The following is a 113,631-nucleotide window of genomic DNA, read 5'->3' as shown; positions in this document are numbered from 1 at the left end:
GTGGTCCCCAAGGACAAGAGCCAGGACGTGCGCAAGGTCGTCGAGGCCCTCAAGGCTCGCAAGCGCCAGAAGCTTCTGTAGCCCCGGTGCGCCGCCTGGGCGTGAGGCTCAGGCGGTGTTGCTGGCCCAGGAGGAGCCTGAGGAGTTCATGGCGTATTTCAGCTCCTCGTCTCCTCCGATGTAGATGCAGCGCGGATCCGAGGGCAGGGTGGAGTCCGTGGCGAACCCGGCCAGCGAGTCGTGCACGTAGTCATCGAAGAACGCGATGATCTCCGGATCCTTCAGGCCGCTCTTCTTCTCGAACTCGGCGACGTACGCATCCAGGATGGCCTGGTAGTGGGGCCGTAGCGGTATCTTTCCTTTGTTCGAGATGGACTTGAGGGTCTGCGCGTCCGAGAGCAACTGCTCGTCGTACATCTTCAGGTTGTCCACCAGGTCATCGACGGAGCCGGGGCGGGTGTCGTAGCGGGCGCAGGCCTTGCGGTACACATCCTCCTGGAGGATGGCCTGCTGGTGGTACTTCTGCTGCTCCGCGGTCCGTTGCTGCGGATTCCCCCACTCATCGGTACCGGGCATGGCGAGCCTGCGCAGCCTGCGAAGCTCCGCGTACTGCTTGTCCCGCTCGGTCTTCTGAGCCGACGCATCCGCATCCCACTTTGTCATGCGGCTCTGGAGCCGGGTCTCGTCCGCCGTCTTCTTCCCGGCCTTCCGGGCCTGCTCGTTCAGGGCAATCTGGCGGAAGCGCCACCGGTAGTAGAGCTTCATGTGCGAGAGGATCGCCGCCCCCAGGGGCACGCCCCCATTCCCCGAGGCTTTCAGGTAGTGGAGGTAGCGCGTCTCCATCACCTTGAAGGCGGCCGCGCTGGCCGTGTCGTACGCGAAGTCCTCCTGCAGTGGCAGGCTCTTGAACTCCTTCAACAGGGGCACGCCGGCCTGGATCGCCTTGAGGTGCATGTGCCGGAGGGGAATGAGGCTCAGCTGGCCTCCAGGAGCGAGGCCCCGAGCCCCTTCGCCCTCGCGGTAGCCACCCCCTACGTCCGAGTGGACGCCTGGGTACACGATCTCCTCGGAGTTGGTGGGATAGCTCTTGTCGTTGAGCATGCTCTCCAGGGGGAACGCGTTGCGGATCTCATGGGCCGAGACCATGTGGACGCAGCGCTTGGCCATGGGGGGGATGCGCATGTCGCCTCCCCAGGCCATGTGGCCGTCGGCAATGCTCGGGGTGGGATCGGCCCCGGGCTGCTTGCCAGGAGCCAGGGAATAGATCGAGGCGGGATCATCTCTGCTGGTGCTGCGCTCGAGCAGCGCGAGCCGGACGCTGATCACGGCGGCATCAATCGTGGCGCTGTTCTGCGCGGCCAGGCCCACGGACGCCACGGTGTCGAACAGCCCCATGAAGTACAGGTTGATGGGGCGCATGCCCGTCTTGAGGTACCACTGCCCCTGCTTGCTCGTGCATCGGTCGGCGATGCGCCGGGCGAAGGCACGCGCCAGGGCGGCTCCTCGCGAGAAGCCAAACAGGGCCACGTTGATCGTGTCCTTGCTGCCAGCGATGGCCCGGTCGAACGCGTTCATGGCCCAGACGAGGCGATCTTCTCCCTTGGCGCCCCCGGCGTTTCCCGTGGTGGTGTTGCCTTCGTCGTTGACGTCCTTGAAGTACGTGCCGACGCCGGGGATGTAGAACCGGTAGATGCCCAACTTCGGGTCATCGGGGCTGTGGGCGCGGTACAAGCGCGCCACATTGCTGTGCTCGCGCTCGCTCAGTTGCGAGGACTTGGGATAGTCCGCGTCCAGGTTGTTGCCGGTGCCGTCGAAGAAGAAGGACAGCCAGCGGCCGCCACCCGTCGTGGGGGCTGGCTTGGAGCCAGAGGCCGTGGAAGTGGTCGGCTTGGCGATCGTGAGCGACGGTGCCTGGCTGGACTTGACGGGTGCGGTGGAGCCCTTCTTGGACAGGCTGGCGGAGCGGCGCAGCGCGGCCACCGGCGGCGGAGGCAGCTTGCTACCGGGCTTGTTCGGGTTGTTTGGCATCCTTGCACCTCGACATGCGTTCGTCGTTGATGGTGTTGCCGGTGGCCCTGCGTTCCTCGGGGTTGTCCCGCTCGAGCGCGAGCTTCAGGTCCGGGTAGTCCTCGGTGAGCTCGGCCTCGATGTGGCCGTCCGGAAAGAAGTGCACGCCCAGGTGGCGGGGCGCGGCGGGCGGTGATGGGGGAAGCGATACTTCCTGTTCGCACCAGCGCTTCCCGTCGCGGCTCCAGCTCACGCGCAGGGGGAGCTGGGAGCCAGGAATCCACCGAGTGCAGCACACGCTGCCGCCACCTCCGCTCGTCGTCGAGCTGACGAAGAGGTTGCCACCGCTCTGCCCGTTGACCTCAAAGGAGTCGATGTAGAGGTCCGTGTAGTTGAAGCCGTTGATCTCGAGCGAGATAGGCTCGGAGTCCGCGGGAGCCTCCTTCGGCGCGGAACTCGCGCGGGGCGGAGGCGGCGCGGACTGCTGGCTGCACGAGGCAGCCCCACCGAGTACTCCCAGGAGGAGCCAGGCACGGAGCCCTCGCGGGGCGGCGGGACCGCGAGGGTGGGCTGCACTGGCGTCGGCGTGGTTCAAGCTCTGCGGGCCCTCGAACCCGGGAACGGCTTGCGGGGGAGGCGGTGTTCGCCAGTTTACTATGGGTTGCTCTGGCGATCACATGGGGAGGACCCAGTGTGAGGAGCTGTGGGCCCCCTCCTCCGCAGCGTTACTTCTTGGGTTCTGCCGCGGGCTGTGGGTCCGGCAGTTTGGCGGCCTTGAGCTCCGAGATGGCGGCACGGATGCGGGTGCGCACCCGCTCGCGGCCGAGCACGGCCATGGTCTCGAAGAGGGGCGGAGTGGCCTTCTTGCCCGTGACCATGAGGCGGACCGGCGCGAAGAACTCCTTGGCGCTCACGCCCTTCTCCTCGCAGAAGGCGCGCATCAGCGCCTCGATCTTCGGGGGTGAGAAGTCGAAGCAGGTGTCCACCTTTTCCACGAACTCCTCGTAGAGCTCCACCGCCTCCTTCTTCGTCTTGCCCTTGAGGAGCAGCTCGGCCACGGGCGGCGAGACGCTGCCCTTGAAGAAGAAGTCCGCGTAGCCGATGAAGTCCTCGCTCTTCTCCACGCGCTCGCGCACCTGCTGGACGATGCGGGTGAGGTACGAGTCGCTGAAGAGCTGGTCCTTGAGGTACTTGACCCACTCGGCGTCCGAGGTCTTCTCGCGCAGGTAGCGGCCGTTGAGCCATTGCAGCTTGGCCAGATCGAACACCGGACCGCCCAGCGAGATGCGCTCCATCTTGAAGTGCTGGACGAAGTCCTCGAGCGAGAAGATCTCCCGTCCATCCTCGAAGGTGAAGGCCATCATCCCCAGGAAGTTGATCAGCGCATGGGGCAGGTAGCCGGCCTCGCGGAAGTAGCTGAGCGAGACGGGGTTCTTGCGCTTGGAGACCTTGGACTTGTCCGCGTTGCGCAGCAGCGGCAGGTGCGCGAACTGGGGCGCCTCCCAGCCGAACGCCTGGTAGAGCAGGACGTGCTTGGGCGTGGAGGTGATCCACTCCTCGCCACGCATCACGTGGGTGATGCCCATCAGGTGGTCGTCCACGATGTTGGCCAGGTGGTACGTCGGGAAGCCGTCGCTCTTGAGCAGCACCTGATCGTCGATCTCGCTGTTCTCGATCTTGATCTCGCCTCGGAGCAGATCGTTGAACACCGTGGTGCCCTCGCGCGGCACCGCGAGCCGCACCACGCCGGGCGCTCCGGCCTTGATCTCCGCCTGCACCTCCGCGGGGTCGCGGTCCCGGCAGCGGCGGTCGTAGCCGGGGTTCTGCTTGCGAGCCATCTGCTCCTTGCGCACCTGGCTCAGGCGCTCCTCGGTGCAGGAGCACCAGTAGGCCTTGCGCGCCGCCACCAGCGCTTCGACCTGCTCGCGGTACAGGTGCAGCCGCTCGCTCTGCCGGTAGGGCGCGTGGGGGCCGCCGATGTCGGGGCCCTCGTCCCACTGGAAGCCCAGCCAGCGCAGGGACTGGAGGATGGCTTCCTCGCTCTGCCGGGTCGAGCGCGTCTGGTCCGTGTCCTCGATGCGCAGGAGGAACTTGCCGCCGCGCTGCTTGGCGAACGCGTAGTTGAAGAGGGAGATGTACGCGGTGCCCACGTGCGGGTCACCCGTGGGCGAGGGAGCGATTCGGACCCGGATGGGTCGGTGATTGGGGACGGTCATGGCGAGGGTCTCTCAAGCGACCACGATGTTCACGATCTTTCCAGGCACCACGATGACCTTCTTCACGGCCTTGCCCTCGATGTGGCGGGCCACGTTCGAGATCGCCAGTGCCTGTTCACGGACGGTGGCCTCGGGAGCCTGGCGGTCGATCTCCAGGCTGCCGCGCAGCTTGCCGTTGACCTGCACCGCGTAGGTGATGACCGCGTCGATCGTGAGGGCATCGTCGTAGGTGGGCCAGGCCTGCTGCACGAGGAAGCCGCTGCCGCTGAGCTTCTCCCACGCCTCGTCTCCGAGGTGCGGCGCGAACGGGCCGACGAGCTTGATGAGCGTGAGCAGATCCTCACGCGTCGCGCCCTGGGCGGTCAGCTCGTTCACGTACTCCATCAACCCCGAGAGCGCGGTGTTGAACTGCATCCGATCGAGATCGTTCGTCACGCGCTTCGTCGTCTTGTGGCGCAGGCGCTGGTGCGGATCTCCGCTGGGAGCCTTGGCCGGGTCATGGTCCTCGACGAGCCGCCACGTGCGCCGCAGGAACCGGCTGCAGCCCTCGATGGCTCGCGGATCCCACGGCTTGGACATCTCGAACTCGCCCATGAACATCTCATAGAGGCGCAGCACGTCCGCGCCGTACTCGGCGACGACGTCGTCGGGGTTCACGCCGTTCAGCTTCGACTTGGCCATCTTCTCGACCTGGACCTTGAGCTTCTCGCCGGTCGTCTTCAGGAAGGCTTCGTCTCCACGCATCTCGACTTCGCTGAACTCGTGGTAGCGCTCCTGCGCGTCCTGGTACGTGTACGCGAGCACCGTGCCCTGGTGGCGCAGCTTCTTGAACGGCTCCTTGGTGGAGACCCAGCCCAGGTCGTAGAGCACCTTGTGCCAGAAGCGCGAGTAGAGCAGGTGCAGCACCGCGTGCTCCGCGCCGCCCACGTACAGGTCCACGTTCATCCACTGTTTCTCGATGTCGCGGGACCAGGGCTCCTGGGCGTTCGTCGGATCGATGTAGCGCAGGTAGTACCAGCACGAGCCCGCCCACTGGGGCATCGTGTTCGTCTCGCGCCGGCCCGGGCCGCCGCATTTGGGGCAGGACTTCTCCAGCCACGAGGGGATGTTCGCCAGCGGAGACTCTCCCGTGCCCGAGGGCTCGTAGCGCTCGACCTCGGGCAGCAGCACCGGCAGCTCGGACTCGGGCACGGGGACCGCGCCGCACTTCGCGCAGTGGACGATGGGGATGGGTTCGCCCCAGTAGCGCTGGCGTGAGAAGACCCAGTCTCTCAGGCGGTAGCTGACCGTGTACTTGCCCTGGCCCTTGGCCTCGAGCTGCGCGGTGATCTTCCGCTTGGCCTCGGCGGTGGGCAGCCCGTCGAGGTCTCCCGAGTTCACCGCCACGCCTTCCTCGGTGAACGCCTGACCGGCCTCGGGCTCGCTCTTGACCGGGCGGACCACCTGCTTCACGGGCAGGCCGAACTTCACCGCGAACGCGTAGTCGCGCTCGTCATGGGCAGGGACGGCCATGATCGCTCCCGTGCCGTAGGTCGCGAGCACGTAGTCGGCGATCCAGATGGGGATGCGCTGGCCGTTCACGGGGTTGAGGGCGTAGCCACCGGTGAAGGCGCCGGTCTTCTCCTTGGCGAGCTCGGTGCGCTCCAGGTCGCTCTTGCGCCGGGCCGCCGCCTGGTAGTCCGCCACGGCCTGCTTCTGCTCGGGCGTGGCGAGGCGTTCCACGAGCGCGTGCTCGGGCGCGAGCACCATGTACGTGGCTCCGTGGAGTGTGTCGGGCCGCGTGGTGAAGACGCGGATCTCGGAGTTGGCGGCGGGGCCATCGGCAACCCGGAAGATGACCTCCGCACCCTCGGAGCGGCCGATCCACTTGCGCTGCATGGTGAGGGTGGATTCGGGCCAGTCCACCTCGACGAGGTCTTCCAGCAGCCGGTCCGCGTAGGCGGTGATGCGCAGCACCCACTGGCGCAGATCCTTGCGCTCGACTGGCGTTCCACAGCGGTCACATTTGCCGCTGACGACCTCCTCGTTGGCCAGGCCCGTCTTGCACGAGGGACACCAGTTGATGGGCATCACGGCCTCGTAAGCGAGGCCCTTCTTGAAGAGCTGCAGGAAGATCCACTGCGTCCACTTGAAGTACTTGGGATCGGTGGTGTTGACCTCGCGGTCCCAGTCATAGGCGAAGCCCACCGAGTCGATCTGGCGACGGAAGTTGGCAACGGCCTTCTCGGTCGTTACTCGCGGGTGGATGCCCGTCTTGAGCGCGTAGTTCTCCGCCGGGAGGCCGAAGGCGTCCCAGCCCATCGGGTGGAGCACGTTCCAGCCCTGCATCCGCTTCCACCGCGTGAGGATGTCCGTGGCGGTGTAACCCTCGCAGTGGCCCACGTGGAGGCCCGCGCCGGACGGGTAGGGGAACATGTCCAGCGCGTAGAACTTCGGCTTGGCGGGATCGAAGGTCGTCTTGTGGAGCCGCGCCTCCTGCCAGCGCTTCTGCCACTTGGGTTCAACGGTGCGGTGCTCGTAGGCCATGGCGCGGCACCATACATGACGCGGCGTGGGGTGCTGCTGCGCGAGTGCACCGAGCTGCATCGTGGGCGTCTCTGCTCTCTTGACGCTGCCAGGGGGCATCGTTACTGTGCCCAAGAACAACCGACGTGGCGCCGCAGCGCCTATCGCGTGCCCTTCCCCACAGTTTTCGGACTGACGCCCTCCGCGCCTTCCTGGTGCGGCGAACAAGTCGCGTGTGTCCTTCACCCTGCGAGGCCATGACGGCCTCGCTTAGGCCCGGCTCTGCCTCGCGGTGGAGTTCGGTGCCAGCCCTGCCGTGTTTCGCGGCGGGTTCCACCCGTCCCTCGGGGCTTCAGCCACCCTGCGGGCTTGTCGTGCCCTGGCTGTCTTCGGATGTATCGATGTGAGTCGTGCAAGAAGGCCGTGGGTCCTGGAGTCTCCGCGCACCGTGTGGAGGTCGCCACCCGCTTCACCACGTACCCCGCTCGTTCTGCTGTCCACCGCCAGCGTCTGAATGGGCGCACCCGCTGGGCCGATGACCCGGGCGGCACTGGCGAAGAAATCGCTCGCGAGAAGCAGGTGTGCTCGGACTGCGCGCGCAGCGGTCCACGGGCCAGGTCCATGAACTGAACTGGGAAAGAGGGGATCCGCGCCTGGCGGTGCGGATTCCCCTCTCCGGAGTCTCTTATGGAGCTTTCCTCAGAGACGAATCCGGTGGGAGGAAGCGGAGCATGCATGCCATCTCATCGCGCAGCATCGCTTCCTTGAAGGCTTCGCGCGTCGAGCGAAGAGGCCAGCGGAGGAGATTGGCCCGCGACACGGCCTTCATGGCGGCGGCTCCCTCCTCGCGTATTGCGGAGGCTTGCTGGCTGCGGACCTCGTCGCCCACCAGGCGGGCTCCATCCTGCATCAGCCGGGTGCCCAGCATGCGTTCGAGGAGCGTGGACTCCTCGGCCATGCGCGAGCCGATGCGCCAGAGGGCCTCGCCAAGGCGTCGCAGTTCCACGGGGGAGAGCACTGCTTCGGAGGCTTCAGTCCGCTTGAACAGGAGGTAGGCAGGTTCATTGGCCATCGACTCGACGACGAGCATGTAGGCGGCTTGAGTGGGTTGGGGGTGGCTGACGGCCTCGAAGTGGCGCAAGGCGTGGTGGTAGAGCGTGTGAAAGTCCGTCTCGCGCCAGTCGGGCAGGGCGGCGATGGCCTCGAGCGCCTTGAGATCCTCGGGAGTGAAGGGCGCATCCGGGGAGGAGCCCTCCAGCAGCAGCAAGGCGGGGTACTGCATGGCCTTGGGAGCGGCGAGGGTCAACTCCGACAGCCGCGCACGCACGGTGTCAGAAGCCTGGGCGCGCAGCTTCCTGGGGAGCGACTCGCTGTGGAAGAAGGAGTCAGCGGCGAAGATGAACTCGGGCGGATTCAGCTCACGCAGATGCCGGAGGATCAGCCGCCCATGTGTGGCATCTGGTCCCAGGGAGAGGGCGAGCAGGAGTTCTGTCTCGGAGGAGCCGGTGCGGAGCTCCAACTCATCAGGGCGGGTGTCCTCGCTGGCGTTTTCTTTCGGGAGAAGGCGCGAGTCGCTGAAATCCGGACGGCCGAGCTCATCCCACGCCTGAAGGAACGCATCGAACCCGCTAAGGGAAGGGCGCTCACGCCGGAGCGTGAGGAGCGACTCGAGCAGTTTTGCCTCGGGGGACTCAGGATTCGCCTCGCGCAGCGCGCGGATGTCTTGGGCGGCGCTATCCAGGTTGCCGGATTCGAGGGTGGCACAGGCCCGGGAGAAGTGCTCCGCCGAGAGGGTGTCTCCGGCGCCAGGTGCGGCGGCCCAGGAGGCGATGCCGAGCAGCCCAAGGCCCAGCGCGAGCGGGACTCCAGAACGCAGGAACGGAGGACGGCGGATGCATGTGAGCATGGCTTCTCTCCTCTTGCGCCGAGCGTAGCCCTCGCGCTCGGTCGCGACTAGGGCTTCGGTTCACCGACCTCATGGACGCGGCTATGATGGAGGCAGATGCCCCCTGCGCGGGGAGGGGTGCGCCATGAGAAGGTTGCCACAATTACTTGCCATCATCCTCTCAGGCTGCGTGCGGAGTTCGAGCCCTCAGGTGTCAATGATCGAGGAGGACAAGTCTATTGTCTTTCCGGAGTTCGACGCAGAATTGCCGGTCGTCGTCGGAGCGAAGGGACATCCATATGAACTGGATGGCGTGACGCTCCGGGCCCTCACGATTGCCGCCAATGACTACATACCTCCTGGCGCCCAGCCGAGGGACTGTTGGCAGACCCAAGAAGCGCAGCAGTATCGTGTCATCCGCCGGGGAGACATCATCTTCGTGGAGATTGGGGTGGACCCCCACAGTCATTGTGAGAAGAGAGTCATACCGCTGGATGACGGCCTGAGGTACGCCATCAGCACCGATGGCCGCATCCTCAGGCGTTTGGCCACGGGTGAGCCAGATGGCTCCCAGCTTGATCCCTCGGATGCAGGCGTGGAGAAGTCCTACCCAGTCTCCGAAGAAGAGATGCGCATTCTTCTGAGGGGAGCGGATGCTCCAAGCTTCATACCTCCGCAGTGGCGCAAGGATGGCGGAAGCCCCGCGAGCCTCGAATCACAGGCCCGCGGGGTTCCCGATGGAGGAATCCCTGACGGAGGGTAGAACTCCTCCTGTCTCCGCTCACTCCTCTTCGGGCGGGGCCTCCATGTACTCGGGGGCGCTGATGCCCAGCAGCGCGAACGCACTGCGCAGCGTCTGCTTCAGCGCCGCCACCATCGCCAGCCGGCCCTGCGTCTTCTCCGCGTCGCCGCTGATGATCGGGTCCGTCTTGTACTTCGTGTAGTAGCTGTGGAAGTCCGTGATCAGCTCCTGGCAGAAGTACAGCACGTGGTGCGGTTCGAGCCGCTCCGCCGCGCTCGCCACCACGTCTGGCAACTGGCTCATCTTCTTCAGCATCGCCAGCTCCTCGGGCAGCTGCAGCCGCGCCAGGTGCTCCGGCTTCAGGCCCTCCAGCCCCACGAACGGTGAGCCCTTCTCCACCGCCTTCTTCAGGATGCTCGCGCACCGCGCGTGCCCGTACTGGAAGTAGAAGACCGGGTTGTCCTTCGACTGCTTCTGCACCAGGTCCAGATCGAAGTCGAAGCGCGAGTTCGCCGTCTTCATCAAGAACAGGAACCGGCACACGTCCGGACCCACCTCGTCGATGAGGTCCTCCAGCTCGAACACCGTGCCCTTGCGCTTGGAGACCTTCACCTCCTCGCCGCTCCGGGTGATGCGGACGATCTGCACCAGCAGGAACTCCAGCCGCTTCGGATCCAGCCCCAGCAGGATGATGCCCGCCTTGATGCGAGGCGTGTGCCCCGCGTGGTCCGCTCCCAGCACGTCGATGATCCGGTCGAAGCCCCGGTCGTACTTCTCCTTGTGGTACGCCAGATCCGCCGTCAGGTACACCGGCGTCCCGTCATGCCGCAGGATGACGCGGTCCTCGTCGTCCCCGTGCTGGCTCGTCGTCAGGAACGTGCCGCCCTTCTGGCGATCCGTGTACTGCGCCGCCTTGCTCTCCTCGCTGCGCACTTTCTCCGTGTCGCGCCGGGCCTCCGTCGCCTCGTACGTCACCCCGCGCTTCTTGTACTCCTCGGCGACCGCCTTCACCTTGCCCGCCGCGTGCAGCGAAGCCTCGCTGAAGAACACGTCGTGCTTGATGTTCGCCTTCTCCAGGCTCTCCTTGATGGACTTCAGGTTCTCCCGGACCGCCACCGCGATGGCCGGCTGCAACCACTCGGACTCCGGCGCCTTCAGGTACTTCTCGCCGATCTCCGCCTTCCACGTCTTCGCGATGTCGATGACGTACTCGGCCGGGTACTCACCCTCGACCAGCTCCACCTGCTCGCCGAAGAGCTGCCGGTAGCGCTTGTGCACCGTGCGCCCCAGCGTCAACACCTGGTTGCCGTAGTCGTTGATGTAGAACTCGCGCGTCACCTCGTGCCCGGCCGCCTCCAGCAGCCGCGACACCGCGTCGCCCATGAACGCCCCGCGCGCATGGCCGATGTGCACCGGCCCCGTGGGGTTCGCCGACACGAACTCCACCATGACGCGCTTGCCCGTCGACTTCGGCGCCCGCCGCCCGAACGCGTCCCCCACGCTCAGCACGTCGCGCGCCACCTGCTGGATGACCTGCTCCTTCAACGTGAAGTTCAGGAAGCCCGGGCCCGCCACCTCCACCTTGGCGACGATGCCCTCCTTGTCCACCAGCCCCTTCACGATGGCGTTGGCGATGTCGCGGGGCGGCTTGCCCTCAGGCTTGTTCAACAGCATCGCCACGTTGACCGCCCAGTCTCCGTGGGCCGCGTTCTTCGGGGGCTCCACGCTGTAGGCGGGCTTCTGCTCCAGCTTGAGCGTGCCGGCTGCCTTCAACGCCGCGAGCGTTTCATCGATGACTGCGAAAACCTTTTGCCGCATGGGGACGTCTTTCTCCATTAACCGGGCTTGAGGGCTGCGCAATCTAGGCAGAATCCGCCCCGGCTTCACGGCTTCCTTGCGCCCTCTGATAGGTGTCGTACCCCAGGTGGCTTGACTGACGCATCTGGTCTCCTCATTGTGCCGCGCCTCATGCCCGTCCTGCGTGGTGCCGTCACCTTCTCACGCTTCCTCGTCGAGCCTGCCGAGGGAGCTCCCGCGGACCTCAAGCGCTCGCTGTCTCGCGCGCTCAAGGCCCGAGCCTTCGCCCCCATCGAACGCCGCTCCGAGGAAGAGCGGGCCGCCGGTTTCGTCGAGCTGGAGAACCACGACGCCTCCGAGTTCAACGCCGGCAGCCTCTTCTATGGTGAGTACGCCCTCTTCGCGTGGCGCATCGACGCCATCAAGATCCCCAGCCCCGTGCTCCGCGCCGAGCTCGACAAGTGGTCCGCCGCCTTCGAGAAGGAGAAGGGCCGCGCTCCCAGCCGCGGCGAGAAGGCCGAGAGCAAGGGCTCCATCCGGCAGATGCTTCGCAACCGCGCCGTGCCCATCACCAAGGTGCATGACGTGAGCTGGAACCTGAAGTCCCAGCAGCTGCAGATCTGGGCCGCCTCGCGCAAGGCCGTGGAGGAGGTGCTCAACGGCATCGAGGCGGCCTTCAAGGTGAAGCTCACTCCGCTCATTCCCGCCACTGCGGCGGCGCGCATGGGCATCGAGGAATCGGCCCTGGGGCCGACCGCGGAGTTGATTGGAGTCGAGCTGGCCGCTGAGTTGCCGGTGGAGGTGCGTCATGGGGAAGCGTGAGCAGGCCCGCGAGGAAGCGGCCTTCATGCGAGGTGATGTCGGCGTCGACGGCGCCGCCACCGAGGAGAAGAAGGACACGGCCGAAGTCGAGCGCGACAAAGCCCGCGAGGCACTCCTTCGCGGCAAGGCGTATCTCGGACGCGAGTTCCTCACGTGGTTGCTGTGGCGCTCGGAGGCGGGCGAGCCGCTCGTCCAGTTCGAGAAGGCCGGAGTCACCGTCCTCTTCATCGGGCGCGTGGTCCTCAAGGGCGTGAGCGGAGATGTCACCGAGTTGTCCGCTCGCGGCTCCCTGGCGCCGTACTCCGAGCAGGTGAAGCACTCGCTGGATCGCGGCCTGCTCGTCCATCAGGCGCGCCTGCTGCTCACCCATGCCGAGAAGGCCTATGAGGCCACGCTGGACGCCGAGTTCCTCGACATCCGCGCCGCCAAGCTCCCCGCCCTCATGAGCGAGGAGGAGGACTCCCAGCTCGGTGAGCGGCTCTATCTGGCCGAGCAACTCTCCAACATGGTTCACACCTTGGTGGAGGCCTTCATCACCGTGCGTGCGGGTCGCGCCTGGAGCAAGCAGGTGGTGCCCGCCATGAAGGAGTGGATGCGCGGCGAGGAAGGCACTCGCAAGCAGACCGTCATGCAGCGCGCCGCCAGCGCCCGCAAGCGGTAGGCGCATCGGTGCTCCTGCCGTTCAGCGTTGCAGAGGCTCACACCTGTGGAGCCCTGCGACGGATGACCTGCAATCTCGGAAAAAGCCGGTAGATGCTGGAGTCTCCATTCAGGGGGCTCCGGTAAAAATGACGGTGCCCTCGCACCCCGCACTCCGCCCCTCTCCGCTGCTTCGAGGGGTTCGAGCGTCGGGTAGGCGACTCCAGCCCTCTGCACGAACGTTGCAGTGATCCGCTCCCGTATGTCGGCGGCGGCGGATTCACGTGGGGGGGTGGCGTTGATGGGGTGCGTTCACTGCCAGGCAGTTCATCCCGCCGGGAGTGCATGCCCGGCGTTCTCCGGTGCTTCCGCGATGGACGAGGTCAACTCACTCGTAGGCCAGCGGCACGGTCCCCTCATCTTCGAGCGACTGCTCGGGCTGGGGGCCGTGGGTGCTGTCTACCTGACGATGCACCCGCCGACGGGGGCCCGCTTCACCGTGAAGGTGCTGCACCCGCCCCTGGCCGCGAGCTCCATGGTGCGCACCCGCTTCTATGTGGAGGCCCAGGCGGCCAGCCGCGTCATCCACCGCAACGTCGCTCGCGTGCTCGATGCGCGGCCGGGCCCCGGCGGCCAGCCCTGCGTCCTCATGGAGTACGTCGAGGGTGATCCCCTGTCGACGCTGCCGCTGCCCATGCCTCCCGCGGAGGCCACGGCCCTGCTCATCCAGGTGCTCGAGGGCCTCGAGGCCGCGCACGCTCGCGGCGTGGTGCACTGCGATCTCAAGCCGGACAACATCGTCATCACCCGGGACAAGCAGGGTCAGCGCCTGGCGAAGGTGCTCGACTTCGGCATGGCCAGCGTCCTGTCCGCCTGCTTCTCCCCAGAGGAGCTCGCGGCCGGTGTGTCCCTGGGTTCGCCCTCGTATATGGCTCCGGAGCAGTGGGAGACCACCGCCGCGGACACCCGCATGGATGTGTATGCGCTGGGTGTCATCGGCTACCGGCTCCTCACCGGGCGTCTGCCCTTCGGCCGTGGCCGGATGACCGAGGTGCTGCTCCACCAGCAGGAGCAGCGTCCGCCTGCTCCGCACACCTTGGACTCGCGCATCCCGCCGGTCCTCTCCATGGTGCTGATGCAGGCCATCGCCCGGCGGCCGGAGGAGCGCTTTCCCAGCGCTCGCGACTTCCAACTCGCGCTCATCGCGGCCCAGCGCCGCATTCCCCGGCCCACGATGACGTTGCAGGCCGTCGCGCCGCGCGTCGAGGGGCCCTCGGGCTTACAGGTGCGCGTGGGCGGGCTGGGCAGCCCGGAGCCTCGATCCGTTCGCGCCAGCGACGTCACCGCGGAGGGGCTCTTCATTGCCTTCGAGGGCGCTCCGCCGCCGCTCGCCGCGCGGCTGCCCCTGGAGCTCTCCTTCCAGGGCCGCTCGGTCATCTGCGCGGGGGATGTGGTTCGCCACGTCTCGCAGGACGAGGCGCTCGGATGGGGTGTCTCCGCCGGCTTCTTCGTCCACTTCACCGAGCCCTCGGAGGCGCTCAGCGCCCTGGTGGCCCAGGCTCGGGATGGCGCCAGCGAGCCGCTGCCGGATCCCGAGCTGGCGCAGCTCCTCGCGCGCACCGCCGCGCTGGGCAAGGATCCCTACGTCTTCCTCGGCCTGCCGCCCTCCGCGAGCTTCGATGAGGTGCGTCAGCGCTCCGAGGCCGCGTACCGCCGCGTGGAGACCTTCTGGGGGCGCACGATTCCCCAGAGCCAGCGCCGCGATCTAGAGATGCTGCGCGCCCGGGTGGAGGCCGCGCGGCGCACGCTGGGAGATCCCCTCACTCGCGCGGGCTATGACGCCAGCAAGGGCAACGCCCACGGCATCGCCCGGTGCATCGCCGCGGGGCTCACGGAGCAGGCGGTGGACCCGATGCGCCGGGCCTACCTCTCCGCCCGACCGGGGGCCGAGGCCCGCGCGCATGCATTCTTCGTCCAGGCTCGGAACCTGGAGGCGCAGCACTCGCTGAAGGCGGCGCTCGATTGCTATGCCCAGGCGCTCGCGCTGGACCCGCTCAACATTGCCGGGCAGCGCCACTACTGGGCACTCCAGCGGCGCATGCGCCCGATGACGATGTCGCTCCCGGCGATTGCCCGGTAGCTACTCCCACGTCACCTCGTACTCGCTGTCGAGCAGCCCCAGGGAGCGCGATCGCACCTGGGGCTTCTTGACGCGCAGGGCCTCGAGCACCGCCAGCAGCACGCCCTCGGAGTGGTAGAGCGGAAAGAAGTCCCGCGTATAGGTGACGATGACGCACTTGTCTCCCTTGGGCGTCACCCGCCGATCGCCAAAGCTCACCGCCGCGCGGTAGGCCTGCGAGATGCTCCCGAGCAACCGCTGGGGCGAGCCGCCCGCGAGCACCATCAATGTCTTGCCGGCCATGGAGTGCAGGAAGTCCCGCGAGGTGTAGATGCCCAGTTGGCGCGCGGTCTCCTCCGGGTTGCCGAGGCTGGGCGCGAGCACCTGCGACGCGGCGACGCAGAGCCGGAGGAAGTCCCGGGCCGGGTAGCTGGAGAAGCTGATGAAGCTCCGCTCGAAGCGGATGTCTCCGAGCAGGGCCCGGCACTGGCCCAGGGCTGGCTCGCCTCCGTACGTCTTCACCAGGGACAGGATTCCGTTGAAGAACATCCCCCGCACGGTGTCCTCGGACGTTGGCAGGGGCACGTACCGCGCATAGGCGGACTCCCTTCCCAGGCCCCCAGAAGACGTCACCGGTGCATTCGGATGGTTCATCGCGACTCCCCGTAGGGCATTGCTACGGAGGGAGCCTACCCCCAGGGTTGGGCCAGGTCTTCCCTTTTCGTGGACCCAGACGGTCAGTGTATTCGCGCGCTTGCCTCCCTGGATGGGGTGCACTCACCGTCCCAGCGGGAGCTCCTGGAGGCGTACGAGCCCTCAGCCCGGGTGACTGCCCGGACGGGCCACTCGATCCAGGGAGCGGGCGCTCGGGGGCAGGCCTCCAGGCGCGTGAAGCGCTTACCCCTCCGTCCCCGCTTGTGTAGAGTCCGCCGCCCTCTGGTGTTACCCCTCCCGTTCGGTAGGGAGAGGGTGAGGGTTCATCCCATGAATACGCACATCTTTCGCGAATACGACATCCGTGGCCTGGTCGATAAGGATCTCACCGTCGAGGTAGTGGAGCTGCTCGGCAAGGGCCTGGGCACCATCATCCGCCGCCAGCACGGGCGCACCATCGTCGTGGGCCGTGACTGCCGCGAGTCCTCCACCCGCTTCCGGGAGGCGCTGGCCAAGGGTTTGACTTCCACGGGCCTGCACGTGCTGGACGTGGGGGTGGTGCCCACGCCGCTGACGTACTTCGCGGCCAACACCCTGCCGGTGGACGGCCTGGCGATGATCACCGGCAGCCACAACCCGCCCGAGTACAACGGCTTCAAGATCGGCGCGGGGAAGACGACGTTCCACGGCCCGGAGATCCAGGAGCTGCGCAGGCTCATCGAGGCGCGCGACTTCGAGAAGAGCGACAAGCCGGGCACGGTGACGCCCTTCGACATCATCACCCCGTACAACCACTTCATCCGGCAGACGGTCAAAGTCGGCCGCAAGGGGATGCGCATCGTCATCGACGCGGGCAACGGCACGGGCGGCGCGGTGGCGGTGCCGCTGTTCGAGTCCATGGGCTTCGACGTGGTGCCGCTCTTCTGCGAGATGGACGCCACCTTCCCCAACCACCACCCGGACCCCACGGTGGTGGAGAACCTCGAGGACCTCATCGAGGCCGTGAAGCGCGAGAAGGCCGAGGTGGGCATCGCCTATGACGGCGACAGCGACCGCATCGGCGTCATCGACGACAAGGGCAACATCCTCTGGGGTGACCAGCTCATGGTCCTCTTCAGCCGCTACGTGCTGAAGGAGAGCCCCGGCGCCGCCATCGTCGGCGAGGTGAAGTGCAGCTACACCCTCTATGACGACATCGCCAAGAACGGCGGCAAGCCGGTGATGTGGAAGGCGGGCCACTCGCTCATCAAGGCGAAGATGAAGGAGACCCACGCCGAGCTGGCCGGAGAGATGAGCGGCCACATCTTCTTCAAGAACCGCTACTTCGGCTTCGATGACGCCGTGTACTCCTCGGCCCGGCTGCTGGAGATCCTCACCCACGAGCCGCGCAAGCTGTCGGAGCTGCTCTCGGACGTGCCGAAGACGTACGCCTCGCCCGAGCTGCGCGTGGACACCAAGGAGGAGAAGAAGTTCGAGCTGGTGAAGCGCGCCACCGAGACGCTGCGTGCCGCGGGGCACAAGATCATCGATGTGGACGGCGTGCGCGTCACCTTCCCGGACGGGTGGGGGCTCATTCGCGCCTCCAACACCCAGCCCATCCTCGTGCTGCGCTTCGAGGCCAGCACTCCGGAGCGGCTCAAGGAGATCCAGCAGCTCATCGACGGCACCGTCGAGAAGGTGAAGCGTGAGGTTGGCGGGTAGAGGAGTATAAGGAGCACAGGAGAGCGCACTGATGCCGACGCTGGGAATCGACCTGGGCGGGACCAACGCCCGAGCCGCCGTGGTGGACGAGCAGGGCCGCATCCTGGCCTCGTCGAAGGTGGCACTCACCGAGCGCAGCCCCGCCGCCGTGGTGGAAGTCATCGCCGAGGCCGCCGCCGCCGCCGTGACCGCGGGCGGTGGAATGAGGGTCCGAGGCTGCGGCGTTGGAGCCGCCGGGCAGATCCACCGGGACTCGGGCGTCATCGCCGTGGCGCCGAACCTGGGCTGGCGCAACGTGGCGCTGGGCGCGCTGCTGTCGGAGCGGCTCGGGCAGCCGGTGCGCGTGGTGAATGACCTGGCCGCCGCGGCCTGGGGCGAGCTGAACGCCGGAGCGGGGCGAGGCGCCACGGACGTGTATGTCGTCTTCGTGGGCTCGGGCGTGGGCAGCTGCATCATCGCCAACAGCCAGTTGGTGCGCGGCTCCGGAGGCGTGGCCGGAGAGCTGGGCCACACCAAGGTGATTCCCAACGGCCGGCGCTGCGGCTGCGGCGAGCTGGGGTGCCTGGAGGCCTACGCGGGTGGGCACAACCTCATCGCCCAGTGCCGCGAGGTGGTCGCGGCCGGCCGCTCGCCCATCATGGCCGAGCTGACCGGGGGCGACCCGTCGCTGCTCACGCCCCTGGTGCTGGAGAAGGCGGCGGAGGCGGGAGATCCGGCCGCTCGGGAGATCCACGAGCGGGCCGGGCGGATGCTGGGCATGGCCATCGCCAACATGGTGACGGTGCTCAACCCGGCGCGGCTGATCATTGGAGGGGGCGTGCTCATGCACTGCCCCGGCATCCGCCGCTATGTGGTGGAGGGCGTGCAGGCATTGGCCTCCAATACCTCTCGGGAAGGGCTGCTCATCGCCGAGGCCGAGCTGGGCGATGACAGCGGCATCATCGGCGCGGCCATGTTGGCGCTCTAATGTTGGCTGTCTGACGTGGGGTCGGAGAGACCCGGCCCTAGAAATCCACGCCGAAGATGGGATGCCTCCGCTACGCTGAGGTGGCGCTCTGTTCCAGCGTCACGCTCCCGAGGTCGCCCATGCCCTTCGAATGGAAGCTGGCCAGTCTCGATGAACTCAAGGCCCTGTTGCTGGACACTCCGCTCCAGGACTCGCAGATCCGCGTCAATCTCGCCACGATCAAGGTGCAGCAGCCCATCAGCCTGGGGCTCGAGGCGCTCTCCTTCGTCGTGGATGGAGGCGCGGAGACGGCCATCGAGGCCTTCAATGCGCCCGGGGATGTGGACGCGGATGGCGTCATTGGAGACAAGCCCGCGCAGGAGGACGTGTCCAAGCTGAGCCCGCCGCTGGTGCTCGGGCAGGACGCGTGGCTGAAGTACGGGGTGCGGGTCCGAGCCAAGGCCCAGGCCGGGGTGAACATGCCCTTCCTGTCCGGTTCGGCCAGCGGAGAGGTGAGCCTGTACGTGGCCGACTACCACGTGCACTCGCTGACCGAGAGCCTGCGCGACGCCCTCAACAAGGACACGAAGAACCTGCGGCTGCCGCTGGTGCTCGACCACGTGCTGAAGCTCCAGCCGAAGGAGGCGCTCAGCTTCCAGGCCCGCACGCGCCTGGAGACGTCCCTGTCCCTGTCGTGGGCGGATGTCTTCACCTCCAACCTCAACGCCCTGAGCCGCCTGCTGCCAGCGGGCACGCTCCTGGCGCTGAAGACGTCCGTGGGGGCCTCCGTCTCCGGCTCGGTCTCCGTGGCGGACGACTTCATCCTCACCTTCTCGCGCGAGCAGGCGGGCTCGGTGGTGGTCTCCGTGCAGAAGGGCGCCGTGCGAAGCGCGAAGCTCGCGGCGCAGATCGGCGTCACCGTGGAGGCCGCCAGCGCGGACGTGATGGGCGCGGTGCTGGATGCGCTCGTGGGGTTGCCCGGTCTCTCCCACTTCGAGGCGCTGATCGACAAGCTGTCCACCACGCCGCTCAATGATGAGGAGAAGAAGCTGCTGCGGCTGGCGCTCGACCGGCTCGGCCTGACGGACTACGAGGCCGACGCCTCCGCGCTCAAGCGGGCCTGGGAGGACCAGAAGGCCCGAGCCAAGCAGGCGCTGACGACGCTGGCCGCGGAGAAGATCTCCGCGGGCTTCCAGTACGAGTACTCCCGGCTCTCGGATGAGCAGACGCTGATGCGGATGGTGCTGACCGACGAGCAGCTCAAGGGCGTTCACACCTCGCTCGTCCTGGGACGGATGTCGCAGGTGCTCAAGCAGGTGGACCCGAGCGTGATGCGCAGCTACTTCCAGCAGGCTTCGCGGACGCTGAGCGAGGCGTGGGGGTTCACGCTGGGCTTCTCGAAGTGGCAGATGCTCCACAGCCAGGGCCAGAAGAAGCTGCAGCGCGTGACGCAGTTCGGCTCGCCGGACTCCGTCCACGGCCCTCGGAAGTACGCCTACGTGGGCGTGCGCAGCTACGAGGGAGGCTTCTTCCAGGATCGGGGCGGCTGGTCCGTGGACTTCAAGTGCGACATGGGCGAGTTCAAGTCCGAGCCGAGCGTCCGGGACTTCAACTTCGGGCTCTACCTGCTGCTGCGCCGGAGCGGGAAGATGTCGGAGACGTCGCTGCGCCAGGCCATCGACGAGGCCATCGTCTGGCACGTGCTGGATGACGCGGACGAGGAGCAGGTGCTCCAGCAGATCCAGGCCGCGGCCAAGGGCGGCCCCGTGGAGCTGCGGCTCGAGGTGAAGCTGGCCGACCCGATCTTCCGGGAGCTCACGTCCCTGGTGGCGTTTGGCCAGCCCGAGTTCTTCGCCAAGGCGCTGGCGCGCTCGATGCCCTGGGACACCAGCCGGGCGCGTTCCGCTCCGGAGTTCCGCCAGGGCGTGTACGCGCCGCTGTGGATGGCCTACCTGACGGAGAAGGCCAAGGACTGGACGCCGCCTCGGGCCGCGCAGCGCGCCGCGGCGTGGCTCAAGCAGGACAAGATCGCCAAGGGCACGGCCGGAGAGGTGGCCTTCTGGGAGGGGACGGGGAGGCCCAACACCTTCGCGGACGTGCTGGACAAGAACTCGCGCCTGGCGGACGTGGGCGGGATGTACGGCGGCACGTACGTGCGGTGGCAGCGGCTGGTGTCCGGCATGGCACGTCTGAAGGACGGGCTGCTGACGGGCGCGGATCCCACCTTGATCGACGACGTGTTCTCGGACCTGGAGGAACTCTGGCGCGTCTCGTTCCACGTGAAAGCGTTTGGCGCGATGCTGCTGGACCTGTCCACGAAGAGCGTCCAGGGCCTCAAGGCCGTGGAGCGCACGTTCACGGTGGTGACGGGCTCGGGTGACCAGCAGTCACAGTTGCTGTTCAGCGCCTCGCGGGCGGAGTGAGTTTTTCGCTCCCAGACATCGAGAAAACCGAAGCATTGGGTGAAGTGTGACCCATTGAACAAAGGTTGAGTGCTGGGGTGGGGACGCGACGCGTCACGTCATGCCGCGCTGCGCCAAAGGCTTGCAAACGTTGAATTCCTGCCGCCAAAGGCTTGCGATAGCGCACGCGTGGCGACAGGATGCGCGCCCGTTTTCCAACCAACCTTCACCCTGTACGAGAGGGAGGACGAGTGAATACCCGTTCTTCGATGACTCGCCTCGGCGCCGCTTCGGTGCTGACTGCAGTGATGCTTCTGACAAGCGCTTGCAAGAAGGAGAACAAGGAAGCGGGTGGAGAGACCGCGGCCCCTGGCACGGCGACGGCTCCCGCTGCGGAGAAGAAGCCGGCGGCGGGTGCGAAGATCGCCCTGCTGCTGCCCGAGTCCAAGACGGCTCGCTACGAGTCCCACGACCGGCCGCACTTCGAGCGCAAGGTGAAGGAGCTCTGTTCCGAGTGCGAGGTCATCTATAGCAACGCGGATCAGGACGCCTCCAAGCAACAGAACCAGGCCGAGGCGGCCCTCACCAACGGCGCCCAGGTGCTGGTGCTGGATCCGGTGGACTCGGCCTCGGCGGCCGCCATCGTCACGCGCGCCAAGCAGTCGAAGATCCCCGTGGTCAGCTATGACCGCCTGATCACCGGCGCGGACGTGGACTACTACATCTCGTTCGACAACGAGCAGGTCGGCAAGCTGCAGGGCACCGCGCTCGTGGACAAGCTCAAGGCGGACGGCAAGGCCGCCGGCACCATCGTGGTGATCAACGGCGCGCCCACCGACAACAACGCCAAGCTGTTCAAGGCCGGCGCGCACAGCATCATCGACGGCAGCGGCCTGAAGATCGGCGCCGAGTACGACACGCCGGACTGGAGCCCGGACAAGGCCCAGCAGCAGATGGAGCAGGCCATCACCGCGATCGGCAAGGACAAGATCGCCGGCGTGTACTGCGCCAATGACGGCACGGCCGGTGGCGCCATCGCCGCGATGAAGGCCGCGGGCGTCAAGCCGCTGCCTCCCGTGACGGGCCAGGACGCGGAGCTGGCCGGCATCCAGCGCATCATCGCCGGCGAGCAGTTCATGACCGTGTACAAGGCCATCAAGCCCGAGGCCGAGACGGCCGCCGAGCTCGCGGTGGCGCTGGCGCGTGGGCAGCCCGCTCCGGCTGGCAAGGTCAACGGCAAGGTGAACAACGGCCAGAAGGACGTTCCCTCCATCCTGCTCACCCCGGTGTCGGTGACGAAGGACAACGTCAAGAGCACCGTCGTCGCCGACGGCTTCTGGAAGGCCGAAGAGATCTGCGCGGGCGACTACAAGGAAGCCTGCGCTACGGCTCAGCTCCAGTAGCTCCAACCCTCGGAGAGATTGATGTCCGCGACCCCGCTGCTGGCGCTTCGAGGAATCTCCAAGCGCTTCGGCGCCGTGCAGGCGCTCACCTCGGTGGACTTCGAGGTTCACGCCGGTGAAGTGGTCGCCCTGGTGGGCGACAACGGCGCAGGAAAGTCCACGCTGATCAAGGTGATCTCGGGCATCAATCCCATCGATGAGGGCCAGGTCCTCTTCGACGGGCGTCCCGTGTCCCTGACGGGCCCCCAGGCCTCGACGGCACTCGGAATCGCCACCGTCTACCAGGACCTGGCGCTCTGCGACAATCTGGACGTCGTAGGCAACCTGTTCCTCGGGCGCGAGCTCCGGGGAGCAGGTGTGAAGAAGGCTCTGGGCTGGCTGGACGAAACGGCCATGGAGCAGCAGGCGTCGGATCTGCTCAAGCGGCTGAGCGTGAGCATCCCCAGCGTGCGCACGCAGGTGGCAGCGCTGTCAGGCGGTCAGCGCCAGTCCATCGCGGTGGCGCGAGCGATGATGGGCTCGCCCAAGGTGGTGCTCCTGGACGAGCCCACCGCGGCGCTCGGCGTGGCGCAGACCAAGCAGGTGTTGGACCTCATCCGCAGGCTGCGCGAGCAGGGCCTGGGGGTGGTGGTCATCAGCCACAACATGGTGGACGTGTTCTCCGTGTCGGACCGCATCATCGTGATGCGGCTCGGCAAGCGCGTCGCAACCTTTGACGTCAAGGACGTGAAGCAGGTGGATGTCGTGGCCGCCATCACCGGAGTGAAGAAGACCGAGGTCGCCGAGACGCTCCATACGGAGGCCCCATGAGCAGCGCCGCGCGTGAAACCGCTATCGATCCCCGGTTGATCCAGGATGCCCCCGGGCTGAAGGGCGCGTGGCAGGGCTTTCGCCGCCGCCTGTCTCAGGGGGAGCTGGGGAGTCTGCCCGTCATCGTCGGGCTGATCGTCATCTGGCTCATCTTCTACGTGGCCAACCCGCGGTTCCTCTCCGCGGTCAACCTCACCAACCTCATGCTGCAGATCGCGGCCATGGGGACGATCTCCGCGGGCATCGTGTTGGTGCTGCTCCTGGGAGAGATTGATTTGTCGGCGGGCGCCGTGAGCGGCCTGGCCGCTTCGGTGATGGCGATTCTCAACGTCAAGCACGGCTGGTCCCCGTGGGCCTCCATCGTCGCGGGCCTGGCCACGGGCGCGGCGATCGGCCTGTTCCACGGACTGTGGATCACGCGGCTCCGGGTGCCTTCGTTCGTGGTGACGCTGGCCGGTCTGCTCGGGTGGCAGGGCGCGCTGCTCTATGTGCTGGGCGGCACGGGCACCGTGAACCTGAACAACCAGGTGATCACCGGGCTCACCGGTACCTTCTTCGAGTCAGTCATCGCCTGGCCAGTGGCGATCCTGATCATCGCCATCTATGCGGCGACGGTGCTGGTGGACCGGTGGCGGCGGTCGGCGGCCGGGCTGCCCCTGCCGCACCTGCGAGCCACGGTGGCTCGGCTGGTGGTCATCTCCGGCGCGGTGCTGGTGTCCGTCGCCATCTTCACCCAGGACCGCGGGCTGCCGCTGGCGGCGCTCCTCTTCGCGGGATTCGTGGTGGCGCTGGAGTTGCTCATCAAACGCACGCGCTTCGGCCGTCACACCTTCGCGGTGGGCGGCAACGCCGAGGCGGCGAAGCGCTCCGGCATCCGCGTGGAGAACATCCGCGTGGCCATCTTCACGCTGGGGTCGACGATGGCGGCCGCGGGCGGCATCCTCGCGGCCTCTCGCCTGTTGGCGGTGAACCAGTCTTCGGGCAGCGGTGACGTGCTGCTCAATGCCATCGCGGCGGCGGTGATCGGCGGTACCAGCCTCTTCGGTGGACGGGGCTCGGCATGGTCTGCCATCCTGGGTGCGCTGGTGATTGGCTCCATCTCCAACGGCATGGACCTGTTGGCTCTGTCCTCGTCCGTGAAGTTCATGGTGACGGGAGCGGTGCTGCTCGTGGCGGCTTCCATCGACGCGTTGTCGCGGCGAGGCCGGCAGGCGGCGGGACGGGCCTGAACCCAGACGTCGAGGTGCTGGGCCCGGCCTGAATGGAGGCGGGATGACGACCGGAGTCCAACCTCTTCGGGTGGGCATCATCGGCGCGGGCTTCGCTCGCTCCACGCAGGTGCCCGCCTTCCGTGCGTGTGCCGGGGTGGAGGTGGTGTCCATCGCCAGCGCCCGGCTCGAGCGCGCCGAGCAGGTGGCGCGGGAGCTGGGCATTCCTCACGCCACCCGGGACTGGCGCGAGGTGGTGCGCCATCCAGACGTGCAGCTCGTCAGCATCGCTACGCCGCCTCACCTGCACCGCGAGATGGCGATTGCTGCGGTGCATGCTGGCAAGGCCGTGCTGTGCGAGAAGCCCACGTCGCTGGAGGCTGCTGAAGCGGAGGTCATGTGGATGGCCGCCGAGCAGCGCGGGGTGCTGGCGCTGGTGGACCATCAACTGCGCTTCCTTCCCTCGCGCCGGCGGATGCGGGAGATCATCCAGTCTGGCGAGCTGGGGACGATCCACCATGCGCGCGTGCGCTATCGCAGCGACAACCGCGCCGGGCCGGGCAGGCCCTGGGACTGGTGGTCAGATGTGGCGAAGGGCGGCGGGTTGCTCGGAGCGCTCGGCTCGCACGCGGTGGATGCGCTGCGCTTCCTTCTAGGCCGCGAACCGGTGGAGGTGTTGGGAGTGCTCGCGACGCAGGTGACGACGCGGCCGGATGCCGCGAACGGGCAGCCTCGGGTGGTGACTTCCGATGATGAAGTCCAGGCGTTGCTGGGCTTTGGCGGGGGGCTGACGGTGTCGATGAGCCTCTCCGCGGTGGAGCCGGGCAAGCCCATGCACGTGACGGAGGTGTTCGGGTCGCGAGGCGGGCTGCGCGTGGAAGGGCTGGAGTTGATGCGCGCCGAGGTGGGCGGCCGGAAGTGGGAACCGGTGCCGCTGCCCGCCGTGGAGCCGTTGCCCCAGGGGATGCCGGACAACGAGTGGGCCCACGGCTTCCGGCTGTACACCCAGGCCATCACCGAGGCGCTGCGCTCGGGGGCTCGAGCGATAGCCGGTGCCGCGAGCTTCGAGGACGGCTGGCGCAACCAGCGCGTGTTGGATGCCATCCGGCGCTCGCACTCGGAGCGGCGCTGGATCTCACTCGGCAAGCACTGAGCGCGGGCTCACGGCACTCCGGTCCGGACACCGCGCTGGGCTGCATCCGGGAGCGAGGGATCCTCGGGTTCGAAGACGATCTGGCACTTGTCCAGCTTCGTCCCGCACACGCGGTCGAGATCGCTCCGGGTGTCGCAGCCATAGCGATCCGTGCAGCTGTCCGGGAGGAAGGCCCAGACGAACTGGAGCACGGTGCCTCGGCGGCCCTCGGGCAGCGCGGCGAGGAAGTCCTCCCGGTAGGTGTCGAAGACTCGCGCCAGGTGGATGGTGTTTCCATCCAGCCGCACGTGACGCTTGTCACCGATGAAGCGGCGGGCCGCGTCGTTGAGCTGGGAGTCGAGGAAGGCGGGATCGAAGGGGGCGCCATCCAGTAGCGGTCCGCCGCGCGTGCCGTGGAAGAGGGCGAGGTGGATGCGCGGGTCGGCGAACTCCTTCTGGAGGATGCGGTGCTCCAGCGCCCAGAGCGTCAGCCGGTGGCCTCCCACGGGCCAGGAGCGGCCCCAGAAGAAGCGGCCCAACCACGGGTCGTGGACGCTCTCGAGGTAGGGATACCCGTCCACCAGCGCCTGCAGCACGAGCGCGTGGTAGGCGTTGAGCCAATAGGCCAGTGCCTCCTCGGGCTTCTCGAAGAGGTCGGGCCGGCTGTGTGGAGAGAAGGTGGCCAGCGAGCGCACGAAGGCATCCAGCTCCTGGCGCTCGCGGCCCAGGGCAGAGAAGTCCACGTCCCCGTCCGGTTTCACGTGGCGCAGCACGTGGGAGTAGCCGCTGTAGTGGAAGGGGAAGTCCCCGCTCGGCACGGAGGCTGGCAGAAGTCCATTCACGTAGAGCACGCCACTGACCGCGAGTACGGCGGGGAGCGTGAAGGCGAATAGGGCGAGCAGGAGCCGGCGGCGCCGGCTGGGAGCGGAAGGGACCACGGCGTGTGCAGTGTAGACCACAGGCGTGCCGGGGCGGGGTTCTTGCCATGCCGAGCAGGGCGGTATGTTGGCTCGCGAGGAGCCCATGCCGGATGGCACGAGCTGCTCGAGCGAGGAGGCGGTGACCATGGAGCTGCACCTGAGTTCCACCCTGCGGCTGAACAATGGCGTGGAGATTCCGCGCCTGGGGCTCGGAGTCTTCCGAGCGCCTCGAGGCGAGGAGACGCGCCAGGCGGTGTCCCAGGCGCTCGCCATGGGGTATCGGCACATCGACACGGCTCGTATCTACGGCAACGAGCGGGATGTGGGCGCCGCCGTCCGTGACAGCGGGATTTCTCGCAAGGAGATCTTCGTCACCACGAAGCTGTGGAACGATGATCAGGGCTACGAGTCCACCCTGCGTGCCTGTGAGCGGAGTTTGAAGGAGCTCGGGCTGGAGTACGTGGACCTGTACCTGGAGCACTGGCCGGTGTCCGGCAGGCGGTTGGACTCATGGCGGGCGATGGAGACGTTGCTGGCGGATGGGAAGTGCCGCGCCATCGGCGTGAGCAACTTCCAAGAGAACCACCTGGAGGAGTTGCTCCGCCACGCCAAGGTCGTTCCCGCCGTCAACCAGGTGGAGTTCAGCCCGTTCCTCTATCAGGTGGAGCTGCAGCGCTACTGCGAGGGGCACGGCATCGCGGTGGAGGCCTACAGCCCGCTGACGAAGGGCCAGCGACTCGGAGATTCAACGCTGGTCAAGGTGGCGCAGCGTCACTCGAGGACGCCGGCGCAGGTGCTCATTCGCTGGTGCCTGCAACGCGGGCTCATCGTCATTCCGAAGTCCGTGCGCAAGGAGCGCATCCACGAGAACGCGGACGTCTACGGCTTCGAGCTGTCCACGGAGGAGATGCAGGTGCTCGACGGGTTGAATGAGGACCTGCGCACCAGCTGGGACCCCACCGACGTACCGTAGACCCCCAGTCCCTTCAGGGCGCAGGCGTGGCGGGCGGAGTTCCCTCTCCCTGGGCCGTGCCTCCCTCCCTGTCGAGGTTGGGTGGAGGGAACACTCCCGCCGACTTGAGCAGCCGCAGCGCCGCCAGCGAGGCCTGGAGCTGCTCGGCCACGAACCCCACCTCGGCCGACGTGAGCGAGGTGTTCGCATCCGCCACCTCCAGATACGTGGCCACGCCCGCCCGGAAGCTGATGTCCGTCAGCCGTGCCGACTCGCGAGCCAGCTCCACGGCCTCCTGCGCCTTGGAGCGGTTGGCCAGGGCGCTCTCCAACTCCAACTGGTAGCGCGCCACCTCTTCGCGCGTGCGCGCCTCGGCCGACTGCCGCAGTGCCTCGGCCTCCGCCACCTTCGCCGATTGCTCGTGCAGGTTGGCCTCGCGCAGGCCGCCGTCCCACAGCGTCCACGAAGCCGCCAGCGTCACCAGCCACGAGGTGTTCTTCCCCGTGAAGCCCGCCGCGTTGCTCCACCGATACGCTCCGGACAACCCCACCGTTGGCAGGTAGCTCAGCCATGCCCCGCGGCGGTTGGTTCGCGCCAACTCCTCGTTCTCGCGCGAGGCCGCCACGTCTGGACGCTGCTCGAGCGCCTTCTCCGCCAGGTCTCCCTGCTGCGCCGGAAGCTGCGGCTCCGCGGGAGGCGCCAGCTCGAAGTTCGGATCCCGCTGCAGCAGCGTGGCCAACGCCAGCTTCGCGGCCGACAGCGCGTTGCGCGAGCGCAGCAGATCCTGCTCGGCGCGCGTCCGGTCCAACTGCGCGCGCAGCACCGCCACCCGCGTCACCGTGCCCGCCTGGAAGCGCGCCTGCGTGTCCTTCTCCCGCGCCTGGTTCAACTCCAGCAGCCGGGTCTGGGCTCGCAGCGCCGCCTCGGAGGCAGAGGCGCCGTAGTACGCCTGCGCCACCGCGAAGAGGATCTCCCGCCGCTGTGCCTCGATGTTGAGCTCGGCCAGGTGCTCGGCCTGCGTGGCCGCCTGGATGCCCGCCCACAGCTGCGGGACGATGAGCGCCTGACGCACCTCCGCCTGCGCGCCGAACTGGTTGAGTGGCTGGAGGGTGATGTCGAGCGCCTCCGCGTTGACGACCGCCAGGTTGGTGGGGCTGCCCGTCTCATCCGGCGGACCGCTGGTAGGCGCTCCCGTGTCGCGCACCACGCTGCGCAGCGGGAACAAGATGCGCGCCTCGTCCGAGTTGCGGGTATACGTGCCGCCGACGTTGACGGTGGGCAGGTAGCCGGCCCAGGCCTTGCGCGAGGCCTGCTCGGCTTGTTGCAGCCGAGCGCGCGCTGCCTTGAGGTCCAGGTTCTTGTGTTGGGCCTCGGCCAGCGCCTCGTCCAGCGTGAGCACCGGTCCTGCGGTCGTGACCGCGAGGGCCAGCGCCAGAAGGGGCGTCATACGGTTGTTCCTCCCATTGTCCTACACTGGGAACGAGCTTGTATCTCGCAATGGTTGAGGGAGTCAATTGTCGAGGTCGACCGAGTGAATTACGATGGGCGCATGAGCAGGACAGAAGCGGAGCGGATGGAGGCCCGTGCGAATCCAGATTGCGGGGGCATGGCGTCCCCCAGACTCGACGAGGACCTGGCGCGAGAGGCATGGGCGGCGCTCTTCGAACTCATTCAGGAGCGGATGCGGAACTTCCCCGCGTTGGCGGCCGAGTTCGAATTGTCGCCGGTGCAGGTGCACATGCTGCGGTCGCTCGGCAACGGGCCACAGCCGATGAGCATGATTGCCAGCTACCTGGGATGTGATGCCTCGAACGTGACGGGGCTGGTGGACCGGTTGGAGGGCCGAGGCCTGGTGGAGCGGCGCAGCGCCGACCATGACCGGCGGGTGAAGCTGCTGTGGCTGACCGAGGCGGGCGCGGAGGTGAGCCGGCGGCTGATTGAGCGGTTGGCGGAGCCTCCTGCGGCCATCTCGGCGCTGTGCGCGGCGGACCTGCGCTCGCTGAGAGACGTGATGAGGCGGGCCGTGGAGAAGCTGAAGGCCCAGCGGGCCGCGGCGGATAACACCCAGGCCGCACCTCTTGTGAAAGGTGGCAAGGAAGGCCCTCCGGGCACCTGAGGGGACGACGGCCGCGAGAGCCGTGGCCGTCGTCAGTCCAGCAGGAAGGTATAGGCGTACTTCATCTCGGTGGAGACGGCCTCGCCGCCCTTGATGGCGGGCTTGAAGCGGAAGCGCTTGATGGCGTCTCGCGCGGCCTCGTTCAGCCCGTAGCCCGGGCCGGAGATGATCTTCGCGGCCACCACCTTGCCCTCGGGATCGATGGTGATGGAGAGCGTGACGGTGCCCTCGATGCCGGCGCGCCGGGCCTCCTCGGGGTAGGGGATCTTCACCTCGGAGGCGACGGTGGGCTCGGAGTCCACCTGGTAGATGGGAGTGTACTTGGGCGCCGCGTACTCCTTCACCTCCGAGGGGGCCTTGGCCGTGCTGTCCACCTTGCCGTAGGCGGTGTTGCCCACGGGCGCGGCGAAACCACCGGCGGCGGTGGTGGAGGACATGGAGATGCCCACCACGAGCGGCACCGGCTTGGTGGGCTGCGGGGGCGGCTCGTTGGGCGGAGGTGGGGCCTGCTCCGGAGGCGGAGGAGGCGGCTTCTCGGCCTGAGCCACCTTCACGGGAGGCGGCTTGGGCGGGGGCTTCGCCTTGGGAGGCTCGGGAGGCTTGGGCTCCTCCTTGGGCGGAGGCGGTGGCGGTGGCTTTTGCACCTCCACCATGACGAGCTCCACCGGCTTCTGCGCCGTGGGGATCTCGCGCGCCTTCATGCGGCTGAGCGCGAACAGGCCCACGCCGTGCAGCCCCAGCGAGACGAGCACGAAGACGAGGGCCCACTGCGAGGAGCGGCGAGGAGGCAGCGGGGTGTCGAGTATCGCCTGACTCATGATGCGGCGCCTCGCCTCAGGGACTCGCGGGAGCGGCCGCGGGAGCGGGAGCGGCGTCCTTCTGGATGTTGAGGGCGAACTTGGCGATGCCCTGGCCCTTCACCACGTCGATGAGGTGCATCACCCGGCCGTACGGAAGCGTCTGGTCCGCGCTGATGATGGCGCGGGTGTCCTTGTCCTTGGCCACGGCCTCGGACACCTTGCGGGACAGCTCGTCCTCGGGCACCTCGGTGCCGTCGAAGAAGATCTTGCCCTCCTTGTCGATGACGACGTTGACGAGGCCCTGCACCGTCTCTCCGCCATTGGCGGCGCGGGGCAGATCCACCTCGACCGTCTCGCGGACGATGAAGTTGGCCGTCACCATGAAGATGATGAGGAGCACCAGCACGATGTCCACCAGCGGTGTGACGTTGATGCCGGTGATCTCTTCGTCATTGTCCTGCTGAGCGCCGCCGGCCATGGCCTACCGCCCCTCGGTGGAGGCGGGGACCTTGCGGCCCTCGGCGCGCAGGCTGCCCACGAGCGCGAAGCCCAGCGCGTTGGTGCGGCTGGTGAGCGTCTTGAGCTGGCGGTTGAAGACGTTGAAGGCGACCACGGCGGGGATGGCCACGGCCAGACCCACGGCGGTGGCGACGAGCGCCTCGGAGATGCCGGCCATCACGGTCTGCTGGATGGCGGCGCCCTTGACGTTGGTGGCGCCCAGATCATGGAACGCCTTGATGATGCCGAGCACCGTGCCGAACAGTCCGATGAACGGGGCGTTGTTGCCCAGGGTGCCGAGGAAGGACAGGTAGCGCTCGTACTGGGGACGCTCGCGGGCCACGGTGGAGGCGATGACCTGCTCCACGGTGTCGGCGCCCTGGGAGGTGGAGGCGAGGCCCTCGCGGATGACGGCGGCCTCCATGCCCTTCTTGCCCTCGACGGCGGAGCGGACGCTGTCGAACTCGCCGCGAGCCAGCTTGAGGGCGAGGGCCTCGGAGTCATTGAGCCGGTGGGTGGCGAAGTAGACGGCGCGCTCGAGCATCAACGCGATGGAGAGCACGGAGAGGGAGACGAGCAGCCACAGCACCCACTCGGCGCTGGAGAGCGTGACGCTGAGCAGCTTGTGACTCAGCCAGCCGACCTCGGTCTGGCTGGCCTGGGCGAGGAGGAAGAGCGACGTCATGGAAGCCTGTGGATCAATGAGAGGGCACCAGCGAAACACCGGCCTGGCGTGAAAATGTCACGTGCTGGTTGTGTCACAGGGTCCATGAGGACCCTCGGCTCGACGGGAGCGCCGCATCCATTGTTCTCCGAGGGCGAAAAGTCAAATGAATCGGCAGGTTGGCGCTCGTTTCGGCCGTGCGGTGAGGAGGAGGTGGGCAGACGTGCGCCCCCTCTGAGCGAATCCACAGGCTGGCGGAGCGGGTTACCTGCTGCCCGCGCAGCTGCCTGCTCCGCAGCCGGACTCGGTGCCCTTCTCCGAAGTCGAGGCGCTCGGGGCGCCACCGCAGGAGCCCTCTCCACACGCGCTCTCGCTGCCCTTCTGCGGAGCCTTGGTGCTGCAGGATGCATCGCTGCCCTTGGTGCTGCAGGAGCCCTGGGAGCCCTTCTCCGTGCGGGTCTGTGCGGCGTGGTGCTGGGTGGCGCAGCCCGCTGCGAGCGAGCCGAGAGACAAGGTTCCGACGAGTGTTGCCAGCGCTTTGATATCCATCCGTGAAATCCTCCGAGACATCGAGTCAGTGCCTTGGAAGACAGATGACTTCGCGGATGTGACGGCGGTGCCTCAATTCTTGCGAGGAGGGCTGATCCGGAAGCGCTGATCATCCTTTCCGTTGCATGTGACCTGGACGAGTGCGAAGTCCTTGCCTACCGCCATGCACTTCCCGCTGAGTTCGTTGCGGAGCTCCCGATGGCCATCAGGGCCCCGGTCGCTCACGCGGAACACCTGGCAGGTGGCTCCATTGCACTGCTTCTGGATGATCTCGGCTCCGTCCTCGGTGCTTCCACCCTTGACGTCCACGCACAGCTTGTTGAGGGAAGAGACGATGTTGAACGTCTGATCCTCCGGCTTCCCTACCGGCTCGAGCGAGAAGTTCTGGCCGGGCAACGCCTGGTTGGGTGACAGCACGACCGCTGCGCCGTCCTTTCCCTCGGGGCCGCCGCCCAGGGTCAGCACCTGGGGGCTGTCTTTACGGGTGATGACGAGGGAGGTGGATTCAGCGCGTGCCGTGGTTCCGAATCCCAGGGCTACGACGGCGGCCACCGCCACGGACAGCATCCGATTCATGGTGTGTCTCCTTGGAGGAACAGCAGGGGAGGGCATCTCCAGGGGTTGGAGTGCCCAACTCCCCCCGTGTGATGGCTTCAAGAGCCGCCGCCCCCATGAAGCCAGCCGTGCAGCCAGGAGGGGAGCTGCTCTGGGGCCTGCTGCTCCCCCTCTGTCGCGGCCATGGCCTCAGAGGGCTGCCGCCCGGGAGTCTCGGATGGTTGCTCGACAGGCCGTCCCTGGTGGAAGAGTACCCGCTGGGTCAGCCTGCCCTCTTCGTAGAGTTCGAGCGGGCCCTCGGGCTCTCCTGCTGCCAGCACGTGCTTCACCAGGGGTTGGTCGTCCTGCCAGGCGTGCAGCTCGCCATCCAGCTTGCCCTCGTGGAAGGCGAACTTCATGCGCAGATGCCCCTGCTCATCCTGGAGCTCCGCTGGCCCTTGGAGTTGGCCCGCCTCGAACATGACTCTCTGCAGCACCTGTCCATCAGGGGCGTAGATGCTCATGGGGCCATGCAGCGTGCCTGCTCGCCAGTGCGACTCCTGGACGCGCCGTCCCTCCTCGTCATAGGTGGTGGCTGTGCCCTCCAGGCGACCCTCGTCGTCCAGGAAGAAGCGCTCGATCACACGGCCGCTGTCGTCCTGTTCGATGTGTTCCGTTGGCACCGGCGTGTCGCTCCCCGGGCCGTGGATGGCCCTCCTTTTATGGAGGCAGTGGGGTGGAGTTGTGAGGGAGCGAGGAGGCCTGGGGTTGGCTCACGGCGACTCAGGGCTCTTGGCGCGAAACGCCTGCCAGTCTGCCTGGGTCTGTGTCGCGTAGCTCTGAGCGAAGGTGGCCAGCTGTCGCGTCGCCTGCTGGGCGTCGTCTCCCACCCACTTTTCGAGCAGGGCCACCTGCTGGGGGGTGGCGCCATGGGCTCGTGCGAGCACTCGCGCAGCCTGCTCGAAGGCGGAGGCCAACTCCTTCTTCCCGTTGAGGGCATCATCTGCCAGCTTCGCCTTCTCGGGCTCTACTTCGCGCACGAGGAAGGCCCGGCCGCCCATTCGGGTGGCGCCCGTGAGCGGACTGGCAAACCCCCCGAGTTGCTTCTGCGCGTCTACCGCTGCGGATCCATTGGCGGGCACAGGCGGCTCCGCGATGCTGGGAGCCAGCAACTCCTTCAGCTCCAGCAGCACGGGAGGATCCTTCGGCCGGGCCGCCTCGACGAGTACGTAATAGCGCCCCAGCCCGTAGCTGCTGCCACCAGCATCCAGCCGTTGTGCCTGATCCAGCACCTTCAGTGGCCGAGCCACCGCCTGCGTGCCTCGCAGGCCTGCTTCATACGTCTCGAGCGCCGCCTTGAGATCCTTGCGAACCGAGGAAGGCACGGGCCGCAGTGTGTCCGTCTTCCGGAAGTGAGGCCCCTCCTTCTCATCGAGCCGGACGTACTTCTCCAGCAGCTTCTCGGACGAGGCGTCCCGCGCTTCGCCGATGAGGTCATCCACCTTGCCTTGGGCCTCCTTCTTCGTGAGGAAGGCGCCAGGGGAGGAGCCCTTCTCCGCCAGCCGATCGAGCTCACCGAAGTAGGCCTTTCCGAGCACCGAGACGAGTTCCGTTTGCTCCTTGGCGCTCAGTCCGGCCTCACGGGCCATGAGCACCGCGCTGGTGGCCAGCCGCGTCAGGTCCGCTTCGGGCGAGCCCAGCCCGGCCTGGTCGAAGTCATTGAGCCCCCACACCGTGCTGCCGTCAGGGCCCCGCAGGGTGCCGAAGTTCTGGATGTGGGTATCTCCTCCCACCAGGATGCGAGGGGCCGGGCGGTCCAGCAGCTGGGAGGCGGAGGCGTAGGGGCCGCGCAGGTCGTCGTGGAACAGGGCCGGCATCATCCGGAAGAAGGCCGAGACGTTCTCGCGCATGAGCGTCTCCTTCTCGCGCAGACGCTCCGGAGGCAGATCGAGCCGGGCCTCGAAGGAGGCGATGAAATTCACCGCTTGTTCAGGCGCTCGTTGCAGCCCCGAGGGGACGCGCTGGCGCTCGCTGGGAGAGATGGCAGGAGCGCTGCGAAGCCTCGCGTCGCGGGCAGGAGGGGTGAGGCTGGGGCGGAGACGCATGGTGGCGATCCTGCAACGCGCTCGGACGTGTCTGAGTTGAACACTGCGTGACAGTTCTTCTTTGAGGAAGAGAGGGCGTCACGCTGGTGTGACAATCCGCGCGCCGCCGCATGCTCCGGAACCCGTGGCCGACATGGCCGGAGCACGCGGCATCCCCGCGCCCAATGCGTCAGTGCCTCAGCTCTCCGGGAAGGCCGTCCAACCGTCCAGCCAGTTGACGTCGCCCACCGCGCCCCGGAAGGTCGCGCTGGTGTCGAAGAAGCCATCCCCAGGCGGCGTGCCGCCCACGAGGCTCGCGTCAGGCTTGAAGCTCGGCGCAGTGCCAGCCTTGTAGACGGCCTTGCTCAGCTTCGGATCCGCCATGGTGTTGCTGGCCTCGGCGTCCGGGCCGAACTTCGCCCACTCGCTGAAGTCGCTGCCGTCGGTGGCGGCGGACTTCACGAAGAAGTTGGTCGCGTCGTAAGCCACCTTGGTGGACCAGAAGGTGGTGTTCTTCACCGTGATGTTGCCCGAGTTGGCCTGCGCGATGGACTCGGACGCGGAGACGTCCAGGGCGAAGTCGTTGAAGTAGGCGACGATGCCGTTGTTGATGCTGCCCGCGGTGCCCGCGCGGAGGATGATCCCGCCCTGGGTCTGCGCCGCGTTGCCCTTGGGCTGATCCGAGCCCACGAGCGTCAGGTTCCACACCGTGGGGTTCGAGCGAGGCGTCGCGTTCGGAGAGGCCGCGCTGTTGTCCGCCTCGATGCCGTTATTGCCCACCAGCCGGTTCTGCTGGATCACCACGAACTGTGCCTTGCCCGTCCACCCCTGATCCCAGTCCAGGCCGTCATCGTCCGGCAGGGTGATGACGACGTGCTTGATGTTCACCGTCCCGCCAAACACCTCGACCCCGTCGTCCAGGCCCCGGTGGACCTGCACGTAGTCGATGGTCGTCGCGGTGCCGCAGCCACCCATCGTCAGGCCGTTCAGCTCGTTGTTGCCGCCCAGCCGGAAGCCAGCGAACTCGATGCGGGTGTACTTGATGGTGCCGCAGTTGTGCGCGGCGTCACTACCGCCGTATTGGGTGTCCGCGCTCTCCGGGTAGCCCTCGATGTTGTCCACGCCGCCCTGCACGTTGATGGGCGCCTTGCCCAGCAGAACGACGCCACCCCAGTTGCCCGCCTGGCGCGAGCCCGTGTCGACCACGCTGGTGAACACGATGGGCGCCGCCGCCGTGCCCTGCGCGTCGATCTTCGCGGAGGTGGTGATGGCCAGCGAGGTGTTGTAGCTGCCCTTGATGACCGTGCCCGCCTCGATCTTCAGCGTCGCGTCCTTCACGAACACATTCGCCTTGAGCAGGTAGGTGTGGTCCTTCGTCCAGGTGGTGTCGGAGGTGATGTTCTGGGAGACCTCACAGACATCCTGGCCCGCCTCGCACTTGTCGACGGTGGGAGGGGTGGGAGTCTCGTCCTTCTTCTCGTCATCGCCACAGGCAGCGAGCGCCGACAGCGCGCACACACAGGCCCAGATCCGCATCGATCTCATGATTGCTCCATTGGGTCGGGAATACTGCGGGGTGAAAGGGGCTCAGAACGGCGTCCACTCCATCTGCGCCGTGACGGTGACGCCCGGGTGGTAGTGGAACACTTCCTCGTCCATCTGCTGGAAGACGGTGGATTGGTTGAGCAGGTTGGCACCCGTCAGCTTCAGGCGAAGCTTCGACGAGAGCTTCTGGGTGAGTGACACGTCCACTCGGTGGAACGGCTGCTCGTAGGTGTCCGGCAGCCGGTTGAAACCCACCTCGGAGATCCGTCGGCCGAAGACGTTGTAGAGCAGAGAGAGCTCGGTGCCCCAGCCGTCCTGCGTATAGGTGACGTTCACGTTGGCCACGTAGGGGGATTGGCCCTGCAGCGGGCGGCGCTGGCTGGTGCTGACCTGTTGCTGGCTGCCCAGGCTCACGCGTGAGGAGATGAGGCTCAGGTTGGCGCCCACGCGCAGGGGGCTCAGCGCCTGGCTCAGGCGGCCCAGTGAGGCCCGCCCCTCCAACTCGAACCCCAGCGCATCCGCCCGCTCCGCGTTCCGGTAGCCCAGGTCGCCCTGGTTGGAGCTCACCACCACCTGCTCGATGGGATCCAGGAAGCGCTTGTAGAAGCCGCCCACGGAGAAGACCTCGTACTCGGTGGGGAACCACTCCCACCGAAGGTCCACATTGTGGATGCGCGAGGAGACCAGGTCCGGGTTCCCGCTCACGCTGCGGCGGCGGATGGCGTCGTAATAAAGGAAGGGGGCGACCTCCCGGAACTGGGGCCGCGCCACCGTGAAGCTGTAGCCGGTGCGAAGGTTCGCCTTCTCCGTCAGTGCGAAGACCGCGTTCATCGCGGGCAGCGGGTTGACGGTGGAGCGATCCGTGGACGCAGGCGGCTGCCCGTGGGCGAAGGGGCTGCCGGACTCCAGCTTCTGCGAGAAGGCCTCCAGCCTCACCCCCGCCGTTACGCGCAGGCGATTGGACAGCGGCATCTCCGCGTCCACGAAGCCGGCATAGAGAGCCTGCTGCCCATCGTAGCGGTCGGTGAGGAAGGTGCGCTCCTCGGCGAGGAACGCGGGGCCGATGTTCTCCGGCGAGAGCATCTCCTCTGCGGGCAGCCCCAGCAGGGCTGGGTCGTCACCGACAAACAGGAAGGCGAAGCGTCGAGCATCGAAGGAGCGCTTGGACAGCTGCGCCGCGCCGCCTACTTTGAACTCCAGCGGCCCCGCGGCGAAGCTCAAGGATGCGGTGGCGCCACCGCTGGTGTCCTCCAGGTGGGAGAAGAAGCGCTCCCCGCTGTTGGCCGCCTGGCGGAAGCGCCGCACCCCCTCATCCACCAGGTACAACAGGTCTCGGGTGTCGGGTTCCTCGGCGTTCGTCACGGACACGTTGCCCTGCCAGCGCAGCACGGTGGCGCCGTCCGAGCCGAAGCGGTGCGTGCCCCGAAGTTGGTTGAAGCTCAACATCCGCTCGGAGAACTTCAAGCGCGTGGAGTCGAACAAGGCGCCATCCGTGTCGGAGCTCCCTTGCAGCCACTGCGCGGAGTCCTCCGCCGAGCGGCTGAAGAGCGCCAGCACGCTCACATCGTTCATGGGATCCAGCTGGTAGCCGGCGTTGAACAGCGCTCCCATGTTCGTGCTCGTGGCGCCGTACTCGGAGCTGTATTGATCCTTGAGGTGCAGCTCCTCGCCGTCGATGCGGAACGTCTGGACGTCGGCGTTGGTCGACGAGGCACCCCGGGAGAACGTCGCGCTGGCGAGGTAGCCGAAGGCGCGTCCCTGGCTCCACTGGTGGGTGTTGCCCACGGACACGTTCAGGCTGCCGTTGGGCAGACCCCCGGTCTTGTTGCTGCTCCAGACGTTGTTGAAGCTCTCGCTCACCTTCTCGGCCTGGGGATCGCTCAGGGTGAGCGGCCTGTCGCTGGGGACGCTGTTGGGCAGCCCGCGACTGCCGTCGTCGATGCCCAGCAGGTCCAGGCTCCCGCCCTCATAGCTGCGGCGCGAGTGGAAGGTGGACTGGCTGTTGGCTCCCAGGGACAGTTTGATGTGAGCCTGGAACTCCGCGGGATAGGAGTTGGTTTCGATGCCGAGCACACCGCCCGCGAAGGCGCCGCCCAGCTCCGGCGAATAGGTCTTCTGCACCGTCAGCGTGGACAGGAGCGAGTTGGGGAACAGATCGAGCGGCGCCTGGTGCCCATCCGGGTCCGTGCTGGGGAGTGCCACCCCATTGACGGTGGTGGCGGCATAGCGCCCGCCCAGGCCACGCAGGTAGACGTTGCGGCCCACCACCGTGGCGGAAGTCACGCGCTTGACCGCGTCCCCCGCATTCGAATCTGGCGAGCGGGAGATCTGCTCGCTGCCGATCGAGTCCTGCACGGTGTTCGCCATCTTCCGCTGGAGCAGCAGGCCGCTCTCACTCTTGGTGTCCACCTTGCCGATGACCACCACCTCTTCGACGAACGAGCCCTCCACCGGCTTGAGCGCGAGATCGCGCTGCACGAAGCCCTGGGCGATCTTCACGCCCTTCACGTCCACGCCCTCGTACTGGTCGCACCAGAAGCGCACGTCATACGTGCCTGGCGGCAGCGGCAGCTCGTAGTTCCCCTCCAGGTCCGTTTCGACCAGCGTGTTGCCGCCGGCGATCACCGTCACCGGGCACACCAGCAGCGGCTCACCCGTCTTGGCGTCCTTGAGGTGCCCGCGAAGGCCCGAGGACTCCTGAGCCAGGGCAGTGCTGCTGACCGCGATGAGAACCGAAACCAGCGTGGAGCGACCCATGAGCCCTCGATCCGAGTGAGAGGGAGGAGCAGACGGGTCGTCTCTTTACGCGCCAATTTTGGCGATTCTGTCACTCTTTGTTGGAGGTGAAGGAGAGGTCTTGTAACGGCTGTGCTTCAAACGCGTCGTCATCCTCCACGACAGGGTTGCCGTCAGATCTTCACCCAGGCTTCACGGCGAGCCCGCGCGAATCTCGAAAGGATTGCTCGCAGGAGAGGCGTGGTTCCTCTCTCCTTTGGGGGCTCCGCGTCTGTCGGGGGATGGACGCGGAGCCTTTATCCCGTGGGCGGCATGGGCGGGAGCGGCGGCCCCGCCATCGGGAGCATGATCATCGGCCCCTGGATGATGAGGGGTGTCGCCTTGAGCGCGTGCATGAGCTTGACGTTGCTCATCATCGTCTGGGCGTCGACCATCATCATGAGGTCGGACTTGTGCCGAAGCAGCGTCCCCGCCGAACTCTCCAGGATGAGCCCCGCCTTCTGGGTGAGATTCATCCGCGCGGAGCTCTTCAGGGACATTCCCGCCTTCTGGGTGAAGTTCCTCCCAGCCTGGATGTTGATGGATCCCCGCACGTCCAGGGTGAGGTTGCCCTGTACCCGGAGCGTGTAGTTGCCCTGGATCTCCGTCTTGCTGTTGCGCTCCACGGAGACCTTCATGTCCCGGCGGGCGTGCAGGTAGAGCTCCTCCGCGCCCTTCTTGTCCTCGAAGCGCAGCTCATTGGGTTCTCCCGCGCCCGAGGCATCGCCGCGCAGGGTGCTCCGGGTCTGCGAGGCGGGCAGTGCGTAGGGCACCTTCTGCTCGGCGTTGTAGACGGAGCCGGTGATGATGGGCCGATCCGGATCTCCATCCAGGAAGGTGACGAGCACCTCCTGGCCCACGTGGGGCAGGAAGAAGTTCCCCCAGCCCTTGCCAGCCTGGCTCTGTGCCACCCGGATCCAGCACGAGCTGCGCTCATCCTTCTGGCCCTGGCGATCCCAGTGGAATTGAACCTTCACCCTGCCGAACTCATCCGTCCAGATCTCCTCGCCTTGCTTGCCCACCACCCGCGCGCTCTGCACGCCGTTGGCTACCGGCCGGGGCGTCACCCGGGGCGGACGGAAGGGCGTGGCCGTGGGGAAGGCTTCGAAGCTGTTGGTGTACCCCTCCACCGTGGCCGAGTGCGACACCCAGCGCAGCACGTACTCCGCGTTGATGTCCGAGCGCTCGTGCTCGGCGAGGGTGAAGCGGTAGCCGGGAATGAACCAGCGCACGTGGCTCTGGCCGCGCAGCTTCCGCGAGAGCGCCTCGTGGGCCTCCAGGCGGATGCGGCCGCGCTGCTCGCCCTGATCCTGGCGGGTGAAGGCCCCGGGATACTCGTACTGCTCGAGGCGTGGCTCCGGGCCACTCACTCGCGCCTGGAGTCGCGTCGACGGCGTCTCGAAGAAGTAGTCCCCCAGGGCATAGCGTCCAGGCACCACCTGCTGCTCCAACTCGCACCCGGTGACGGCATCCTCCGTCCTCGCCGCGTCCTGATGCCCCTGCACCCGAGCCACCCCTGGCCCTGGGCAGGGAACATGCGCCGCCGCGTCGTCCGCCAGCACCAGCGTGTGCCGGTCCTTCGTGTGCTCGAAGAAGTAGAAGATGCCCTCGTCCTCCATGAGCCGGGAGGCGAAGTCGAAGGCGGACTCCTGATGCTGCACGCAATACTCGCGCGGCGTGTAGCTGCGCCGCAGCGCCAGACGGAAGTCGGTGAAGCCCAGATCCCGGAAGAGCTGTTCGAGGATTTGCGGCACCGTCTGGCTCTGGAAGATGCGGCTGTCGCGGGTGAGGGTGAGCAGCCACAGCCAGGGGCGCAGCTCGGCGATGTACCGGGTGAAGTCCCCAAAGGTGCCGGCCTGGACGAAGCGGGTGATGACGCCGTGGAAGCACCGCTCGCTGCCGTCTCTCTGGGCCAGGGAGATGGCGGCGCCCTTGCCCACCACCCGCGAGAAGTCCACGTCGAGCCGCTCGGAGTGCAGCTCCAGCGTGAAGTGGAAGGGCTGGGAGAGGGCCTCCTCGCCCTGGAAGCCGTGCAGCAGCAGCACGTCCTTGCCCAGGGGCGTGGTGACAGAGAGGTAGACCTGGTCCTGCGTGAATCCCGATCTCATGTTCCCTCCTGTGTCGCGGACATGTGACGGGGCGAGAGCGCCACCGCCTGTGTTCCCTGGCGGCCGGGCCTGGCGCTGAGCCAGGACGTCCACCCCAGGCGGGAGCCGCTCGAAGCGCCCAGGGGTTGCTCGGGGATCTCAGAGGTGCGCACGGACAGCACCAGGCTCACCTCCGGACTCGGGCCTATCGCGAAGCGCGTGAGCGAGCGCAAGGTGCCCAGTCCTCGGCCTCCGGGCAGCAGGTCCACATAACGGCGCCAGGAGAGCGGGCCCAGCTCCAACTCCACTCCTGCCTGCTCCAGCCATGCGCGCGTGCCGAGCACCGCGCCTCGGCCGAGTCGCTGGTTGCGTCCCGTGAGGCCCACGTGCGTCCTCTGATCGTCTTCGAGCTTCAGCCAGGCACCTCGTGGCGCCCGCGGCTTCACGCCCACTCCCAGCGCGTCCGAGAGCAGGGCCCGCAGCGCCTCCAGGGACACGGGCCGATGGGCGAGCAGTCCCGCGTATCGCAGCAGCACTCGATCCTCTACCTCCAACCGTCCGCGCGTGCCCCGCGTTCCCAGACCCATCCAGGCGTACAGGTAACGGGCCACGGCGTGGGAGTCGGGCGGGCCCGGCTCCAGCCACGCGCGGCGCCGTACACGCCCCTGGTAGAGCAGGGAGAGCAGCCGGTGGTGGAAGATGTCAAGGAAGTCGCGCAGCCCCGTGTCACCGGCGCGAGTCCGATCCCGGAGCTGTTGCGCGAAAGGCCTCGGCAGCGGTCCCTGCACCCCACCCAACCCGAGGAAGGCCGCAGTCAGCTCCGGGGCCTCTCCGGGTCTCGTGGGCGGCTTCACCTGGACGATGTCGCTGGGGGGAAAGGCCATGTCCCCCGAGGCGCGCAGCCGCACCGGCTCCCGAGGATGGAGCAGGCGCAGCAGGCGCATCGCCTGGAAGAAGTCGAACCGGTGGCCGGACTCGAAGAGCTGTTGCGCTACACCAGCGGAGCGTCGCCGGCCATGGGGGGCCATCGCTTCCATATATCCTCCCGCTGCTCGCTCCTCGCGACGAGCTGGGTGAAGGAATCCACCGGGGCGTACAGGCCAAGGAAGTGGTGGAGCACCGCCGCGAGCAGCAGCGCACTGCCGCCCACGTAGAGGGACTCATCGAAGGTGAGGGTGATTTCCAGGCCACGGCAGAAGCCGCGCCACGCGTCCCAGCCGCGTTGACGGACCACCGGGCGGCATTCCAGCCCCGTCAGCCCCTGGAGCTGTTGTTCGCACGCCTGACCTCCGGAGACGTCATGCAGCCGCAACAGCTCCTCGAGCGCCTCCAGCGCCTGGGGACCGCTGGTGAGAGAGAGGTGGTTCAGCGACAGCAACGAGACGAGCTGCCAGAGCATGGGGCCACGGTCCGGAGGCGTGCGTGGCGGAGTGGGGCGGCGCAGGCAGCGGATGGCGCCCACGGGGACGCGTTCCTCCACCTGGAGCACCGCGCCAGGACCGAGCTGCACGGGCAGCTCTCCATTGGTGCACAGCGTGTGTACCTGCAGTGTCTGCTCCGCGGGCAGATGGGGATCCAGCTCCAGGTCCACGAAGGACAGCAGCACATGCGAGCCAGGCCCCAGCGCGCGGCCGGTGGGTTGGCGCCGTGCGTACCAGAAGGCGCGAGGCTCCTCGCCGCTCTCCGGGTGGCGCCAGGAGAAGAGGGGCTCCACGGCCCGCGTGTGCCCGGCTTCATCCGTGGCGGCCGTGACGGAGAGGACGGAGTGAAGCTCCAGCTCCTGTTGACGGCGGTAGTCCGGCACCACCGGATACTCGGTGCGGCGCTGATCCAACCGGATGGGCTCGGCCAGCTTGGGGAAGAGGTTGACGATGGGTGTGCAGCCCAGCCGGAACGTCTCGGGCGTGAGCGAGAGGCCTTCCGGGGGGACGCCATCCAGCAGCACGAAAACCTCGAGCGCCTGCTGGGAGGCCTGGACGCATGCACGCTCCAGCGCCAGCTCGAAGAAGAGGAACTTCTCGGGAAAGGCGAAGTACTCCTGCAGGAGCCGATAGCCGCGGTGCACGTGGGGAAGAGAGGGGAGCACGGCCTCTTCGGGATCGAAGCCGAGCTGCCGCAGGCTGTCCGCTGGTTGGAAGCGGGGCTCGTCCGGCGAGCCGTCCGGCACGAGCGCCACGCTTCGGGCATGGCAGGTGAGCAGTTCATAGAGGCGGAAGGCCACCTCGGGTGGTCCGTCGAGGAAGAACTGGAGCTGCTCCAACTGCAGATCCGCCAGCCGGGCCTCGCGGGCCTCCAGCCGGATCCGCAGCACGGCGGACACATCCCGCCGCGAGCGCAGCCAGCTGAAGGACAGCGGGGACTCCAGGCTCGCGTCCACCACTCGCAGCGGCCAGAGCGTCACCGGAGCGCAGGTGCGGAAGCGGCAGGTCTGTCCCGGGCGTGGCTCGGCCAGCAGCTGCGTACCGCGCTCGATGCGATGGCCGGCCAGGGGCAGACCCGCCGCCGTGTCCACCTCGAAGCAAGCGATGGACAGTGAGGGCAGCGGCTCCACCAGATGGGGGGCCAGCAGGCCCAACAGCGTGGTGGACAGCTCTGGCAGATCACTGTCAAAGGCATGCTGGACACGGGCCGTGAGGAAGGCGAACGCCTCGATGAGGCGCTCCACGTGGGGATCGCCCACCTCACTGGCCCCCAGCCGGAGCCTCGCCGCCAGCTTGGGATAGCTGGCCGCGAACTCCGCGCCCGCCCCGCGCAGCCACGCCAGCTCTCGCTGGTAGGCCTGGAGCAACTCGTCCTGTTGGGTCCCCATCGCTCTGCCTCCTGGCTCAGGCCGACTTGTTGGTCTTGCGATCCCACTTGGTCGAGTTGCTCTCACCCTCCTTCCAAGTGATGGTGGCGTAGTCGATCCCGACCGTCTCGACGGGGTCTCCCTTGCCTCCGGCCGAGACGGAGACCGACGTGATGACGACGTCTGTCATTTCATAGGTGAAGATCTTGCTGTCCTCGCTTCCGGCGACAGTGAGGGTCGCCGTGCCCACGCTCTCTCCCTTGCTGCAGGACAGATAGAGATTGGGAGAGGCTTTATCCACCAGCTTGGTGATCTGGAGTTCTCCATGATTGGGCCGTCCCTGCCGCTTGACCTCTCCGTCGTTGGAGCGCTCGTTGAGGGTCATGGGGAAGGAGATGCTGTAACGGTAGGAGAGGACCTCGATCTGGCCCGTATAGCTCTGTACCTTCGAACTGCCCTGAGCCTTGGAAATCTTCAGGTAGATGCTTTCTGGCATGGCTGTCTATACCTTGTGTGAGGATGTATCGTTTGCGCGCCTGAGCTCACTCAGGCAGCAGGTTGGGGCAACTCGGCCACGAGTCGGATGGAGGCGGTCAGCTCGTTGAGCTGGAAGTGGGGCCGCAGGAACACCACCGCCCGGTAGGTGCCGGGGCGGCCCGGCACGTCGACGACGTCCACCCGCGCCTCGCGCAGCGGCTGGCGGGCCTTGATGGAGAAGGAGGCGTTCTCGTTCGTCTGCACGTACTGGCTGATCCACCGGTTGAGGAACTCGGAGATCTCCTGGCGGGAGGCGAAGCCGCCCACCTTGTCGCGCATGATGACCTTCAGGTAGTGGGCGAAGCGCGACGAGGAGAGGATGTACGGCAACTGTGAGGACAGCTCCGCGTTGGCGTTGGCCTGGGGCGTGTCATAGCGGCGGGGCTTGTTCGCCGTCTGCGCTCCGAAGAAGGCCGCGTAGTCGGTGCCCTTGCTGTGGCAGAGGGCGATGAAGCCCAGATCGCTCAGCTCCTTCTCACGCCGGTCCGTGATGGCCACCTCCGTGGGGCACTTCTGGGCGATGTCTCCCTCGTCCGTGCGGAAGGTATGGGTGGGCAGTCCCTGGACGATGCCTCCGCCCTCCACCCCGCGGATGTTGGCGCACCACTGGTACCGCGCGAAGGCAGCGGTGATGCGCAGGCCCATGGCGTACGCCGCGTTGCCCCACAGGTACTTGTGGTGATCGCGGCCGTCCACGTCTTCCTGGTAGCCGAAGCCCTCCACCGGAGTGGTGTCCTCGCCATAGGGCAGCCGCATGAGGATGTGGGGCAGCACCAGCCCCACGTAGCGCGCGTCCTCCGAGTCCCGGAAGCTGCGGTAGCGGATGAGCTCGGTGCTCTCGAAGGTACGCGCCAGGTCTCTCGGGGCGCCGATGTCCGTGAAGCTGTCCAGATCGAACAGGGAGGAGCTGGCCGCGGAGATGAAGGGCGCGTGAGCGGAGGCCGCCACGTGCGAGAGGCCCTCCAACAGCGCCACGTCCCGAGGGCTGCGGCCGAACTCGTAGTCCCCGATGAGGACACCGTAAGGCTGCCCGCCGAAGGTGCCGTACTCCTCCTCGTAGATCTTCTTGAAGAGGGCGCTCTGGTCGAACTCGGGCGCCCGCTCCAGGTCATCCAGCAGCTCCTTCTGGGTGGCGTGCAGCACCCGGAGCTTCAGGTTCGTCCCCGTCTCGGTGCCGTGGACCAGCAGGTGCAATCCTCGCCAGGAGGACTCCAGCCGCTGGAAGGGCTCGGCATGCAGCACCTCATCGAGCTGCGCCCCCAACAATTCATCGATGCGTGCGATGCGTTGCTGGATGAGCGCCACCAGATCCACCTCGGAGGAGGCGGCGTCCTGGTCGAGCGCCTGATCCACGAACTCACCCACCAGCTCCTGGGCGCGAAGCTGCTGGCTGGCTTCTCGTGCCATCCGGCCCTCTTCGATGATGCGCGTGAGCAACCCACGCTCCGGCTGCGCCACCGCCGTCTGCGTCTGTCGCTGCGCTTCCTGTGTGCCTTCCTCGATCATCTCGTCCTCCTTTTCGTGTCTGGGAATGGAATGTCAGGCTTCGGGTATGCTCAATGCTCGCGCGCCGCCTTCAGCTCGGACTCGAGCTCCTGGAGGCGCGCCTTGTCCGCCAACGTGGACCGCAGCAGCTCCGCCAGCGCGTCATTACCGTCCAGCTTGGCGAGCAGATCGACCAGCCGCTGGCGTGACTCCAGGAGCTTGCGCAAAGGCTCGATCTGCTCGACGAGCTGGCGCGGGTGGAACGAGTCGATGCTCTTGAAGCGCAGCTCCACGGGCATGCGACTGTCGTCGCCGCGGAGCTTGTCCGGCACCGACAGCCGCAGTTGCGGCCCGATGGCGGCCATCACCTCGTCGAAGTTGTCGCGATCGATCTCGACGAACTTGCGCTCCTTCAAGCGCGGAAGTTCCTTCTGCTGCCCGGCCAGATCCGCCAGGATTCCCACCACCAGCGGGAGTTCTTTCTTCTCCACCGCGTCACCGATCTCCACGTCGTAGGTGATCTGCACGCGCGGGGGCCGGACCCGGTCCAGGACGTGTTGAGTGCTTTCCTTTGCAGGCATGTCGTTCTTCCTTTGCAAGGGTGTATGGGTTTGACTGCGCACTGCTCGGGTGGAGAGGCACGCAGGAAGATGTGATGGGTGCCTGTTCAGGCAATCATCAGTCCATCCGGAGTACTTCCCCCCACGAAAGAGTGGTGGTCCATGAAGTGATAGATTGACAGCTTGGGCACACCACTCAAGACAGCCATGGCACCGCCGCTTTCGATATCCATCGCGGGGCCAGGGTTTGGACCTCTGAAATAGGCAATTCTCCAATCGAGAACAGCGGTTGCTATGTTTTCGATGAACTCCTTGAGCTTGAAGGTGCAGCCCGAGGGGAGCTGGTGGGTACCCAAGGTGAATGGCGCCGAGCGCGTCAGACAGGGAAGCTTGGTCAAGATGATGTCGACGATCCGGGGAGTGAAACCCGCTTCGTGCACGTAACCTTGCCAATTCCTGATCAGGATCTCCTCGGTGTGTCCCCCGATCTGACGTGTCGCGGTATGCGCCGAGTATTGAGTGACGATGCCTGGATGGAACGCCTCGGACCAGAGCGTCCACATGAACTGGTCATTCTCGTTCCACCGCATCAGCACCCCGACTTCGACGGGATTCTTCGATGCCTCGTAGATCAGCCGGTTGATCGCATTCATGAATTGTGGCGACATGTTGATATAGGTCATGAGATGTCCTTTTCTGTTTCCAACTCCACGAGCCTTCCGTTCCGTTCCAGCCGCATGGGAAGTGAGATGGGCTCGGTGACAGGGCCTTGCACCAGCCGGGCGGTGATCACCGCGATGGGAGTGCCTTCCTCCTCGGGCGGCAGTTGAACGGAGACCTGGATCTGCCGCAGGCGCGGCTCGTAGGCCTCGACGACGTGGGCGATGAGCCGCTCCAGGTACCGGGCCTCGGCGGCCGTCGAGCCGAGTGAGCGCAGATCCGGCAATCCGTAGTCCAGGGCCGAGCGCTCGTGCGGCTCGAGCGTGCCGGCCTGCTCCAGGGTCAGCGTGCAGCGGGTGCTCAGCGCGTGGGCCACTTCGCGTCTCACCGAGGCCCGAAGGTGGTCCTTGTCCAGCCAGGAGGAACTCTCTGGATCGACGAGCCTGTCCAACAAGGGAGCTGGAAATCCTTGCATCTGAGGGCTTCGTGCCATTTTACGACCTCACGAGGAGCGGGGTTCATTTCTTGTCTGACTTCATGCCGAGCAACGAGTGGAGCGCTTCAAGACTGGAGGCATTGGGGATGAGCTCCTCGAGGAGTTGATCGAGTGGCATCTGTCCCCAATGCACGGCGCGCTTGACCAGGTAGGCGACCGGGCTGTGAGGTTCGGTGCGTCGCAGGTACTCGGAGGCGAGGTTGAGCAGGCGGAAGGCGTCTTCACGGCTGCGGATGGCACGCGGGAGGTGTCCCAGGTTCGCGGGGCGGTCCGAGGGCTCCGTGTCCGGCGCGGTACCGGCCTCCTCACCTGGTTCCTCTTGCGAGGCGCTGCCGCGCAGCGTGGTGGCCAGCGCTTGGATGTCGTCGAGGCAGGAGCGGGCCCGGCGGACCAGGCCGCTGGCTTTTCCCAGCCGCGCATCGAGCTGCTGCTCCAGCGTGGAGCTGGCCGCGAGAGCGGCATCCACCTGTCGCGCGAGTGCGCCGAGGGCGGAGGCCGGCATCGAGGATGCGATGGCGAGAAAGGTTTCCCGGGTCAATGGGCCACGCTCGGCCGTGGCGGGATCCCCCTGATCGGCTGCACTCTCCGGGTCCCCTCCCTGCTTCTCCTGGTGGAGGATCCGCTGCCAGTCCGCGAAGCCATGGCTCGCGGCGTCGGGGCCCTGTGTCTGGACGAGAGGAAGCTGGCAGAGGACCGAGGGGAGCCTGTCATCGAGCCATGACAAGGGAGCGAGCCTGGCCTCCACGTCATCATCCTCGAGGGCTGGCCAGAGAGAGTCCCAGAAGTGCTCCACCAGGGCGGCGAGCAGCTGAAGTCCCCGCTCCACACCGGCGAAGCCCTGTTGGATCCCCCAGGCCTCCGTGAGCCAGGCGGCCAGCTGCAGGTCCTTCGTCTCGTGGGCAAGGGCCTGCTGGCAGATCTCACTCACCTGGGCCCAGTTGGCGCGCTTCAGCGTCGTCTGCCACACGCCCTGGGGCAGGGTGGCGTCATCCTCGCGGCGGGCCTCTCGGATCTGATCGTAGAGGGGCTCGTAGCGGAGACTGCGTCCCGAGGGCGCGTCGGGAGAGATGGGCCTCAGGAAGAGTTCGAGGCCCGAAGGAGGAGCAGGGAGGGCGTCGGCCATGGCTAGTGTCTCGAGGAAGGAGGTGGGGGCGCGTCATCGAAGGCCGCTGCGCCGGACCGAGCCGACGGCGGAGGCGGGGCATCGTCGAAGGAGGAGGCTCCCGACCGAGACGGGGCAGGCGGAGGGGCGTCGTCGAAGGTGAGGGCCGCTCTGGGCGCGGGACGGCGCCGAGCCGAAGCCTTCTTCGGCGATGGAGGTTCCTCGGGCCCGGGTGATGGCGGGCTCACCTCCGTGACAGGAGCAGGTGGGAGCGGGGCCGGCTCGGGAGCACGGCTCCACAGCCACCCGAGGGAGAGCGCTGCGAGCAACACACTGGCGGCGAATGCTCCCTGAAGGAGGCGGACACTCCTGCGGTTGCGCCGTGTGGCCTCGGCATCCGGGCTGGCCAGTCCGCTCTCGGGGAAGGCCTTGCGCTCCAGCAGGTGCGTGACGAAGGCCGGGGTGCGCGGATTTCCGGCAGGCCCGGCGACGCTTGCTGGCTCGGCGTCACCGCAGAAGTAGATGCCACGCAGCAGCGAGGGCTGGGTGAAGGCAGAGGGTTGGAAGAGGACGTCGAGCAGCTGCCGCACCGGCTGGGACAGGGCGCGCAGTTGGGACGGGAAGAGGAAGGCGGATTCGCGATCCGCCTGTTCGCCCTGCCCGTTCGCGAGCAGCTCGAGCTGCATTCCGCACAGCTCTTGGTGGATGGCCTGGAAGGATTCGTCCACCCACGTGGGCGAGTAGGGCTCCTGGGGTGAGTACGGGCTGGACCAGCCAAGCATCTCGTCCCGCCTGCGCGGCGGCAGGGTCCGGCAGAAGGCGGTGAAGCCGGGGATGACGTCCGAGTGGGTGAGGATGACGAAGACGGGGACGCGCACGCCCAGCTCTTGGCGAAGGGACTGCAACCGGGTGAAGAGCCTCTGCGCCATGCGCTCCAGGCTGACTTCATCCAATGCCGTGGGACCGATCAGGTGGGTGGCGGGCACGGTCAGCATGAGCCCATCGATGGGCCGCTGGCCGCGGATGCGCTTCAGCTCGCGGAGGATGGCCTGCCATTCCTCAGTGGGCTGTTCCGTCATGCCTGGCATGTCGAGCACGACGCCTTGATCGAAGAGCCAGACGCCCGAGCCGCCTGCCTCCAGCTCCTGCCGCGTGGGCGAGCCGTAGGGCCGGCGCAGGTTGGCGCCTGCCGCCAGCGAGGTACGTCCCGAGCCGGGCTCACCCACGAGCATCAGCCAGGGCACCTGGTAGCGGCGGTCACGGTGACGTCCGGTGGCGCCCAGCCGGTGCAGCGCCGTGTGGAGAGGAGAGGAAGGTGCGTTCATTTCCGTGTCTCCAGGAGCGAGGGGTTCATGACTGCGGCAGCGGGAGGAGGTGAGGAAGAGAGCGGGCGCAGCAGGAGGCCGGTGGAGAGGGCCCCAATGAGCACGGCGGCGATCGCGGCGGCCCACGGCCATCGGCGCGACAACCGCCGATCCATCCGCTCATCCCGGGTGTGGGCATACGCCTCGTCCACCAGGCGGCGAGCGGACGTGTCCGGATCAGGTGCCCGGTGGAAGACGAGCTGGAAGAGCTGGCGCTGAAGGTCCTGGAGCTGGGGCCCGGCTTCGAGCGCTCGGTACCGGCCCTCGAATCCGAGCGAGAGGGCCATCAAGTAGACGAGCGCGAGTTCGGCGCGAGCGGGGTCACGTTCACGCAGCAGCCGCTCTATTTCCGTGAAGATGCGATCCCCAGCTTCATGCGTACCGAAGAGTTCATCTTCCAGCAGGTTGCGCTGCCACGCCTCCCGGCCGTACCAGGACGTGTGGACGAGCAGCTCATCGGCGAAGGAGGTGAGCACATATCGGCACTCCTCCAGTTGGCGCTCGAGCAGCGAGCCTCGTGGAGCGCCCTCGGGGCCGGTCTGTTGCTGGATGCGTTCGCGCAGCCTGCGCCAGATCTCCTCGACGGTGGGGCCCGGCGGGGCCTTGGCGGCGAAGCGGCCAGGCATGGAGATGGCCTGGAGCTGGTGGCGCAGCTGGAGGATCTCCGCGAAGAGGATGCGTGTCCTCGCGAGCAGGGGAGAGGCTCCGACCGTCTCGGTGTCGGTGGGGTGGGTTGGATTTCGCATGGTCGTCACTCGTTGTTGCGGATGAGCAGGGAGACCTCGGCGGGAGCGTGGACCTCTCCCGGCTCGAGGATGTTTTCGAGCACCAGCGCTTCATCCGGGCGGATGAAGGCGGAGCTGGACTCCAGTGAGAACAGGAGCGCGCCAGGGCGAGGCACCAGGCCCGGGCGGCTGTCGACGAGCTCGCGGCGCACCCCGAGCGTGCGGGTCTCGCGCATCGCCCGGTGGCGGCTCTCAGAGCCGATGCGGCAGCCCGCCATCCATCCGAGCAGCTGCTGGCGGGTGGTTCCAGGCCGGCCGCGCACTTCGAGCAGCAGCTCGCGGGTCACCCACTGGGAGTGGAAGCGCGTGGTGAAGCCGCCGCCCTCGGGCTGGAAGGGGATGCGGGTGTAGGCCTCGGAGACGCCCTGAGCCAGGGTGCTCTCGATGAAGGAGAAGACGGCCTGGAAGGCGCGCCGCGGGTCCTGGTGCTCATAGGCGGGAAAGAGGGGGGGGATTTGGCTTTCGCCCAGGGGCGCCAACTGGCCCGCCAGGGTGCACAGCGCCAGGTAGAGATGGAATGGATGGGGCGTGCCCGTGCGCAGCACGGCTTCGAAGGCCGGCAATCCCGCCACCAGCCAACGCAGTAGCCGCTGGGTCGCGGCGTGTTGAGCGGGCTCGCCCTGCTGGGCGCGGAGGTCCTCTGCCAGGCTGGCGGCCTTGTGGCGGATGCGCAGCGTGAGCTGTTCGCACTGTGCCCCCAGGGGTGAATCGAAGGCCACCGCCAGCAACGGGGAGAGATATTCCTCCACGCGGAAGGATTCGTGGTCGCGGCGGATCTCGATGAGTGGGAGCGCGCTGTACCCGGCGGGAGGAATGCCCGCGAACAGTTCGAGCCGTGGCTGGAGTTGCGCGATGCGCAGGGGCATATCCCCCGTGCTCTCATCGGCCAGCGGCTCGCTCGTGGTGGAGACGAAGCGGCTGGGGCCGGGAGTGCTGCGCCGCTCGGACGCCACGGCGACATGCAGGCGCTGCGGGCGCTGCCAGTCCACACCTTGCAGGCTGCCGAGCGCGAGCATCAGCTCGTCCCCCTCGCTCGAGCGGTGGGAGACGATGAGCCCGTCAGGAAGAATGGCCTCCAGCTCCAGCACCCGGAGGGTGCCCGCGCTCAGGAGTGAGCGGTCGTACTGGAACTGGCTCACCCCCCAGTGGAAGGGCATGGCCAGCCCCAGGTGGAGCTGAATCAGTGCTTCATAGCGGCGGTCCTGCTGCTGGAAGTGCTGAGGAGCGAGCAGCATCCCCTCATGCCACTGCACCGCAGCGGGCAGATCGTGAGCACGCGTCATGATGATGTCCCCGGGGCCACTGCTGAAAGCGGCCCTCAATTGCCGTTGGAGGGGGCCGGGGTCGGATGTGACGCGGCGGAGTGCTTCAGGCGGCTTGTGGAAGTCCCTGCGAGTGACCGACACTCGGGGTTGCCCATGGCCGTCAGTGAAGAACGCCGCTTCCAGGCTCTCGTGCTAGCGCCCGTCCGGCGGGTGCAGCGGCGTCTCAACGCGGTGGCCTGGGCCGAGGCGGGCATCGGCCCGATGTGGGCCGCCGTCACCGCGTGTGTCGTGGCTCGCCTGCTTCTGCGCGACATTGCCCTGTGGGCCGCGCCCGCCTTCTTGCTGGGAGGCGGTGCGTGGTGGGGATTCCGCGCTCGCTACCGAGGCGTCTCGCTGGAGCAGGCGGCCGTGCTCGCCGACCGTTCGGCCAATGCGGGCGGGCTGCTGCTCACCCGCCTGGAGCGCCCTGTCGGGGAGTGGGAGCTCTCCGTCAACCAGTACGCCCGTGCCGTGAAGCCTCCCGAGGTGCGCTGGCTCCGTCCCGTGGGCGCTCTGCTGGGTGCGCTCGTGTTCCTGGTCGTGGGCTTCCTCCTGCCGCTGCCTGCACCCTCCGTGCGCCACATCAACGCCGCCGCGGCTGCGAAGGTCGCCGCCGTCCAGGCCAAGGCCGAGGCGCTCGCCAAGGAGGAGCCGCTTGGCGCTCCCATGGAGGAGGAACTGCGCCGGCTCGCCGAGGAGGTCGCGGAGGGCCGTTTCGACTCCGCGGATTGGGAGGCCGCTGATGCGCTGGACAAGAGGGTGTCCGAGCGCGCCGCCGAGGCTGCCGCGGAGCTGGCTGGAGCCTCCGAGGCGGCTCGGGAGCTCGAGGATGCGCTGGGCGCCGCTGGAGATGCGGAGAGTGCTTCTCGTGAGCGCGAGGAACTGGAGCGGGCCCTGATGGCACTGTCACAGGGTGAGGGAACGCCGGGAGAGAACGGGGCGCAGGGCCAGCGTGAGGCCAATGGCGAGAGCGGCTCGAATGAGCAGAGCAGCGCCGCGGGAGATGGGGGCACGGGGACGAGCGGCCAGCAAGCTTCGCAGGGCTCCCAAGGCTCTCAAGGCGCGCGGAAGACGGCCGCTGCGCAGGCGGGAGGAAATCTCGATCAGATCTCCGACCTCCGCCGTTCGTTGGAGCGTCGGCAGCAACAACTCCAGGACCGCTTCGACCAGGGGAACTCCGGCCAGCGGATGAGCGCTCGACGGCAGTCCAGAACGGAGCGCCAGGGACAGGGGCAGGGGCAAGGCCAAAGACAGGGACAGGGACAGGGACAGGGTGAGCAAGGCGATGGACAGGGCGAGAGCAATGGGCACGTGAGCCGCTCCGTGCGACAACAAGGGGATGGCGCGGGTGTCGGGCGTGGAGGGGACAGCCGGCCGCTCGTCTTCGGAGATGCAGCGGCGATGGATCCCAACCGCCTCAAGTTCCAGCCGCTGCCGGAGGGCCAGGGAGGCGAGGCGAGCGAGTTGTGGGGCCTGAAGGCCGCGGATCCCCAACACGAGGGTGTCACGGTGACGCCCTCGGCGGCCCGGGGGCCGGGAGTGCAGGGCGATGCAACGCCGGGGTACTCCACGGGCCCGCTGCTCCCGCGCAACCGGGAGCTGGTGAAGCGGTATTTTGGAAGAGAGTGAAAAGAGAGGAGCGGACGTGTCTGAGCTTCTGAGTCCCGCCGAGGTGCAGGGGGCGGCGGAGGTTGCAGCCCAATTGAAGAAGGGCCTCAACCAGGTGCTGCTCGATCAGGAGTCCGTCGTCGAGCAGGTGGTGGTCGCGGTGCTCGCCCGAGGCCACGTGCTGCTCGAGGGCTTGCCGGGACTCGGCAAGACGGAGCTGTGCAAGGCGCTCGCGCGGCTGCTCACGCTGCCGTTCCGCCGTATCCAGTTCACTCCAGATCTGCTGCCCGGCGACATCACCGGCACCTATGTGTTGGAGGGCGAGGGTCGCCGCGAGTTCACCTTCCGAGAGGGCCCCCTCTTCGCCAGCATTGTCCTCGCCGACGAGATCAACCGCTCCAGCCCGAAGACGCAGTCCGCCTTGCTGGAGGCCATGCAGGAGCGGAGCGTCACTGTGCTCGGGCAGACGCGCTCGCTGCCGGATCCCTTCTTCGTGCTGGCCACGCAGAACCCCATCGAGCTGGAGGGCACCTATCCGCTGCCCGAGGCCCAGCTCGATCGTTTCCTCTTCCGTGTCCAGGTGCCGCCCGTGGGAGCCAAGACGCTCAGCACGCTGCTCACCACCCGCGTGCGAGGCGCGCCGCCTGCGTTGCCGCCCGTGCTCGACGCGGAGGCCCTGAATCGGCTCTTCACCGCCACGGATCGGGTGCATCTGCCCGTGCCCGTGGCGGACTTCATTGGCCGGCTGGTGGAGGCCAGCGATCCACGCCAGCCCCAGGCACCGGACGCCGTGCGGCGGTTCGTCCGCTATGGCGCCTCGCCTCGCGCGGCCCTGGGACTGGCGGCCGCGGGCCGGGCGCTCGCGCTGCTGCGCGGCAAGCCCAACGTGGGGTTCGATGAGGTGGTCGCCGTGGCGCCTGCGGTCCTCAACCATCGGTTGGTGCTCGCCTATGAGGCCTCGCTGGAGAAGGTGGGCTCTCCGGATGTCATTCGCGCGCTGATCCAGTCCGTGCCCGAGGTGCCGCGTGCGTAGGTGCCTGAAGCCCTGGCTTCTGTGGGTCTCCCTCCTGAGTACGAGCGTCGTGCTCGCGGACCCGGAGCCTCCGCCCCCTCCTCCTCCGGCTGAGGAAGTCACGGAAGACGCGGAGACAGGAGACGAGACGGAGACCGTGGAGCAGTCCGTGACGCCGGAGGAAGTTCCGGTGCCTCCCGCTCAGGTGGAGGACACGGCCGAGGAGCCCAGTCGTTCCGGCTATGCGGACTCGACGGGCAACCTGGAGACCCTGGACGACTCGGATGGGCTGCGCGTCACGGTCCGTGGCGGTGCCTTGCGCGCGAAGCGTGGTTACACGCCCCTGGAGGTGACGCTGCAGAACACCGAGTCCGTGCCGCGCTCGGTGCGCCTCAGCTTCCAGGGGTACGGCGCGGGTTCTCCCGCCACCGTGCGCGCGGTGGAGCTCGGCCCGCTCCAGCGGATGATCACGTACCTGCTCGTTCCCGAGCCCGTCCAGTCCGGGATCCTCACCGTGGAGGGCCCCGACATCCGCCCGCGCACCAACGGCATCTACATGGACGAGGCCAACGCGATCGCTACCCTGGTACTGGGCACGTCCAAGGCGTTCGAGGCCAGCACGGGCATCGGCCGCGCGGAGGAGAGGGCGACTCCGCAGGTGAATGCCCGCTTCATGTCCGCGCAGGATGCGCCCCGTGAGCTGGCTGCCTATGCCGGGTATCCCGCGGTGATGGTGATCGAGGATGTGGCGTCCGTGCCCGCGGAGCTCTGGAGCGTCCTGGAGAACTACGCGGCGGTGGGCGGCTCGCTCCTCATCGCCCGGCCGCCTCGCGATGTGACACAGCGCCTCCCGTTGTTGGCTCGCGAGCCGAAGCGCGAAGTGTGGAACCCGTATGGCTTTGGCTTCGTGTATCTGTGCCAGGCAGGGACGCACGACTGCGGCGCCGCGCTGCTGGCGTCCTCCGAGGAGCGCAAGCTGCAACTGGAGCCGATCGGCCCCGCGCCGAGCTGGGAGCCCGATCGCTATTCCCTGCGCGGTGGCGAGCAGCCGCTGCTGCCCAATGCGCTGGTTCCAGTGGGGCGCTTCCTCGTCCTCATCTTCCTGTTCTCGTTGGTGGTGGGCCCGGGAGGGCTGATGCTGGCGCGGCGCAAGGGACCGGTGGCGCTGCTGATCGGCGTGCCGGCGGTGGCGCTGCTCACCTGCCTGCTCATCGTCGCGGACTCGGTGCTGGGAGACGGCTTCATCACGCACGCCTCGCGCTACAGCTACACCTGGCTGGACCGGCCGAGAGACCGGCTGGTGACGGCGTCCCTGGCGAGCTACTACGCCAACCTCGCGCCCGACGAGGTGCAGTTCCCTTCCACGGGAGTGTTGATGGCCCCGGAGGAGCTGAATGACTGGCGGGTGGATGTGAGCTGGACGGGCGGGGGCATGGTGGCGGACGGCCTCATTCCCTCGCGAACCTATGTGGAGTGGGCGGAGCTGGCGGTGCTCCCCACGCGGGCCCGGCTGGTGGTGCACGCGGAGGGGGAGGGCTGGAAGGTGCAGAACGCGCTCGGGGCGCCGCTCCAGGGCGGCTTCATGAGGGTGGGCCGGAAGGAGTACACGCTGCCCGAGCTCGCTGACGGCGCCGAGGGCATGGCCATGGAGGCGCACCCCGAGCCGGGTGAGGAGGTCGTCCTCAAGGTCGTGAATCCTCCCTCGTCCGTGTCGCGCCGCGTCAAGGGCGATGCGGCCAACTTCGTTCTCCCGTTGCAGGAGGGGGAGTTCGTGGCTCGGCTCGGAGGCGCGGGTTTCTCGCCGCTGGCCACGCTGCCCGTGCAGCTCCACGAGGGCATCCATTACATCCGCGGGCAGGTGGACCAGCCATGAGCACCGCGAGCAGAGTCGAGGTGAGGCGATGAGCCTGTTGGAGGTGAAGCAGCTGCGGCGCGACTACGGGGCGCTGCGCGCGGTGGATGAGGTGTCCTTCGAACTGGAGGCGGGCACCATCCTGGGCTTCATCGGGCCCAACGGCGCGGGCAAGAGCACCACCATGCGCATCATCGCCACGCTGGACACTCCCACCTCGGGCGAGGTGCTGCTGGACGGCCAGTCGCTGGTGGACGCGCCGGACAAGGCTCGGCCGTTGATCGGCTATATGCCGGACCGGTACGGCACCTATGACGACGTCACCGTGTGGGAGTTCCTGGACTTCTTCGCGCGCGCCTACGGGCTCAAGGGCGAGGCGCGGAGGAAGCGCGTGGCGTCGGTGATGGAGTTCACGGGACTGTTGCCGCTGAAGGACAAGCTGACAAGCGCGCTGTCCAAGGGCATGAAGCAGCGCGTGGCGCTGGGGCGGACGCTGCTGCATGATCCGAAGCTGCTCATCCTGGACGAGCCGGCGGATGGCCTGGATCCGCGCGCCCGCATCGAGCTGCGGGAGCTGCTGCGAGCGCTGGCGGACCAGGGCAAGGCGATCCTCATCTCCAGCCACATCCTCACGGAGCTGGCGGAGATCTGCGACACGTGCGCCATCATCGAGCAGGGGCGGCTGCTGGCCACGGGCAAGGTGGCGGACCTGCTGGCGCAGAGCCATGCGGGGAGCGCGGGGGGCGAGCTGATGATCCGGCTGGCGGCGGGCGCGGAGGGACAGGCGGCGTACGAACGCGCGGAGAGGCTGTTGTTGGAGCAGCCGCGAGTCGGTCAGGTGGTGCAGGAGCCCGGGGCCCTGCGCGTGCGGTTGGAGCTGGAGTCTGGCGCCACGCGGACGCAGGTGGATGAGGCGGCGGCTCGGCTGCTGGCGGCGCTGGTGGGAGCGGGCGTGCCCGTCTGCGCCTTCAGCCTCCGGGAGCTGAACCTGGAGGATGCGTTCATGACGGTGACGAAGGGGAGGGTGGCGTGAGCGCGACCGCGGAGACCCTGACGAAGGCGCCGCTGGGCGAGCGGCTGGGAGATCGGATCAACCCGCTGGTGGTGAAGGAGATCCGCCAAGGACTGCGCACCCGGCTGTTCTGGGTGTGCTTCGGGCTGATGCTCGTGGCGTGCGTGTTGCTGTCGCTGACGGCGTACGCGGACGTGCGGGACGGCGGCTATCGGCCTCGGGGGAACTTCTACTTCTTCACCTTCTTCGTGTGCCTGGGCCTGGTGCACTTCTTCGTCATCCCCTACAGCGCGTACCGCTCGCTGGCGCGCGAGCGCGAGGACGAGACGTGGGTGCTGCTGGCCCTCACCGGGCTGGGGCCGCGGCGCATCCTTCGCGGCAAGGTGACGTCCTTCCTGGCGCAGGCGGCGCTGTACGCCTCGGCGGTGGGGCCCTTCCTGCTGTTCAGCTATTACCTCAACGGCATCGATCTGCCGACCATCCTCGTGGTGCTGGCGCTGGGAACAGCCTGGCTCGTGTTCCTCACGGTGCTGGGCGTGTGCGCGGCGACGCTGGCGGACGGGCGGCTGGGGCGCGCCTTCGTACACTTCCTCGTGCTGGGGGTGCTGGCCGGTGGGGTGGCTCAGGGCCTGGGGATCGCCTTCGCGCTGAGCGAGGGAAGCTCCCGGCTGATGCGCGAGCGCGAGCTGCCCTACGTCATCGGCGTGGCGCTGTGGTTGATGCTCAGCTACGGGTGGCTGCTGTTCGAGGCGGCGGCGGCCCGGCTGTCGTTGATCACGGAGAACTATTCGCGAGGCCCTCGGCGGGCGCTGGTGGCGCAGATGCTGATCAGCGCGGTGGTGGTGGTGTGGATCTGGTGGAAGCAGGGGATGGATCGAGACATTTCTTCCGTGGCGGGAGTGGTCGGGTGTCTGCACCTGACGGTGGCGGGTGTCTTCGTCATCTCCGATGTGGATGGACAGGCCCGGGCGCTCCGGACGCAGACGCGGATGTGGAGCCTGCTGCGGCCAGGGGCGGTGCGCGGCTTCCGGCTCATGGTGCTGCTGCTCGTGGCGTGGTCGGCCTTCTGCGCGCTGCTCGGCATGGGCTCGAGCATGCAGAGCAACTGGCGCACGTTGCTCCACATCACCGTGGCGGCGGCGGCGTACCCCCTGCTGTACTTCTCGGTGGCGCTGCTGGTGGCGAAGATGCCGCGCTCGGATCGGTTCGCATCTCCGGCGGCGGTCCGCATCCTGTTCGTAGCGCTGGCGGGCCTGGGCTCCGTGCTGCCTCCGTTGATGGCGCTGTTGATCGATGAGCCCGCGAACAATGGCCTCATCAACCTGCTCAACCCCACCGTCGGGCTCGTCTCCTTCGGAGAGCATGACTACCGGATGGACGAGCCGAAGATGCCCGTGGGGTTGCTGATGTTCCTCTGTGGCGTGGCCTTGCTCTCCGTCTTCGCCGCGGATCGGGCCCTGGTCGAGCGCGAGCGGCGGGTCCACGCGTCGTGAGCGGGGCTGCGGATGAAATCGAGGTGGCGAGGCTGGCGCCAGGGCTCGCGCTGGCGCTGCCTCGGGTGCCTCACCGGGGGCAGGTGGGCGAGGTGCGTGCCTCGTCGGCGGGCGCCTCGTTGGAGCTGCATGACTTCCGCGTCTACCAGCCAGGGGATGACCTGCGGCAGGTGGACTGGAACGCGGTGGCGCGCACCGGTGAGATGATCCTCCGCGTGCGCCAGGAGGAGGTGTCTCCGCGCCTGGAGGTGGTGGTGGATGCCTCGCGCTCGGTGGCGCTGAGTCCGGCGAAGGAGGCGCGGGCGCGGGAGCTGGCGTTGCTGGCCGTGGAGGTGGGCGCGCTGCAGGGGTTGTCGCCCACGCTGCTCACCACGAGCTCCCGGCCGGAGCGGGCGCAGGGCCAGGTTTGCCGCTCGGCGCTGCGGGCGGTGGCCTTCGATGCGAGGGATGATCTGGCCGCGGCCTTGGGACGGACGCCACCCCTGCGCCCGTGTGGCCTTCGGGTGGTGGTGAGCGATTTCCTCTTCGAGACGGACCTGTCGGCACTGGTGGCGCGGCTGTCGCGAGGAGCGTCGGCGCTCTTCCTGGTGCAGGTGCTGGATGCGGAGGACCAGGAGCCGTCGGGAGGCGAGGGGGCTCGGCTGGTGGACGCGGAGAGCGGCGCGGCGCTGGAGGAGTTGCTGACGGAGGAGGTGTTGGCGGCCTACGCTCGCCGCTTCGCCGAGCACCAGCGCACGCTGCGGGCCGCGGCCGTGCGGGCGAAGGCGACGCTGGTTACGGCACCGGCTCCCGAGCCGCTGAGCGCACTGGTGAGAGGCCCCTTGCGACCGCTCTTCCTGGCGGGAGGCAGCGCGTGAGCTTTGGCTTCCCATGGGGGCTGCTGGCGCTGGGAGCGCTGGTGCCGCTGGCGGCGGCGTACTTCCTGCGGCGGAAGCAGAAGCCGGTGACGGTGAGCGCGTTGTTCCTGTGGCGCACGCCTCGGCCTCGTGCGGAGGCGGGCCCGCGCTTCGAGCGCTTCACGCGGGAGTCCTCCCTGTTGCTGGAGGCGCTGGCGGTGCTCGCGGCGGCGCTCTTCCTGGCGGACGTGCGTTTCAGCGACGACACGCGGGCGAGGCACGTGGTGCTGGTGGTGGATGGGAGCTTGTCGCTCTCTGCGCGGGGAACGGATGGGGTGACGGTGCTGGAGCGCGTGCGCCGCGAGGCTGCCAGGCGGGTGGAGGAGGAGCGCGCCACGCGGGTGACGGTGCTGGCCAGTGGCTCCACGCCGCGAGTCATCGCCGGTCCGGAGGCCGAGCCTTCGAAGGCATTGGGAGCGCTGGAGTCGTTCCAGGCGCTGGGCGCGGACCACGACGTGACGGCCACGCTGTTGTGGGCACAGGAGCTGGCCGGGCCTGGGCGGTGGGTGCACTTCTTCACGGATTCCATGCCGCAAGAGGGAGCCGTGGTGCCTCCCGCGGTGCGGTGGACGGCGCTGGGAGCGCCTCGGGACAACGTGGCGCTGGTGTCCGCGCAGCGGCGGGACGAAGGCGCGAAGGCCACGGTGACGCTGCGGGTGGCGCGGTTTGGCGGACCGGAGACAGTGGAGGTGCGGGTGCGCGCGCAGCCGGGCCCGGGAGCCAAGGAGGGGACGGAGCAGCGCGAGCAGGTGCAGCTCCCGGTGGATGGAGCGGCGACGGTGCGCTTCACCTTCGAGAACGCGGGAGATGTGGAGGTGTCGCTGCCCGAGGACGCGCTGCCGGAGGATGGACAGGCGCGGCTGGTGCCGTCGGCAGTGCGCCCGGTGCGAGTGGCGCTGGCCGAAGGGTTGGATGCGCCGGCGCGACAGGCACTGGAGCGCTTCCTGGTGGTGGCGCCGGAAGTGGAGACGGGGCCGGGCGAGGGCGCGTTGCTCATCGGTCCTCGGGGAACGGACGCGAAGGTGACGCTGGGAGCGGGCGGCACGCTGCGCACGTTCCTGGGGCCTTTCTTCTCGGAGAAGGGGCATCCGTTGCTGGACGATGTGCAGCTCGCGGGCGTGAGGTGGACAGCGGGTGAGAATCCACCGGGGCATGCGCTGATCACCGCCGGGGATGCGGTGCTGCTGTCCGAGGAAGAGGGGCGTGTCCACCTCAACCTGGAGCTTTCTCGCTCCAACCTGCAGCGCACACCGGCATGGCCGGTGCTGCTGGGCAACGTGCTGCGCGAGGTGCGTCGCGCGCGTGAGGGTTTTCCGCGCAGGCAGCTCACGCTCGGAGAGCCGCTGCCGGTGGTGACGCAGCCGGGAGCGCGCTACACGCTGGTGGGGCCATTGGGAGAGAAGCCCGTCTTCGGGGCCGGTGCGCTGACGCTGCCCGCGCCGCTGGTGCCTGGCCGCTACACGTTGGAGCGTGACGGTGAGCCCGTGGACGTGACGGAGGTCCTGTCACTGGATGCGCACGAGTCCGACCTGCGCGGACGCGGCAGCGGCGAGCGGGAAGCGCAGACGGAGGAAAAGGATGAAGGGAGCGCAGGCTCGTCAGGCCGTGCTCGCTGGCCTCTGCTGGTGTTGCTGGGAGCGCTGCTGGCGGACTTCTACGTGACGAGGCGGCGGTAGCCTCCTACAACTCGAGGAACCGGCGTTCCCACTGGCGGATAGCATCTCCGCGGAAGCAGGGCATGGCATTGCGTGGGTTGTGAAAGAGCCACGGTTCCATCAGGCGTGCCAGTTCACGGTAGGCGGGAAGGTTGTCGCCACGCTCAAGGTCGCCAGCTTCAGGCCACTGGCCCAGCGTGATGAGGACCCTGTCACCCGCGAGTTCTTGCACAGTGGTTTCAGGTGAGAGGAGTCGTGAGCGCAGAGCTGGGAGGCCGCCGGCCTCGGCAACAAGGGGTTGTCCGAGAAAGGTGAGCCATGCAGGCCCTCGAAAGCGGGCGCCCAGTGTCCAGCCGAGAGCCTCCAGGTCGGGGATATCGATGCCTGGGTAGCGGAAGCAGTACGGAGTGACTTTTTCCTCGACTCCTGCCACGTCGAGCTCACCGTTGAATGACAGGCCCCCGTAGCCGGAGCAGAAGGGAAGGGGAGCTGCCAGTTCGAGCGCCAGCTCGCGGATACGCGCGGGGCCCTGCTCCTCGAGGAATTCGGTGGGGAGCCAGAAGCTCATGGCACAAGTGGCATCACGCGTGTCGCGCCACGGTTTGTCATCACGGTCCTTGCCGAAGTACGAGAAGCGGTAAGCAACCCCATCCGGTGCGTCATGGAGACGGATGATGGGCCAGCGTTGTTCTTGCAGCGCCCGGTACGTCACTGCCCAGCCCGCATCATCGAGCTTCTGGAATTCTCCAGCCTCGTCGGCGTACCAGCTGAGTGCCTCGTGTCCCACCGTGCGTACGTAGGTTTCCAAGGCGGCCCTCACGGCTTGGGCCACTTCGACATGAGTGCGACGCAGGAAGAACGTCAGGCTCAAGCCCTCACGCACGATGGGCGCACTAAAACCCGCTTCGATGCGGATTCGCGGATAGTGCCCTCCACTCATTCCAGAACTCCCCAGCGAGGCAGGACGCGGAAGACGTTGTGGCTCAGGAATCTCACATAGATCTCCCTCTGGGTGAGGCCTCCATACGGATGGTCTTGGGGGTACTGCCGCCAGGGAGGGGGCTAGGGCTTAGCACACCCACTCCGGAGACCCTGTCCAGTGCCGTATGGGAGAAGGAGGAGGGGAGTACAGACTCGATAGGCCAGCCTGCTGGCTCCTGCTGGTGTTGCTGGGGGCGCTGCTGGTGAACTTCTACGTGATGAGGCGGAGGTGGCCTCGTACGCCTCGAAGAGTGAGACCCCTCCATGGCTGGCGTCTGCGCGGGCGGCGGCGATGGAGCGAACTTGTAGGACAAGCATACAAGTTGGCGCAGTCCGCGCCCGGAGGGGTCTCTTCGGCTTCTGCTCGTGTCAGCCTCCACCGGTCAGATGCTTTCAGAAAGACCTGTGAAGTAGGCTTCGGTTGAGCAACCTGGAGTGCTCACCCCCGACTGGAAGGGCTCGATGGGAGCGCGGTTTCTCAGGAAGGATGCGGATCCGAGCTTCGTACCCTTGGGGACGAGGATTGGAGCCTGGCGGGTCACGGGTTTCCGAGGCCGAGGCACATACGGCTCTGTGTACAAGGCAGTCCGAGAGGGGCACGAAGAGGCAGGGCCCGTGGCCCTCAAGCTGGCCGTGTACCCGCGGGATCCGCGCTTCGAGCGTGAAGCCGTGCTGCTCTCGCGCATCCGCCACCCCAGCGTTCCACGGCTGCTGGAGGCAGGGCAGTGGAAACACGCTTCCGGCTTCATGCACCCCTTCCTCGTGATGGAGTGGATCGACGGAGAGCCTCTCTACACATGGTCCTCGCGGCGCAACGTCTCATCGCGTCAGGTGATGCGGCTGCTGTCGCAGGGAGCTGGGGCGCTGAGAGCCACGCATATGGCGGCCAACGCCGTGCACCGGGACGTCAAGGGGGGCAACGTGCTGGTTCAGCCAGTGAGCGATCGGCTCTTCCTGATGGACTTCGGATCGGGGCACTACAAGGGGGCGGAGCGGTTGACGGACGCGCCTGTACCGCCAGGCACTCCGGCCTACATGAGCCCGCAGGTCTGGGACTTCGCCCGGCAGCACGGACATCTTCCCCTTGCCCACTATGTTGCTCGGCCAGCCGATGATGTGTTCGCCTTCGGAGTCATGGCCTATCGACTCGTGACGGATGAGTACCCGCCCATGGCGGACTCCAGCTTGGCCGAGAGCCAGTGTTGGCGGCCGGGAGGAGGTGGACCCCGGCGACCAAAAGAGCTCAACCCCCGAGTGGATCCCGAACTCGATGCGCTCATCCTGCGCATGCTGTCCGTGATGCCCGAGGAACGGGTCGGTACGGAGGAGATCGCCAAGGCGCTGGGGCGGAGAGCTGAACAGGCAGGGCCTGGGGCGGATGTGCCGTTGTTCGAGTGGGAGACGCTTCCCCGTTCGGAGTGGCCACCGGAGGATGCACAGGACAGCCGCCTCGTCGGACACCGTGTTCGCCGGCGAGAGCGAGAGGAGGTACAGGCCGTCCTGCAGGCGGATGCCACGGCACGAGCGGATGTGAAGCAGCCGAAGGTGGAAGCTCCCACGCACGATGAATCCCCCAGGGAGAGCACGGCGCTTCGAGAGAGGATGCAGACCTGGCTGCCCTGGCTTGCGGTGGGGGCGGTGTGCGCCGTAGCGCTGTGGCATCACGGGACCGGGCCTGGACGTGCGGAAACGGAGTCCCCACAGGCCCAGGGCTCGTCCGATGCAGGTGAGCGAGATGGTGGAGTCGTCTCTGTCGGAGACACCGCGCTGACTTCTTCCTCCTCTTCCGTGAAGGAGGTCGCCGGGAGCCCTGCTGAAGGAGTGATAGCGGTGGATTCACCGCCGAAACCTCTGCCCGGGCAGCTCAAGCCAGATGCGAATGGCCACTGCCGCAAGGGACAGAGCGCGATCAACGGTGGATGTTGGTTGGAGGCGAAGGTGTCGCTCGACGACTGCCCAGGGAACGGGTTCGCATACAAGGGCGGCTGCTACGTCCCGGTCTTCCCGTCTTCACGAGAGCCGACCTCCGCTCCCAGAAAATGATCAGAGCCCTGGTGGCGGCGCCTCAGTCGAGAAAACGGCGCTCCCACCGGGAAGCATCTTCTCGGGGGATACAGGGAGTGAGGCCACGTGGGTGCTGGAAGAGCCAGGGTTCCAGCACACGTGCCAACTCGCGGTAGGCAGGAAGGTTGTCACCGCGCTCGATATCCCCAGCTTCGGGCCACTGGCTCAGCGTGACGAGCGCCCTGTCGCCATCCAGTTCCTGGACAGTCGTACCCGGCGAGTGAAGCCGGGCCAGCAGCGAGGCAGATCCACCCAGTTCCTCGAGTACGGGCCGTCCCAGGAAATTGAGCCAGTGGATGCCGGCAACTCGGGTGCCTATTCGCCACGAGTGAGCGTGGACATCGGGAAGGTCGATGCCTGGATAGCGGAAGCAGTAGGGGACGACTTCTTCACCGACTCCTGCCACATCGAGTTCGCCGTTGAAGGACAACCCTCCATGTCCCGAGGAGAAGGGAAGGGGGTTGGCCAACTGCAGAGCGAGTTCTCGGACGCGGCTGGGGCCATTCGCTTCCAGGAACTCCGTGGGGAGCCAGAAGGTCACCGCGCAGGTTGCGTCTCGCGTATCAGGTCGAGATTGATCTTCGAGATCCTTGCCGTGGTACTCGAAGCGATATCGACGCTCGGCAAGAAGGTCATCGTAGAGTTGGATGATGGGAAAGGGGTCCTCGAGCAGTTCACGCCGAATACGCTTCCAGCCAGCGTCATTCAACTCCCGGAACTCGCCCTCATCATCGGAGTACCAGCCGAGAGATTGGTTCCCTATGGCGTCCAGGTAGATCTCCAAGGAGCGGATGACCCCGGGGAGCGTTTCTCCGCGGTGGCGGCGGATGTGGAAGGTGAAACTCAGGCCCTCGCGAACCATGAGCCGATCAAATCCAGCGCTGATGCGGATCCTCGGGTAGTGCAGGCTCATCTCACGACTCCGATGCGAGGGATGATGCGCAGGGGCTCCACTTGAAGAATCTCCTCGTACAAATCTCCTTGGTTTCGTCCATGGTAGGCGTGCCCTTTCGGGTACTTACGCCATGGAGGTTCTCCTCCGTTCACGCATGGAAACTTGAAGTCGAGGACGGCTTGAACGTGGAGTGGGTTGCCCGTGTGGATGACGACGTCAGGCTCGATGCTGCCGTACAGCTGCGCGCTCTCACCTGCTTCCAACAAGGCTTTCACTCGAGCAGGAGAGAGGTACTGCACCTCTCCGGTAGCTGGGTCGACTCGGTAGCGCGGGGAGAGAGAGAATCCGCCAGGTTTCATCTCTCCGAGCTTCGTCATGGCGCACCGGAGCGCGATCTCATGCTGCTCGCTGCCCAGTCGCATGGCGCGCGTGATGGGCTCTCCTTTCCTATCCACTTCGACGACCTCGTCGCACTCCGCACGAGTGGGACTCCTGCCGTCGAAGTACTTGAGAAGAACCTCGGACCGAGCTTCGTCTGCGCACCTGTACAGACTCTCCAGGAGGTTCGCCATGAGGGTGGCGTCGATGGTCACCTGGATGACCTTGCCCGCCGCGGCGATGCTGAGCGCAGCGCTCTGGGCTGCCGAGACAGGGGGAGGAAGAGGTGGCGGTGGCCTGGCCGCAGGAGCTGTCGGGACGGCGGGGAACTGCTCACCGGCTGGAGGAATGCACAGCCTGGGATTCTGCCTGCAGCCGCTGGTGGCGGAGTCGAGGCTCTGGGAGTAGGTCCCGGATGAGCGGGGGGCAACGGTCCCGCAGGCCGTCAGCCACAGTCCCAGGTAGAGCCCCAGCCGGAAGCGGCGTCCAGCGGGCGCATCGAAGCGTCTCATGCACAGAGAGGATGGGCTCATCGTGTTCAGGCACGGCTTAGCACACCTGCTCTGGAGCCCCCGTGGTGAGTCATCAGCTCGGTGAACGCGAAGGGTAGAGTTCCCAGGCCCCACCGAGCCCCACCTGCCACGGTGGCGGATCCGTTCCTCCGTGAACGCTCCATCGCCTGGAACCAGCGGGTTCACTCGCTCCCGCTGTGAACTCCGCCCGGAACCGAAGTTCAGTGCGATCCGATGATCAGGGTCGTCTGCTTCCCGATCGAAAAGGCACCTGGGAGGTTTGCCGCGAAAGGGGATCGGATCGAGCTTTCTGGCGTCGGTTCGTCGCATCCGAAGCCGATTTCTCGGCCTCGGCGCGATTTCGACCCAGAGGAGGCAGTACATGGCACGCCCCATGTGGAAGGGCTCGGTCAACTTCGGTCTCGTCAACGTGCCGGTGCGCATGTACCGCGCCGTCTCCCCGAGGGACATCCGCTTCCACCAGCTCCACGAAAAGGACAAGGCCCGCATCCGCGAGCGCCGCGTCTGCGAGGCCGAGGGCGTCGAGGTCCCCTATGAGGAGATCATCAAGGGCTATGAGATCTCCAAGGGCGTCTACGTCACCATCACGCCCGAAGAGCTCAAGGCGCTCGCCCCCAAGGGCACCTACGCCATCGACATCGAGGACTTCGTCCCCGGAGGCGATATCCACCCGCTCTTCTATGACTCGCACTACCACCTGGTGCCGGAGACGAACGCCGCGCGCGCCTACGCGCTGCTGAGCCAGGCCCTGGAGAGCTCCGGCCGCGTGGGCGTGGGCCGCGTGGTGCTGCGCACCCGCCAGTACTCGTGCGCCGTGCGCCCCAATGGACCCGGGCTGATGCTCTCCACCATGAACGACGTGGACGAAGTCATCCCCCTCGAACAGATCGACGGGATGCCCTCCCACATGCCCAAGGTGAACGCTCGCGAGCTGGCCACCGCCGAGCAGCTCATCGAATCGCTCAGCGCCTCGTTCGAACCCGAAAAGTACCGGGACGTCTACCGCGAGCAGCTCGAGGAGGTGCTGCGGCAGAAGGCCGGAGGCGCGGAGATCCGCCCCTCGCCCACCGCGGTTCCCGAGTACTCCGCGCCCGCCAACCTGATGGACGCCCTGAAGAAGAGCCTCGCGGCCGCCAAGCGCACGCGAGACCGGGAGGAGGTGGCTGCCCCGCCCCTGCGCTCCCCCCGGGCCACCGGGACACGCCGGGTCCGCAGCCAGGCGGCGGCCCGCACCTCGCGGCGGCGCAAATCCTGAGGGCCCAACGTCACAAGCTTGCCAGACACGCTCTTTCTGGGTGACCCCGAGCCGTCACAAGGAGACGTGCCATGCGCAACACCAAGACCCCCGAGAAGAGCATCGAGCAGCAGATCGTCCCCAGCAACTCCCTGATCGAGATCGGCCCCGACGAGCTCCGCGCCGTCGTGGGCGGCCGCAAGCCTGTCGTCGAGATTACCATCAAGCCCGACGGCACCATCGTCATCGTCCAGAAGTAGCGCTTCACCTCTCGGCCCACGGTGGGCAGGTGCCCCTGGACCACCGTGGGCTTTCTGGACAGTGGAGGCTCGCCCTCGCGACGGAGACAAGCGTCGCGCTCCGCGCAGAGTCCTGGCGCTCCACGGATCCACTGAAATGTGCTCGACACAGGGAATTCACGAAGCATTGTTGAACGCGGCCGTCGTGATGACCGTCCCCCCCGCTCCCGGCCTGACCCTCGGGAGCGACCGCCGACTGGCTGAAACCGTGGGGGATTCACATGACGAAACGCAGTGTCGTGGGTGCTGTCTTCGGAACACTTCTGGCCCTGGGAGCCCTACCCGCCGCCGCAGATGACGCGAACCCAGAAGGAGCGCAGGCGTCTCCCAGCCCGCTGGGCCTCGAGTGCACGACGAACAGCGACTGTGACGACGGCAGCGTCTGCACCGTGGATACCTGTACCGCGGGGGTGTGCAACCACACGCTGCAGGCCTGCTACAACGGCCAGACCTGCGTGCCGATGCCCATCCGCGGAGAGGAACTGGCCAGCCCGCTGAGCTGCACGCCGAACCCGAACGGCCAGCCCACGTTCGAGGGCCTGGGCCCCCAGTACATGACGCTCGAGTGTGGCGAGGACGTGTGGGTGGATCCGGGCGCGCGAGCGTGGGACGCGGACTGCAACCCGCTGACGGTGCACACGTACAACTCCGGGAGTGACTCGGCGGGCCCAGGCCCGAACACGTGCGCCGAGGGCACCTACCCGGTGCAGTACATCGCGTGGGATGCGCAGGGCCGGACGGTGGGAGACATCCGCTGGGTGACGGTGAATGACTCGAAGCCGCCCACCCTCAAGCTCAAGGGCTCTGAGCACATGACGCTCCAGTGCGGCAACGGCTATGTGGAGCCAGGCTGGGAGGCGTGGGATGCGTGCTACGGCAACATCACTCCCGAGGTGAAGGTGTACGGCTACCCGAACGGCTGGGTCGCCGGCACGTACACCGTCACCTATATGCTGACGGACAGCGGTGGGAACAGCGCGCCCACGCTCACTCGCACGGTGGACGTCATCAACTGCCCCTGGTGAGCCCTGCCACCGGCGCCCCGTGCTGGGATACGGGGCCGCCGGCTTGAGTAGAGGTGCTTGCGACGGTGGCTGCCCGAAGCCGTAGTAGAGTGGCGGCCACTCGTCTTGATGAGCTTCTCCCTGCCGCAGGCGTTGGTGCTGCTCGTGCCCCTCGGGCTCTTCCTCTGGAAGCGCGGGGCTCGGCCGGGCCTGCCCATGCTCTTGCGGTGGGGATTGCTGGTGCTGGCCGTGGGCGCGCTCGCCGGGCCCGAGCTCGTGCTGCGCGACGGCGGGAGCGATGTCGTCGTCGTGGTGGATCGCTCGCGCTCCATGCCGCTCGACGCCGACCGCGTGGCCTTGGAGCTGGTGAAGCTGCTCGAGGGCCAGCGCCGCCCTGGGGATCGGCTGGGCGTCATCGCCTTCGGGCGCGAGGCGCGGGTGGAGCAGCCGCTGAGCGCGGCGGGCTCTTTCGGTGGCTTCTCGCGGCAGGTGGACGCCGATGCCTCGGATCTCGCGGCGGCGTTGGATGCGGCGGGAGCCCTCATTCCTCCGGAGCGGACCGGGCGGGTGCTCGTGGTGTCGGACGGGCGGGCCACGGGCGCGGATGCTCGCGGCGCCGCGCGGAGGCTGGCCGCCCGAGGCATCGCCGTGGATTTTCGGCACGTGGCCCGGGAAGAGGTGCCGCTGGACCTGGCGGTCGTCTCGTTGGATGTGCCCTCGTCCGTGACGGCACGGGAGCCCTTCCAGTTCTCCGCGGTGGTGGTGGCCTCGGGCGCCGTCACCGGCACGGTGCGGCTGGAACGCAACGGCGAGTTGCTGGTGAAGGGGCCCTATGAGTTCCGTCCAGGGCCCAACGTGTTGCCCTTCCGGGACCTGGTGGAGAAGGAGGGACTGGCCAGTTATCGCCTCGCCGTGGAGGCTCCTGGGGACGGCGTGGTGGAGAACGACGAGGGCCGTGCCGTGCTGCGCGTGGAGGGGCCGGCGCGGGTGTTGCTGCTGACGCGCCAGCCGAAGGGCACTCTGGCCCAGGCGTTGGAGGCGGCGGGCATGAGGCTGGAGGTGCGCGAGCCCTTCCCGGTTTCGCTCGACGCGCTGGATGGCGTGGCGGCGGTGGTACTGGAGAACGTGGACGCCAACTCCCTGGGCGAGCCCGGGCTGAACGCGCTGGCCTCGTATGTGGAGCAGGCGGGGGGCGGGCTGGTGATGACGGGCGGGACGGACAGCTTCGGCCAGGGCGGGTACCGGCGCTCTCCGCTGGAGGCGGTGCTGCCGGTGTCCCTGGAGTTGCGCGAGGAGCAGCGGCGCACGGCGGTGGCCATGAGCGTGCTGATGGACTGCAGCTGCTCCATGGGGGCCACCGTGCCGGACGGGCGCACGAAGATGGAGGTGGCGGCCGAGGGCGTGGTGGGCGCGCTCACGCTCCTCAACGAGAAGGACGAGGCCTCGGTGGACATGGTGGACACCGACAGCCATGAAATCTTCTCCATGAGCCCGGTGAGCGAGGGGCTCCCACTGAACGAGGTGGCGCGCGGGTTCAGCGGTGGTGGCGGCATCTACGTGGGGGAGGCGCTGCGCCAGGGCAAGAAGCAGATCCTCCAGAGCGAGAAGGCCACGCGGCACGTGCTGCTCTTCTCGGACGCGGCGGACTCCGAGGAGCCGGATGACTACAAGGCGACCATCGCCGCGCTGCGCAGAGAGAACGTGACGGTGTCCGTCATCGGCCTGGGCACTCCGGCGGACTCGGACGCGAAGCTGTTGCAGGAGGTGGCCTCGCTGGGGGGCGGACGCATCTACTTCGCCCAGGATGCGATGAGCCTGCCGCGCATCTTCAGCCAGGAGACCATCACGGTGGCGCGCTCGGCCTTCGTGGACGTGCCCACCTCCATGGAGGGAGCGCCGGACCTGTCTCTGCTCGGGAAGCTCTCGCCGCAGGGGTTGCCTCAGGCGGGCGGCTACAACCTCACCTACCTCAAGCCGCGAGCCAACGTGGCGCTGCGCACGCTGGACGAGAACGCCGCGCCGCTGCTGGCGATGTGGCCGCGAGGCGCGGGGCGCTCTGTGGCCTTCATGGCCGAGGTGGATGGACAGTTCAGCGGCGAGCTGCGCCAGTGGAGCGGCCTGCGCGCGGCGCTGGAGAGCATGGTGCGCTGGTCCATGGAGGGTGGTGGCAAGTCCGAGGGCGAGGCCGTGGCCCGGGCGGAGCGGCAGGGCAACGTGCTGCGCGTCACGCTGGATCTGTCTCCCGGAGCGCCGATGCCCACGGCCCTGCCCACGCTGGTGGTGCTGCCGGGCGATGGGAGCTCCACACCGGTGGAGTTGCCGATGCGGTGGGAGGATGAGGACCGGCTGGCGGCCGAGTACACGCTGCACGGGCGCGGGACGTGGCACCCGGTGGTGAAGCTGGGCAATCGCGTCTTGAGGGCGCCGCCCGTGGCGCTGCCGTACGCCCCCGAGTTCGAGCCCGGCAGCCCCAAGGAAGGCAAGGTGGTGCTGACGGCGGTAGCGGCGGTGGGCGGTGGGGTGGAGCGGCTGTCCATGGTGGGGCTGTTCGCGGACGCGCCGACGTCCGAGGGCCGCGTAGCGCTGGCTCCCTGGTTGGTGGGCTTCGCGGTGCTGGTGCTCCTGGCCGAGGTCGTCGTGCGCCGCTTCTTCTCCGCGCCTCGGCTGCGCAAGCCGGTTCCCGCGAAGGGGGCTCGGCCCTCGGAGGCCCCAGCGATGGCGACGGTGGGGGCGACGAGTACGGCGAGTTCTTCAGTACGGTCCCGCGAGGAGCCGCGTGAGGCTCCCCAGGCTCGGCAAGACGCCGAGGCAGGGGAGAAACCACCGGAGAAGCCTGCGGGCGGCAGCGTGGATTCGGCGCTCGAAGCCGCGCGCGCCCGCTCGCGCAAGCGCCTGGGGCGATAAGAGGTCCGGGCGCGGCACGGCTGGGCTGGACTCCCACCTCCTCCCGGCTCTTCCGACATGAGGGCACGCAGCAGATGGAATAGGGTGCGGGGCTCCTCCGTCCATGAGGCCATGATGAACCGCATCCTTGGATTCGCCTCTCTGGGTCTGGCTGTCCTGGCACTCGCGGTAGCCCTCTCGGGTCCCCGCGAGGTGTCCGCCCCCTCCTCTTCCACCGAACCGCCGGCCGTCACCTCCTCCTCGCCGGACGTGAAGGCACTCGAGAAGCGGATGAAGGCGCTCGAGGACACGGTGGTGCTCCTGTCCAGCCGGGTGATGGAGCTCGAGCGCAGGCAAGGGGCTCCGGCCGGGAGCGCGGGTGGCACGGCGGGCGGAGCGGCCCCCGCGGGGCTCGCGCAGGAGGTGGAGGAGCTCAAGACGGAGATGCGAGGCCTGATCGCCGGCGAGGCGCTGAACTCCGAGGGCGGCCGCGAGTACCTCAAGGAGATGATGCGCTCGGTGCAGGACGAGATGCGCAACACCCAGCGCCAGGAGCGGCAGCAGCAGTGGGTCCAGGCGCAGGCCCAGGCGCAGACGGAGCGCTCCGAGCGCGTGCGCAAGTTCGTGTCTGACGCGGGTCTCAACTACAGCCAGGAGCAGGAACTCACGCGCCGGCTCCAGGACGAGGAGAGCCAGCGCCAGGCGCTGCTCGACCAGGCGAACGCGGGCGGCAAGTCGCCCCGAGATCTCCGCCAGGACCTGCGCACGCTGCGGAACCAGACGGACGAGGCGATGGCGAAGGTCCTCTCCGCGGACCAGAAGGCGAAGTACGACGAGATGAGGCGTGATGAGCGCGGCGGCCCGATGCGCCCGGGAGGTTGGCAGGGCGGTGGCCAGGGCGGCAGGCAGCCGGGCGGGCCCTGAGGAGCTCCCGCAAAGGCAACGGGGCCTGGAGAGTTTTCCAGGCCCCGCGCGGGTACTTCACCCGTTTCGCTGTCGCGAGCCCCGGAGCAGGGGGGATGAGACACTCCGGTGCTCACGCCTCGCGAGGGGAAATCAGCTCAGCACGCTCAGGGCGCGCCGGTAGTAGGCCTCGCGGCTGGCCAGCCCGTTGTAGCCACCGTTGATGCGGCGGGTGACTTCGCGGAAGTTGCCCGCGTCCGCGTAGGTGTTCAGGTTGCGGCTGTTCCAGAACCACGCCGCCGTGCGGAAGCCCACGTCCACGTCCGCCGCGCGCTTGGGGTTGTTCTCCAGGTCGATGCCCAGCGCCTTGCCCGCCGCGCGGTAGTTGGCGCGACCGGTCAGCTGGATGGGGCCACGGCCCTTGTACCGAACGCCGTCACCCGGGTGCGTGTTGCCCAGGTCCTTGCGGCCCTCGTACGCCGCGCCCGAGGCGATCTCCTCGAAGTAACGCAGCTCGCCGCTCTCGTGCGCCAGCTGCGCCAGGAACGCCGCCTGACGCTTCGGCGTGTTGATCTTCGCCTCCACCATCGCCTTGTTCAGGTGCGGCAGCACCTGGCGCGCCTTCGCGTCCGACAGGTTCGGCATGATCTTCTTCAGCTGCGCCAGCGACACGCCGCCCTTCACCGGACCCGGCGTGGGGCCCTGGACGGGGCCCGCGCCGCCCGTCTTCGCCGGCGTCTTCGCGCCCATCTTCTCGAGCGCCGCGCGCGTCTTCGGCCCGTAGTAGCCCGTGGCCGGCACGCCGTGCTTCTGCTGGAACTCCTTCAGCGCCGACTCGGTGCGGGGGCCGAACACGCCCGGACCGGTGTTCATCTCCTTCTGCGTCAGCGTGCCGGCCTTCACCAGCGCCGCCTGCAGCTGCTTCACCGCCGCGCCCTGCGCGCCGCGCTTCAGGTCGCCCGCCGGAATCGTCGTGCCCTTGAGCGAGGTGGCCGGCTTCGTCGTCGGCTTGCTCGGAGTGGCGGGCTTGCTCGGGGTGGCGGGCTTCGCCGTGCCCGGCTTCGGGTTGCCGCCGGAGAACGTCACCAACTGGCCCGTCGTCTTGTAGTTCTTCGGGCCGCCCACCAGCCGGTTGCCCACCTGGCGCAGGGTGATCTGCTTCCCGGTCGCCGGATCATTGGCGTAGTAGACGTTCTTGCCGCCCTCGCGGCCGCGGCCCGTCAGGGTGATCCAGTGGTCCGTGCCGTTGGAGCCGCCGTTGCTGCCGGCCTTGTAGTCCACGCCCACCACCACCGGACGGCCCACGTCCAGCTGCTTGTTGATGGTGTTGAAGTTCCACGCCGCCTTGCTGGCGCCCATGTTGCGCGAGGCCGCCGCCGTGCCCCAGATGAGCCCGTTGCCCGCGTAGCCGTGGTGCGTGTCCAGGTACTGATCCAGCTGCCCGGGGTTGATGGGCTTGCCGGAGATCTTGCTGACGGCCATGGCGGTGGCCGTCATCGCGCAGCCAGCCGCGGACAGGCTGGAGCTGGTGCCCAGGCGCCGGCTGCCCCACGCCGGATCTCCCTGGCGGTACATCGGCGTGCCGTCCTTCGAGGTGGGGTACTTGCGGCCCGTGCTGTCCTTCACCGGGCCACCGGCCGCCGCGGACGCAGGCTGCGAGGCCGGCTTGGACGTGGGCTTCGAGTCGAAGCCATCTCCGCCCTTGCCAGGAACCGTCAGCTTCTGGCCCGCCATGATGCGGTTGGGGTTGGAGATGTGGTTGGCCTTGGCCAGGGCCGAGACCGAAGTGTTGAAGCGCGCCGCGATGGCGCTCAGGGTGTCGCCGCTGCGAACCGAATAGGTGGACACGAGATTCTCTCCATTTGAGAACTACGTGCCTGCGTTTTCGGATGATTCGAGAATCAAGTTGCGTGATCGCGAAAAGAAATCGCGACTTTCTGCTCCCTGGGGCGTACGCAACGCGTCAACCCCAGGGATTTCGCGGGTTTGGAGTGGTTATTTGAACTGCGCGGCCCCGTCGAAGTTGGCCCCGCCCCAGGCCGCGCTCTGGATGGTGTCCTCGAGCGTCTGCCCGTCCTGCGCCGTCACGCGCACGCGCAGTGGGTCCTTGCCCAGACCGCTGGGCTCGACGAAGTAGTTGTACTGCTCGCGCTTGATGGTCACCCAGCCGCCGTTCCTCTGATACTCCAGCTTGGTGATGGGGATGATGTGGTTGCGCACCTGGATGGCCGTCCAATACTCGGAGCTGCCGTCCTTGATGTGGTAGCGGATGGGGCCCTGCACCGGGCAGGAGACGTACTGCCAGGTGACGTCGGTCTGGAGCATCTCCCCAGCGCCCACCGCATCCAGTCCCTGGGGCGTCAGGCCCACCTGGGACACGGCGCAGTTGGAGCAGCTGTCCACCACGCGCATCAACACCTTCTTCCCACTGGGGCCTTCAATCTCCATGCACGCGCCGCACATCGAGGACTCGGCGTAGTCCGTGGGGCTCAGCGCCACCACGTTCAAGTCCTCCTGGCTCACGTCGTAGCCACAGTTGCCCGTGCCATCCGACGCGATGCGCACGGCGATGCTCTTTCGCTCAGGCGCGAGGGGAGAGCCTGAGCCAGAGGAACACGCTGCCAGGTTCAGCAGGCCAACGGCGAACACCAAAGGGAGTGACGGAACGTTCTCGAAACGCATCTAGGGAGAACCTCGCTGAGAGGGGGGGGGAATTTCGATGATAACCCGTTCTCCTCACAGTTCGGACGTGTAGGGTTTGCTCCCATTGATACATGGCTCACACGTACTCGTTGCAACTTCATTGCAGAGAGAACTGTGCAGCTCCGTCGAAGATCTTCTCGGCTTTGATCTCAGGAAGGGTGTCGACGAGCTGCTGTCCATCTGTAGCGGTGATGCGAATCTTCACTGGGCCTGGACCGATGCCGGAGTTGGCGACGAAGTAGTTGTAGTCCTCGCGCTTGATCTCCACCCACGAGCCGCTCTTCTGGTACTCGAGCTTCTTGATTGGGAGCCGGTGGTTGCGCACCTGGATGCCGACCCACCACTCGGAGCTGCCCTCCTTGATGCGGTAGCGCACCGGGCCCTGCACGTTGCAGCTGATCAACCGCCACTGCGTGGTGACGCGCCCGTCCTTCACCGGGGCGATCTTCGAGAAGGCCTGCTCGCTCAGGTCCAGGTGGCCGGCGGGGCACTCGGGGCAGCTGTCGACGATGCGCACGCGCACCGTGCCCTGAGGTCCCTGCACCTCCGCGCAGGCGCCGCACATGGCGCTGTTATCAAACTCGGGTTTATCCATGGCGGCCACGTCCATGTCATTGGGACTGGCGTCGTAGCCGCAGTTGCCCGCGCCCGTGGCGTCGTACCAGGTGGCGATCCCGGCGCGGAAGTCGCTCAAGGGAAGGATGTCTCCTTCCAACTCGCCGGGTGAGGTGGACGAGTCGGAGCACGCCGCCAGGGTCAACAGGCACGCCGCGATTCCGAGGTTCCGAAGAGAGAAGGGGAGAGAGGCTCGCATGAACAGGCTCCTTGGCCAGCTGTGTCGTGCTGGCGGGGCCGCGAGTCTAGCTCAGTAGTCCTTGCTCCAGATGAGGTCCAAGCCGCCGGAGCGCGCGTCGCCGTAGTTGGCCTCGAGGCTCCATTGCGGAGTGAACTGGTACTCAAAGTGTACGGCGTTGGCGTTCTCGCGAGTCTGGGCTGTAGTGCCCACGCGGCCGGTGTAGCCCACGTAGATCTTGTCCGTGAGGTACTTGCCCACCTCGAGCTTGGTGCCTGCCAGCCCGCTGTCTCCGGCTTCGATGGAGAACACGTCCAGGGGCAGCTCCGCCGACAGGGCCTTCTTGGCCTGCGAGGCGACGAGCGAGCCCACCACGGAGGCGGCCTGCGAGCCCGTCATCGATGAGCCCGAGTTGCGCTCCAGCGTGCGGCGGCCCGTGGCCAGCAGCGTGTAGATCTCCGTCTCGGACATCGGCGGATCGCTCGTGGGCTCGATGGTGAAGTTCTTCCCCTGGCCGCGGATGTGGATGAAGACGGTGACGTTCTCGCGATCGTTGACGTGCTCGGCGGTGATGTTGAGGTAGGGCGCCAGCGGCGGGCCGGTGAAGTTGACGCGGCTGTCCTTCTGCACGTCGAAGCGGCGCCCCAGCGCATCCACCCGGCCGCGTTGGACGATGACCTCGCCTGCGAGGTAGGGCTCGGTCGAGTAGGAGACCTCGAAGTTCTGGGAGAGCCCCAGCTCGATGTTCACGTCCGAGCCGCGGACCCAGAGGTTTCTCGGCGCGTTGATGAAGATCGTATAGGTGCGTTGAACCTCTTTCTTCTCGATGTCGGAGGCGTCCACCAGATCCTTCTTCACGGGACGGTTGGAGCCCGCGCCGCCCGTGCCCGGGCCTCCGGGTTTGCCCGGGAGTTGGGTGTTGCTGGCCGAGGCGGTGTCCTCGGGGGACGTGCCGCTGGTGGGCTCGCCGTTCTTCGGCGGGGCGTTGGCTGGCTCGGTTCCCTTGCGGCGCTTGCCGATGGGGACGCCATTGCGCACCAGGACGACATCACCCGGACGCTCGAGCGGCTGCAGGTCCTTGCGAGTCACCTCGGGCAGCTCGATATGGGCCTCGGGGATGGAGAGGTTGCGGATGGTGACCTTGGTGAGGGTCAGGCTGCCCTCGAACGTTGACCGCAGCGATGCGACGGCGACGAGCTGATCCTCCGAGATGATGGGGAACTCCTTGAGCTGGCCTTCGCCCTTGAGCTCATAGGCTCCGTTCTTCCCGACCTCGGCATCCGCGGTGAGGCGGAGCTCGCCGTTGCCGCCTCGCGCGAACAGTTGCTGGAGGTGGATGCGCTGCTCGGTCACGGTGAGGTCGACGAGGATGTCCCGGTACTCGCCGAAGCCCATCAACCCGAGCTTGCCGTTCTTCCAGTTCACGTTGCCCTTCAAGGTGGGCGCGCCCACGGTGCCGGCGACGGCCGCATCCGCCTCGAGCACGCCGCCCAGGCTGCGCACCATCTCGTGGGCTCCGGAGAGGAAGGCCATGTCGAAGCGCCGGGCCACCAGCTTGACGTCCAGCGGCACCTTGTCCACCTCGAGCCCTTGCTGCACCGCGGGCAGGGACAGGTCCAGCGGGATGCCGGCTCGGACGACCAGGCTGCCTCCCGAGGGCGCGGACACGGTCGCGTCCAGGTCCGAGCGAGCCTTGGCGTAGGTGTAGTGGACGTGAGCCTGGCCGAGCGCCAGCTTCCCCACGCCGAGCTGTTGCAACCCCACGTCGAGGACGACCTCCGGCGCGGCGGGAGTGCCGTGCGCGGCCATCTCCAGCGAGACGATGCCTTGCAGGCCCTGCTCGCGCAGCGCGGGATCCGCCTGGGACAGGCCCATCAGCTCCTTGAGCGCGGTGGGGTGGAGGCGGCCCTTGAGATCGAAGGGCACCCAGCCGATGACGTCCGGATCCTGGATGGCGCCCAGCGGCGCTTCGAGCGTGGCGCTCAGTTGAGCCAGAGGAGCGGGCTTGCCGTCCTGGTACCGGAGCGTCGACAGCTCCGCGTGGATGTCATCCGCCCCTCCGGTCACTGTGAGGTCCGCGTCCAGAGGGGGCAGGCCGTTGGCGCTGACCTGCCGGGCCTGCACCTCGAAGTGGGCCTCGGGCACGAGGACGGAGCCTTTCACAGCGAACTTCGAGGACACGGTGCCCTGGGCGTTCTGCAGGCCGGCCAGCCCGCCGACCAGCGAGAGGGGCAGCTCGTCCACGTTGCCCTCGACGGTCATCTGGGTCCGGGTGATCTGCTCCGTCGTGGGCGGCTGGATGAGGAACTGGCCCAGCGTGAAGGGCGTCTTCAGCGTCACGGACGCCTGCTTCGCCAGCCCTTGCAGGTCGAGCTGCGCACCCAGCGCTCCGCTCGTCTCATCGGACGAGGCGGTCAGCGTGAAGGCGAGAGGGTTCTTCAGCACGCCCTCGGGCAGGCCTCCGTACACCAGCTGCTCGCCCTTCATCGTAAGGGTGATGCGTGGATCCCGGGCGGGGCCCTTCACCTCCAGCACGCCGCTGAGCTCTCCGCTCACGGGCTCCGGGCGCCCGAGCATCTTCACCGTGTCCTCGAGGCTCAGCCGTGTGAGGTTCACCCGGAGGTTCAGCTCGTCGCTGCGGTGGCGCAGGAAGCCCTGAACGGGCACATCGAAGTCCGCGCTGACGCTGGCGGCAGGGACGCTCGCGGTGAGGGTACCGGTGGCCCGGTCCTTCACGTAGGTGCCCTTCAGCGAGGCATTGATGTCCGAGTACTCCTGGAAGCGAACGCCCGCGAGCGTGAGGGAGACGTCGGCATCCGGGCGAGGCAGCTTCCCGCGCGCGTTCAGCCGCGCAGAGACGGTACCTCCGAGGTCGAGCTTCTCGGGCATGAACGACTTGGGCAGCTTCGTCAGGTCCAGCGCATCCGCCTCCACGTGGCCGTCGATGCTCTGGCCCTCCTTCACCAGCGTGAGCGCCAGGCGCTGCTGGTCGGACACGAGTGTGAGGGCGGGTTTCACCTCGATCCGGCCTCCGCCGAAGCCCACGTGCGAGGAGCCCCGCAAGGTCCACGTGGCCTCGGGCCAGGCCAGCGTCATCGCCTTCACCGCGAGCCCCTCCTGGTCCTCGTCCACCGTGCCGGACAGCGTGAGGGCCAGCTCCGCGTCCCCCGCCGTCTTCACGTGAGCCTGGAGCTCCCGCTCTCGCGTGGTGACGGCGGCGGTGAGGTTCTGGAACGTACGCCCGCCCGTGCGCAGCTCATCCACCACCAGCGAGGCATCCGTGGACAGGGGTTTGGTCACATCCGGCAACGAGGCCTTCAGGTTGAGGCCCTGGACGACATTGTCCTCGTAGGACAGCGAGGCGAAGGAGCCGGAGAGCTCCACTCCCGGCGTGCGCAGCGGGCCCTCCAGCCGGAAGTCCAGCGCGCCACTGCCGCCCAGGGGCAGTGCCGGACCTGGACCCAGCCGGCCCACCGTCTGTCCCAGCACGGCGAGATCCGATGCACTCATGCTGCCCTTCACCTGGATGTTGTCGACCGTGCCCTGGCCACTCGCGTCCAGCGATGCGCCCGGCATCAGCACCCGCAGGCGGGACAGCGTGTAGAAACCGTCCTTGGCGGTCGCGTGCAGCTCCACCGGCCCGAGCGGCTGGCCCTTGAACTTAGAGGGCGAGACGGTGAGGTCCACCTCGCCGTCGAGCGTCTCCAGGCTAGTGCCTCCGCCGCTCGCGTTGAGGTTGGCGACGATGGCTGTGGGCGCCGCATTGTCCATCAGCTCCGCGAGGTTGATGTCCCGCGCCCTGAGGGTGACGCCGTCGCTGCGCATCGTGGCGACGTTGAAGGAGCCATCCACGTTCATGATGGCGCTCCCGGCCTTCACCGTCAGGTTGGTCCGAGCAACATCCCCCTGCTTCTGGCCGTTGCCTTCCACGCTCACGGTCGCGATCAGCGGGTAGCTCGGCACGAAGGCCCGAGCCGTCTCCGGCTCGAGTGACAGGCGCTTGAGCTCCACCCACGCCTCGTTCATCCCGCGCATGCCGCCGCGGCCCTGGAACACGAGCCCGGCCACGGCCATGTCCGCGTCCGCGGAGATGTTCAACTCCTCGCCCTGGCCTCGCAGGGTCAGCTTCACTGGGCCCGAGACGGGGCGAGCCAGGCCACCGGTGGCCTCCAGCCGCACGTCGAAGGACTGCTTCGCCGCGCCATAGCTGGCCGCGCCGCTGGCATCGAAGTCCTCCAGGCGCACCTGCCGGGTGCCCTGTGCGGTGTCACCCTCGAAGTCGACGTACCCGTCCTCGAGCCGGAAGTCCTTGAGCGTGAGGCGCAGCGAGCCCCGGCCTGTGTCCGGCTCTTCGGGCTTGGGGGTGCGAGGCGCCACGGCGCGGGCCAGATTGAAGCCTCGCTCGTCCTGCACCAGGTAGAGGCGCGGTTTCTCGAGCCGCGCGGAGGTGAGCATCACATGCTGGCCCACCAGCGGTGGCAGGGAGATGCGCGCATCCACCAGCGCCACTTCAGCCACCAGATCCCCTTCAGGGGTATAGAGCTTCACGTCTCGCAGGGTGAGCCCCGAGAGGCTCAAATCCACCGAGCCCGCCTCCAGCTTTCCGGCGAGTTGCTCGTTGGCGATGGGCAGGGCCTTGCCGAGCACCCACCGCTCGCCCGAGGACGAGGTGAGCCATGCGAGCGCCCCAGCCACCAGCACCAGCACCAGCGCCACCAGTCCCAGCACGCCCCAGACGATGCGCCGGACCCAGCGTCTCCATGGGGCATGCTTGTGCACCGTCAAAACGCTTCTCCGATCGACAGTTGAAAGGTGCAGAGCCCATCCGGGGCTCCCGCGTATGTTGTCTTCTTGCTTCCCAGGCCGAAGCAGGTACCGCCGGCAGGATAGGTGTACCCAGCTCCTTCAACGGGCAAGGGGGGGCCAATGTTCAGTCGCCGGGCAATGTCCACTCGGATGGGGCCCACCACGGTGATGTAGCGCAGCCCCAGACCTACAGCGTGGTACAGCCCGTCACGGAAGGGGCTTGAGCGTCCGAACGACAGCGAGTCCACGCCCACGAAGCCCGTGTCCCAGAAGCTGGCCACGGCCAGACTTTCTGTCACCCGGTATCGCGCCTCCAGTGAAGTCTCGAAGAGGCTGTCGCCGCCAATGGGCACGGTGCCGGCATCCGGTTTCGTGGGATCGATGGCCACCTGGGGAGACAGCCGCTGGCTGTTGAAGCCGCGCATGGACGAGCCGCCGCCGGAGAAGAAGCGGTTGACGATGGAGCTCTGCTTCAGGCTCGTCTCGTTGTTGCGGTAGGGGACGAGCGTGCCCATGCGGACCTTGCCCGCCACGGTCAGCCGCCGCTCCATGCCGAAGGACTGGTAGTAGCGCAGGTCCGGCAGCAGGCGGATATAGGAGAAGTCCCCGAACAGCGGCCCGCCACCCCCCTGCACGGAGAGCGCGGCGTAGTAGCCGGCCCGCGGCTCGATCTTGTCGTCCCGCCGGTCCCACTCCACCGTGGTCTCCAGGTAGCTGAGCTTGATGGTGCAGGGCGCCGAGGTGGAGGTGGAGGTGTCGTTGCGGCATCCCAGGGTGATCGGAGGGATGCCCTGCTCGTTGGCGCCCACCGTTCCGGTCAGCCGGTATATCTCCAGGTTGTAGGCGGGGAAGATGGACAGGTCCGGGTGCGGTTGCCAGATGAGGCCCGTGCGCAGCCGGCCGCCAATGAAGGAGTACGCCTGTTCCAGGCCCTTCTCGCCGGTGATGGAGGCCTGCAGGCGCACGTCCCGGAAGAGGAAGCGCGGCTGTTCGAACTCGGTGGTGACATCGAAGATGAGGCCGCTCTTGGAGTTCTCCTGGCCCGAGCTCACTCCAATGATGGAGGGGATGAAGGCGTAGCCCAGGCGGCTTTTCAACGTGAGCCGGCGCAGACCGCCGAAGATGTTCCGGTTGGTCCACTCGCCCAGGACGCGGCCCTCCTGGCGCGCGGCGTCCACGCCCAGACCGCCGCCCAGCCTCACCGAGCGCAGCGGCGCCTCGCGCACGTCCACCACTACGGGGACCGTGGCCGCCTCGCGATCCGGCGCGCCTCGGTTGACCTTCACCGCGCCGAACACGCCCATGGCGAACACGCGCGCCTGGGCCTCGGCGAGCGCCGACTCGGTGAACCAATCTCCCTTGTGGATCGCCCCCTGTGCCTGCTCGATGATGCGCTTGGGCGCCACCTGCGGGTTGGCGTCCGTGGCGACGAAGATGTTGCCGAATTTGTAGCGGGGGCCTGGGGTCACCCGCAGTGCCACCGTGGCCTGGTGCGTGTCCACGTCCACCTGCACCTCTCCGCCCACCTCGGCCTCCGCGTAGCCCAGCTCGCGCAGCCGTTCCTGGAGCAGCCCCTTCACGCCCTCCCAGTTCTCCTCTCGGAACACGTCCCCCTTGTTCAGGGGCAGATCCGATTTCACCCGGCGCTGGTGGTCCTCGGGCAGCGCCTCCATGCCGGTGATTTCGATGGTGCCAATGCGCGTGGGCTCTCCCTCGCGCACCTGGGCCACCAGCTTCACGGCCTCCTTGCCATCGGGCTGCACCGTGTCCGAGATGACCTGGGCCTGGTAGTAGCCCTGGGCCTGGTAGTAGCGCTCGATGCGGCGCAGGTCCGCCTGCCACGCGTTCGGATCGAAGTAGGAGGGGCCCTTGTCAAAGGGCCAGAGCGGCTCGTACCAGGGCGTCTCCGTGGTGAGGATCTTCGCCTTGATGTCCCCCTCGCCCACCTTGTCGGCGCCCTCGATCTTCAGATCCTTCACTTCGAGGGCGTCCGGCCGAGGCTTGGTGGTGGCGCACGCGCTGGCGAGGGCCAGGACCAGGAACAGGGGAAGGCGGAAGCGGGGGCGATGTCGGAAGAGGGCTACGTCCACGGTGCCAGTTCATATCCATTCGATCCCGGATTGACTCGTCCCCCGTGAAAAGGGAGCGCCACACTGTCGCGTTTCACCATTCTGGGAGGCTGGGGAAGGGAGGATCCCGGACATTTCATGCCGTCAGACGTGCATGCGGGCTCGGCCTGGGCCAGAGTGTCCGGGTATGACCTGGCAAATCAGAGGGCTGCTCGGCGCGGTCCTGGCGGTGGTGCTCTCCTGTGGACCCGGCAAGGATGATGCGGTCCGGGTGAAGGAAGGGGAGACCCTGGAGGGCATCGACGAGTGTCCGGGCCTGCTCTGCGCGGGCGAGCAGTACTTCTGCACGGAGCTGCTCTTCGAGTACGGGCGCTCGCCGCCGCTGTGCGTGACGAGCGACATCTGCAACAAGCTCGAGTGCCTGGATTCGGGGAAGAAGTGCGTCCTGTTCGACGGCATCCCCGTGCAACTGCGCTGCGTCAACCCCTAGCGCCCGGCGGAGCCCCTCGGCAGCGGGGCCCCGCTCGAGCGGACCTCAGCGGCGCGCGGAGGCGGTGAGCCACGCCATGCGCTGGGCGGCGTCCTTCGTCTGAGGATCCTCCAGCAGGGCGTCCACGTTCTGGGTGATGCGGTAGGCCCAGTTGCTGTCGCTCATGGTGCCCGGCAGGTTGATGCGCTCGCGCGTGCCGAGCACGTCCTGCCACGGCAGCACGCACAGGTTGCTGCTGGAGTTGAGCGCGGCGGCCAGCATGGCCCGGTGGATCTCCGGAGTGAACTCCTTCGTCACCACGACGCCCTGGAACTCCGGCCAGGCCCTGCCCACCGCGGCGCGCTCGTCGTCGCGGCTGGCCTCCCACCAGTCCGCCATGGGCTCCGTGTCGTGGGTGCCCGTGGTGGCCAGCGAGATGGCCGGGAACTGGTGGGGGTTGCGGTAGACGGCGTCATCGCGCTCCCAGCGCATCACCCGGTAGCCCGGCAGCCCCAGCTCCGCGAGGATCTTCCGCACGAACGGGGGAATGACGCCCAGGTCCTCGGCGATGATGCCGGCGCCCTCGGACAGCAGGCGGAAGTGCCGCTCACCCAGCCGCTTGTGGCTCTCCTCGTCCGGGGGGATGAAGCGCCCGGTGGGCGTCTTCTCGTCGCGGATCCACTGCCGGAAGTAGCCCACCGCGTGGTCCACCCGGCGCAAGTCGTAGTAGCTGGCCGCCTTGGCCGCCCGCGCCTTGAGCCAGCGGTAGTCCTCCTTCTCCATCGCGGCGAAGTCGAAGTAGGGCAGGCCCCAATCCTGGCCGGTGGCGGAGAAGTCATCCGGCGGCACGCCCAGGCGTGCGTCCCGGCGCAGGATGTCCGGGTGCGCCCACGTGTCCGAGCTGTCCTGGCCGATGATGAAGGGCTCGTCGCCGCACAGCAGGATGCCGCGCGCCTTGGCCTGCGCGCGCACCTGGTTCCACTGTTGCTCGGCCACCCACTGCAGCCACGCGTGGTAGCGCACTCGGCGCTCCATGCGCTGGCCCTCGGTCTTCAGCGCGTCCGGCTTGCGGGTGCGCAGCGGCTCGGGCCACTCCCACCAGGCCCGGCGCTGTTGATCCTCGGAGATCGCGGTGAAGAGGGCGTAGCTCTCCAGCCACTCGCCCTGGGCCTCGCGCCAGGCCTGGAACTCCCGGGCGCGCGCCGTCTTCGCGCCCCACTCGTGCTGATCGAAGTGCGAGAAGGCCCGGTCGAAGGCGGCGTCCTTGAGCGGGAACACCAGGTCATACCGGATGCGAGGAGCCGCGCGGGCCTCGGCCAGCTTGCGCTTCTGCTCGTCCGAGAAAGAGCCCTCGCCGCCGGTGGCCTGGAACTCGGGCAGTTGGTGCGGATCGATGAAGAGCGGGTTGAGGCCGAACGCCGAGCGCGTGGCATAGGGGCTGGGGTCGCCGGGAGCGGTGGGCAGCAGCGGCAGGACCATCAACACCTTCTGCCGGGCCTCCGTCATCCACCGGAAGAGGCCATCCATGGCCCCGAAGTTGCCAATGCCGAAGTCCGTCCGGGAACGCAGCGAAAAGACGGGAAGAAGAAGACCGGAGAGCCGGCCAGTAGGGAGCATGCGTGCAATCTGCCCCAGCCCTTGGCGCCTGTGAACTGTTTGGAGCACCCGGTCGCTCGGATGGTCGCTCGTGGGATGGAGGGAGTGTTGACGATCCGTTGAACCCGAGGACAATTCCCCTGATACCCGTGAAGCTTTCCGAGTCCTTCTATGCGCGCCCGGCGCTGACCGTTGCCCGAGAGTTGCTCGGCACCCACCTCGTTCTGGAGGAAGGGGGCCAGCGGCGGGTGGGGCGCATCGTCGAGACGGAGGCCTATATCGGTGAGCATGACCTGGCGTGCCACGCCGCCAAGGGGCTCACCCCACGCACGGAGGTGATGTTCGGACCGCCCGGGCACGCCTACGTCTACCTCATCTATGGGATGCACCACTGCTTCAACGTGGTGACCGATGCGCTCGGCGTGGGCGCCGCCGTGCTGGTGCGCGCCGTGGAGCCCGTCGAGGGATTCTCCACGGAGGCTCGAACGAACGGACCCGGACGCCTGTGCCGCGCCTTCGGCATCACCCTGGCGCACAATAAATTTGACCTCAAAACATCTGTTCTGCACCTGACGGCGGGCGAGCCGGTGGCGGAGGGGCAGGTGGCACGGGGGCCGCGGATCGGGGTGGAATACGCCGGGGCCTGGGCGGACGAGCCCTTCCGGCTGTGGGTGAAGGACAGTCGTCACGTGAGCAAGGTGCCTACCCGGCGTGTGCGTCGTCCTTGACGGCGGCCATCCTGGCTGGAAGGTTGCGTCTGTCATGTCCGAAGAGCTCGCCACTCCCCCCGAAGACCGGCAGCAAGAGGATCGGAGGCTTCTGTCGCGCGCTCAGGCGGGGGACATGGCGGCCTTCGAGGAGCTGGTCGAGGCGCACCGGGACAAGGTGTTCGGGTTGGCGCTGCGGATGACGCGCTCGGAGGCGGACGCGGCGGAGATCGCCCAGGACACCTTCTTGTCGGCCTACCAGCACCTCAAGGATTTTCGCGGGGATGCGGCGTTCAGCTCGTGGGTGCACCGCATCGCGGCAAACCATGCGCTGATGCGGCTGCGGCACCGCCGGGTGGTCCAGTCGGTAGAGGGGGAACCCCCAGGTCCCGAGTTCACCGAGCGCGGCTCGTTGGCGGACTACCCGGAGCGGGACTGGAGCCGGGATGCCGAGGAGAAGGCCCTGGACGCGGAGTTGGGGCATGCCATCCAGCAAGCGACGGACCGGCTGCCTGAAGGGTACCGGGAGGTCTTTCTCTTGAAAGATGTCGAGGGCCTCAGTTACGAACAGATCGCCGAGCTGACGGGGGACTCTGTTCCGGCCATCAAGAGCCGGTTGCATCGGGCGAGGCTTGCGCTGAGAGAAGCCATCGATCAGTTCTACAATCAGGGTGCTCTCGCGGAGTGAAACGCTCGGAGGCTCCGCGCATCATCGATAGTAAGACAGCGATTCGTCGGGGCAAGCCGCAGTCGAGGTTCGGATGTATACCTGCAAAGACTCGATCAACCTCCTGCTGGACTTCCTCGACGGCGAGTTGACGCCGGAGGACGCGCAGCATTTGAAGGAGCACTTGCAGGGATGCGCGCCCTGTGTGGACTTCCTCCGGACGTACAAGGCCACGCCCGGGCTGTGTAAGAGGGCCATGGCCCACCGCATGCCCCAGGAGATGTCCTCGAAGCTGACCGAGTTCCTCCGCTCGAAGATCAAGTCCTCGCCGTGAACCTGAAACAGCTGTCGCTCCCGGAATTGGAGCAGGCCCTGGCGCCGCTGGCGCCCACTCCCACGGCGGTCCGCAAGGTGTTCGCGGCTGTCTTCGCGCATGGCGCGAGCACGGTGGAAGAGGTGTGCCGGGCGCCGCAGGTTCCCAAGAAGGTCGCCGAGTACCTGCGGGCGCATGCCGAGCTGCCTCGCCTGGAAGTGGTGGAGCGGCGGCAGGCGGAGGATGGGTTCGTGAAGTACCTCTTCGCCTCGCCCCTGGGAGGGCGGGTGGAGGCGGTGCGCATTCCCATCTTCGACGAGAAGTACATCGTCTGTGTGTCCAGCCAGGTGGGGTGCGCGCTGGCGTGTGACTTCTGCATGACGGGGAAGCTGGGGTTCCAGCGCAACCTGAAGACGTGGGAAATCCTCGATCAGGTGCTGCAGGTGCGCGCGGAGGCGGACCGGCCGGTGCGCGGCGTGGTGTTCATGGGGATGGGCGAGCCGCTGATCAACTACAACGAGACGATCCGCGCGGCGCAGGTGCTGTCGAACCCGGCGGGGTTCTCCATCTCGGGGACGTCGATCACGTTCTCCACGGCGGGGATGGTTCCGCAGATCCGGCGGTATACGCGCGAGGGGCATCCGTACCGGCTGGCGTTCTCGGTGACGAGCGCGATTCCGGAGAAGCGGGCGAAGGTGCTGCCCATCGAGAAGGCGCACCCGCTGCCGGAGTTGGTGGATGCGATTCGCGAGTACACGCAGGTGCGTCGCGAGCGGGCGATGATCGCGTACGTGGCGATCTCGGGGTTCAACCTGCAGCTCGAGGACGCGCTGGCGCTGAAGGAGACGTTCGAGGGGATCCCCATCAAGGTGGATCTGATCGACGTGACGGATCCGACGGGGAAGTACCTGCCGCCGTCGGCCGAGGAGCTGAAGGCGTTTCGAGACCACCTGCAGGTGCTGAAGTCGCCGATCGCGCGGCGCTACTCGGGTGGGAAGGACATCGGAGCGGCGTGCGGCACGCTGGAGGCGAGCCAGTACGGAGGCAAGGTGCTGGCGGTGACGGCTCCTCGCGTGGAGCAGGCTTCCTGACAGAGGCCAAGGACCTGGGTTCGCGCGGCCAGGGGGGGGGAGCCCTTGTGGCGGCGCGACGAGCCATCTGGTCCTACCATCGGACCAGTTCGCGCGAACCGCGCCCGGCAGGTTAGTACCAGTTCCGGATGCGCACCTCGACGCCCACGTCCGTGCCGACGAGCCGGGTGAACTCGTCCAGGTCACTGCCGCGTGAGTGATAGGGGTAGACGATCTTCGGCTTGAACTCGCGCACGGCGCTCGCAGCCTGCTGCACTGTCATGGTGTAGGGCAGGTTCATCGGGATGAAGGCGACTTCGATGTCGCGCAACTGCCTCATCTCGGGGATGTCCTCCGTGTCGCCAGCGATGTAGATGCGCTTGCCGCCCAGGGTCAGGACGTAGCCGTTGCCGCGCCCCTTCGTGTGGTACTGCAGGCGATCGGTCGTGATGTTGTACATGGGGATCGCCTCCACGCCGATGCCCGCCACGGTCAGCGTCCCGCCGTTCGCGAGGACCTGCGTCACTCCCTGGAGGTTCGCGGGCAGCTGGTCGCGCACGGCCTGGGGCGCGACGATCACCGTGTCCACTCTCACGAGGGCCGTGAGGGTGTCCGCGCTCAAGTGATCGCTGTGGATGTCCGTCACGAAGATCACGTTGGGAGCAGGCAGGCCCTCGAACGGCGCGGCGCCTCCGACCGGGTCGACGTAGATCATCTTGTCCGCCCAGTGCATGACGAAGGTGGCGTGATTGATCGGATGGATGATCACGTCCCCTTGCGAGGTCGAGATGGCATCACCCGATATGGGTGGCTCGGAAGGCGGGGGATTGCCCTCATCAGGAGGATCGTCCTTGCACGCCAACAGGGACAGCGAGAGACAGAGTGCCGAGAACACGAGAAGCCGGGTCTTGAGCATAAGGGTCCTCTTTCTGCCTCGAGCTATACCCTGGAGTTCCGGACTCCTGGGCTCGCTTGATTCCCTGTGGGTCTTCTTCCGAACGCTCGCCTGGAGCGTCAGGCCTCATCAGCCGAGGGCCGGACGGGTGAGTGCCAGGACGGCCTCTCCCGTCACGTCCGCATACTTGCGCTGGGCCATGCCCCGGACGATGTCCGAGGTGAGGTAGCGCAGGTGTGGTTGGGCGGTCGTCGCGGTCTCGACGATGATGCGCGCAATGTCGTCTCCCGTCTGGGCCGAGTCATAGGCGCCCTGGGTCCGGGAGAGGTAGGCATCGAGAAGGGGTTGGTAGGCACCCACTTCTCCCGCCGCCCCGTTGTTGGTCGCCAGGACGTTGTTGACGAACTCCGTGCGGACCGCGCCGGGCTCGATGAGCGAGACGTGGATGCCCAGCTTCTGCGCCACGGGGGCCAGGCTCTCCATGAAGCCCTCCACCGCGAACTTCGCGGCGCAGTAGGCATCATTGAAGGGCTGCCCGATGAGCCCGCCAATGCTGCTCACCGAGATGATGCGCCCCGAGCGCCGCTCTCGCATCCCTGGGAACACGGCCTGCGTCACCCGCCAGACTCCGAAGAAGTTCACCTCCATCGTGCGCCGCAGCGCCTCGGGGGAGGTCTGCTCCAGGGAGCCCAGGAAGCCCGCGCCGGCGTTGTTCACCAGCACGTCGATGCGGCCGTGGCTCCGGAGCACCCCCTCCACGCACTGGCTCACGGAGGAGTCGCTCGCCACATCCAACGCTCGGATGTCCAGCCGGACGCCCTCGGCGGCGGCGCGGGCGCGCAGGGCCTCGGCCTTGTCCAGGTTGCGAAGGGTGGCAACGACCTCGAAGCCAGCCTGGGCCAGCCGGACAGCAGCGCTCAGGCCAATGCCCGTGGACGAGCCGGTGACGAGTGCGATGGGGGCCATGGTAGTCTCTCCTTTGGATGAACCGGCGCCGCGGGGTGCGGCGTCGCGTGATGGATCAAGTACCACCTGGCGCCGCTCCACTCCTGACCGTGGGCGCCAATCGACTGACCCGCGATGCCACCTGGAGCCACCCGGACCCTGTCGCTGCCTCGCTCCATGCTGGCCTTGTTGAGCGAGGCCGGAGTGAAGGTGGATACGCTGGCGCGCAAGGTCGGTGCGGCCTCGGCTTCCTCGCGGCTCACCCCAGCTCAGATGGATGCCTTCCTCGACCTGGCCCTTCCGGCGGCGGGGGATGATGCGTTCCGTCGCATGGTGGCGATGGACGTGCGTCCGGAGCTCTTCGGGGTGGTGGGGCTGTCCGCCATGGCCGCGCCCACCCTGGGGGCCGCGTTGTCCCGCTTCGAGCGGTACAAGCGGCTGTTCGCCCTGGACGTCATCGAGCTCGTGCCAGGTCGGGACTCCACGAGCGTGCGGGTTCTCCTGAAGCGGCCAGAGGGGCCTACCGCGCGGATGCGCGCCGAGCTCGAGATGGTGTTCCTGCTGGCGTTCGCCCGGCGGATGACGCGCACGCAAGTCATCCCCGTGTACGTGGACGTCCGGGGTCCCATTCCCTCGTACCAGGCACGCATGGAGGCCTTCTTCCGGGCTCCCCTGCGGAGTGGGCAGGAGTTCGATGCGCTCGGATTCTCCTCGCTGGATCTGGCTCGCCCCTTGGTGAGCAGCAACGCCGAGCTGGCCGGGCTGCTGGGGCCGCGCGCGGAGCAGCTCCTGGTGGAGAGCGGCAGTCAGGACATCTCGGAGCAGGTGCGCGCGGTGCTCCAGCGCATGCTCATGGGGGAAGAGCCCTCCATGGAGGGGGTGGCTCGGGCGCTCGGGGCGAGCGAGCGGAGCCTGCAGCGGCGGCTGTCCGAGGCGGGGACTTCCTTCGTCACGCTGCTGGCCGAGGTGCGCCGGGAGCGGGCTCGTGAGCAGTTGGCGAACACGGACATGGACATCGCCGAACTCTCTTTCCTGCTGGGCTTCTCGGACGCCAGCGCGTTCCACCGGGCCTTCAAGCGCTGGGAGGGGATGACGCCGCTCGAGTACCGCAAGGCCTCGAGGAAGAAGCGCCCATCAGCCCGAGCCGGCGCGTAGCCCAGGTCCAGCGGTTCGTGCCAGCTCCATGGCTCGGGCAAGCCGGGACACCGCATCGCGGGCCTGGGCCGCGGGCAAGGTCGCGAATCCGAGTAGCAGGCCATCGAGGCGGTTCTTCGCCGGGTTGAACTGATGGGCCGACAGCGCGCCAGGTGCGAGGCCGAGCCCATCGGCATGGTTCACGACGGCATCGTCGCGAATACCGCGCAGCCGCGCGAGCAGGTGCAACCCACCCGGTGCATTGCCAATCTGGAGGTGTGGTGAGGAGAGCTCCGCGAGGGCTCGCAGCAGCGCGGCGCGGCGCTCCGCATAGAGGCTGCGCACGCGCCGCACGTGCCGGGCGAAGTGTCCCTCCCCCAGGAAGTCAGCGGCTGCGCGCTGGATGGCAAGGGGTGGCGCGGGGTGCAACAGGCTGGCGGCGCGGGCGAGCGCCTCCCGCGCCCTCTCCGGCACGACGAGGAAGCCGAGCCGCACACTGGGGAACATCGACTTGCTGAAGGTCCCCGCGTAGAGCACCAGGCCCTTGTCATCCAGGCTCTTGAGGGCGGGGAGCGGCGCCGAGTCATAGTGGAACTCGCCGTCGTAGTCGTCCTCGACGATCCACGCGTCCGCGCTCCGGGCCCAGTCCAGGAGGGCGAGCCTGCGAGGCAGCGAGAGCGCCATTCCCAGAGGCATCTGATGGCCGGGAGTCACCACCGCGAACCTGGCGCGGGGGGCGAGGGCCACGCCCCTGGAGACATCGAGTCCTTCGGCATCCACTGGGACGGCTACGGGCCGCAATCCCGCGAACACGAACGCATGGCGCGCCCGGAAGTAGCCCGGGTCCTCCATCCATACCGGGTCCTCTGGCTTCGAGAGCGCATGTGCCAGCAGGCCGAGCGTGGCGTGATAGCCGCCAGTGATCATCACCTCATTGGCGTGGGCGACCACACCGCGCGAGACCGCCAGGTGCGCGGCGATGGCTTCCCTCAGGGAGGCATCCCCCGTGGGGCTGGAGTACGCGAGCTCACTGGCCCGGACCCGGCGTGAGTGCCGCCCCAGCACTCGAGCCCAGGTCGCGATGGGGAATGCGTCGACCGCGGGAACGCCAATCTGGAATGGCCAGAGGACCGTGCGCGCCCGGGGTTCACTCCGGGGTTGCGGCGCGACGGTGGTTCCGCCGCGAGGTGAGAGCGGGAGGGGACTCGTGACGAACGTACCGGCTGCGCCGCGCGTGATGAGGAATCCCTCGACGGCCAAGCGTGCGTACGCGACATCCACCGTTCCCCGCGCGACGTGAACCTCCAACGCCATCGCCCGTGCCGAGGGAAGGCGGGTGCCCGGTGGGAGCGTGCCCACCAGGATGGATTGGCGGATCCGCTCGTACAACTGCACGTGCAGGGGGATGTCGCTGCGGTGGCGCAACAGCGAAGGCTGGAAGGTGGCTCTGCGAGGGGACATGATGGCCCAGTCGAATCGATCTTTCTTGGCTCTTTTCCTGAGCCATCATGCACCTATCTTGTCGTGCCATGACCACTGAATCCGTGCGGCTCGACCCCCCCGCTTTTCGAAATCTTGTCCCTGAGACCTGGCGTGCCCTGGTCGCGATCTCGACCTCCTTGAAGCAGAGCGGTCTGGGCGATGAGCTCATCGAGTTCGTCAAGATCCGGGCCTCCCTGCTGAACGGGTGCCAGTTCTGCATCGCGCTGCACACGGACGACGCTCGCAAGCTCGGGATCCCCGAGCAGCGAATCCAGGCGCTCGAGCATTGGCGTGACTCCCCCCTCTTCCAGCCCCGGGAGCGGGCGGCACTCGCCTGGACCGATGCGCTCACGCATTTGTCGAAGGGAGACGTGCCGGATGCCATCTATCGCGAGGTGTCGGGAGCCTTCTCGGAGGCTGAGCTCGCGGCGCTGACCGCGGCGGTGGTGGTGATCAATTCCTGGAATCGCATCGCGATGGCCTATCGGTTCCCGCCCGAGGCCGCCACGGGGGTTCGTCGATGAGCCCGGTTCCCGCAGACACCGCAAGGTTCCGTGCGCTCCACGCACCGGGCCAGCTTCTCATCCTGGCGAATGCGTGGGATGCCGTGAGCGCCCGGCTGGTTGAGTCCCTTGGCGGTGCCGCCATCGCCACCAGCAGCGCCGCGATGGCCTGGGCTCAAGGGATACCCGATGGCGAGCGCCTCTCGTTCGATCGAGTGCTCGCCGCGTCCCGGGACATCGTCCGAGCGGTGCGGGTGCCGGTGAGCGTCGATTTCGAGCGAGGCTACGGCACGAGCGCGGCGGAGGTGGCCGCCAACGTTTGCCGTCTCGCGGAAGTGGGAGTGGTGGGCGTCAATCTCGAGGACGGTGCCGAGCCGCCAGAGGTGCTTGCCGAGAGACTGTCGGCCGCTCGCGAGGCGCTTCGGCGTGCGGGGCGAGACATGTTCCTGAATGCGCGCATCGACGTGGTCCTGCGCCACATCTCCGAGGGAAGCCAGGCCCTCGACGAGGTCGTTCGGCGCGCGAAGCGCTACGTGGACGCGGGCTGTGATGGTGTCTTCGTGCCAGGGCTCTCGAAGGCTGAGGAGCTAGCCCGGGTCGTCGAGCAGGTCCCTGTCCCGCTTAACGTCTGGGCCGCGCCGACGTTGCCTGCGCCCGAGCAGCTTCGAGCGTTGGGGGTGCGCCGGGTGAGCGTGGGGCCTCGGCTCGCGCTGACGGCACTCTCGGCGGCGCGTCGAGACGCGGAGCAGGTGCTCGCGGGGCGGTGGGCTCCGACCTTCGAGGGGACGAAGCTGACCTACCCCGAGATCAACGCCTGGTTCGCGTGAGCGCCGATCCTGCTTCTCTTCAGCTCAGAGACAGCTCGGTGGCCGAGACCACGATGCCGTCTTCGTCGCTGTAGAGCCAGTGTCCCGGCGTGAAGGTGACGGTGCCGAAGGTGACGGGCACATCCACCTCGCCAACGCCCGTCTTGCGGCTCTTGCGAGGGTTGGAGCCCAGCGCCTTGACGCCGATGTCGAGCTTCGCCAGCGCCACGGTGTCTCGCACGGCACCGTGGATGATGACCCCTGCCCACCCGCTCGCATGCCCGATGCCCGCGATGACATCGCCCATCAGCGCCGTGCCGAGCGAGCCTCCACCGTCGACCACCAGCACGCGCCCCGCTCCGGGCTCCGACAGCGCCTTCTTGAGCAGGACGTTGTCCTGGAAGCAGCGGACGGTGGTGATCCGGCCGTGGAACACCTTGCGCCCGCCGAACTGGCGGAATTGCGTCTCACAGCTGGAGAGCTGCGACTCAAACCTGTCGACGAGGTCAGCGGTGGCGAAGGTCATGGCGCCCTCCTTATACGAACGGCTCAGCGGGCGCGACGGAAGCCGTACACCCAGGCGCCCGCGGCGGCGAGCGCGGGCAGCACCACGGTGACGGTGAGCGTGAGGAAGATGGCGTCATTGGCCGGCTGGCCGATGAAGTCCACGCCCGACACGCGCAGCCACGCCTTCACGCACGTCACGCCCCAGTTGGCGAAGTTGGCACCGATCACCAGCCACGCCAGGCGCCGCTGACCCACGGGGCCGTAGTGCAGCATGGGCAGCGTCCAGGCCACGCCGAGCAGGAAGAAGGTGCCCATCAGCGCGTTGAGGTGGGCGGCCAGGGCCATGTGCGGATCGGCGGGCACCTTGCCCGTCATGGCCGAGGAGACATAGCCCCCGGTGAGCAGGCCAATGAGCATGAGCCAGGCGGCGGCGTGCGCCATGAGACGCGCGGCGGGCAGGGGGGCCGGGGTGGGGGCGGGGGCCGAGGCGGACGAAGCCTCCGGGCCCGGGAGTGGGGTGAGGTGGGGGGCAGGAGTCATGTAGGTGTCCTCCATCTTACGGCGGCAGTGCTCCAGACACCGAACCGGGTTGCCTGGCCCGGCTGCCTGCCCCATCCGGAACGGTACGGAGCCCAGAGGTGCCCTGTTAAGAAGAACAGGCGGGCAGGCTTCGAGTCGTCGAGGGAGGTGGGAGCACGCATGGTGGAGTCCATTGATCACTTCATCATGGCCATGGGGATGGCAGGGCTGCTCCTGCTGGGGTTGGCGGCCATGCTGGAGTACGTGGTGCCTCCCTTCCCCGGGGACACCATCACCCTGCTGGGCGGAGTGTACGCGGTGCGGGGGGATCACCCCTGGCCGCTCGTGTTCTTGATCGTGACGCTGGGCAGCGTGGCGGGCGCGGCCATCAACTACTGGTTCGGCACGTGGCTGGCCCGGCGCTTCGAGGCCAACCCGCAGGCGAGCCTGTTCGGTTTCACCCATGCGAAGTTGGAGGAGGTGCAGGCACGCATGCGGCGCAGTGGGCCGTGGCTGCTGGTCGTGAACCGCTTCCTGCCGGGCATTCGCGGCGTCATCTTCATCGCCGCGGGCGCCGCGCGCATTCCCCGCCGCAATGCGCTGCTGCTCGGCGCGGTGTCCGCCATGGCCCACAACGCGCTGGTGCTCACGGTGGGCCGGGCGGTGGGAGGCAACCTCGAGCGGCTGGAATCACTGGTGTCCCGCTACCAGATGGCCGTGGTGGTGCTGGTGTTGATCGGAGTGCTGGCCGTGGTGGTTCGGGCACTGGCCCGGCGCACCCCGGCTACCTGAGGGACAGGCCGTGCTTCGGGCAGGCACTTACCGCGCTCCGGCTCCAGGAGGAGACGTTGGGTGAGGCTTCCGCTTCAGGCGCCCTGCCGAAGCTGGTTAAGTCGGGCCCATGTTTCGCGATCGGCCGTGGTTGTTGTTCCTCGTGGCGCTCGTGCTCGCTGGTGCCTGCCGGTGTGATGATCCGGGAGTCGGCGGCGCGAAAGGAGACTTTCGTGCGCAGGAGACGGAGCTGAACTTCGGCCGGGTGCTGGAGGGGCAACAGGCTCGTCGCACCGTGACGTTGGTGGGCACGGGGCGCGCCGGAGTGACGGTGAAGGCGGCCACCGACAGCCCCTTCTCCGTGGCGGAGGACTCCGTAGCGGTGCCGGGCGGCGGGACGGCGACACTGGAGGTGGTGTTCACGGCGGGGGACGCGCCGGCGGAAGGCACGCTGGTGCTCACCGCGGGAAGCCACACGGAGAACATCGCACTCAAGGGCGTCGGAGTGAGGCCTCTAGCGTGCGTTCCCTCGGAGCAGTGTCGCGAGTCCCACTTCGAGGTGGAGCCCGGCCAGTGCGTGGAGACGCTCGCGCCCGACGGGATCGTGTGCATTCCCACCAGCAAGTGTGAGGAGCAGGGGCGTTGTCAGCAGGGCGTCTGCGTGGGCTCGCCGCGCCTGTGCGACGACGACAACCCGTGTACGGAGGACGCCTGCTCGCCCACGGAAGGCTGTGTGACGGCGCCCGTTGTGTGCCCTCGGCCCTCCAATCCGTGCAAGGTGGGTGTATGCGAGCCGTCGAGCGGTTGCGGCGAAGCGGATGCTCCCGACTTCAGCCTCTGTGGCGGCGCGGACTGCAAGACGGCGAACGTGTGTGTGTCGGGCTCGTGTCGCACGGTGCCCACTCCCGAAGGCTTCTTCTGCGCTCCCGCCACTCCCTGCCAGGGCGAGGGCAAGTGTCACGATGGGGAGTGCGTCCGGCCGGATGCGGGGGATCTTCCCGTGCTCTTCTCCCAGAAGCTCGGTGGGGTGCCCGCGGCGGATCCGGGAGGGCCCGTCCTGCTCGTCCAGGATCAGACGCTCTACACCTCGGTGTGCGGAGACGATGCGGGCTGTCGGCTCGTGGCCTTCACGGACAAGGGCCTGCTGCGCTTCGAGGCACCTTATGAGGATGGGGGTCCGCGCACGCTGCTGACCGTGTCTGATGGGGGCATCCTCCTGCACGAGCCCCAGGCCCTGGAGAGCTATGCCCTGGCCGGTCCAGGCCAGCGCCTCTGGCAGGCACCGTTGGGAGGAGAAGCGGCGCAAGATGGAGGGCGGGTTCCCTCGACAGGCGTGGGGCGTGTGGCGCTGACGGCCGAGGGCGAGGTGGTGGCGCTCGTATCCTGGCGGCCCCCCGAGAACGACGGGGGCCTGGAAGATGGAGGCATGGATGGGGGCACTCCCGAGGATGCAGGCACTATCAGTTGGCCCGCGACGCTGATGGTGCTTGGCACGGACGGAGGGGTGCTTCGCGCTGGCTCGTTGGAGGGCTTCAGTGGGGAGGGCGCTCGCGTGTCGCTCGAGGAGCAGGGCACCCTGTTGGTGTGCTCCGAGGAAGCCGAGCGCGTCTCACGCGTCGAGCCGGAGCCCGAGGATGCGGGCGTGGGTTTCGTCGCCTTCCCGTTGGTGGACGAGCCAGGGGATGCGGGCTCGTCGCTGGCGGTGGCGGGGGGCAGGCTCTTCGCGGGGGCGCGGCTCTTCGCCAGCACGGATGGCGGCAGCCGGGTGCAGGTCCCCTGGGATGGAGGCATGCAATCCCTCACGCCGATCGCCGAGCCGGCCCTGTTGCTGGACGACGTGGGCTACGCCTTCGCGCGGACATGCCCGGACGGAGGAGCTCCGTGCCCGCACGAGCTCGAGCGGCTGATGCTGCGAGCCCTGGATGCTCGAACGGGAGCGACGGCGTGGGAAGTGTCCGTGCTCCCGGAGGATGCCCCCGGCACGCTGTACGAAGCCTCGCTGGTGCAAGGCGGGGCGGTGGGTACGCTCACCGACGTCGAACTGGATGGAGGTCCCCGGGTCCACGTGCAGTTCTTCTCGGGGGGAGAGCGGATCGCCGTCTGCCCGCTGCGGGACAGGCCCCGGGTCGCGGGGGCTGCCCACGTGGGGCGCTACCTCTATGTCGTGCTCGAGCGGGAAGGCACATGGCGGCTCGAGGCGTTCGATCTGGGCTCCCTGGGGCTCGCGGAGACACGGGGCTGGCCTCAGCGGAACGGAATCTCCGGAACCCGGCGGGCCAGACCCTGACTACGGCTGGGTGTCCGTGTCGATCCACAGGTCCTCGAAGCGGACCTGGGGCGGAGTCATGTGCAGCCGCAGATCCTGCACGATGGGTGTGGCCACGGCGTAGATGCGGTCGTGGTACAGCGGGATGAGCGGGCAGTCCTGCTCGAAGAGCTCCTCCGCGCGGCGGTAGAACTGCTGGCGCAGCTCGGGATCGATGGAGACGCGCGCCTCCGTCGTGAGCTTGTCCAGCTCCGGGTTCTGGTAGCCGAGCGGGTAGATGGTCTGCGCGCTCGAGTTCAGCAGGAGGTAGAGGAAGTTGTCGGGGTCCGGGTAGTCGGCGATCCACAGCGTCCGGAACGCGGGGATGCGCCCGGCGCGGAGCCGCGTCGTGTAGTCCTGAGGCGGCAGCTCCACGTGGTTCAGGTCGAGCAGCCCTGCTTCGATGAGTGGCTGGAAGAGCAGCTGATCCTCTTCCGAGGTGTCGCGCCCGGCGGGGTAGTAGATGGTGAGGGGCACCTTGCGCACGCCCGCCTCGCGCAGGAGCCGCTCGGCGCGCGCCACGTCAGGCCCGGACACCGAGGCGGGGGTCGCGTCCTGGAGCAGCTCGGGAGGGGTGAGTGTGTTCGCCATGCGCGCGCCGGGGTGGAAGCGCTCCACCAGCCGGGGGATGTCCAGCCCGGCGCGGATGGCCTGCCTCACCCGCACATCGTCGTAGAGGGGCTCGCGCAGGTTGAGGCCCACGAAGGCGGTGGAGGGCGTGGAGCTGGCGATGACTTGGAACATCTCCATGCCCGGGCCCTGGGCATGCTGCGCATGGAGGTAGGAGACGAAGTCCACCTGTCCGGCCTGGAGCCGCTCGACGGCATCCTGCCGTGAGTCCACGAGCAGGAACTCGAGCCGGTCCAATAGGGGCATGCCCTCGCGGTAGTAGATGGGGTTGCGCTCCAGGCTGACGCGTTCCTGGTCGAAGCGCTCCAGCCGGTACGGGCCCGTGCCCAGCAGGCGCCCGTTCGCGCCCTCACGGGCGATGGCCGTGGCGGTCAGCGTCAGCAGGTGGAGGAAGAAGGCCTTGGGCTCCCGGAGCCGGATCTCCATCGTCACTTCGTCGATGACGTGGATGCCAGTGACTTCGCGAGCTTCGCCGCTGACGTAGTCGGGCACACCGGCGATGTCCTCCAGCAGCGTGCGGTCCGGTGAGCGCACCTCCGGGCTCAGCAACCGCTCGAAGTGGCGCTTCACGTCGAACGCCGTCAGCTTCACCCCGTCATGGAAGGTGACGCCGCGACGCAGGAAGAAGCGGAACACGCGCGCCGACGGATCCATCTCCCAGCGCTCGGCGAGGTCGGGCGCCAGCACGCCATCTTCCAGCCGCAGCAGGGTGGAGAAGACGCACGCGCACACCTCCGCGAGCTGGTTCTCCACGCTGAAGAGGGGATCCAGGGTCTGTCTCGCGCGCAGCGCCGAGGCCTGGTGGATGGCGATGCGCAGTTCCCCGCCGGCACGGGGCCGGGGGAGGCGGAAACGGAACACCTCGGCCTCCAGGCTCACCGTTTCGTTGCCGAGCTGATCCACCGTGCGGTTCAGCTCGTCTCCGATGCGGATGACGCGGCGGGCGTCCTCATGGACGCGGGAGACCTCTTCGCGGATGGCACCCTCGCCACGGGTGAGCACTCCGTGGGCCTTGCGGATGTCGTCGATGGCGGCCGTGAGCCGGACCACCGCCTCGGAGAGCTGGTGCCCGGTTCGGGCTTGGCCCTCCACCTTGTCCGTGGCCTCGCGCGCCAGCCGCGCCATCTCGCCCGTCTGCCGCACCAGCTCGCGCGCGTGGCCTACCTGCTCGATGGCGGCCCGGGTGACGTCATCCACCTGCATCGCCACCCGGCGGCTGGCCTCCGCCACCGAGGTACCCTGCTGCTCCAGGCGCTTGGTCTCCTCCACGGTGGACTCGACGGCCGCGAAGGTGCGCTGGGTGATGTTGCGGATCTCCACCAGCGCGGCGGCGGCACGGTCTCCCAGCTGCACACCCGTGGTGGCCTGCTCGCGGCCATCCTTCACCAGGGTCACGGCGGTGCCCACCGCCTCGCGCACGCCGGTAACCATGGAGGCGATCTCCCGCGTGGAGCGCGCGGTGCGCTCGGCCAGCCCGCGAATCTCATTGGCCACCACGCCGAAGGGGCGGCCGTGCTCGCCAGCCTGCGCGGCGATGATGGAGGCATTGAGCGCCAGCAGCTTCGTCTGGTCGGCGATCTCCTGGATGACGTCGACGATGCGGCCAATCGCCGTGGAGCGCACTCCGAGCGAGTCGACGATCTCGGCGGCTTTGCGCACCGTCTCCTCGACGCGGTACATGCCCTTGACGCTGTCGTTGACGAGCTCCTCGCCGCGCTGGGAGGTGGCGGTGACGGCCATGGCCAGCTCGTTCGTCTCGCTGGCGCGGCGGCGCACGGCGTCGATGCCTGTGCTCACCACGGAGACGAAGCTCTCGGCCTCGTTGGCGAAGCGCGCCAGCTCATCTCCGGCCATGGCGATGTGCGAGAGCCGCTCGCTCATGGCCTGCACCAGCTCGCTGGTGTTGTGGGAGAACTCGTCCAGGATGGAGAGGGCGTGGCCCACCTGCTGGAGCCGCTCCGTCATCTCCCCCAGGGCGTTGGTCGTCTCGTCGGCGAACGAGTCCATCTGCCCCACGCGCTGGCCGGTGGCGTGGAGGCTCTCGCCCATGCTCGTGACGGCGCCCAGGGTGTGGTCCACCGCGAGGCCCTGGCGCCGAGCGGCCTCCAGGAGCATGCGGGCCTGATCGGAGACGCTGGTGGTGGTGCGGTGGAGGTTGACGGTGACTCGCTGGACCTGGGAGATGGCCCGGCGCAGCGAGACGAGGAGGCGGTGCACGTCATCGCGCCCCTCGAACTCGTCGCGGGTGGAGATGGCGAGGTCTCCCTCGGCGAGGCGGGTGATGACGCGGCGGCGCATGCGCAGCCGGCGCCCGGCCCAGGCGTACCAGGTGAGCCACCCACCCAGGAGGTAGAGCGGGGGCAGGGCGAAGAGGAGCACGAGCCAACCGTTCAGGGAGCGCGGCTCTATTGCGAGCACGCGCAGCAGACCGCCTACAATGAGCGCGGTTGCGAGCCCCCCACCGAGGCCGAAGCCGAAGAGGTACCGTTTGGCTCCCATGAGCAGTCGCGACGCTACTCCGCCTTTTCGCGCCGTACCTCAAAACCGTGCACGCCGGGGGACGGGATGGGCCCTGCTCGCCGTCCTGGTGCTGTGCCTACCTGCTACGTCGACCGGGCTCTCGGGGGGCGGGTCCATGCCGCCCCAGGGGGGAGAGGACTCCAGAGGTTACATCTTCACGTGGCGAGGGGTACCCGTGGGGACGGTGACGCTGGCCCGAGCGGAGCAGCGGTTCACCTATACGTCGGTCCACCTGCACACGAGGGAAGGGCAGGTGGGGGCGCTGACACGGGAAGTGAAACTCACGGTGGATGCGCGGGGGCGGGTGGAGGGGACGGAGAGCGTGCCCCAGGCGCTGTGGTTGTGGCGGGGGCCGCCGCGCATGGGGTGTGTGACGGGGCGCGAGGAGCTGACGGGGCGCGAGGGCCCTCACTGTGTCACGGCCATCCGGGGGCGAGAGGTGGAGGGGACGATGCTGGGCACATCGTTCCGGGCCCGGTACGACGCGCAGGGGCGGCTCGAGGTGTTGGAGGTGGGCGAGTCCCGCTTCACGGGTGCGGCGCCGGGCGAGCGGTTGCGTGCGCCGCCGGAGCTCTTCTCGGAGGGAGTGCCGGTGGAGGGCGAGCGGGGAGCGCTCACGTTCGTCCCGGCATGGCCGGTGGCAGAGCAGCTGCCGGGGATGACGCCATGGGACGCGGCAGCGGCGCGAGCCCTGGCGAAGCGGGTGCATGCGGCCTTCCCGGAGAAGGGGCCTGGGGCAGCGGATTGGCGCCAGGGAGGGGAAGGGGAGGCGGGAGGGTGTCTGGCGCACGCGCTGCGCTTCGCGGCGGAGGCGGCGAAGCTGGGGCAGCGGGTGGGGATGGTGCACGGCCTGCTGGTGGTGGACGGGGGCCCGGCGCGTCCTCATGCGTGGGTGCGTGTGGCGCTGGCGGGTGGGGGAGTGTTGGAACTGGATCCCACGTCTCTGGATCCGGTGCGCGCGGAGACGCACTTGCCGCTGGCGCTGGTGGATCCACGAGGCTCATCGATCGAGGCAGGCGAGCGCTGGTTGGAGCTGCTGCGAGGGACACACCGGATCGTCCGGCGCCCCTGAGGGGCCCTCACTCGAACGGAATGAGGGACAACCTGGCGCCGGCCGAGACGCCCAGCGCCTCTTTCGCCCGTCGCGGCAGGTGGACGATCTGATCATCCACCCGCCCCTGCGTGCGCACGGCGCGGAAGCGGTTGCGGCCCGACTCGCGCTCGCAGGAGACGAGGAGATCATCACCCTCCTGCTCGAAGTGGCCATCGGCCAGCTTCACCGTGCGGTAGCGCCGCACCAGCGTCAGGTCCGCCACGTTGGCCTCGAAGTGCGGCCCTCCATCGAACGGATCGATGCGCTCCACGTACCGGAAGCCAATGCGCTCCAGCATGCGCTGCACACCGCGCGTCTGCGGCCCCACCTCGCCCAGCACCTTCTGCACCCGAGCCGGGAACAGCGACGCATAGATGTCCGAGGCCGGGAACAGCTCCTTGATGAACTCCTTGTTCTGCCGGCTCAGCCGATCCGCTTCCTGATAGCTCAGCCCCGTGAACTTCCGGCCACACGCCTCCCACAGCAGGCTGCGCCCATCCGGCAGCAGCGGCGGTAGCAACTCCGCCAGCACCCGAGGCCGGAACAGCCGCCGGTGCATGGCGATGAACAGGAAGCGCACATACGACAGCTGCTTGCCCGGCTTGTCAGGCGTGGCCCGCGCGGGGGGATCCACCACCAGCCCGCCAATCTCCGTGGGCCCCTCGTAGTTGTACGCAATCGAGAGCACCTTGTGCCGCAGGTGCCGCTCCAGCGAGGCCGAGTAGTGCTCGCGCTCGCTCACCTCGTAATAGATGTGCGGGGCCTCGTAGGTGCCATGCTGCGCGATGATCATCGACGTGCCGACGATGGCCTCGGTGCGCGGATCCTCGAGGACGAAGAGGTACTCGCGCTCCAACGGGTTCTTCACCTTGCCGGCGAAGCTCTTCACCGACTTGTCGATGATGTTCGACAGCGTCTCCTCGTTGTTCGGGAGGTTGACGGTGTTGAGCACGGCGGCGAGCCGCTTGAGGCCGGTCAGATCGCTCTTCTGGACGTCGCGCAGGACGAGCATGGGTTGCCTGGGACGCCCGTCTGGAGGGCGCCACGGGGGGGTGGACCATACACCACGCCTGCCACACGTCAGCCTCTTGTGTGCGCCTGGCCGGTTGGCGCCCTGCGTCACCCCCGCTCCCACCTCCCCCTGCTCCGCCCCCTCCCATTCGTTACACCCGTGAAACATGTCTCATACCCGCCGTCCCTCTCCTCGGTTGCTCGCTCTGGCGCCGAGGGAGCGGGAAGGTTTCGCCGCAGGAATGAAACATGTTTTTCCGCTAGGGTTCGCGATCGTTGGCTAACCAACCTTCGCGAGGACCCCTGAATTGAGACTCCTCCCGCTCTGGCTTGCAGCGCTCCTGGTCTCTGGCCCGGCCATGGCCGACATCGTCTGGAAAGGAGACTTCGAGACGGGTGACCGCTCGCAGTACTCCACCGCCCAGATGGTGAGCGCGGACCGTCTGCAGGTGGTGACGTCTCCCGTGGCGGAGGGGCAGTACGCCCTCAAGGCCACGGTGAAGCAGGGCGATGATCCCATCGACTCCAGCGGCAACCGGAACGAGTTGGTGTACCAGGGCAAGGAGGCGGTGGGCTCCGAGTACTACTACCGCTGGAAGGTGATGTTCGCGGCGGACTTCCCCAGCGCGCGCACCTGGCAGGTGTTCACGCAGTGGCACCACGATGGGTGCTGTGGCTCGCCACCGGTGGAGTTCTTCGTCTACGGCGAGGAGATCCGGCTGACGATGACGGACAGCGTCACGCCGTGGTCCATGCCCCTGACGCGGGGCGTGTGGCACGAGTTCGTCTTCCACGTGAAGTGGTCCTCGGACCCGAGCGTGGGCTTCATCGAGCTGTGGCACAACCGCGAGAAGGTGCTCGCGAAGCGGAACCTGGCGACGCTGTACGCGGGCTCGAAGGTCTACCTGAAGCTGGGGCTGTACCGCAGCGACACCATCTCGCAGACGGGCGTCGTCTACCACGATGGGTTCATCCAGGCGACGAAGCTGGAGGACGTGCTGCCCTCGACTCCCGCCCCCACGCCCGATGCGGGCACCCCGGATGCGGGGACTGGGGATGCGGGTTCTCCCTCCACCCCCGATGCGGGCGTGTCCTCTCCCGAGGATCCGGGAACTGGTGGCGAGGCAACCCCGCCGGTGACGACCCCCGGCGACAACCCGGGGACCGGGACCCCTGGAGTGGGTACGCCCACGGACCCCGGGTCCGTGGAGGCGACACAGTACGGCTGCACCGCGAGCGGCGGTCCGCTGGCGGTCATGGCCCTGATCACCCTGCTCGGGCTGGTGGGGCTGCGGCGCTGGCGCTGATCATCGGCATTGCTGCGCTCGACAGGCTGGCCGGGGGCCACTAGGGTTCTTGGTCCGTCATGAGCCAGGAACGCGACGAGTCGGAAGTACCCCACTTGAAGTCCGACGAATTCCGCAAGCTGGGCCACCGGATGGTGGATTGGATCGCGGACTACTGGAACCGGGTGGAGAACTTCCCGGTTCGCTCACAGATCAAACCGGGAGAGGTGCTGAGGAAGCTGCCCTTGCACCCGCCGGAGAAGGGGCTGGGAGGGGCGGCGGGCTGGGACTCCATCTTCTGGGATCTCGAGTCGGTGGTGGTGCCGGGCGTCACCCACTGGCAGTCCCCCTCCTTCTTCGCCTACTTCCCCGCCAATGCGTCGGGCCCGTCGGTGCTCGGCGAGCTGCTGTCCGCGGGGCTGGGGGTCCAGGGGATGCTCTGGGCTACGGGCCCCTCCTGCACCGAGCTGGAGACGCGGGTGCTGGACTGGCTGGCGGAGCTCACGGGCCTGCCCGAGTCCTTCCGCTCCACCTCGGGCACCGGTGGCGGCGTCATCCAGGGCACCGCGAGCGAGGCCACGCTGGTGGCCATGGTCGCGGCCCGTGCCCGCGTGAGGCGCAAGCGCCCGGGTGACGCGCCCCTCGTCGTGTACTCCTCCACCCAGGCGCACTCCTCCGTCATCAAGGCGGCCATGCTCTCCGGAGTGGCGCGGGACGCGAGCGACACCACGCACGTGCGCCTGTTGGAGACGGACGAGAACTACGCCCTGCGCCCGGAGGTGCTGGAGCGCGCCATCACCGAGGATCTCGCGGCGGGCCGCCAGCCCTTCTTCGTCTGCGCCACGCTGGGCACCACCTCCTCGGGAGCGATGGACCCGCTGAGCCCCATCAGCCAGGTGATGGAGCGCACGGGGCTCACGGCCATGGGTGGCTGGCTGCACGTGGATGCGGCGTGGGCTGGCGCGGCGCTCATCTGCCCGGAGCACCAGGCGCTGGCCGCGGGCATCGAGTCGGTGGACTCGATCGCCTTCGATCCGCACAAGTGGCTGCTGACCAACTTCGACTGTGACGCCTTCTACACGCGGGATCGGGCCTCGCTGGTGGACGCGCTCAGCGTGACGCCGGAGTACCTGCGCAATACCGCCAGCGCCACCGGTTCCGTCGTCGACTACCGGGACTGGCAGGTGGAACTCGGCCGCCGCTTCCGCGCGCTGAAGCTGTGGTTCGTGCTGCGCCACTACGGCGCCCAGGGCCTGCGGGCCTACCTGCGCGAGCACGTGCGTCTGGCCGGGCTCTTCGAGGGCTGGGTGCGCGAGGACGCGCGCTTCGAAGTGGTGGTCCCGCGCTCACTGAGCCTGGTGTGCTTCCGCCTCGCGCCGCGCCCGGGAGAGTCGGCCGAGGACACGGACACTCGCAACCGGACGCTGCTGGAGCGGTTGAACGCCAACGGGGACGCGTACCTCTCGCACACCGTGCTGCCCGGAATCGGCGGCGCGCCCTCGAAGTACGTGCTGCGCATGGCCATCGGCTCGCCGCGCACGGAGGAGCGTCACGTGCGCGCGTGCTGGGAGTCGCTCCAGTGGCTCGTCGGGGTGTGACGGGCCACGAGCGTGTCCACGCGAGGGACTGACGTCAGTCGTCCAGCGGCTCGATCTTCCCGCGGTTCTGGCCCGCGGAGAAGGTGCTCGCCACGAACGACTGCAGCGACAGCTGCATGAGTTCCTTCATCTGCTGCTGCTGCTCGAGCGTGGACTGTAGCTCCGCGTTGAACTCGCTGCCGGCAGTGCCGGAGGTGGTGTTCGTGGCGGGGCTCTGACCCGTGGTGCCCGTGCTCGGCGCAGTCGTCGAACCCGTCCCGGTGGTGGTCGGGGGCCTCGCCTGCAGGTAGGTGACGCCGAAGGCCGAGCCGGGGAGGGTGCCGGAGTTCATCGAGATGGCGCTGGAGACGATGCTCGAGCCCGGGATGGCGGGGCGTCCCGCCGAGGCCGTACCCGTGCCACCTTGCAGGCGCGTGCTGAAGCCGGCCCGAGCCGTCTGGGACGTGCTGTCCGTGGTGGTGTTGACGGGCACCCGCACGCCGCCCAGGTTGTTGACTTGCATGGTTCCTCCGAGACGGAACCCGACCTGGATCACAGATCGGCTTCCTCTCCCTATTATCGGCCAGGAAGGCCCGGAGTTGCTCCGCGAAGTTCCTCAAGGGTTTCAAGGAGTTGCGAGTTGCCGGGCCAGCTGTGGCATCATCGCGCGCCCATGGATTCCAACGGGAAGGTCGCGCTCGTCCTGAGCTACCAGTACCCGGGCAAGTACGCCTTCACTGTTCTGGCTGGAGCCGTCGAGTCGGATGCTGGGCTGGCGGACGTGGCCCTTCACTTCCCGAGGGAGCGAGAGACGCTGCTGGCCACGCTGCGCCAGTGCGCGGACGAGGGCTGCACGGTGGTGGCGGCCTGGTCGTTCTACTCGGCGAGCTTCGGTGCGGCGGCGGAGGAGCTGGCCTGGGTGCGCGAGCGGCTGGAGGGCCGGCGCGTGCTCTGCATCGCGGGCGGGGTGCACGCCACGGCGGAGACGGAGCAGACGCTGCGAGCCGGCTTCGATCTGGTCGCGGTGGGCGAGGGCGAGCACCTGCTGCGAGAGCTGCTCCACCGGCTGAAGCGCGGCGAGGACCCCAAGGCCACGCGAGGCATGGCGCGGCTGGAGGGAGGCCGGATGGTGGTGAACGGCCGGGGCGAGGGCGTGGTGGACCTGGACGCCTTCCCACCGTTCGCGGCGGGGAACGGGAAGTTCGGTGCCATCGAGATCACCCGAGGCTGCATCTATGCGTGCCGGTTCTGCCAGACGCCGTTCCTGAACAAGGCGAGGTTCCGCCACCGCAGCGTGCGCAACGTGGCTGAGTGGGCCCGCGTGCTGAGGAACTCAGGCCGGCGAGACGTGCGCTTCATCACGCCCACCTCCCTGTCCTACGGCTCGGGGGACGAGGCGGTGAACCTGGCTGCGGTGGAGGAACTCCTGGCGGCCCTGCGCGAGGCGATGGGTCCAGATGGACGGATCTTCTTTGGCACCTTCCCCTCGGAGGTGCGGCCGGAGCACGTGACGCCGGAGTCGCTGGCTCTGCTCGAGCGGTACGTGGACAACGACAACATCATCATCGGCGGGCAGTCCGGCTCCGAGCGAATCCTTCGGAGCAGCCACCGGGGTCATGACACGGAGGCGGTCGTGCGGGCCGTGCGCCTGTCCGTGGAGGCGGGGTTCCTGCCGAACGTGGACTTCATCCTGGGGCTGCCGGGAGAAGAACGGGAGGACATCGACGCGACGCTCCGGCTGATGGAGCAACTGTCGGATCTGGGCGCGCGAGTCCACGGGCACACCTTCATGCCGCTGCCGGGCACGCCGTACCGGGATGCGGCCGCGGGACGGGTGGACGAGGAGACGCAGCGGCGGCTGGAGCGGCTCGCGTCGCAGGGGCGCCTCTATGGCCACTGGAAGCAGCAGGCCTCGCTCGCCGAGCAGATCGTCCAGCGAAGACAGCCACGCGCGCGGGGACGGGCTTGATTAGGATGGGGTGCGATGTCCAACGACTCCGAGACACCTCCCTACTGGACGCTCATCTCCGTGCTGTTCAGCACGCAGCCGCTCACGCCCTCGCTGGCGATGACGCTGCATCAGACGGCGTACGAGCTGTATCAGCGGGGTGACTCGGTAGGACAGGTGGCGGGCGATCTCATCTCCGGCAAGGTGCGCAACCTGCGCAAGGACGTGCAGTTGGGCGGTATCGCCGGTCCGGCCTTCGAGGCGGAGATCGACACCGAGCGCGGCTCGGGGGTGGTGCGGTTCCTCCTCACGCGGCAGGGCCTGGAGTTGATGGAGGCAAAGCCGCCCCCGCAGAGGCCGTCGAAGCTCCCTCTGTTGAACTGAGCGGGCGGGACTGCGAGCCCTCGCTGCCCGAGTCCAATCCGTCCGCACCTTTGAGGCCAGAGCGAACGAGGACTCGGAGGAGCGGAACCATGGAGCCAAAGGAATGGAAGCAGCGCAGCGTCGGCATGCCCCTGGATCCGAAGAAGCAGAAGGAGCCAGAGGAGGGGGAGCTTCCAGGGGATGGTGGGCGAAAGGCGCTGACGGATCTTTCCGAGCAGAACGGCGGGCAGCGCTCGGAGGTAGGCGTGCCGTACGATGGCTCGGGAGACGTACAGCGCGGACAGCGCGACGCCTTCAACGAGAAGAGCGACCGCCAGAAGAAGGCGTAGCCATACGCAGGGCGGGGTATAGTCCCGGGGGAGAGCTCACCCCTGGGCGGATATGAATCAGCGGCCCCCGCAGCAGACGTCGAGCAAGCAGGCGCGTGCCCTGAAGCACAGCGCCGTTGAAGGACTGCTGCGCGGTTTCGGAGTAGGGCCCGGCTCCGCGGAGATGCTGGAGGCCGTCGAGCTGGTCGGCGGCGTAGGCGGTCTCCCTGTCGAGGTTCCGCTGGACCGCTACATCGCGCTCATCGAGTGGCTGGCGCGCCGCCATTACATGAGCTTGCCGCTCTCCGAGGGCGTGCGGTGCGTGGGGATGCGGATGCTCCAGGGCTACCGGCAGACGCTGCTGGGGCAGATTCAGCTCAAGGCGCTGAACCTGATGGGGCCGGATCGGCTGATGCGCAAGGTGCCCGACTTCATCGGGCGCAACAGCAACTTCGGAGAGCGCACCGTCGAGCAGTTGGGGCCCCGCCACTGGCGCCTCGTCTTCCGAGGCATCCCCATCGCGCCCGAGTTCTACCAGGGCCTGGGCGAGGCCGCCTTCGAGATCATGGGCATCAAGAAGGTGAACATGACCTTCGTGCGCAAGAATCCCGAGGACACGGACTTCGACATCCGCTGGGAGTGAGCACGGGAGCACCACTCGCCCCCGTGCCCGTGCTACCGGCTCAGAACTGGTGAGCCTCGGTGGACTCGTTCAGGGCCAGCGTGCTGGAGCAGCCGCCGGAGATGACCTCGGCCACCTGGTCGAAGTAGCCGGTGCCCACCTCGCGCTGGTGGCGCGTGGCGGTGTAGCCGTCCTTCTCCGCGGCGAACTCGCGCTGCTGCAGCGCCGAGTACGCGGCCATGCCCTGGTCCTTGTAGGTCCGCGCCAGCTCGTACATGGCGAAGTTGAGCGCGTGGAAGCCGGCCAGGGTGACGAACTGGAACTTGTAGCCCATGGCGCCCAGCTCGCGCTGGAACCTGGCGATGGTCGCGTCGTCCAGGTTCTTCTTCCAGTTGAAGGACGGCGAGCAGTTGTACGCCAGCAGCTTGCCCGGGAACTTCGCGTGGATGCCCTCGGCGAATTGCTTCGCCTGCTTGAGGTCCGGGGTGCTCGTCTCGCACCACACCAGGTCCGCGTACGGCGCGTAGGCCAGGCCGCGGGAGATGGCACACTCCACGCCGCCCTTGAGCCGGTAGAAGCCCTCGGCCGAGCGCCCCGCCTTGCGATCGATGAACGGGTGGTCGTACTCGTCCGCGTCGCTCATGAGCAGCTTGGCGCTGTCCGCGTCCGTGCGCGCCACCAGCAGCGTGGGCACGCCCATGACATCCGCCGCCAGCCGCGCCGCGGTGAGCGTGCGGATGAAGTTGTTGGTGGGCACCAGCACCTTGCCACCCATGTGGCCGCACTTCTTCTCGCTCGCGAGCTGATCCTCGAAGTGCACGCCCGCGGCGCCCGCCTCGATCATGGACTTCATCAGCTCGAAGGCGTTGAGCGGCCCGCCGAAACCCGCCTCGGCGTCGGCGATGATGGGCGCGAACCAGTACCGGTCATCCTTGCCCTCGGCGTGCTCGATCTGATCGGCGCGGCGCAGCGAGGCGTTGATGCGGCGCACCACCGTGGGGACGCTGTCCACCGGATAGAGGCTCTGGTCCGGGTACATCTGCCCGGCGCTGTTGGCATCGGCCGCCACCTGCCAGCCGGACAGGTAGATGGCCTTGAGGCCCGCGCGCACCATCTGCACGGCCTGGTTGCCGGTGAGCGCACCCAGCGCCTGGACGAAGTCCTCCGTGTTCAGCAATTCCCACAGGCGCCGAGCCCCCATCTCCGCCAGCGTGTAGCTGATCCGGATGGAGCCGCGCAGCTTCTCCACGTCCTTCGCCGTGTAGTTCCGGGTGATGCCCTCGAAGCGCCGCGCGTGGAGCTTGGCGTGAGGGGAAGAGTCAGGGGTCGTGGCGTTGGCTTCGTACATACGCAAGCTCCTCTCAAGTGACAGCAACATCAGTACTGCGGGTCCAGGGCCTCGTAGGCCGGAAGGGTGAGGAAGTCCTCGAAGGTGGGCGTGGTGGACAGACGCTCGAAGAGCGTGCGCGCCAGGGTGAAGCGCTCGGGGCCGAAGTGCGCGGGCGCGCCCTCCTGCTCGAGCCGCGTCATCTCCTCGGCGAGCACCTGGCGGAACAGCTCCGGGGTGACATGCCGGCCGTCCTCCAGCGTGGCGCCGTGGTGGATCCACTGCCACACCTGGGCGCGGGAGATCTCCGCGGTGGCCGCATCCTCCATGAGGTTGTAGAGCGGCACGCAGCCCAGCCCGCCCAGCCACGCGGCCATGTACTGCACGCCCACGCGGATGTTGTGGCGCAGGCCCTCCTCGGTACGCGTGCCCCGAGGCACCTTGAGCAGGTCCGCCTCGCTCACCTGCACGTCCGCGCGCAGGTTGTGGAGCTGGTTGGGCCCGTGCATGTGCTCGTCGAAGACGTTGCGCGCCAGGGGCACCAGGCCTGGGTGGGCCACCCATGTGCCGTCATGGCCGTTCTTCACCTCGCGCAGCTTGTCGGCGCGCACCCGGGCCAGCACCTCCTCGTTGGCGGCCGCGTCTCCCTTGATGGGGATGAAGGCCGCCATGCCGCCCATGGCGTGCACGCCGCGGCGGTGGCACGTCTGGATGAGCAGGCGCGAGTAGGCATCCAGGAACGCCTTGTCCATGGTCACCTGCCCGCGGTCCGGCAGCAGCACGGCCGGGTCGGACTGGAGCTTCTTGATGAAGCTGAAGATGTAGTCCCACCGGCCGCAGTTCAGGCCCGCCGAGTGCTCGCGCAGCTCGTACAGGATTTCATGCATCTCGAAGGCGGCCGGCAGCGTCTCGATGAGCACGGTGGCCTTGATGGTGCCGCGAGGAATCCCCAGCTCTTTCTGGGCCAGCAGGAACACGTCGTTCCACAGCCGGGCCTCCAGGTGGCTCTCCATCTTCGGCAGATAGAAGTAGGGGCCGGTGCCGCGAGCCCGCTGCTCCTGGGCGTTGTGGAAGAAGAAGAGGCCGAAGTCGAAGAAGGCGCCGGGCACCGGTTTGCCATCCACCTCGAAGTGGCGCTCGAGCAGGTGCCAGCCGCGGGGCCTCACGAAGAGCACGGCCGGCTTCTCGACCAGCGCGTAGTGCTTCCCGTTGTCGGCGGTGAAGGTGATCGTCCTTCGGACGGCGTCAATCAGGTTGAGCTGCCCGCGCACCCCGTTGTCCCAGGTGGGGCTGTTGGCGTCCTCGAAGTCCGCCATGAAGACGTTGGCGCCCGAGTTGAGCGCGTTGATGATCATCTTCCGGTCCACCGGGCCGGTGATCTCCACGCGCCGGTCCAGCAGATCCGGGGGCAGTGGCGCCACCTTCCAATCGCCCTCGCGGATGGCCTGGGTCTCCGGGAGGAAGTGGGGCCGCAGGCCTCGGTTGAAGGCGGCCTGGCGCTCTTGCCGCCGAGCCAGCAGGGACTGGCGCTGCTCTCCGAACGTGCGTGTCAGCCTGGCGACGAAGTCGAGCGCCTCGGGCGTGAGCACGGAGGCGTAATCCGGAGACCAGGCACCACGGAGCACCAATCCCGGATTGAGGTCCGGCGGCTTCGGAGAGGAGACAGGGTCACGCATGGGACGCTCCTTGACTTGGCGCGTTGTAAAAGTGGCAGATGCCCGGGAAATTGTCCATCCCCCTCCGAAAGGGAAGCGCCTGTGAAAAAGAGGCTCGCCTGCTTGTAAGCCCGTCAACACGCGAACTTAGATAAGTTGTAAATCGACGGACTTCCAAGCAGTTCTGGGGGGCAGGAGGGGTGCCGCAATGGTGCGGGGCCGGTCTGCGTAGGTAGGAATGAAGCCTTGGATCGACAAGGCATCCGGGTCTGGACGAAAGGACAGGAGTCATGGACGCCACGAAACGCTGTGTAGCCTGCGCGATGGATCTGCGGGACGAGGCGACGCGGTGCCCTCATTGCCAGGCGGTGCAGCCGGGCGCGGTGATGCACCGGGGAGGCGAGGGGCGGAAGCTGTTGGGCGTGTGTCTGGCGCTGAGCCGCCAGTTCGGCCTGGACGTCGCGCTGGTGCGCGTGGCGTTCATCATCGCGCTGGTGGTGACGTTCGGGGCGACGCTGATGGTGTACGGGCTGCTGTGGGCCTTCACGCCGCCGTCGCCCATCGGGAAGGCGCCGGTGCAGCGGGTGGTGGACTGGATGAGCGGGCCCGCAGATGGCTCGGCCGAGCCCAAGGTCGAGCGCCGGGTCTGACCTGAGGGGTCTCCTGGGTCCTTGAGAATGCAACAGGTAGGGTGCATGCTGTGAGCATGCCCGCCCGCCCTGCTGCGTCTTTCGAGGAGTTGTACCCGGCCCTGGGAGCTTTCCCCTCCAACGTGGTGGCGGAGATTGTCGGGGGCGAGCTGGTGGACAGCCCCCGGCCGCGGGTGGTGCAGACGCTGGCGGCCTCCGTGCTGCTCGCGAGGCTGTCGGGGCCGGTGAGGCGGCGGCGCGGCAAGCCTGGGAGCTGGCTGCTGCTCTTCGCGCCGGAATTGCACCTGAACGGGGAGATCATCGTCCCCGACCTGGCGGGTTGGCGCCGTGAGCGGTTGCCGGAGCTGCCGGACGTGACGGTGATGACGCTGGCTCCGGACTGGGTCTGCGAGGTGCTCTCGCCAGAGACGCTGGCGCTCGATCGCGGAATCAAGATGCTGGCCTATGCGCGTGCGGGGGTGAAGCACGTGTGGCTGGTGGACCCGGACCTGCGGACGCTGGAGGTCTACCGCTACGAGGATGGCGGCTGGTCCCTGCTGGGCGTGCACGAGGGCTCGCAGCGGGTACGAGCGGAGCCGTTCGGGTCCATCACCCTGGAGCTGGCTTCGCTCTGGCAGCGGTGAGCGGGCAGGCGCGCACGCACGGTCCGGTGGCAGGGTTCACGGCTGGACGCTAACCCTGGGGCGAGGCCGGTGCGCGCGGATGGAGGGCGGGCTTCCGTGGTACGCGCCGGGTCCAGGAGGCTGACCCGTGAGCACGAAGAACGTTCGCATCGAGAAGGACACGTTTGGCCCCATCGAGGTGCCGGCAGAGCACCTCTGGGGCGCGCAGACGCAGCGCAGCCGGCAGAACTTCGCCATCTCCACCGAGCGGATGCCCCCAGCGCTGATCCGCGCGCTGGTGTTGGTGAAGAAGGCGGCGGCTCTGGTGAACATGGAGAACGGCTCGCTCGAGAAGCAGAAGGGCGAGGCCATCGTGAAGGCGGCGGACGAGGTGCTCGCCGGCCAGCACGACGAGGAGTTCCCGCTGCTGGTGTGGCAGACGGGCAGCGGCACGCAGACGAACATGAACTGCAACGAGGTGCTGGCCAACCGCGCCTCGGAGCTGCTCGGCGGCGAGCGGGGTGAGAGCCGCCGCGTGCACCCGAACGACGACGTGAACAAGGGGCAGAGCTCCAACGACGTGTTCCCCACGGGGATGAGCGTGGCGGCGGTGCAGGCCGTGACAGGCAACGTGCTCCCGGAGTTGAAGGAGCTGAGGGACGT

Annotated in this window: 97 protein-coding genes and 1 pseudogene (2 of these 98 running past the window's edge); 48 read left to right on the top strand and 50 right to left on the bottom strand. The window is 67.8% G+C overall.

Features of this window, described 5'->3' with window-relative positions:
- On the top strand, positions 1–81 hold the end of the coding sequence (locus tag KY501_RS05395; RefSeq protein WP_224361438.1) for a mannose-1-phosphate guanylyltransferase. The gene continues 984 nt to the left of window position 1, outside the view; the window shows 81 of its 1,065 coding nt (coding positions 985–1,065); the start codon falls outside the window, past its left edge; it ends in the stop codon at positions 79–81.
- Between the two features lie 27 nt (positions 82–108).
- Here the strand turns inward: KY501_RS05395 and KY501_RS05390 are convergent, their stop codons facing one another.
- The 5 genes from KY501_RS05390 to KY501_RS05370 form a co-directional block, all read right to left on the bottom strand.
- Entirely contained in the window at positions 109–2,028 is a 1,920-nt protein-coding gene (locus KY501_RS05390) for a T6SS phospholipase effector Tle1-like catalytic domain-containing protein (RefSeq protein WP_224361437.1), read from the bottom strand.
- Positions 2,000–2,602, bottom strand: coding sequence for a DUF3304 domain-containing protein (locus tag KY501_RS05385; RefSeq protein WP_224361436.1), 603 nt, complete (start codon positions 2,600–2,602; stop codon positions 2,000–2,002). Before KY501_RS05385 ends, KY501_RS05390 begins: the two co-directional genes overlap by 29 nt.
- 130 nt (positions 2,603–2,732) lie before the next feature.
- On the bottom strand, positions 2,733–4,223 hold the full coding sequence (gene gltX, locus KY501_RS05380) for a glutamate--tRNA ligase (RefSeq protein ID WP_224361435.1): 1,491 nt from the start codon (positions 4,221–4,223) through the stop codon (positions 2,733–2,735).
- A 12-nt stretch (positions 4,224–4,235) separates the two neighbouring features.
- Positions 4,236–6,749 carry a leucine--tRNA ligase gene (gene leuS / locus KY501_RS05375; RefSeq protein ID WP_224361434.1) on the bottom strand — a complete coding sequence of 838 codons (2,514 nt, stop codon included), beginning with the start codon at positions 6,747–6,749 and terminating at the stop codon, positions 4,236–4,238.
- Positions 6,750–7,413: 664 nt separating this feature from the next.
- Positions 7,414–8,634, bottom strand: coding sequence for a hypothetical protein (locus KY501_RS05370; protein WP_224361433.1), 1,221 nt, complete (start codon positions 8,632–8,634; stop codon positions 7,414–7,416).
- Positions 8,635–8,758: 124 nt separating this feature from the next.
- Between KY501_RS05370 and KY501_RS05365 the strand changes: the two genes are divergently transcribed.
- The gene (locus KY501_RS05365) at positions 8,759–9,376 is read left to right on the top strand and encodes a hypothetical protein (protein WP_224361432.1); all 618 of its coding nucleotides are present in this window, start codon (positions 8,759–8,761) and stop codon (positions 9,374–9,376) included.
- Between the two features lie 18 nt (positions 9,377–9,394).
- Here the strand turns inward: KY501_RS05365 and KY501_RS05360 are convergent, their stop codons facing one another.
- On the bottom strand, positions 9,395–11,173 hold the full coding sequence (locus KY501_RS05360; RefSeq protein WP_224361431.1) for an arginine--tRNA ligase: 1,779 nt from the start codon (positions 11,171–11,173) through the stop codon (positions 9,395–9,397).
- A 150-nt stretch (positions 11,174–11,323) separates the two neighbouring features.
- On the opposite strand from KY501_RS05360, the gene rdgC reads away from it, so the two are divergent.
- From rdgC to KY501_RS05345, 3 genes are all read left to right on the top strand, one after another.
- Entirely contained in the window at positions 11,324–11,974 is a 651-nt protein-coding gene (gene rdgC / locus KY501_RS05355; protein WP_224361430.1) for a recombination-associated protein RdgC, read from the top strand.
- Positions 11,961–12,635, top strand: coding sequence for a hypothetical protein (locus KY501_RS05350; protein WP_224361429.1), 675 nt, complete (start codon positions 11,961–11,963; stop codon positions 12,633–12,635). Before rdgC ends, KY501_RS05350 begins: the two co-directional genes overlap by 14 nt.
- A 351-nt stretch (positions 12,636–12,986) precedes the next feature.
- Positions 12,987–14,753 (top strand): serine/threonine protein kinase, encoded by a 1,767-nt coding sequence (locus KY501_RS05345; RefSeq protein ID WP_224361428.1) that lies wholly within the window; start codon positions 12,987–12,989, stop codon positions 14,751–14,753.
- On the opposite strand, the gene KY501_RS05340 is transcribed toward KY501_RS05345, so the two are convergent.
- The gene (locus KY501_RS05340) at positions 14,754–15,386 is read right to left on the bottom strand and encodes a DUF2378 family protein (protein ID WP_224361427.1); all 633 of its coding nucleotides are present in this window, start codon (positions 15,384–15,386) and stop codon (positions 14,754–14,756) included.
- 330 nt (positions 15,387–15,716) lie between these two features.
- Here KY501_RS05340 and KY501_RS05335 point away from each other — a divergent pair, with 330 nt between their 5' ends.
- The 7 genes from KY501_RS05335 (at position 15,717) to KY501_RS05305 (ending at position 25,009) form a co-directional block, all read left to right on the top strand.
- Positions 15,717–17,087 carry a phosphomannomutase/phosphoglucomutase gene (locus tag KY501_RS05335; RefSeq protein WP_224361426.1) on the top strand — a complete coding sequence of 457 codons (1,371 nt, stop codon included), beginning with the start codon at positions 15,717–15,719 and terminating at the stop codon, positions 17,085–17,087.
- A 31-nt stretch (positions 17,088–17,118) separates the two neighbouring features.
- Positions 17,119–18,054, top strand: coding sequence for an ROK family protein (locus tag KY501_RS05330; RefSeq protein ID WP_224361425.1), 936 nt, complete (start codon positions 17,119–17,121; stop codon positions 18,052–18,054).
- Between the two features lie 119 nt (positions 18,055–18,173).
- Positions 18,174–20,456 carry a hypothetical protein gene (locus KY501_RS05325; RefSeq protein ID WP_224361424.1) on the top strand — a complete coding sequence of 761 codons (2,283 nt, stop codon included), beginning with the start codon at positions 18,174–18,176 and terminating at the stop codon, positions 20,454–20,456.
- 287 nt (positions 20,457–20,743) lie between these two features.
- The gene (locus KY501_RS05320) at positions 20,744–21,838 is read left to right on the top strand and encodes an ABC transporter substrate-binding protein (protein WP_224361713.1); all 1,095 of its coding nucleotides are present in this window, start codon (positions 20,744–20,746) and stop codon (positions 21,836–21,838) included.
- A gap of 21 nt (positions 21,839–21,859) precedes the next feature.
- The gene (locus tag KY501_RS05315; RefSeq protein WP_224361423.1) at positions 21,860–22,648 is read left to right on the top strand and encodes an ATP-binding cassette domain-containing protein; all 789 of its coding nucleotides are present in this window, start codon (positions 21,860–21,862) and stop codon (positions 22,646–22,648) included.
- On the top strand, positions 22,645–23,877 hold the full coding sequence (locus KY501_RS05310; RefSeq protein ID WP_224361422.1) for a sugar ABC transporter permease: 1,233 nt from the start codon (positions 22,645–22,647) through the stop codon (positions 23,875–23,877). Before KY501_RS05315 ends, KY501_RS05310 begins: the two co-directional genes overlap by 4 nt.
- Positions 23,878–23,920: 43 nt before the next feature.
- Positions 23,921–25,009 (top strand): Gfo/Idh/MocA family protein, encoded by a 1,089-nt coding sequence (locus KY501_RS05305; RefSeq protein ID WP_224361421.1) that lies wholly within the window; start codon positions 23,921–23,923, stop codon positions 25,007–25,009.
- 8 nt (positions 25,010–25,017) lie between these two features.
- On the opposite strand, the gene KY501_RS05300 is transcribed toward KY501_RS05305, so the two are convergent.
- Positions 25,018–25,926: a DUF547 domain-containing protein gene (locus KY501_RS05300; protein ID WP_224361420.1), complete on the bottom strand. Its 909-nt coding sequence runs from the start codon at positions 25,924–25,926 to the stop codon at positions 25,018–25,020.
- A gap of 64 nt (positions 25,927–25,990) precedes the next feature.
- On the opposite strand from KY501_RS05300, the gene KY501_RS05295 reads away from it, so the two are divergent.
- A complete protein-coding gene (locus KY501_RS05295) occupies positions 25,991–26,881 on the top strand; it encodes an aldo/keto reductase (RefSeq protein WP_304608597.1) in 891 nt (296 codons plus the stop codon).
- Between the two features lie 13 nt (positions 26,882–26,894).
- Here KY501_RS05295 and KY501_RS05290 read toward each other — a convergent pair whose 3' ends face one another.
- A complete protein-coding gene (locus KY501_RS05290; protein WP_224361419.1) occupies positions 26,895–28,307 on the bottom strand; it encodes a TolC family protein in 1,413 nt (470 codons plus the stop codon).
- 159 nt (positions 28,308–28,466) lie between these two features.
- Between KY501_RS05290 and KY501_RS05285 the strand changes: the two genes are divergently transcribed.
- A complete protein-coding gene (locus KY501_RS05285) occupies positions 28,467–28,976 on the top strand; it encodes a MarR family winged helix-turn-helix transcriptional regulator (RefSeq protein ID WP_224361418.1) in 510 nt (169 codons plus the stop codon).
- Between the two features lie 32 nt (positions 28,977–29,008).
- On the opposite strand, the gene KY501_RS05280 is transcribed toward KY501_RS05285, so the two are convergent.
- The 21 genes from KY501_RS05280 to tssK form a co-directional block, all read right to left on the bottom strand.
- Positions 29,009–29,794, bottom strand: a complete 786-nt coding sequence (locus KY501_RS05280; protein WP_224361417.1) for an energy transducer TonB — start codon at positions 29,792–29,794, stop codon at positions 29,009–29,011.
- 16 nt (positions 29,795–29,810) lie between these two features.
- Complete coding sequence (locus tag KY501_RS05275) at positions 29,811–30,254, bottom strand: ExbD/TolR family protein (RefSeq protein ID WP_224361416.1); 444 nt, start codon at positions 30,252–30,254, stop codon at positions 29,811–29,813.
- Positions 30,255–30,257: 3 nt separating this feature from the next.
- Positions 30,258–30,959: a MotA/TolQ/ExbB proton channel family protein gene (locus KY501_RS05270; RefSeq protein WP_224361415.1), complete on the bottom strand. Its 702-nt coding sequence runs from the start codon at positions 30,957–30,959 to the stop codon at positions 30,258–30,260.
- Positions 30,960–31,202: 243 nt separating this feature from the next.
- Positions 31,203–31,487 carry a hypothetical protein gene (locus tag KY501_RS05265; RefSeq protein ID WP_224361414.1) on the bottom strand — a complete coding sequence of 95 codons (285 nt, stop codon included), beginning with the start codon at positions 31,485–31,487 and terminating at the stop codon, positions 31,203–31,205.
- Between the two features lie 72 nt (positions 31,488–31,559).
- On the bottom strand, positions 31,560–32,063 hold the full coding sequence (locus KY501_RS05260; protein ID WP_224361413.1) for an RICIN domain-containing protein: 504 nt from the start codon (positions 32,061–32,063) through the stop codon (positions 31,560–31,562).
- Positions 32,064–32,140: 77 nt separating this feature from the next.
- Complete coding sequence (locus KY501_RS05255) at positions 32,141–32,704, bottom strand: toxin-antitoxin system YwqK family antitoxin (RefSeq protein ID WP_224361412.1); 564 nt, start codon at positions 32,702–32,704, stop codon at positions 32,141–32,143.
- Positions 32,705–32,794: 90 nt separating this feature from the next.
- The gene (locus tag KY501_RS05250; protein WP_224361411.1) at positions 32,795–34,126 is read right to left on the bottom strand and encodes a DUF2252 family protein; all 1,332 of its coding nucleotides are present in this window, start codon (positions 34,124–34,126) and stop codon (positions 32,795–32,797) included.
- Between the two features lie 177 nt (positions 34,127–34,303).
- Complete coding sequence (locus tag KY501_RS05245) at positions 34,304–35,650, bottom strand: beta-helix domain-containing protein (protein ID WP_224361410.1); 1,347 nt, start codon at positions 35,648–35,650, stop codon at positions 34,304–34,306.
- A gap of 42 nt (positions 35,651–35,692) precedes the next feature.
- The gene (locus KY501_RS05240; RefSeq protein ID WP_224361409.1) at positions 35,693–38,407 is read right to left on the bottom strand and encodes a TonB-dependent receptor domain-containing protein; all 2,715 of its coding nucleotides are present in this window, start codon (positions 38,405–38,407) and stop codon (positions 35,693–35,695) included.
- A gap of 275 nt (positions 38,408–38,682) precedes the next feature.
- Complete coding sequence (locus KY501_RS05235) at positions 38,683–40,533, bottom strand: type VI secretion system Vgr family protein (protein WP_224361408.1); 1,851 nt, start codon at positions 40,531–40,533, stop codon at positions 38,683–38,685.
- Complete coding sequence (tssG, locus tag KY501_RS05230) at positions 40,530–41,549, bottom strand: type VI secretion system baseplate subunit TssG (RefSeq protein WP_224361407.1); 1,020 nt, start codon at positions 41,547–41,549, stop codon at positions 40,530–40,532. The genes KY501_RS05235 and tssG overlap by 4 nt, the downstream gene beginning before the upstream one ends.
- On the bottom strand, positions 41,504–43,321 hold the full coding sequence (gene tssF / locus KY501_RS05225; RefSeq protein ID WP_224361406.1) for a type VI secretion system baseplate subunit TssF: 1,818 nt from the start codon (positions 43,319–43,321) through the stop codon (positions 41,504–41,506). Before tssF ends, tssG begins: the two co-directional genes overlap by 46 nt.
- A gap of 16 nt (positions 43,322–43,337) precedes the next feature.
- A complete protein-coding gene (locus KY501_RS05220; protein ID WP_224361405.1) occupies positions 43,338–43,796 on the bottom strand; it encodes an Hcp family type VI secretion system effector in 459 nt (152 codons plus the stop codon).
- A gap of 50 nt (positions 43,797–43,846) precedes the next feature.
- Positions 43,847–45,343: a type VI secretion system contractile sheath large subunit gene (gene tssC, locus KY501_RS05215; protein ID WP_224361404.1), complete on the bottom strand. Its 1,497-nt coding sequence runs from the start codon at positions 45,341–45,343 to the stop codon at positions 43,847–43,849.
- Between the two features lie 50 nt (positions 45,344–45,393).
- Positions 45,394–45,903 carry a type VI secretion system contractile sheath small subunit gene (gene tssB, locus KY501_RS05210; protein WP_224361403.1) on the bottom strand — a complete coding sequence of 170 codons (510 nt, stop codon included), beginning with the start codon at positions 45,901–45,903 and terminating at the stop codon, positions 45,394–45,396.
- Positions 45,904–45,989: 86 nt separating this feature from the next.
- Positions 45,990–46,565: a hypothetical protein gene (locus tag KY501_RS05205; RefSeq protein ID WP_224361402.1), complete on the bottom strand. Its 576-nt coding sequence runs from the start codon at positions 46,563–46,565 to the stop codon at positions 45,990–45,992.
- The gene (tssE, locus tag KY501_RS05200; RefSeq protein ID WP_255635875.1) at positions 46,562–46,996 is read right to left on the bottom strand and encodes a type VI secretion system baseplate subunit TssE; all 435 of its coding nucleotides are present in this window, start codon (positions 46,994–46,996) and stop codon (positions 46,562–46,564) included. The genes KY501_RS05205 and tssE overlap by 4 nt, the downstream gene beginning before the upstream one ends.
- Before the next feature lie 64 nt (positions 46,997–47,060).
- The gene (tssA, locus tag KY501_RS05195) at positions 47,061–48,161 is read right to left on the bottom strand and encodes a type VI secretion system protein TssA (protein WP_224361400.1); all 1,101 of its coding nucleotides are present in this window, start codon (positions 48,159–48,161) and stop codon (positions 47,061–47,063) included.
- A gap of 2 nt (positions 48,162–48,163) precedes the next feature.
- Positions 48,164–49,465: a type VI secretion system protein gene (locus tag KY501_RS05190; RefSeq protein WP_224361399.1), complete on the bottom strand. Its 1,302-nt coding sequence runs from the start codon at positions 49,463–49,465 to the stop codon at positions 48,164–48,166.
- Positions 49,462–50,250, bottom strand: coding sequence for a DotU family type IV/VI secretion system protein (locus KY501_RS05185; protein ID WP_224361398.1), 789 nt, complete (start codon positions 50,248–50,250; stop codon positions 49,462–49,464). The genes KY501_RS05190 and KY501_RS05185 overlap by 4 nt, the downstream gene beginning before the upstream one ends.
- A 5-nt stretch (positions 50,251–50,255) precedes the next feature.
- Positions 50,256–51,572: a type VI secretion system baseplate subunit TssK gene (gene tssK, locus KY501_RS05180; protein WP_224361397.1), complete on the bottom strand. Its 1,317-nt coding sequence runs from the start codon at positions 51,570–51,572 to the stop codon at positions 50,256–50,258.
- Between the two features lie 135 nt (positions 51,573–51,707).
- Here tssK and KY501_RS05175 point away from each other — a divergent pair, with 135 nt between their 5' ends.
- Genes KY501_RS05175 through KY501_RS05145 form a run of 7 tightly spaced genes read left to right on the top strand, consistent with a single transcriptional unit; the run spans position 51,708 to position 61,142 of the window.
- A complete protein-coding gene (locus KY501_RS05175) occupies positions 51,708–53,222 on the top strand; it encodes a hypothetical protein (RefSeq protein ID WP_224361396.1) in 1,515 nt (504 codons plus the stop codon).
- 16 nt (positions 53,223–53,238) lie between these two features.
- The gene (locus KY501_RS05170) at positions 53,239–54,234 is read left to right on the top strand and encodes an AAA family ATPase (RefSeq protein WP_224361395.1); all 996 of its coding nucleotides are present in this window, start codon (positions 53,239–53,241) and stop codon (positions 54,232–54,234) included.
- Between the two features lie 49 nt (positions 54,235–54,283).
- Positions 54,284–56,086, top strand: a complete 1,803-nt coding sequence (locus KY501_RS05165) for a hypothetical protein (RefSeq protein ID WP_224361394.1) — start codon at positions 54,284–54,286, stop codon at positions 56,084–56,086.
- Positions 56,087–56,114: 28 nt separating this feature from the next.
- Complete coding sequence (locus tag KY501_RS05160; RefSeq protein WP_224361393.1) at positions 56,115–57,098, top strand: ABC transporter ATP-binding protein; 984 nt, start codon at positions 56,115–56,117, stop codon at positions 57,096–57,098.
- Complete coding sequence (locus KY501_RS05155; protein ID WP_224361392.1) at positions 57,095–58,570, top strand: ABC transporter permease; 1,476 nt, start codon at positions 57,095–57,097, stop codon at positions 58,568–58,570. The genes KY501_RS05160 and KY501_RS05155 overlap by 4 nt, the downstream gene beginning before the upstream one ends.
- Positions 58,567–59,427, top strand: a complete 861-nt coding sequence (locus tag KY501_RS05150) for a DUF58 domain-containing protein (RefSeq protein WP_224361391.1) — start codon at positions 58,567–58,569, stop codon at positions 59,425–59,427. The genes KY501_RS05155 and KY501_RS05150 overlap by 4 nt, the downstream gene beginning before the upstream one ends.
- The gene (locus tag KY501_RS05145; protein WP_224361390.1) at positions 59,424–61,142 is read left to right on the top strand and encodes a vWA domain-containing protein; all 1,719 of its coding nucleotides are present in this window, start codon (positions 59,424–59,426) and stop codon (positions 61,140–61,142) included. The genes KY501_RS05150 and KY501_RS05145 overlap by 4 nt, the downstream gene beginning before the upstream one ends.
- Before the next feature lie 4 nt (positions 61,143–61,146).
- Here the strand turns inward: KY501_RS05145 and KY501_RS05140 are convergent, their stop codons facing one another.
- A complete protein-coding gene (locus tag KY501_RS05140) occupies positions 61,147–62,061 on the bottom strand; it encodes a DUF3396 domain-containing protein (protein WP_224361389.1) in 915 nt (304 codons plus the stop codon).
- Positions 62,062–62,227: 166 nt separating this feature from the next.
- On the opposite strand from KY501_RS05140, the gene KY501_RS54210 reads away from it, so the two are divergent.
- Together KY501_RS54210 and KY501_RS05135 are read left to right on the top strand one after the other, a co-directional pair.
- The gene (locus tag KY501_RS54210; RefSeq protein ID WP_373691558.1) at positions 62,228–62,527 is read left to right on the top strand and encodes a hypothetical protein; all 300 of its coding nucleotides are present in this window, start codon (positions 62,228–62,230) and stop codon (positions 62,525–62,527) included.
- 37 nt (positions 62,528–62,564) lie between these two features.
- Positions 62,565–64,145, top strand: a complete 1,581-nt coding sequence (locus tag KY501_RS05135; RefSeq protein WP_224361388.1) for a serine/threonine protein kinase — start codon at positions 62,565–62,567, stop codon at positions 64,143–64,145.
- Between the two features lie 22 nt (positions 64,146–64,167).
- On the opposite strand, the gene KY501_RS05130 is transcribed toward KY501_RS05135, so the two are convergent.
- Positions 64,168–65,079, bottom strand: coding sequence for a DUF3396 domain-containing protein (locus KY501_RS05130; RefSeq protein WP_224361387.1), 912 nt, complete (start codon positions 65,077–65,079; stop codon positions 64,168–64,170).
- Positions 65,076–65,654 carry a hypothetical protein gene (locus KY501_RS05125; RefSeq protein WP_224361386.1) on the bottom strand — a complete coding sequence of 193 codons (579 nt, stop codon included), beginning with the start codon at positions 65,652–65,654 and terminating at the stop codon, positions 65,076–65,078. Before KY501_RS05125 ends, KY501_RS05130 begins: the two co-directional genes overlap by 4 nt.
- A gap of 679 nt (positions 65,655–66,333) precedes the next feature.
- Between KY501_RS05125 and ku the strand changes: the two genes are divergently transcribed.
- The 5 genes from ku to KY501_RS05100 all read left to right on the top strand — a co-directional run bounded on the left by ku (position 66,334) and on the right by KY501_RS05100 (position 72,316).
- Positions 66,334–67,227, top strand: a complete 894-nt coding sequence (gene ku, locus KY501_RS05120; RefSeq protein ID WP_224361385.1) for a non-homologous end joining protein Ku — start codon at positions 66,334–66,336, stop codon at positions 67,225–67,227.
- 71 nt (positions 67,228–67,298) lie between these two features.
- Positions 67,299–67,466, top strand: a complete 168-nt coding sequence (locus KY501_RS05115; protein ID WP_224361384.1) for a hypothetical protein — start codon at positions 67,299–67,301, stop codon at positions 67,464–67,466.
- Between the two features lie 260 nt (positions 67,467–67,726).
- Complete coding sequence (locus tag KY501_RS05110) at positions 67,727–68,530, top strand: DUF5011 domain-containing protein (protein WP_224361383.1); 804 nt, start codon at positions 67,727–67,729, stop codon at positions 68,528–68,530.
- A 108-nt stretch (positions 68,531–68,638) separates the two neighbouring features.
- Positions 68,639–71,413, top strand: a complete 2,775-nt coding sequence (locus tag KY501_RS05105) for a VWA domain-containing protein (protein WP_224361382.1) — start codon at positions 68,639–68,641, stop codon at positions 71,411–71,413.
- 111 nt (positions 71,414–71,524) lie between these two features.
- Complete coding sequence (locus KY501_RS05100) at positions 71,525–72,316, top strand: hypothetical protein (protein WP_224361381.1); 792 nt, start codon at positions 71,525–71,527, stop codon at positions 72,314–72,316.
- 132 nt (positions 72,317–72,448) lie between these two features.
- Here the strand turns inward: KY501_RS05100 and KY501_RS54205 are convergent, their stop codons facing one another.
- The 6 genes and pseudogenes from KY501_RS54205 to KY501_RS05075 form a co-directional block, all read right to left on the bottom strand.
- On the bottom strand, positions 72,449–73,222 hold the full coding sequence (locus tag KY501_RS54205; RefSeq protein ID WP_444881606.1) for a peptidoglycan-binding protein: 774 nt from the start codon (positions 73,220–73,222) through the stop codon (positions 72,449–72,451).
- Between the two features lie 240 nt (positions 73,223–73,462).
- Positions 73,463–73,870: pseudogene (locus tag KY501_RS54550) on the bottom strand (C39 family peptidase); the annotation flags it as partial.
- A gap of 420 nt (positions 73,871–74,290) precedes the next feature.
- Complete coding sequence (locus tag KY501_RS05090) at positions 74,291–74,860, bottom strand: expansin EXLX1 family cellulose-binding protein (RefSeq protein ID WP_224361379.1); 570 nt, start codon at positions 74,858–74,860, stop codon at positions 74,291–74,293.
- A 235-nt stretch (positions 74,861–75,095) separates the two neighbouring features.
- On the bottom strand, positions 75,096–75,812 hold the full coding sequence (locus tag KY501_RS05085) for an expansin EXLX1 family cellulose-binding protein (RefSeq protein ID WP_224361378.1): 717 nt from the start codon (positions 75,810–75,812) through the stop codon (positions 75,096–75,098).
- Positions 75,813–75,863: 51 nt separating this feature from the next.
- On the bottom strand, positions 75,864–80,570 hold the full coding sequence (locus KY501_RS05080) for a translocation/assembly module TamB (protein ID WP_224361711.1): 4,707 nt from the start codon (positions 80,568–80,570) through the stop codon (positions 75,864–75,866).
- Between the two features lie 2 nt (positions 80,571–80,572).
- A complete protein-coding gene (locus tag KY501_RS05075) occupies positions 80,573–82,687 on the bottom strand; it encodes an autotransporter assembly complex protein TamA (RefSeq protein WP_224361377.1) in 2,115 nt (704 codons plus the stop codon).
- A 166-nt stretch (positions 82,688–82,853) separates the two neighbouring features.
- Between KY501_RS05075 and KY501_RS05070 the strand changes: the two genes are divergently transcribed.
- A complete protein-coding gene (locus KY501_RS05070) occupies positions 82,854–83,156 on the top strand; it encodes a hypothetical protein (protein WP_224361376.1) in 303 nt (100 codons plus the stop codon).
- Between the two features lie 45 nt (positions 83,157–83,201).
- Here the strand turns inward: KY501_RS05070 and KY501_RS05065 are convergent, their stop codons facing one another.
- Positions 83,202–84,752, bottom strand: coding sequence for a 4-alpha-glucanotransferase (locus KY501_RS05065; RefSeq protein ID WP_224361375.1), 1,551 nt, complete (start codon positions 84,750–84,752; stop codon positions 83,202–83,204).
- Between the two features lie 128 nt (positions 84,753–84,880).
- Here KY501_RS05065 and KY501_RS05060 point away from each other — a divergent pair, with 128 nt between their 5' ends.
- The 4 genes from KY501_RS05060 (at position 84,881) to KY501_RS05045 (ending at position 87,509) form a co-directional block, all read left to right on the top strand.
- Positions 84,881–85,459, top strand: coding sequence for a DNA-3-methyladenine glycosylase (locus KY501_RS05060; protein ID WP_224361374.1), 579 nt, complete (start codon positions 84,881–84,883; stop codon positions 85,457–85,459).
- A gap of 34 nt (positions 85,460–85,493) precedes the next feature.
- Positions 85,494–86,126, top strand: a complete 633-nt coding sequence (locus tag KY501_RS05055) for an RNA polymerase sigma factor (protein WP_224361373.1) — start codon at positions 85,494–85,496, stop codon at positions 86,124–86,126.
- Between the two features lie 73 nt (positions 86,127–86,199).
- A complete protein-coding gene (locus tag KY501_RS05050) occupies positions 86,200–86,439 on the top strand; it encodes an anti-sigma factor family protein (protein ID WP_224361372.1) in 240 nt (79 codons plus the stop codon).
- A complete protein-coding gene (locus tag KY501_RS05045) occupies positions 86,436–87,509 on the top strand; it encodes a radical SAM protein (RefSeq protein ID WP_224361371.1) in 1,074 nt (357 codons plus the stop codon). The genes KY501_RS05050 and KY501_RS05045 overlap by 4 nt, the downstream gene beginning before the upstream one ends.
- A gap of 112 nt (positions 87,510–87,621) precedes the next feature.
- Here the strand turns inward: KY501_RS05045 and KY501_RS05040 are convergent, their stop codons facing one another.
- Positions 87,622–88,404 (bottom strand): MBL fold metallo-hydrolase, encoded by a 783-nt coding sequence (locus KY501_RS05040; protein ID WP_224361370.1) that lies wholly within the window; start codon positions 88,402–88,404, stop codon positions 87,622–87,624.
- Between the two features lie 108 nt (positions 88,405–88,512).
- Complete coding sequence (locus tag KY501_RS05035) at positions 88,513–89,349, bottom strand: SDR family oxidoreductase (protein WP_224361369.1); 837 nt, start codon at positions 89,347–89,349, stop codon at positions 88,513–88,515.
- 114 nt (positions 89,350–89,463) lie between these two features.
- Between KY501_RS05035 and KY501_RS05030 the strand changes: the two genes are divergently transcribed.
- A complete protein-coding gene (locus tag KY501_RS05030; RefSeq protein WP_224361368.1) occupies positions 89,464–90,483 on the top strand; it encodes an AraC family transcriptional regulator in 1,020 nt (339 codons plus the stop codon).
- Here KY501_RS05030 and pdxR read toward each other — a convergent pair.
- Positions 90,463–91,923: a MocR-like pyridoxine biosynthesis transcription factor PdxR gene (gene pdxR, locus KY501_RS05025; RefSeq protein WP_224361367.1), complete on the bottom strand. Its 1,461-nt coding sequence runs from the start codon at positions 91,921–91,923 to the stop codon at positions 90,463–90,465. The genes KY501_RS05030 and pdxR overlap by 21 nt on opposite strands.
- A 47-nt stretch (positions 91,924–91,970) precedes the next feature.
- On the opposite strand from pdxR, the gene KY501_RS05020 reads away from it, so the two are divergent.
- Positions 91,971–92,468 (top strand): carboxymuconolactone decarboxylase family protein, encoded by a 498-nt coding sequence (locus KY501_RS05020; RefSeq protein ID WP_373691557.1) that lies wholly within the window; start codon positions 91,971–91,973, stop codon positions 92,466–92,468.
- Positions 92,465–93,274, top strand: a complete 810-nt coding sequence (locus KY501_RS05015; protein ID WP_224361365.1) for an isocitrate lyase/PEP mutase family protein — start codon at positions 92,465–92,467, stop codon at positions 93,272–93,274. Before KY501_RS05020 ends, KY501_RS05015 begins: the two co-directional genes overlap by 4 nt.
- Before the next feature lie 19 nt (positions 93,275–93,293).
- Here KY501_RS05015 and rraA read toward each other — a convergent pair whose 3' ends face one another.
- Positions 93,294–93,779, bottom strand: coding sequence for a ribonuclease E activity regulator RraA (rraA, locus tag KY501_RS05010; RefSeq protein ID WP_224361364.1), 486 nt, complete (start codon positions 93,777–93,779; stop codon positions 93,294–93,296).
- A 23-nt stretch (positions 93,780–93,802) separates the two neighbouring features.
- Complete coding sequence (locus KY501_RS05005; RefSeq protein WP_224361363.1) at positions 93,803–94,300, bottom strand: styrene oxide isomerase; 498 nt, start codon at positions 94,298–94,300, stop codon at positions 93,803–93,805.
- Positions 94,301–94,459: 159 nt separating this feature from the next.
- Between KY501_RS05005 and KY501_RS05000 the strand changes: the two genes are divergently transcribed.
- Positions 94,460–95,071 (top strand): DedA family protein, encoded by a 612-nt coding sequence (locus KY501_RS05000; protein WP_224361362.1) that lies wholly within the window; start codon positions 94,460–94,462, stop codon positions 95,069–95,071.
- A 109-nt stretch (positions 95,072–95,180) separates the two neighbouring features.
- Positions 95,181–97,337, top strand: a complete 2,157-nt coding sequence (locus KY501_RS04995) for a hypothetical protein (protein WP_224361361.1) — start codon at positions 95,181–95,183, stop codon at positions 97,335–97,337.
- On the opposite strand, the gene KY501_RS04990 is transcribed toward KY501_RS04995, so the two are convergent.
- Positions 97,338–100,484 (bottom strand): ABC transporter substrate-binding protein, encoded by a 3,147-nt coding sequence (locus KY501_RS04990; RefSeq protein ID WP_224361360.1) that lies wholly within the window; start codon positions 100,482–100,484, stop codon positions 97,338–97,340. It abuts the gene before it with no gap.
- Between the two features lie 136 nt (positions 100,485–100,620).
- Between KY501_RS04990 and KY501_RS04985 the strand changes: the two genes are divergently transcribed.
- Positions 100,621–101,577 carry a transglutaminase domain-containing protein gene (locus KY501_RS04985; protein ID WP_224361359.1) on the top strand — a complete coding sequence of 319 codons (957 nt, stop codon included), beginning with the start codon at positions 100,621–100,623 and terminating at the stop codon, positions 101,575–101,577.
- A gap of 7 nt (positions 101,578–101,584) precedes the next feature.
- Here KY501_RS04985 and KY501_RS04980 read toward each other — a convergent pair whose 3' ends face one another.
- A complete protein-coding gene (locus KY501_RS04980; RefSeq protein ID WP_224361358.1) occupies positions 101,585–102,610 on the bottom strand; it encodes an arginine N-succinyltransferase in 1,026 nt (341 codons plus the stop codon).
- Positions 102,611–102,917: 307 nt separating this feature from the next.
- Between KY501_RS04980 and KY501_RS04975 the strand changes: the two genes are divergently transcribed.
- Complete coding sequence (locus KY501_RS04975; RefSeq protein WP_224361357.1) at positions 102,918–103,916, top strand: polysaccharide lyase family 20 protein; 999 nt, start codon at positions 102,918–102,920, stop codon at positions 103,914–103,916.
- Positions 103,917–104,011: 95 nt separating this feature from the next.
- Positions 104,012–105,493: a pyridoxal-dependent decarboxylase gene (locus KY501_RS04970; protein ID WP_224361356.1), complete on the top strand. Its 1,482-nt coding sequence runs from the start codon at positions 104,012–104,014 to the stop codon at positions 105,491–105,493.
- A gap of 34 nt (positions 105,494–105,527) precedes the next feature.
- Here KY501_RS04970 and KY501_RS04965 read toward each other — a convergent pair whose 3' ends face one another.
- On the bottom strand, positions 105,528–105,995 hold the full coding sequence (locus KY501_RS04965; RefSeq protein ID WP_224361355.1) for a hypothetical protein: 468 nt from the start codon (positions 105,993–105,995) through the stop codon (positions 105,528–105,530).
- A 150-nt stretch (positions 105,996–106,145) separates the two neighbouring features.
- Between KY501_RS04965 and KY501_RS04960 the strand changes: the two genes are divergently transcribed.
- The 4 genes from KY501_RS04960 to KY501_RS04945 all read left to right on the top strand — a co-directional run bounded on the left by KY501_RS04960 (position 106,146) and on the right by KY501_RS04945 (position 108,755).
- A complete protein-coding gene (locus KY501_RS04960) occupies positions 106,146–107,441 on the top strand; it encodes a TIGR04013 family B12-binding domain/radical SAM domain-containing protein (protein WP_224361710.1) in 1,296 nt (431 codons plus the stop codon).
- 15 nt (positions 107,442–107,456) lie between these two features.
- Positions 107,457–107,804: a hypothetical protein gene (locus KY501_RS04955; RefSeq protein WP_224361354.1), complete on the top strand. Its 348-nt coding sequence runs from the start codon at positions 107,457–107,459 to the stop codon at positions 107,802–107,804.
- A gap of 89 nt (positions 107,805–107,893) precedes the next feature.
- Positions 107,894–108,133, top strand: coding sequence for a hypothetical protein (locus tag KY501_RS04950; RefSeq protein WP_224361353.1), 240 nt, complete (start codon positions 107,894–107,896; stop codon positions 108,131–108,133).
- Between the two features lie 52 nt (positions 108,134–108,185).
- Positions 108,186–108,755 carry a DUF2378 family protein gene (locus tag KY501_RS04945; RefSeq protein ID WP_224361352.1) on the top strand — a complete coding sequence of 190 codons (570 nt, stop codon included), beginning with the start codon at positions 108,186–108,188 and terminating at the stop codon, positions 108,753–108,755.
- A gap of 40 nt (positions 108,756–108,795) precedes the next feature.
- Here the strand turns inward: KY501_RS04945 and aceA are convergent, their stop codons facing one another.
- Both aceA and aceB read right to left on the bottom strand, forming a co-directional pair.
- Positions 108,796–110,082, bottom strand: coding sequence for an isocitrate lyase (gene aceA / locus KY501_RS04940; protein WP_224361351.1), 1,287 nt, complete (start codon positions 110,080–110,082; stop codon positions 108,796–108,798).
- 29 nt (positions 110,083–110,111) lie between these two features.
- Entirely contained in the window at positions 110,112–111,737 is a 1,626-nt protein-coding gene (aceB, locus tag KY501_RS04935; RefSeq protein WP_224361350.1) for a malate synthase A, read from the bottom strand.
- Positions 111,738–112,006: 269 nt separating this feature from the next.
- Between aceB and KY501_RS04930 the strand changes: the two genes are divergently transcribed.
- The 3 genes from KY501_RS04930 to fumC all read left to right on the top strand — a co-directional run.
- Entirely contained in the window at positions 112,007–112,366 is a 360-nt protein-coding gene (locus KY501_RS04930) for a PspC domain-containing protein (RefSeq protein WP_224361349.1), read from the top strand.
- A 56-nt stretch (positions 112,367–112,422) separates the two neighbouring features.
- Positions 112,423–112,989: a Uma2 family endonuclease gene (locus tag KY501_RS04925; RefSeq protein ID WP_224361348.1), complete on the top strand. Its 567-nt coding sequence runs from the start codon at positions 112,423–112,425 to the stop codon at positions 112,987–112,989.
- Positions 112,990–113,116: 127 nt separating this feature from the next.
- Positions 113,117–113,631, top strand: the 5' portion of a protein-coding gene (fumC, locus tag KY501_RS04920; protein WP_224361347.1) for a class II fumarate hydratase. It continues 883 nt past the right edge of the window; the window shows 515 of its 1,398 coding nt (coding positions 1–515); the start codon lies at positions 113,117–113,119; its stop codon lies beyond the right edge, outside the window.

It is taken from the genome of Hyalangium versicolor, from assembly GCF_020103695.1.
Classification (GTDB): Bacteria; Myxococcota; Myxococcia; order Myxococcales; family Myxococcaceae; genus Hyalangium; species Hyalangium versicolor.
This window is presented reverse-complemented; position numbering and strand designations above follow the sequence as displayed.

Bases quoted from the DNA above. Each gene is read 5' to 3' on its own strand.
- KY501_RS05390 (WP_224361437.1), bottom strand. From the start codon at position 2,028: ATGCCAAACAACCCGAACAAGCCCGGTAGCAAGCTGCCTCCGCCGCCG.
- gltX (WP_224361435.1), bottom strand. From the start codon at position 4,223: ATGACCGTCCCCAATCACCGACCCATCCGGGTCCGAATCGCTCCCTCG.
- leuS (WP_224361434.1), bottom strand. From the start codon at position 6,749: ATGGCCTACGAGCACCGCACCGTTGAACCCAAGTGGCAGAAGCGCTGG.
- KY501_RS05370 (WP_224361433.1), bottom strand. From the start codon at position 8,634: ATGCTCACATGCATCCGCCGTCCTCCGTTCCTGCGTTCTGGAGTCCCG.
- KY501_RS05365 (WP_224361432.1), top strand. From the start codon at position 8,759: ATGAGAAGGTTGCCACAATTACTTGCCATCATCCTCTCAGGCTGCGTG.
- KY501_RS05360 (WP_224361431.1), bottom strand. From the start codon at position 11,173: ATGCGGCAAAAGGTTTTCGCAGTCATCGATGAAACGCTCGCGGCGTTG.
- rdgC (WP_224361430.1), top strand. From the start codon at position 11,324: ATGCCCGTCCTGCGTGGTGCCGTCACCTTCTCACGCTTCCTCGTCGAG.
- KY501_RS05350 (WP_224361429.1), top strand. From the start codon at position 11,961: ATGGGGAAGCGTGAGCAGGCCCGCGAGGAAGCGGCCTTCATGCGAGGT.
- KY501_RS05345 (WP_224361428.1), top strand. From the start codon at position 12,987: ATGGACGAGGTCAACTCACTCGTAGGCCAGCGGCACGGTCCCCTCATC.
- KY501_RS05340 (WP_224361427.1), bottom strand. From the start codon at position 15,386: ATGAACCATCCGAATGCACCGGTGACGTCTTCTGGGGGCCTGGGAAGG.
- KY501_RS05335 (WP_224361426.1), top strand. From the start codon at position 15,717: ATGAATACGCACATCTTTCGCGAATACGACATCCGTGGCCTGGTCGAT.
- KY501_RS05330 (WP_224361425.1), top strand. From the start codon at position 17,119: ATGCCGACGCTGGGAATCGACCTGGGCGGGACCAACGCCCGAGCCGCC.
- KY501_RS05325 (WP_224361424.1), top strand. From the start codon at position 18,174: ATGCCCTTCGAATGGAAGCTGGCCAGTCTCGATGAACTCAAGGCCCTG.
- KY501_RS05320 (WP_224361713.1), top strand. From the start codon at position 20,744: ATGCTTCTGACAAGCGCTTGCAAGAAGGAGAACAAGGAAGCGGGTGGA.
- KY501_RS05315 (WP_224361423.1), top strand. From the start codon at position 21,860: ATGTCCGCGACCCCGCTGCTGGCGCTTCGAGGAATCTCCAAGCGCTTC.
- KY501_RS05310 (WP_224361422.1), top strand. From the start codon at position 22,645: ATGAGCAGCGCCGCGCGTGAAACCGCTATCGATCCCCGGTTGATCCAG.
- KY501_RS05305 (WP_224361421.1), top strand. From the start codon at position 23,921: ATGACGACCGGAGTCCAACCTCTTCGGGTGGGCATCATCGGCGCGGGC.
- KY501_RS05295 (WP_304608597.1), top strand. From the start codon at position 25,991: ATGTTGGCTCGCGAGGAGCCCATGCCGGATGGCACGAGCTGCTCGAGC.
- KY501_RS05290 (WP_224361419.1), bottom strand. From the start codon at position 28,307: ATGACGCCCCTTCTGGCGCTGGCCCTCGCGGTCACGACCGCAGGACCG.
- KY501_RS05285 (WP_224361418.1), top strand. From the start codon at position 28,467: ATGGCGTCCCCCAGACTCGACGAGGACCTGGCGCGAGAGGCATGGGCG.
- KY501_RS05280 (WP_224361417.1), bottom strand. From the start codon at position 29,794: ATGAGTCAGGCGATACTCGACACCCCGCTGCCTCCTCGCCGCTCCTCG.
- KY501_RS05275 (WP_224361416.1), bottom strand. From the start codon at position 30,254: ATGGCCGGCGGCGCTCAGCAGGACAATGACGAAGAGATCACCGGCATC.
- KY501_RS05270 (WP_224361415.1), bottom strand. From the start codon at position 30,959: ATGACGTCGCTCTTCCTCCTCGCCCAGGCCAGCCAGACCGAGGTCGGC.
- KY501_RS05265 (WP_224361414.1), bottom strand. From the start codon at position 31,487: ATGGATATCAAAGCGCTGGCAACACTCGTCGGAACCTTGTCTCTCGGC.
- KY501_RS05260 (WP_224361413.1), bottom strand. From the start codon at position 32,063: ATGAATCGGATGCTGTCCGTGGCGGTGGCCGCCGTCGTAGCCCTGGGA.
- KY501_RS05250 (WP_224361411.1), bottom strand. From the start codon at position 34,126: ATGCGTCTCCGCCCCAGCCTCACCCCTCCTGCCCGCGACGCGAGGCTT.
- KY501_RS05245 (WP_224361410.1), bottom strand. From the start codon at position 35,650: ATGAGATCGATGCGGATCTGGGCCTGTGTGTGCGCGCTGTCGGCGCTC.
- KY501_RS05240 (WP_224361409.1), bottom strand. From the start codon at position 38,407: ATGGGTCGCTCCACGCTGGTTTCGGTTCTCATCGCGGTCAGCAGCACT.
- KY501_RS05235 (WP_224361408.1), bottom strand. From the start codon at position 40,533: ATGAGATCGGGATTCACGCAGGACCAGGTCTACCTCTCTGTCACCACG.
- tssG (WP_224361407.1), bottom strand. From the start codon at position 41,549: ATGGAAGCGATGGCCCCCCATGGCCGGCGACGCTCCGCTGGTGTAGCG.
- tssF (WP_224361406.1), bottom strand. From the start codon at position 43,321: ATGGGGACCCAACAGGACGAGTTGCTCCAGGCCTACCAGCGAGAGCTG.
- KY501_RS05220 (WP_224361405.1), bottom strand. From the start codon at position 43,796: ATGCCAGAAAGCATCTACCTGAAGATTTCCAAGGCTCAGGGCAGTTCG.
- tssC (WP_224361404.1), bottom strand. From the start codon at position 45,343: ATGATCGAGGAAGGCACACAGGAAGCGCAGCGACAGACGCAGACGGCG.
- tssB (WP_224361403.1), bottom strand. From the start codon at position 45,903: ATGCCTGCAAAGGAAAGCACTCAACACGTCCTGGACCGGGTCCGGCCC.
- KY501_RS05205 (WP_224361402.1), bottom strand. From the start codon at position 46,565: ATGACCTATATCAACATGTCGCCACAATTCATGAATGCGATCAACCGG.
- tssA (WP_224361400.1), bottom strand. From the start codon at position 48,161: ATGGCCGACGCCCTCCCTGCTCCTCCTTCGGGCCTCGAACTCTTCCTG.
- KY501_RS05190 (WP_224361399.1), bottom strand. From the start codon at position 49,465: ATGAACGCACCTTCCTCTCCTCTCCACACGGCGCTGCACCGGCTGGGC.
- KY501_RS05185 (WP_224361398.1), bottom strand. From the start codon at position 50,250: ATGCGAAATCCAACCCACCCCACCGACACCGAGACGGTCGGAGCCTCT.
- tssK (WP_224361397.1), bottom strand. From the start codon at position 51,572: ATGACGCGTGCTCACGATCTGCCCGCTGCGGTGCAGTGGCATGAGGGG.
- KY501_RS05175 (WP_224361396.1), top strand. From the start codon at position 51,708: ATGGCCGTCAGTGAAGAACGCCGCTTCCAGGCTCTCGTGCTAGCGCCC.
- KY501_RS05160 (WP_224361393.1), top strand. From the start codon at position 56,115: ATGAGCCTGTTGGAGGTGAAGCAGCTGCGGCGCGACTACGGGGCGCTG.
- KY501_RS05140 (WP_224361389.1), bottom strand. From the start codon at position 62,061: ATGAGTGGAGGGCACTATCCGCGAATCCGCATCGAAGCGGGTTTTAGT.
- KY501_RS54210 (WP_373691558.1), top strand. From the start codon at position 62,228: ATGGGAGAAGGAGGAGGGGAGTACAGACTCGATAGGCCAGCCTGCTGG.
- KY501_RS05135 (WP_224361388.1), top strand. From the start codon at position 62,565: ATGGGAGCGCGGTTTCTCAGGAAGGATGCGGATCCGAGCTTCGTACCC.
- KY501_RS05130 (WP_224361387.1), bottom strand. From the start codon at position 65,079: ATGAGCCTGCACTACCCGAGGATCCGCATCAGCGCTGGATTTGATCGG.
- ku (WP_224361385.1), top strand. From the start codon at position 66,334: ATGGCACGCCCCATGTGGAAGGGCTCGGTCAACTTCGGTCTCGTCAAC.
- KY501_RS05115 (WP_224361384.1), top strand. From the start codon at position 67,299: ATGCGCAACACCAAGACCCCCGAGAAGAGCATCGAGCAGCAGATCGTC.
- KY501_RS05110 (WP_224361383.1), top strand. From the start codon at position 67,727: ATGACGAAACGCAGTGTCGTGGGTGCTGTCTTCGGAACACTTCTGGCC.
- KY501_RS05105 (WP_224361382.1), top strand. From the start codon at position 68,639: ATGAGCTTCTCCCTGCCGCAGGCGTTGGTGCTGCTCGTGCCCCTCGGG.
- KY501_RS05100 (WP_224361381.1), top strand. From the start codon at position 71,525: ATGATGAACCGCATCCTTGGATTCGCCTCTCTGGGTCTGGCTGTCCTG.
- KY501_RS05085 (WP_224361378.1), bottom strand. From the start codon at position 75,812: ATGCGAGCCTCTCTCCCCTTCTCTCTTCGGAACCTCGGAATCGCGGCG.
- KY501_RS05070 (WP_224361376.1), top strand. From the start codon at position 82,854: ATGACCTGGCAAATCAGAGGGCTGCTCGGCGCGGTCCTGGCGGTGGTG.
- KY501_RS05065 (WP_224361375.1), bottom strand. From the start codon at position 84,752: ATGCTCCCTACTGGCCGGCTCTCCGGTCTTCTTCTTCCCGTCTTTTCG.
- KY501_RS05055 (WP_224361373.1), top strand. From the start codon at position 85,494: ATGTCCGAAGAGCTCGCCACTCCCCCCGAAGACCGGCAGCAAGAGGAT.
- KY501_RS05050 (WP_224361372.1), top strand. From the start codon at position 86,200: ATGTATACCTGCAAAGACTCGATCAACCTCCTGCTGGACTTCCTCGAC.
- KY501_RS05040 (WP_224361370.1), bottom strand. From the start codon at position 88,404: ATGCTCAAGACCCGGCTTCTCGTGTTCTCGGCACTCTGTCTCTCGCTG.
- KY501_RS05035 (WP_224361369.1), bottom strand. From the start codon at position 89,349: ATGGCCCCCATCGCACTCGTCACCGGCTCGTCCACGGGCATTGGCCTG.
- KY501_RS05030 (WP_224361368.1), top strand. From the start codon at position 89,464: ATGCCACCTGGAGCCACCCGGACCCTGTCGCTGCCTCGCTCCATGCTG.
- pdxR (WP_224361367.1), bottom strand. From the start codon at position 91,923: ATGTCCCCTCGCAGAGCCACCTTCCAGCCTTCGCTGTTGCGCCACCGC.
- KY501_RS05020 (WP_373691557.1), top strand. From the start codon at position 91,971: ATGCACCTATCTTGTCGTGCCATGACCACTGAATCCGTGCGGCTCGAC.
- KY501_RS05015 (WP_224361365.1), top strand. From the start codon at position 92,465: ATGAGCCCGGTTCCCGCAGACACCGCAAGGTTCCGTGCGCTCCACGCA.
- rraA (WP_224361364.1), bottom strand. From the start codon at position 93,779: ATGACCTTCGCCACCGCTGACCTCGTCGACAGGTTTGAGTCGCAGCTC.
- KY501_RS05005 (WP_224361363.1), bottom strand. From the start codon at position 94,300: ATGACTCCTGCCCCCCACCTCACCCCACTCCCGGGCCCGGAGGCTTCG.
- KY501_RS05000 (WP_224361362.1), top strand. From the start codon at position 94,460: ATGGTGGAGTCCATTGATCACTTCATCATGGCCATGGGGATGGCAGGG.
- KY501_RS04995 (WP_224361361.1), top strand. From the start codon at position 95,181: ATGTTTCGCGATCGGCCGTGGTTGTTGTTCCTCGTGGCGCTCGTGCTC.
- KY501_RS04990 (WP_224361360.1), bottom strand. From the start codon at position 100,484: ATGGGAGCCAAACGGTACCTCTTCGGCTTCGGCCTCGGTGGGGGGCTC.
- KY501_RS04985 (WP_224361359.1), top strand. From the start codon at position 100,621: ATGCCGCCCCAGGGGGGAGAGGACTCCAGAGGTTACATCTTCACGTGG.
- KY501_RS04980 (WP_224361358.1), bottom strand. From the start codon at position 102,610: ATGCTCGTCCTGCGCGACGTCCAGAAGAGCGATCTGACCGGCCTCAAG.
- KY501_RS04965 (WP_224361355.1), bottom strand. From the start codon at position 105,995: ATGCAAGTCAACAACCTGGGCGGCGTGCGGGTGCCCGTCAACACCACC.
- KY501_RS04960 (WP_224361710.1), top strand. From the start codon at position 106,146: ATGGATTCCAACGGGAAGGTCGCGCTCGTCCTGAGCTACCAGTACCCG.
- KY501_RS04955 (WP_224361354.1), top strand. From the start codon at position 107,457: ATGTCCAACGACTCCGAGACACCTCCCTACTGGACGCTCATCTCCGTG.
- KY501_RS04950 (WP_224361353.1), top strand. From the start codon at position 107,894: ATGGAGCCAAAGGAATGGAAGCAGCGCAGCGTCGGCATGCCCCTGGAT.
- KY501_RS04945 (WP_224361352.1), top strand. From the start codon at position 108,186: ATGAATCAGCGGCCCCCGCAGCAGACGTCGAGCAAGCAGGCGCGTGCC.
- aceA (WP_224361351.1), bottom strand. From the start codon at position 110,082: ATGTACGAAGCCAACGCCACGACCCCTGACTCTTCCCCTCACGCCAAG.
- aceB (WP_224361350.1), bottom strand. From the start codon at position 111,737: ATGCGTGACCCTGTCTCCTCTCCGAAGCCGCCGGACCTCAATCCGGGA.
- KY501_RS04930 (WP_224361349.1), top strand. From the start codon at position 112,007: ATGGACGCCACGAAACGCTGTGTAGCCTGCGCGATGGATCTGCGGGAC.
- KY501_RS04925 (WP_224361348.1), top strand. From the start codon at position 112,423: ATGCCCGCCCGCCCTGCTGCGTCTTTCGAGGAGTTGTACCCGGCCCTG.